The 115,343-nt window shown below is 38.8% G+C and carries 113 protein-coding genes, 1 tRNA gene and 2 pseudogenes (2 of these 116 running past the window's edge); 54 read left to right on the forward strand and 62 right to left on the reverse strand.

Annotated features, from left to right (window positions below):
- Together VB715_RS06945 and VB715_RS06950 are read left to right on the forward strand one after the other, a co-directional pair.
- A protein-coding gene (locus VB715_RS06945) for a TIGR04168 family protein (RefSeq protein WP_323300463.1) crosses the window boundary here: on the forward strand, positions 1–545 show its 3' portion. Its footprint begins 379 nt before the window's first position; only the last 545 of its 924 coding nucleotides appear in the window; its start codon lies beyond the left edge, outside the window; it ends in the stop codon at positions 543–545.
- A 10-nt stretch (positions 546–555) separates the two neighbouring features.
- Positions 556–1,377, forward strand: a complete 822-nt coding sequence (locus tag VB715_RS06950) for an alpha/beta hydrolase (protein ID WP_323300464.1) — start codon at positions 556–558, stop codon at positions 1,375–1,377.
- A gap of 43 nt (positions 1,378–1,420) precedes the next feature.
- Here the strand turns inward: VB715_RS06950 and VB715_RS06955 are convergent, their stop codons facing one another.
- Entirely contained in the window at positions 1,421–2,161 is a 741-nt protein-coding gene (locus tag VB715_RS06955) for a DUF1995 family protein (RefSeq protein ID WP_323300465.1), read from the reverse strand.
- Positions 2,162–2,245: 84 nt separating this feature from the next.
- Between VB715_RS06955 and VB715_RS06960 the strand changes: the two are divergent.
- From VB715_RS06960 to VB715_RS06970, 3 genes and pseudogenes are all read left to right on the forward strand, one after another.
- Positions 2,246–2,692 (forward strand): annotated as a pseudogene (locus tag VB715_RS06960) (DUF4126 domain-containing protein).
- Positions 2,693–2,914: 222 nt separating this feature from the next.
- The gene (locus VB715_RS06965) at positions 2,915–4,354 is read left to right on the forward strand and encodes a serine/threonine-protein kinase (protein ID WP_323300466.1); all 1,440 of its coding nucleotides are present in this window, start codon (positions 2,915–2,917) and stop codon (positions 4,352–4,354) included.
- 166 nt (positions 4,355–4,520) lie between these two features.
- Positions 4,521–4,997 (forward strand): tetratricopeptide repeat protein, encoded by a 477-nt coding sequence (locus VB715_RS06970; protein WP_323300467.1) that lies wholly within the window; start codon positions 4,521–4,523, stop codon positions 4,995–4,997.
- 48 nt (positions 4,998–5,045) lie between these two features.
- Here VB715_RS06970 and VB715_RS06975 read toward each other — a convergent pair whose 3' ends face one another.
- Positions 5,046–5,453, reverse strand: a complete 408-nt coding sequence (locus VB715_RS06975; protein WP_323300468.1) for a metalloregulator ArsR/SmtB family transcription factor — start codon at positions 5,451–5,453, stop codon at positions 5,046–5,048.
- Positions 5,454–5,614: 161 nt separating this feature from the next.
- Between VB715_RS06975 and hetL the strand changes: the two genes are divergently transcribed.
- The gene (gene hetL / locus VB715_RS06980) at positions 5,615–6,328 is read left to right on the forward strand and encodes a heterocyst differentiation pentapeptide repeat protein HetL (RefSeq protein ID WP_323300469.1); all 714 of its coding nucleotides are present in this window, start codon (positions 5,615–5,617) and stop codon (positions 6,326–6,328) included.
- A gap of 16 nt (positions 6,329–6,344) precedes the next feature.
- Here the strand turns inward: hetL and VB715_RS06985 are convergent, their stop codons facing one another.
- From VB715_RS06985 to acsF, 4 genes are all read right to left on the reverse strand, one after another.
- Complete coding sequence (locus VB715_RS06985; RefSeq protein ID WP_323300470.1) at positions 6,345–6,785, reverse strand: lysozyme inhibitor LprI family protein; 441 nt, start codon at positions 6,783–6,785, stop codon at positions 6,345–6,347.
- 129 nt (positions 6,786–6,914) lie between these two features.
- Positions 6,915–7,388, reverse strand: coding sequence for a hypothetical protein (locus tag VB715_RS06990; RefSeq protein WP_323291761.1), 474 nt, complete (start codon positions 7,386–7,388; stop codon positions 6,915–6,917).
- A 2-nt stretch (positions 7,389–7,390) separates the two neighbouring features.
- Complete coding sequence (locus VB715_RS06995) at positions 7,391–7,714, reverse strand: polymorphic toxin type 24 domain-containing protein (RefSeq protein WP_323291762.1); 324 nt, start codon at positions 7,712–7,714, stop codon at positions 7,391–7,393.
- A 104-nt stretch (positions 7,715–7,818) separates the two neighbouring features.
- The gene (gene acsF / locus VB715_RS07000; RefSeq protein WP_323300471.1) at positions 7,819–8,898 is read right to left on the reverse strand and encodes a magnesium-protoporphyrin IX monomethyl ester (oxidative) cyclase; all 1,080 of its coding nucleotides are present in this window, start codon (positions 8,896–8,898) and stop codon (positions 7,819–7,821) included.
- Between the two features lie 455 nt (positions 8,899–9,353).
- Between acsF and VB715_RS07005 the strand changes: the two genes are divergently transcribed.
- Positions 9,354–10,313: a WD40 repeat domain-containing protein gene (locus tag VB715_RS07005; protein ID WP_323300472.1), complete on the forward strand. Its 960-nt coding sequence runs from the start codon at positions 9,354–9,356 to the stop codon at positions 10,311–10,313.
- An 8-nt stretch (positions 10,314–10,321) separates the two neighbouring features.
- Here the strand turns inward: VB715_RS07005 and dtd are convergent, their stop codons facing one another.
- A complete protein-coding gene (gene dtd / locus VB715_RS07010) occupies positions 10,322–10,774 on the reverse strand; it encodes a D-aminoacyl-tRNA deacylase (RefSeq protein WP_323300473.1) in 453 nt (150 codons plus the stop codon).
- Between the two features lie 108 nt (positions 10,775–10,882).
- Positions 10,883–12,004 carry a GTP-binding protein gene (locus VB715_RS07015; protein ID WP_323300474.1) on the reverse strand — a complete coding sequence of 374 codons (1,122 nt, stop codon included), beginning with the start codon at positions 12,002–12,004 and terminating at the stop codon, positions 10,883–10,885.
- 392 nt (positions 12,005–12,396) lie between these two features.
- Here VB715_RS07015 and VB715_RS07020 point away from each other — a divergent pair, with 392 nt between their 5' ends.
- A complete protein-coding gene (locus tag VB715_RS07020) occupies positions 12,397–13,725 on the forward strand; it encodes a glutamine synthetase family protein (RefSeq protein WP_323300475.1) in 1,329 nt (442 codons plus the stop codon).
- Positions 13,726–13,754: 29 nt separating this feature from the next.
- Here VB715_RS07020 and msrA read toward each other — a convergent pair whose 3' ends face one another.
- Both msrA and VB715_RS07030 read right to left on the reverse strand, forming a co-directional pair.
- Positions 13,755–14,222: a peptide-methionine (S)-S-oxide reductase MsrA gene (msrA, locus tag VB715_RS07025; RefSeq protein WP_323300476.1), complete on the reverse strand. Its 468-nt coding sequence runs from the start codon at positions 14,220–14,222 to the stop codon at positions 13,755–13,757.
- Between the two features lie 10 nt (positions 14,223–14,232).
- Positions 14,233–14,607 (reverse strand): hypothetical protein, encoded by a 375-nt coding sequence (locus VB715_RS07030; protein WP_323300477.1) that lies wholly within the window; start codon positions 14,605–14,607, stop codon positions 14,233–14,235.
- A 147-nt stretch (positions 14,608–14,754) separates the two neighbouring features.
- Between VB715_RS07030 and VB715_RS07035 the strand changes: the two genes are divergently transcribed.
- On the forward strand, positions 14,755–15,447 hold the full coding sequence (locus VB715_RS07035) for a M23 family metallopeptidase (protein WP_323300478.1): 693 nt from the start codon (positions 14,755–14,757) through the stop codon (positions 15,445–15,447).
- A gap of 23 nt (positions 15,448–15,470) precedes the next feature.
- On the opposite strand, the gene VB715_RS07040 is transcribed toward VB715_RS07035, so the two are convergent.
- Both VB715_RS07040 and VB715_RS07045 read right to left on the reverse strand, forming a co-directional pair.
- Positions 15,471–15,716: a hypothetical protein gene (locus tag VB715_RS07040; protein ID WP_323300479.1), complete on the reverse strand. Its 246-nt coding sequence runs from the start codon at positions 15,714–15,716 to the stop codon at positions 15,471–15,473.
- Between the two features lie 108 nt (positions 15,717–15,824).
- On the reverse strand, positions 15,825–16,085 hold the full coding sequence (locus VB715_RS07045) for a MoaD/ThiS family protein (protein WP_323300480.1): 261 nt from the start codon (positions 16,083–16,085) through the stop codon (positions 15,825–15,827).
- A gap of 112 nt (positions 16,086–16,197) precedes the next feature.
- On the opposite strand from VB715_RS07045, the gene VB715_RS07050 reads away from it, so the two are divergent.
- Positions 16,198–16,734, forward strand: a complete 537-nt coding sequence (locus tag VB715_RS07050) for a universal stress protein (RefSeq protein WP_323300481.1) — start codon at positions 16,198–16,200, stop codon at positions 16,732–16,734.
- A gap of 60 nt (positions 16,735–16,794) precedes the next feature.
- Here the strand turns inward: VB715_RS07050 and VB715_RS07055 are convergent, their stop codons facing one another.
- The gene (locus tag VB715_RS07055) at positions 16,795–17,793 is read right to left on the reverse strand and encodes a 30S ribosomal protein S1 (RefSeq protein ID WP_323300482.1); all 999 of its coding nucleotides are present in this window, start codon (positions 17,791–17,793) and stop codon (positions 16,795–16,797) included.
- Between the two features lie 279 nt (positions 17,794–18,072).
- Between VB715_RS07055 and VB715_RS07060 the strand changes: the two genes are divergently transcribed.
- The 4 genes from VB715_RS07060 to purD all read left to right on the forward strand — a co-directional run bounded on the left by VB715_RS07060 (position 18,073) and on the right by purD (position 21,530).
- Positions 18,073–18,216: a hypothetical protein gene (locus VB715_RS07060; RefSeq protein WP_323300483.1), complete on the forward strand. Its 144-nt coding sequence runs from the start codon at positions 18,073–18,075 to the stop codon at positions 18,214–18,216.
- Positions 18,217–18,954: 738 nt separating this feature from the next.
- A complete protein-coding gene (locus VB715_RS07065) occupies positions 18,955–19,584 on the forward strand; it encodes an IS607 family transposase (RefSeq protein WP_323300484.1) in 630 nt (209 codons plus the stop codon).
- A gap of 77 nt (positions 19,585–19,661) precedes the next feature.
- Positions 19,662–20,207 carry an adenylyl-sulfate kinase gene (gene cysC / locus VB715_RS07070; protein WP_323300485.1) on the forward strand — a complete coding sequence of 182 codons (546 nt, stop codon included), beginning with the start codon at positions 19,662–19,664 and terminating at the stop codon, positions 20,205–20,207.
- Positions 20,208–20,270: 63 nt separating this feature from the next.
- Positions 20,271–21,530, forward strand: a complete 1,260-nt coding sequence (gene purD, locus VB715_RS07075; protein WP_323300486.1) for a phosphoribosylamine--glycine ligase — start codon at positions 20,271–20,273, stop codon at positions 21,528–21,530.
- Between the two features lie 443 nt (positions 21,531–21,973).
- Here purD and recF read toward each other — a convergent pair whose 3' ends face one another.
- The 4 genes from recF to VB715_RS07095 form a co-directional block, all read right to left on the reverse strand.
- On the reverse strand, positions 21,974–23,116 hold the full coding sequence (gene recF / locus VB715_RS07080) for a DNA replication/repair protein RecF (protein ID WP_323300487.1): 1,143 nt from the start codon (positions 23,114–23,116) through the stop codon (positions 21,974–21,976).
- Positions 23,117–23,155: 39 nt separating this feature from the next.
- Positions 23,156–24,946, reverse strand: coding sequence for a signal peptide peptidase SppA (gene sppA, locus VB715_RS07085; RefSeq protein ID WP_323300488.1), 1,791 nt, complete (start codon positions 24,944–24,946; stop codon positions 23,156–23,158).
- Between the two features lie 98 nt (positions 24,947–25,044).
- Positions 25,045–25,893, reverse strand: a complete 849-nt coding sequence (gene ylqF / locus VB715_RS07090) for a ribosome biogenesis GTPase YlqF (RefSeq protein ID WP_323300489.1) — start codon at positions 25,891–25,893, stop codon at positions 25,045–25,047.
- A 129-nt stretch (positions 25,894–26,022) separates the two neighbouring features.
- A complete protein-coding gene (locus VB715_RS07095) occupies positions 26,023–26,451 on the reverse strand; it encodes a hypothetical protein (protein ID WP_323300490.1) in 429 nt (142 codons plus the stop codon).
- 80 nt (positions 26,452–26,531) lie between these two features.
- On the opposite strand from VB715_RS07095, the gene recJ reads away from it, so the two are divergent.
- Positions 26,532–28,496 carry a single-stranded-DNA-specific exonuclease RecJ gene (gene recJ, locus VB715_RS07100; protein ID WP_323300491.1) on the forward strand — a complete coding sequence of 655 codons (1,965 nt, stop codon included), beginning with the start codon at positions 26,532–26,534 and terminating at the stop codon, positions 28,494–28,496.
- 27 nt (positions 28,497–28,523) lie between these two features.
- Here recJ and VB715_RS07105 read toward each other — a convergent pair whose 3' ends face one another.
- From VB715_RS07105 to sufR, 6 genes are all read right to left on the reverse strand, one after another.
- On the reverse strand, positions 28,524–28,721 hold the full coding sequence (locus VB715_RS07105; RefSeq protein ID WP_323300492.1) for a heavy-metal-associated domain-containing protein: 198 nt from the start codon (positions 28,719–28,721) through the stop codon (positions 28,524–28,526).
- Between the two features lie 92 nt (positions 28,722–28,813).
- Positions 28,814–29,509: a Uma2 family endonuclease gene (locus VB715_RS07110; protein ID WP_323300493.1), complete on the reverse strand. Its 696-nt coding sequence runs from the start codon at positions 29,507–29,509 to the stop codon at positions 28,814–28,816.
- A gap of 18 nt (positions 29,510–29,527) precedes the next feature.
- Positions 29,528–29,770 carry a hypothetical protein gene (locus VB715_RS07115; protein WP_323300494.1) on the reverse strand — a complete coding sequence of 81 codons (243 nt, stop codon included), beginning with the start codon at positions 29,768–29,770 and terminating at the stop codon, positions 29,528–29,530.
- A gap of 50 nt (positions 29,771–29,820) precedes the next feature.
- Entirely contained in the window at positions 29,821–30,240 is a 420-nt protein-coding gene (locus VB715_RS07120) for a transcriptional regulator (RefSeq protein WP_323300495.1), read from the reverse strand.
- Positions 30,203–30,502 (reverse strand): type II toxin-antitoxin system HigB family toxin, encoded by a 300-nt coding sequence (locus tag VB715_RS07125; protein ID WP_323292738.1) that lies wholly within the window; start codon positions 30,500–30,502, stop codon positions 30,203–30,205. Before VB715_RS07125 ends, VB715_RS07120 begins: the two co-directional genes overlap by 38 nt.
- 268 nt (positions 30,503–30,770) lie before the next feature.
- Positions 30,771–31,436 carry an iron-sulfur cluster biosynthesis transcriptional regulator SufR gene (gene sufR, locus VB715_RS07130; RefSeq protein WP_323300496.1) on the reverse strand — a complete coding sequence of 222 codons (666 nt, stop codon included), beginning with the start codon at positions 31,434–31,436 and terminating at the stop codon, positions 30,771–30,773.
- Positions 31,437–31,695: 259 nt separating this feature from the next.
- Between sufR and sufB the strand changes: the two genes are divergently transcribed.
- Both sufB and sufC read left to right on the forward strand, forming a co-directional pair.
- Positions 31,696–33,138, forward strand: coding sequence for a Fe-S cluster assembly protein SufB (sufB, locus tag VB715_RS07135; RefSeq protein WP_323300497.1), 1,443 nt, complete (start codon positions 31,696–31,698; stop codon positions 33,136–33,138).
- A gap of 75 nt (positions 33,139–33,213) precedes the next feature.
- Positions 33,214–33,984: a Fe-S cluster assembly ATPase SufC gene (sufC, locus tag VB715_RS07140; RefSeq protein ID WP_323300498.1), complete on the forward strand. Its 771-nt coding sequence runs from the start codon at positions 33,214–33,216 to the stop codon at positions 33,982–33,984.
- 95 nt (positions 33,985–34,079) lie between these two features.
- Here the strand turns inward: sufC and VB715_RS07145 are convergent, their stop codons facing one another.
- From VB715_RS07145 to cruF, 3 genes are all read right to left on the reverse strand, one after another.
- Positions 34,080–34,490, reverse strand: coding sequence for a thiol-disulfide oxidoreductase DCC family protein (locus VB715_RS07145; RefSeq protein ID WP_323300499.1), 411 nt, complete (start codon positions 34,488–34,490; stop codon positions 34,080–34,082).
- Positions 34,491–34,563: 73 nt separating this feature from the next.
- The gene (gene cruG / locus VB715_RS07150; RefSeq protein ID WP_323300500.1) at positions 34,564–35,751 is read right to left on the reverse strand and encodes a 2'-O-glycosyltransferase CruG; all 1,188 of its coding nucleotides are present in this window, start codon (positions 35,749–35,751) and stop codon (positions 34,564–34,566) included.
- Positions 35,752–35,765: 14 nt separating this feature from the next.
- On the reverse strand, positions 35,766–36,671 hold the full coding sequence (gene cruF / locus VB715_RS07155) for a gamma-carotene 1'-hydroxylase CruF (RefSeq protein ID WP_323300501.1): 906 nt from the start codon (positions 36,669–36,671) through the stop codon (positions 35,766–35,768).
- Positions 36,672–36,845: 174 nt separating this feature from the next.
- Between cruF and VB715_RS07160 the strand changes: the two genes are divergently transcribed.
- From VB715_RS07160 to VB715_RS07195, 8 genes are all read left to right on the forward strand, one after another.
- Positions 36,846–38,081, forward strand: coding sequence for a GNAT family N-acetyltransferase (locus tag VB715_RS07160; RefSeq protein ID WP_323300502.1), 1,236 nt, complete (start codon positions 36,846–36,848; stop codon positions 38,079–38,081).
- A gap of 161 nt (positions 38,082–38,242) precedes the next feature.
- Positions 38,243–39,922 carry a DUF262 domain-containing protein gene (locus VB715_RS07165; protein ID WP_323300503.1) on the forward strand — a complete coding sequence of 560 codons (1,680 nt, stop codon included), beginning with the start codon at positions 38,243–38,245 and terminating at the stop codon, positions 39,920–39,922.
- A gap of 51 nt (positions 39,923–39,973) precedes the next feature.
- Positions 39,974–40,405: a Holliday junction resolvase RuvX gene (ruvX, locus tag VB715_RS07170; RefSeq protein WP_323300504.1), complete on the forward strand. Its 432-nt coding sequence runs from the start codon at positions 39,974–39,976 to the stop codon at positions 40,403–40,405.
- Between the two features lie 57 nt (positions 40,406–40,462).
- Positions 40,463–40,534, forward strand: a tRNA-Gly gene (locus VB715_RS07175).
- Between the two features lie 123 nt (positions 40,535–40,657).
- Positions 40,658–41,065: a hypothetical protein gene (locus tag VB715_RS07180; RefSeq protein WP_323300505.1), complete on the forward strand. Its 408-nt coding sequence runs from the start codon at positions 40,658–40,660 to the stop codon at positions 41,063–41,065.
- Between the two features lie 10 nt (positions 41,066–41,075).
- Positions 41,076–42,338 (forward strand): glutamate-5-semialdehyde dehydrogenase, encoded by a 1,263-nt coding sequence (locus VB715_RS07185; RefSeq protein ID WP_323300506.1) that lies wholly within the window; start codon positions 41,076–41,078, stop codon positions 42,336–42,338.
- Positions 42,339–42,422: 84 nt separating this feature from the next.
- Positions 42,423–42,800 (forward strand): hypothetical protein, encoded by a 378-nt coding sequence (locus VB715_RS07190; protein ID WP_323300507.1) that lies wholly within the window; start codon positions 42,423–42,425, stop codon positions 42,798–42,800.
- A 17-nt stretch (positions 42,801–42,817) separates the two neighbouring features.
- Positions 42,818–44,764 carry an NACHT domain-containing protein gene (locus tag VB715_RS07195; protein WP_323300508.1) on the forward strand — a complete coding sequence of 649 codons (1,947 nt, stop codon included), beginning with the start codon at positions 42,818–42,820 and terminating at the stop codon, positions 44,762–44,764.
- Between the two features lie 144 nt (positions 44,765–44,908).
- On the opposite strand, the gene VB715_RS07200 is transcribed toward VB715_RS07195, so the two are convergent.
- A complete protein-coding gene (locus VB715_RS07200; RefSeq protein WP_323300509.1) occupies positions 44,909–45,103 on the reverse strand; it encodes a DUF29 family protein in 195 nt (64 codons plus the stop codon).
- A 173-nt stretch (positions 45,104–45,276) separates the two neighbouring features.
- A complete protein-coding gene (locus VB715_RS07205; protein WP_323290345.1) occupies positions 45,277–45,474 on the reverse strand; it encodes a hypothetical protein in 198 nt (65 codons plus the stop codon).
- Between the two features lie 239 nt (positions 45,475–45,713).
- Here VB715_RS07205 and der point away from each other — a divergent pair, with 239 nt between their 5' ends.
- Positions 45,714–47,072, forward strand: coding sequence for a ribosome biogenesis GTPase Der (gene der, locus VB715_RS07210; RefSeq protein WP_323300510.1), 1,359 nt, complete (start codon positions 45,714–45,716; stop codon positions 47,070–47,072).
- 125 nt (positions 47,073–47,197) lie between these two features.
- Here the strand turns inward: der and VB715_RS07215 are convergent, their stop codons facing one another.
- The 3 genes from VB715_RS07215 to VB715_RS07225 are packed head-to-tail and all read right to left on the reverse strand — an operon-like array spanning position 47,198 to position 51,632.
- Positions 47,198–47,773, reverse strand: coding sequence for a Uma2 family endonuclease (locus tag VB715_RS07215; protein ID WP_323300511.1), 576 nt, complete (start codon positions 47,771–47,773; stop codon positions 47,198–47,200).
- Positions 47,774–47,814: 41 nt separating this feature from the next.
- Positions 47,815–49,674: a precorrin-3B C(17)-methyltransferase gene (cobJ, locus tag VB715_RS07220; RefSeq protein WP_323300512.1), complete on the reverse strand. Its 1,860-nt coding sequence runs from the start codon at positions 49,672–49,674 to the stop codon at positions 47,815–47,817.
- Between the two features lie 38 nt (positions 49,675–49,712).
- Positions 49,713–51,632: a chromosome segregation ATPase gene (locus VB715_RS07225; RefSeq protein WP_323300513.1), complete on the reverse strand. Its 1,920-nt coding sequence runs from the start codon at positions 51,630–51,632 to the stop codon at positions 49,713–49,715.
- Between the two features lie 133 nt (positions 51,633–51,765).
- Between VB715_RS07225 and VB715_RS07230 the strand changes: the two genes are divergently transcribed.
- On the forward strand, positions 51,766–52,338 hold the full coding sequence (locus tag VB715_RS07230; protein WP_323300514.1) for a DUF3124 domain-containing protein: 573 nt from the start codon (positions 51,766–51,768) through the stop codon (positions 52,336–52,338).
- Between the two features lie 122 nt (positions 52,339–52,460).
- Entirely contained in the window at positions 52,461–54,212 is a 1,752-nt protein-coding gene (gene menD, locus VB715_RS07235) for a 2-succinyl-5-enolpyruvyl-6-hydroxy-3-cyclohexene-1-carboxylic-acid synthase (RefSeq protein ID WP_323300515.1), read from the forward strand.
- 21 nt (positions 54,213–54,233) lie between these two features.
- Here the strand turns inward: menD and VB715_RS07240 are convergent, their stop codons facing one another.
- The 4 genes and pseudogenes from VB715_RS07240 to VB715_RS07255 form a co-directional block, all read right to left on the reverse strand.
- A complete protein-coding gene (locus tag VB715_RS07240; protein ID WP_323300516.1) occupies positions 54,234–57,422 on the reverse strand; it encodes a peptidase C14 in 3,189 nt (1,062 codons plus the stop codon).
- Positions 57,423–57,775: 353 nt separating this feature from the next.
- Positions 57,776–58,400: pseudogene (locus VB715_RS07245) on the reverse strand (type ISP restriction/modification enzyme); the annotation flags it as partial.
- Positions 58,401–58,437: 37 nt separating this feature from the next.
- Positions 58,438–59,670, reverse strand: coding sequence for a GUN4 domain-containing protein (locus tag VB715_RS07250; RefSeq protein WP_323300517.1), 1,233 nt, complete (start codon positions 59,668–59,670; stop codon positions 58,438–58,440).
- A 62-nt stretch (positions 59,671–59,732) separates the two neighbouring features.
- The gene (locus VB715_RS07255; RefSeq protein WP_323300518.1) at positions 59,733–60,293 is read right to left on the reverse strand and encodes a COP23 domain-containing protein; all 561 of its coding nucleotides are present in this window, start codon (positions 60,291–60,293) and stop codon (positions 59,733–59,735) included.
- 248 nt (positions 60,294–60,541) lie between these two features.
- Between VB715_RS07255 and ldpA the strand changes: the two genes are divergently transcribed.
- The 3 genes from ldpA (at position 60,542) to VB715_RS07270 (ending at position 64,220) form a co-directional block, all read left to right on the forward strand.
- On the forward strand, positions 60,542–61,642 hold the full coding sequence (gene ldpA / locus VB715_RS07260; RefSeq protein WP_323300519.1) for a circadian clock protein LdpA: 1,101 nt from the start codon (positions 60,542–60,544) through the stop codon (positions 61,640–61,642).
- A gap of 112 nt (positions 61,643–61,754) precedes the next feature.
- Positions 61,755–63,581 (forward strand): R3H domain-containing nucleic acid-binding protein, encoded by a 1,827-nt coding sequence (locus tag VB715_RS07265; protein ID WP_416336911.1) that lies wholly within the window; start codon positions 61,755–61,757, stop codon positions 63,579–63,581.
- Between the two features lie 153 nt (positions 63,582–63,734).
- Positions 63,735–64,220: a hypothetical protein gene (locus VB715_RS07270; RefSeq protein ID WP_323300520.1), complete on the forward strand. Its 486-nt coding sequence runs from the start codon at positions 63,735–63,737 to the stop codon at positions 64,218–64,220.
- A gap of 104 nt (positions 64,221–64,324) precedes the next feature.
- Here VB715_RS07270 and VB715_RS07275 read toward each other — a convergent pair whose 3' ends face one another.
- Positions 64,325–64,732, reverse strand: coding sequence for a hypothetical protein (locus VB715_RS07275; RefSeq protein WP_323300521.1), 408 nt, complete (start codon positions 64,730–64,732; stop codon positions 64,325–64,327).
- Between the two features lie 116 nt (positions 64,733–64,848).
- Here VB715_RS07275 and VB715_RS07280 point away from each other — a divergent pair, with 116 nt between their 5' ends.
- Positions 64,849–65,010: a hypothetical protein gene (locus VB715_RS07280; RefSeq protein ID WP_323300522.1), complete on the forward strand. Its 162-nt coding sequence runs from the start codon at positions 64,849–64,851 to the stop codon at positions 65,008–65,010.
- A 257-nt stretch (positions 65,011–65,267) separates the two neighbouring features.
- Here VB715_RS07280 and VB715_RS07285 read toward each other — a convergent pair whose 3' ends face one another.
- Complete coding sequence (locus tag VB715_RS07285) at positions 65,268–66,740, reverse strand: bifunctional metallophosphatase/5'-nucleotidase (RefSeq protein WP_323300523.1); 1,473 nt, start codon at positions 66,738–66,740, stop codon at positions 65,268–65,270.
- 63 nt (positions 66,741–66,803) lie between these two features.
- Here VB715_RS07285 and VB715_RS07290 point away from each other — a divergent pair, with 63 nt between their 5' ends.
- Positions 66,804–67,970: a pyridoxal phosphate-dependent aminotransferase gene (locus tag VB715_RS07290; RefSeq protein WP_323300524.1), complete on the forward strand. Its 1,167-nt coding sequence runs from the start codon at positions 66,804–66,806 to the stop codon at positions 67,968–67,970.
- A 19-nt stretch (positions 67,971–67,989) separates the two neighbouring features.
- Here VB715_RS07290 and VB715_RS07295 read toward each other — a convergent pair whose 3' ends face one another.
- Positions 67,990–69,303, reverse strand: coding sequence for a sorbosone dehydrogenase family protein (locus VB715_RS07295; RefSeq protein WP_323300525.1), 1,314 nt, complete (start codon positions 69,301–69,303; stop codon positions 67,990–67,992).
- 342 nt (positions 69,304–69,645) lie between these two features.
- On the opposite strand from VB715_RS07295, the gene VB715_RS07300 reads away from it, so the two are divergent.
- The 4 genes from VB715_RS07300 (at position 69,646) to VB715_RS07315 (ending at position 76,886) form a co-directional block, all read left to right on the forward strand.
- On the forward strand, positions 69,646–72,015 hold the full coding sequence (locus VB715_RS07300; protein ID WP_323300526.1) for a bifunctional serine/threonine-protein kinase/ABC transporter substrate-binding protein: 2,370 nt from the start codon (positions 69,646–69,648) through the stop codon (positions 72,013–72,015).
- 13 nt (positions 72,016–72,028) lie between these two features.
- Positions 72,029–73,756 carry a gamma-glutamyltransferase gene (gene ggt, locus VB715_RS07305; protein WP_323300527.1) on the forward strand — a complete coding sequence of 576 codons (1,728 nt, stop codon included), beginning with the start codon at positions 72,029–72,031 and terminating at the stop codon, positions 73,754–73,756.
- 45 nt (positions 73,757–73,801) lie between these two features.
- Complete coding sequence (gene mnmH, locus VB715_RS07310) at positions 73,802–74,845, forward strand: tRNA 2-selenouridine(34) synthase MnmH (protein ID WP_323300528.1); 1,044 nt, start codon at positions 73,802–73,804, stop codon at positions 74,843–74,845.
- Between the two features lie 106 nt (positions 74,846–74,951).
- Positions 74,952–76,886: an amino acid transporter gene (locus tag VB715_RS07315; RefSeq protein ID WP_323300529.1), complete on the forward strand. Its 1,935-nt coding sequence runs from the start codon at positions 74,952–74,954 to the stop codon at positions 76,884–76,886.
- A gap of 17 nt (positions 76,887–76,903) precedes the next feature.
- Here the strand turns inward: VB715_RS07315 and VB715_RS07320 are convergent, their stop codons facing one another.
- The 3 genes from VB715_RS07320 to tkt all read right to left on the reverse strand — a co-directional run bounded on the left by VB715_RS07320 (position 76,904) and on the right by tkt (position 82,249).
- On the reverse strand, positions 76,904–79,681 hold the full coding sequence (locus tag VB715_RS07320; protein WP_323300531.1) for a KGGVGR-motif variant AAA ATPase: 2,778 nt from the start codon (positions 79,679–79,681) through the stop codon (positions 76,904–76,906).
- Positions 79,678–80,106 carry a hypothetical protein gene (locus VB715_RS07325; protein ID WP_323300532.1) on the reverse strand — a complete coding sequence of 143 codons (429 nt, stop codon included), beginning with the start codon at positions 80,104–80,106 and terminating at the stop codon, positions 79,678–79,680. The genes VB715_RS07320 and VB715_RS07325 overlap by 4 nt, the downstream gene beginning before the upstream one ends.
- Positions 80,107–80,236: 130 nt before the next feature.
- A complete protein-coding gene (gene tkt, locus VB715_RS07330) occupies positions 80,237–82,249 on the reverse strand; it encodes a transketolase (RefSeq protein WP_323300533.1) in 2,013 nt (670 codons plus the stop codon).
- Between the two features lie 246 nt (positions 82,250–82,495).
- Between tkt and VB715_RS07335 the strand changes: the two genes are divergently transcribed.
- On the forward strand, positions 82,496–83,563 hold the full coding sequence (locus VB715_RS07335) for an anthranilate phosphoribosyltransferase family protein (protein WP_323300534.1): 1,068 nt from the start codon (positions 82,496–82,498) through the stop codon (positions 83,561–83,563).
- Here the strand turns inward: VB715_RS07335 and smpB are convergent.
- The 4 genes from smpB to VB715_RS07355 form a co-directional block, all read right to left on the reverse strand.
- Positions 83,540–84,007, reverse strand: a complete 468-nt coding sequence (gene smpB, locus VB715_RS07340) for an SsrA-binding protein SmpB (RefSeq protein ID WP_323300535.1) — start codon at positions 84,005–84,007, stop codon at positions 83,540–83,542. The two genes, VB715_RS07335 and smpB, sit on opposite strands and share 24 nt — an antisense overlap.
- A gap of 161 nt (positions 84,008–84,168) precedes the next feature.
- Positions 84,169–84,522 (reverse strand): DUF1257 domain-containing protein, encoded by a 354-nt coding sequence (locus VB715_RS07345; RefSeq protein ID WP_323300536.1) that lies wholly within the window; start codon positions 84,520–84,522, stop codon positions 84,169–84,171.
- Between the two features lie 137 nt (positions 84,523–84,659).
- Entirely contained in the window at positions 84,660–86,168 is a 1,509-nt protein-coding gene (locus VB715_RS07350; RefSeq protein WP_323300537.1) for an AAA family ATPase, read from the reverse strand.
- Between the two features lie 36 nt (positions 86,169–86,204).
- The gene (locus VB715_RS07355) at positions 86,205–86,555 is read right to left on the reverse strand and encodes a hypothetical protein (RefSeq protein WP_323300538.1); all 351 of its coding nucleotides are present in this window, start codon (positions 86,553–86,555) and stop codon (positions 86,205–86,207) included.
- A gap of 169 nt (positions 86,556–86,724) precedes the next feature.
- On the opposite strand from VB715_RS07355, the gene VB715_RS07360 reads away from it, so the two are divergent.
- The 3 genes from VB715_RS07360 (at position 86,725) to VB715_RS07370 (ending at position 88,521) form a co-directional block, all read left to right on the forward strand.
- A complete protein-coding gene (locus tag VB715_RS07360) occupies positions 86,725–87,144 on the forward strand; it encodes a secondary thiamine-phosphate synthase enzyme YjbQ (RefSeq protein WP_323300539.1) in 420 nt (139 codons plus the stop codon).
- A 60-nt stretch (positions 87,145–87,204) separates the two neighbouring features.
- Positions 87,205–88,188 carry a carbohydrate kinase gene (locus VB715_RS07365; protein WP_323300540.1) on the forward strand — a complete coding sequence of 328 codons (984 nt, stop codon included), beginning with the start codon at positions 87,205–87,207 and terminating at the stop codon, positions 88,186–88,188.
- A 90-nt stretch (positions 88,189–88,278) separates the two neighbouring features.
- Positions 88,279–88,521 (forward strand): ferredoxin-thioredoxin reductase variable chain, encoded by a 243-nt coding sequence (locus VB715_RS07370; RefSeq protein ID WP_323300581.1) that lies wholly within the window; start codon positions 88,279–88,281, stop codon positions 88,519–88,521.
- A gap of 77 nt (positions 88,522–88,598) precedes the next feature.
- Here VB715_RS07370 and VB715_RS07375 read toward each other — a convergent pair whose 3' ends face one another.
- The 7 genes from VB715_RS07375 to ctpA all read right to left on the reverse strand — a co-directional run bounded on the left by VB715_RS07375 (position 88,599) and on the right by ctpA (position 95,198).
- The gene (locus VB715_RS07375) at positions 88,599–88,991 is read right to left on the reverse strand and encodes an ATP-binding protein (protein ID WP_323300541.1); all 393 of its coding nucleotides are present in this window, start codon (positions 88,989–88,991) and stop codon (positions 88,599–88,601) included.
- 58 nt (positions 88,992–89,049) lie between these two features.
- Positions 89,050–90,048: an anti-sigma factor antagonist gene (locus VB715_RS07380; RefSeq protein WP_323300542.1), complete on the reverse strand. Its 999-nt coding sequence runs from the start codon at positions 90,046–90,048 to the stop codon at positions 89,050–89,052.
- A gap of 28 nt (positions 90,049–90,076) precedes the next feature.
- Complete coding sequence (locus tag VB715_RS07385) at positions 90,077–90,727, reverse strand: DUF3318 domain-containing protein (protein WP_323294169.1); 651 nt, start codon at positions 90,725–90,727, stop codon at positions 90,077–90,079.
- 217 nt (positions 90,728–90,944) lie between these two features.
- On the reverse strand, positions 90,945–91,511 hold the full coding sequence (locus VB715_RS07390) for a manganese efflux pump MntP family protein (RefSeq protein WP_323300543.1): 567 nt from the start codon (positions 91,509–91,511) through the stop codon (positions 90,945–90,947).
- A 166-nt stretch (positions 91,512–91,677) separates the two neighbouring features.
- The gene (locus VB715_RS07395) at positions 91,678–92,982 is read right to left on the reverse strand and encodes a DNA cytosine methyltransferase (protein WP_323300544.1); all 1,305 of its coding nucleotides are present in this window, start codon (positions 92,980–92,982) and stop codon (positions 91,678–91,680) included.
- A 20-nt stretch (positions 92,983–93,002) separates the two neighbouring features.
- A complete protein-coding gene (gene xth, locus VB715_RS07400) occupies positions 93,003–93,791 on the reverse strand; it encodes an exodeoxyribonuclease III (protein WP_323300545.1) in 789 nt (262 codons plus the stop codon).
- Between the two features lie 165 nt (positions 93,792–93,956).
- A complete protein-coding gene (ctpA, locus tag VB715_RS07405; protein ID WP_323300546.1) occupies positions 93,957–95,198 on the reverse strand; it encodes a carboxyl-terminal processing protease CtpA in 1,242 nt (413 codons plus the stop codon).
- Between the two features lie 486 nt (positions 95,199–95,684).
- Between ctpA and rimK the strand changes: the two genes are divergently transcribed.
- Positions 95,685–96,590, forward strand: coding sequence for a 30S ribosomal protein S6--L-glutamate ligase (rimK, locus tag VB715_RS07410; RefSeq protein ID WP_323300547.1), 906 nt, complete (start codon positions 95,685–95,687; stop codon positions 96,588–96,590).
- Positions 96,591–96,594: 4 nt separating this feature from the next.
- On the forward strand, positions 96,595–97,590 hold the full coding sequence (locus VB715_RS07415) for a succinylglutamate desuccinylase/aspartoacylase family protein (RefSeq protein WP_323300582.1): 996 nt from the start codon (positions 96,595–96,597) through the stop codon (positions 97,588–97,590).
- On the opposite strand, the gene VB715_RS07420 is transcribed toward VB715_RS07415, so the two are convergent.
- A complete protein-coding gene (locus VB715_RS07420; protein ID WP_323300548.1) occupies positions 97,556–97,864 on the reverse strand; it encodes a hypothetical protein in 309 nt (102 codons plus the stop codon). The genes VB715_RS07415 and VB715_RS07420 overlap by 35 nt on opposite strands.
- Here VB715_RS07420 and VB715_RS07425 point away from each other — a divergent pair.
- Positions 97,826–99,028, forward strand: coding sequence for an HhoA/HhoB/HtrA family serine endopeptidase (locus VB715_RS07425; protein ID WP_323300549.1), 1,203 nt, complete (start codon positions 97,826–97,828; stop codon positions 99,026–99,028). The genes VB715_RS07420 and VB715_RS07425 overlap by 39 nt on opposite strands.
- Before the next feature lie 107 nt (positions 99,029–99,135).
- On the opposite strand, the gene VB715_RS07430 is transcribed toward VB715_RS07425, so the two are convergent.
- Positions 99,136–99,594 (reverse strand): DoxX family protein, encoded by a 459-nt coding sequence (locus VB715_RS07430; RefSeq protein ID WP_323300550.1) that lies wholly within the window; start codon positions 99,592–99,594, stop codon positions 99,136–99,138.
- 207 nt (positions 99,595–99,801) lie between these two features.
- Complete coding sequence (locus VB715_RS07435; RefSeq protein ID WP_323300551.1) at positions 99,802–100,617, reverse strand: SDR family NAD(P)-dependent oxidoreductase; 816 nt, start codon at positions 100,615–100,617, stop codon at positions 99,802–99,804.
- Positions 100,618–101,247: 630 nt separating this feature from the next.
- Here VB715_RS07435 and VB715_RS07440 point away from each other — a divergent pair.
- The 4 genes from VB715_RS07440 (at position 101,248) to VB715_RS07455 (ending at position 103,662) form a co-directional block, all read left to right on the forward strand.
- Positions 101,248–101,787 carry an NADPH-dependent FMN reductase gene (locus VB715_RS07440; RefSeq protein WP_323300552.1) on the forward strand — a complete coding sequence of 180 codons (540 nt, stop codon included), beginning with the start codon at positions 101,248–101,250 and terminating at the stop codon, positions 101,785–101,787.
- Between the two features lie 8 nt (positions 101,788–101,795).
- Entirely contained in the window at positions 101,796–102,605 is an 810-nt protein-coding gene (thiD, locus tag VB715_RS07445) for a bifunctional hydroxymethylpyrimidine kinase/phosphomethylpyrimidine kinase (RefSeq protein WP_323300553.1), read from the forward strand.
- Positions 102,606–102,643: 38 nt separating this feature from the next.
- Entirely contained in the window at positions 102,644–103,252 is a 609-nt protein-coding gene (locus VB715_RS07450) for a Uma2 family endonuclease (protein ID WP_323300554.1), read from the forward strand.
- 236 nt (positions 103,253–103,488) lie between these two features.
- The gene (locus tag VB715_RS07455; RefSeq protein WP_323300555.1) at positions 103,489–103,662 is read left to right on the forward strand and encodes a hypothetical protein; all 174 of its coding nucleotides are present in this window, start codon (positions 103,489–103,491) and stop codon (positions 103,660–103,662) included.
- A gap of 94 nt (positions 103,663–103,756) precedes the next feature.
- On the opposite strand, the gene VB715_RS07460 is transcribed toward VB715_RS07455, so the two are convergent.
- Complete coding sequence (locus tag VB715_RS07460) at positions 103,757–103,963, reverse strand: hypothetical protein (protein ID WP_323300556.1); 207 nt, start codon at positions 103,961–103,963, stop codon at positions 103,757–103,759.
- A 375-nt stretch (positions 103,964–104,338) separates the two neighbouring features.
- Between VB715_RS07460 and VB715_RS07465 the strand changes: the two genes are divergently transcribed.
- Positions 104,339–105,946: a SpoIID/LytB domain-containing protein gene (locus tag VB715_RS07465; RefSeq protein ID WP_416336914.1), complete on the forward strand. Its 1,608-nt coding sequence runs from the start codon at positions 104,339–104,341 to the stop codon at positions 105,944–105,946.
- A 51-nt stretch (positions 105,947–105,997) separates the two neighbouring features.
- Here the strand turns inward: VB715_RS07465 and VB715_RS07470 are convergent, their stop codons facing one another.
- The 4 genes from VB715_RS07470 to pdxA all read right to left on the reverse strand — a co-directional run bounded on the left by VB715_RS07470 (position 105,998) and on the right by pdxA (position 110,673).
- Positions 105,998–106,897: an amino acid ABC transporter substrate-binding protein gene (locus VB715_RS07470; protein WP_323300583.1), complete on the reverse strand. Its 900-nt coding sequence runs from the start codon at positions 106,895–106,897 to the stop codon at positions 105,998–106,000.
- Positions 106,898–107,053: 156 nt separating this feature from the next.
- Positions 107,054–108,856 (reverse strand): EAL domain-containing protein, encoded by a 1,803-nt coding sequence (locus tag VB715_RS07475; protein WP_323300558.1) that lies wholly within the window; start codon positions 108,854–108,856, stop codon positions 107,054–107,056.
- A 509-nt stretch (positions 108,857–109,365) separates the two neighbouring features.
- Entirely contained in the window at positions 109,366–109,494 is a 129-nt protein-coding gene (locus VB715_RS07480) for a hypothetical protein (RefSeq protein WP_323300559.1), read from the reverse strand.
- A 30-nt stretch (positions 109,495–109,524) separates the two neighbouring features.
- Positions 109,525–110,673 carry a 4-hydroxythreonine-4-phosphate dehydrogenase PdxA gene (pdxA, locus tag VB715_RS07485; RefSeq protein ID WP_323300560.1) on the reverse strand — a complete coding sequence of 383 codons (1,149 nt, stop codon included), beginning with the start codon at positions 110,671–110,673 and terminating at the stop codon, positions 109,525–109,527.
- 152 nt (positions 110,674–110,825) lie between these two features.
- Here pdxA and VB715_RS07490 point away from each other — a divergent pair, with 152 nt between their 5' ends.
- The 4 genes from VB715_RS07490 (at position 110,826) to VB715_RS07505 (ending at position 113,461) form a co-directional block, all read left to right on the forward strand.
- Positions 110,826–110,939 carry a PetM family cytochrome b6-f complex subunit 7 gene (locus VB715_RS07490; RefSeq protein WP_323300561.1) on the forward strand — a complete coding sequence of 38 codons (114 nt, stop codon included), beginning with the start codon at positions 110,826–110,828 and terminating at the stop codon, positions 110,937–110,939.
- A 118-nt stretch (positions 110,940–111,057) separates the two neighbouring features.
- Entirely contained in the window at positions 111,058–111,432 is a 375-nt protein-coding gene (psb28, locus tag VB715_RS07495) for a photosystem II reaction center protein Psb28 (protein WP_323294368.1), read from the forward strand.
- A 24-nt stretch (positions 111,433–111,456) separates the two neighbouring features.
- The gene (locus tag VB715_RS07500; RefSeq protein ID WP_323300562.1) at positions 111,457–112,380 is read left to right on the forward strand and encodes a TIGR01777 family oxidoreductase; all 924 of its coding nucleotides are present in this window, start codon (positions 111,457–111,459) and stop codon (positions 112,378–112,380) included.
- Between the two features lie 124 nt (positions 112,381–112,504).
- Positions 112,505–113,461, forward strand: a complete 957-nt coding sequence (locus VB715_RS07505; RefSeq protein ID WP_323300563.1) for a sensor domain-containing diguanylate cyclase — start codon at positions 112,505–112,507, stop codon at positions 113,459–113,461.
- A 13-nt stretch (positions 113,462–113,474) separates the two neighbouring features.
- Here VB715_RS07505 and VB715_RS07510 read toward each other — a convergent pair whose 3' ends face one another.
- Both VB715_RS07510 and VB715_RS07515 read right to left on the reverse strand, forming a co-directional pair.
- Positions 113,475–114,674: a DUF4336 domain-containing protein gene (locus VB715_RS07510; protein WP_323300564.1), complete on the reverse strand. Its 1,200-nt coding sequence runs from the start codon at positions 114,672–114,674 to the stop codon at positions 113,475–113,477.
- Between the two features lie 60 nt (positions 114,675–114,734).
- Complete coding sequence (locus VB715_RS07515; protein WP_323300565.1) at positions 114,735–115,094, reverse strand: hypothetical protein; 360 nt, start codon at positions 115,092–115,094, stop codon at positions 114,735–114,737.
- Positions 115,095–115,248: 154 nt separating this feature from the next.
- Here VB715_RS07515 and VB715_RS07520 point away from each other — a divergent pair, with 154 nt between their 5' ends.
- Positions 115,249–115,343, forward strand: the beginning of a protein-coding gene (locus VB715_RS07520) for a heavy metal translocating P-type ATPase (protein ID WP_323300566.1). Its footprint extends 2,215 nt past the window's final position; the window shows 95 of its 2,310 coding nt (coding positions 1–95); it begins with the start codon at positions 115,249–115,251; the stop codon falls past the right edge of the window.

The raw sequence follows: 115,343 nt of genomic DNA on the forward strand, positions 1-115,343 counted from the left end.
GTGGCCCAGAATGGAAAAATAAGGAATTTTTACGCGACCGCTATGATGTAACTAACTTTGCTGAATCTACAGCAAAAATCCTATCTGCCTCCCAACAAACTACCTATGAAACGGTTATTTTCCTCGGACATAATGGCCCCGCAGGATTAGGAGAAAATCCTGAAGCAATGTGTGGAAGAGACTGGCAACCTTTAGGGGGTGATCATGGTGATCCTGATTTTGCCGAAGCGATTGAAAAAACTTATCTTCTGGGGAAAAATATTCCTTTAGTAACCTTTGGTCATATGCACCATCGTTTACGTCATACTCGTTCCCAACTGCGAACTAGAGTGAAAAATCATCACAATGGAACGGTTTACTTAAATGCAGCGAATGTCCCTCGTGTTATTGAAAAAGACGGGGAGAAATTACGAAATTTTTCTTTAGTTTCTTTAGAGAATCATCAAGTTGTTGAAATTTCTTTAGTTTGGGTTGATAATAATGGGGTGATCAAAGCTCAAGATTGTCTTTATGACCATCGAGTAGCCTTTTCTTCTGTCGTTTAATTGGTAATTAATGAAACACCAATCCGCAAAACTCAAATTTCTTTCCTTTAAATCTTCTCAAGTCTCCTCGACCTTATTAATTTATCTTCCTGGAATGGACGGCACAGGTGAATTATTTCATCGACAAGCTGAGAAATTGATTGATTTTTTTGCGATTCGTTGTTTATCGATTCCTTCCCATGATCAAAGTAATTGGCATGATTTAGCTAACAAAACTGTTCATTTAATTAAACAAGAATTACAGTCTCATCATGGATCTTCTGTTTATTTATGTGGGGAATCTTTTGGGGGATGTTTGGCCCTTAAAGTTGCGTTGAAAGCCCCTGAATTAATTGAAAAAATGATTTTAGTTAATCCAGCTTCTTCCTTTAATAAACGTCCTTGGTTGGGGTTAGGAGTTCAATTAAATCAATGGATGCCCAACTTTTTATATCAGAGTTCAACCGTAGGATTTTTACCTTTTTTGGGATCATTGGGAAGAATTGAAAAAGAGGATAGTCAAGCTTTATTAAAAGCCATGCAGTCCCTTCCCCAAGAAGTTGTTAGTTGGCGACTTGCATTATTAAGAGATTTTCAGATTAATCGAGAAACATTGAAACGCTTAAAACAACCGATTTTAATGTTAGCAAGTGATCAGGATAGATTATTACCTTCCGTAACAGAAGGACAACAATTAATGGGTTATTTTCCTCAAGGAATCTTGACAATTTTACCGAATAGTGGTCATGCTTGTTTGTTAGAAACTGACGTTAATTTAGCCGAAATTTTACATAAAAATGACTTTTTACCTAGTCTTGAAATTAAGCAATCTTGTTCCCAAAATGCCGCTTAAACTTCCCGATATTGTAGATAATCTGACCAGATAATATTTGATATTATTGACTTAATGCCCGTAAAAATCGCTGCATATTAGCCAACATTCCTGATTTTTTCGGTTGGGGACTATTGCTATTATCTTCCTCTCCTGTAGTAGCTTTAAGAATCAAGTTTTCTAAGGCTTCTCCCATGGGTTTTTGGGTTTCTTGAGCAATTAATTCATAACCACTATCTCGCTCTAAATAAACATACCAAGGAGAAGGATAGGAACGCAACACGGCCACCCCATCTAAAGGACGAAAATAATAAACTGATTCAAGGGTACTAATAAACCGTTCTCGTAGTTGACGGGCAGCGTAACCAATGCCCACAATAGACACATCTTCTAGTTGGGGAATAAGGAGGATAACCGGGCGATCGCCAGCTAAATTACACAATTTTTCGACTATTCCCACTTCTACGGAGGAAGGGGCAACCAATAAAAACGCCTCGTCTGCGTCGGAAATTTTGCTTTCTATGGTTGTCGCACGACTGCCCAAGTCTGTTACCCTAAAAGGGGTTTCTCCCCAGTCTCGACGGGCTAAAGCTGCTGCCCCCGTATCAGGAAAAATCACCTTTAACCCTGATTCTCGCCCCTCAAATAATGAGGTAAACTCTAAGGCGAGGGCTTGGGCCTGTAAAGCAATTTCAGGGATGATTAGTTCTAGGGAAATACGGCCAACCCCTGCTTCTAGGGCTAGTTTTGCTGCTTCTTTGGCCTGAGAGACGGCTTGTTCTAAACTGTTGGGGACTTCGAGCATAGTGGCTATGGTTTCGGCGATCGCTTATTAAGCATTGTACAGGAATGGGGAACGTTTAACAGTCAAAAATCAACAAATAATAGAATGATTATTGGTATTTTAGCGGTACTTTCGGCTTCAGCGGCCGCGGGAATGAGAATTGCTTTACCCTGATTAATTATCGGTTTACTTCGCAGTGATTTATGGTCAGAAGTTCCCCTACTTTCTTCACTTCCTCCTCAAGTTTTAATTGGCATTTTAACCAGTTGGTCATTCTTTGAATTATTTGGCTCTAAAAAGTTATTAGGACAGCGCATTTTACAGATTATACAATTAATTTTTAGTCCATTAGTAGGAGGGTTATTAGCAGTAACTGTTGTAAAAATAGCTAACTTAGAAATGGAACCTTTATGGTTAATTGGGGTGTTGTTAGTTTTGTTTGCATTTAATGCGCCTAAGAATGGGGGATTAATTGCTTTAATGTTATTATGGATTGCGATTAGAAGCTCTACGGCTTGGCGACAATGGTATAGTACAAGTCAGAAGTCGTAGAGGCTTAATAATATAAGCCCCTACAGAAGTCAGAGCATTGAAATCATTGTGGTAATTCAACAAAAAATCTTTATTATAAGATTAATAATTATCATGATTTGTAGGGATTTAACACTGTTAAATCCAATTTATTTTATCATTTTGTTACAGGGATGATAGAAATCTCTTAAGTATAGGTAAACTAAGATTATTATAGTTTATCTTAACAGGATGAAAAGGAATATGAGTATTTTTCCTGATTTTTCTCATCATAATTATACAATTATTCAAGAGTTAGGCCGTAACCGAGAGGGGGGACGTATTAGCTATTTAGGTGAGTCTCTAGAGACGCAGCAAAAGGTTGTGATTAAGCAATTTAGGTTTGTTGATGCTGATGCGACTTGGACAAGTTATAAAGCTTATGAACGAGAAATTTCTATCTTAGAAACCCTAGATCATCCTCGTATTCCTCATTATCTTACCTCTTTTGAAACTGAGGATGGATTTTGTATGGTACAAGAATATAAAGAGGCCCCATCTTTAGCCAATAAATCTAATTTTTTGCCTGAACAAATTCAAAAAATTGCTATTTCTGTGTTAGAAATTTTAGTTTATTTACAAAATCATGTACCGCCGATTATTCATCGAGATATTAAACCAGAAAACATTTTAATTGATAATAATCTCAATGCTTATTTAATTGATTTTGGCTTAGCTAAAATTCGAGATGGAGAAGTTGCTAATAGTAGCATTGCTGCGGGTACACCTGGGTTTATGCCTCCTGAAGAATTGTTTAATCGTCCCTTAACAGAAGCATCTGATCTTTATAGTTTAGGGGCAACTTTAATCTGTTTATTAACTCAGACTCCTTCTAGTAATATAAGTCAATTAATTGATGAGGATTATTGCTTTAAATTTAATCATTTAATGGTTAAATTAAATCCTCAATTTATTACCTGGTTAAGTACCTTAGTTAACCCCTTACCAAAGCAACGTTATCCTAATGCTGAAATTGCTTTAAATGAGGTGCGATCGCTCAATATTAACGCATTACTAATTCCCAATAACAAACCTTTCTTAGTTTATTCTTTTGCTAAAGTAGGAATAGCATTTATTATGTTAGGGTTTTTAATGGGTGGTGTTGTTAATATACGGCGTTTTTTCTCCTCATTTAATACAAATTATCAAATCAATGTTAATCCAAATTTATCTAATGGGGAAGCATGGTATCAAGAAATTAAACCTCATTGTAATTCAGTAGAAGTAGGGACAGCAATGAAAAATTCTCCCCCTCCTAATACATCTGATGGAATTGGTTTGGCTGCCGGATGTTATGCTTTAGCCGGTAAAATTGAGCAAGCTGATCAACTCATTCAAACATTACCTAAAACTGAACAATTTACAGCAGCAGGAATTGTATTTGCCATTGGACATCCGGTTGCAGATGCGGGAGATGATGAGTCTGCTGGGCCTATAATGGAGTTAGTAATTAAATATCAACCTGAGAATTTTATGGCAGTTTATCATGCAGGAATGTCAGAATATGTATTAGGTGATTATGCAAAATCTAAAGCTAATTTAACTAAGTTTTTAGAGCTTTATCAACAAAATGATGGTTGGCGAAGTAATGCCATTGAAGTGTTAAATCGGATGAATAGTAACACCAGCGTTCAATCAAATTAAACAATTATTCATTATTCATTGATAAATTTAAAACTTCATAAACTTCATAAATTTCATAAACTTCATTAAGTTTAGATATTTTGATTAAAAACCATATTTATTATTGACAGGTATTTTTTTCAATGTTAAGTTTTGAACAGTAATAATCATCTAAATAAAAATAACAATGACTGCTGAAGATTTTTATAACCGAGGAGTTGCCTATAGTGAGTTAGGGGACTTTCAAAAAGCTCTGTCTGACTATAACCAAGCCATTGCCCTTAATCCTAATAATGCTGAGGCTTACAATAACCGAGGGGTTGCCTATCGTAAGTTAGGGGGCTATCAAACAGCGATTTCTGACTATAACCAAGCCATTACCCTTAATCCTAATAATGCTGAGGCTTACCTTAGCCGAGGGGCTGCCTATGGTGCGTTAGGGGGCTATCAAACAGCGATTTCTGACTATAACCAAGCCATTGCCCTTAATCCTAACTATGCTCAAGCTTACCTTAACCGAGGGGCTGTCTATGGTATGTTAGGGGACTTTCAAAAAACTCTTTCTGATCTGCAAAAAGCAGAAAATTTGTTTCAGCAACAAGGCAACAGAGTAGAGGCTCAAAAAGTATTAGAAATTCTTAAACAATTGCCGTCAATAAACTAGCTAATTTACCATTAATGTAATTACCAAGGCTATTCCTAGGAATGATCACTAAAAAGATTGTTGAAACATTTTAAGAGACTCTAAATGTTGATTTTGTTGTTGTAATTGGGTGGCGATAGAATTACAAACTAAATCACATAAAGGAAAAACTAAGGGGTTTGCGATCGCATAAAATACATTGACACCTTCTTGGGTTCGGGTGACAATTCCTGCTTGGGTTAATAGTTTTAAATGTTTGGAGACATTCGCTTGTCCTAAACCCGTCATTTCGATGATTTGAGAAACATTTTTTTCTCCACTTTTTAAGGCGCAAACAATCTGTAACCGACTCACTTCTGATAATACTTTAAAGAAGTCCGCAATCATGGCCAAAACCGTCGGAGATAACTTAGAAATCTCCTCATTTCCTAATAATGTCGTCTCGATAGATAAGCTTGAGTCGGTAAGGTTGGGCATATTGTTATATCGCTAACAAACTATGTATACATATTATGATTCTTTATTATAGCTTAATTAATGCCAAGTTCCCATATTACCAAATAGTTGTACATTAAGAGAGGAGAGTGATCCCTCTCTCTCTCAGACCTTAAAATCAAGAGGGATAAAGGGAATAAACAATGAAATTAGACGATTTATTAAGTAAATATGGTCTTGGGCAGAGAAATTTTCAGCATATTATTTTACAAGAAGCAGATTTAACCGAAATTAACCTCTCAGGGGCAAATTTTGAGGGGTCAGATTTCCGTCAGGGACGATTAGGAAAAAGTAATTTTTGTCAAGCAATCTTAAGAAAAGTTAATCTTAGTGAGTGTCTTCTTTGGGGGACAGATTTACGAGATGCTGACTTATCCCAAGCTATTTTAAGAGATGCGGATCTCAGTGGTGCAAAATTAATCGATGCTAATCTCACAGATGCTTATTTAGGTAAAGCAAGTTTGTGTGGGGTAAATTTAACAGGGGCGACATTATTACGGGCTATTTTGTATGATGTAGATTTGCGGCCTACCTCTGAAAGACGAACCAATTTAGGCCAAGCAAATTTAAGTTATGCTGACTTATGTTATGCCAATTTAAGTGCAGCTTTATTATATCAAGCCAATTTATCGGGTGCAAGGTTATGTCGAGCAAAATTAAGTCTAGAACCCTATAAATCGACCTTTTCAACTGATTTAACAGAAGCCAATTTACAAGGGGCAGATTTAAGCTATGCTGACTTAAGTAATGCCATTTTAGTTAATGCTAATTTACAGGGGGCAGATTTAACAGGTACTATCTTAACCGATGCGGATTTAAAAGGGGCAATTATGCCAGATGGGACAAAATATCACTAAAATTTTAAGTTTGATTTCACCAATCAATTCCGGTTGATAATTGTTTTAATTCTTCAACCCGTCGAATGGTCATAATAGCTTCACAACGGGTCTTCCATTTCTCAGAAAATCGAGCATCACGATAATAATAATTCACTAAACCACATTGAGATTCTTTTAGTTTAATCCATGCTTGCTGCATGGTTTGTAGATATTCTTTTTCCTTGGTATCTGCGGTTTTCATTAATTTTTGGTATAGTTGATTTAATTCTCGATCTGCATTTTGAAAAGCAATTGTATTACATTGAACAACAGTAGATTCTGCAAAGGGAATTCCTGGACATTTAATTTCTGTACCATCAAAATAACTCCCTGTGGGATCATCAGCATGGGAGGGTGAAGCAACGGTTACACTTAAAATTGAAATGCTTAAAACTGAAAACAAATTATATTTAAGGTTGATTTTTTTTTTATTCATTAGATTGAACTCCTGCTTTGAAAATTTGCTTTGCTGTTAAGTTTAATTCGGAAAAAACAACAGAAATAAGTTTATCATTCTTTCTGAATTAAAGCATTAGAGAGAAAAGGCAGATTAAACAATAATAATCTAAAAATAAGACTGGTAAAACGTCACAGTTACAGTGTCTTCGTCATGTTCACAACAGACAACAAATCGCAAATGAGGATAAACTAATTTGAGGTGATTTTCCCACATTTGTCTGATGGCTTGTCCTAGATAACAAAGATTATTAATTCCAACTCGATTACTGCCTGAAAATAAATCATCGATATGTTGATGATTCATTACTTTTTCAATTGCTTTGATATCATTTCCGAGTTGTTGTTTCCACTGTTGATAAATAGCCTGATCAAAAGCTTCTGCCAGAAAAATTCCTCCATCATATTCGATAAATTCTGGACAAAAAAGAGTCGCTAATATGATGGCAACTTCTGCACGAGACGCTCGAAAAAGATAATCCCAAGGAGAAAAATCTTCCCCATTAATAGCTTTCCACCGTTGAAAATTCTTCAGGTTATCAATATCAGGTCGTAAGTCTCTTATTGCTGGTTTTAGTATCATGGTTAAGGAATTTCATCCATTCTGGCAGGGCGAACAGTTCTTGAGGCTTGGACAAATATAGTTCCTCTCGGACTTTTGTTATGATTGTACTCGACAACGTGAGGTGTAGGTATATCAGCATGGGATCTTCCCCTCAAGTCTACTCGCTTAATTGCTTTTCCATTATCATCATACACAATATAGCTTGTAATATTGACGTTATCGCTACGATATAGCACTTCTCTCGGTTTAGCTTGAGTAACAGGAAAATTACCCTGAAAACGCTTTCCCTGAGCTATCAAATCAGCAGCAGGTATGCCAATTGTCCAATCAACGGGTCTGACCACTTAATTTATTTTGGAAAATCATCTTCTACAAACTTACCTATGGTCAAGTTAACCACAAAAATAAAAACCGTAGGGTGAGCATTGCCCACCCTACCCTGATTAATTTAACGAACTGTTCCCCGTAATGCTTCTGCATCAATGGGTTTAAGCAAATAAATCCGTAATAAATCCCCAACAATACCCGCAATTAAAGGTACTTTACGCAAAGTTTTAACCACTTTATTGCTGTTACTTTCTTCAATGGCTTTCATTTGCTGATTGCGTTCAGAACAGCGTTGTAAACGGGGATAAAACTCAGGATGATCTACATCTAAAACACTGGGAAATGCTCTGGCAGAGGTTTCATTAGTTTTACGAATTACTTCCTTATCAAACTCCGTTGCATCTAAACCTAAAGACTCATAAAAACTCGCTCTTTCATGGACTGTTAAGGTATGGGTTGCAAACACAGAAAGCAGGAAGAAACGACTCCATAAACGGGATTGCCAAGTATTCCAAAGTTTGGGTTGAGAACGTAATAAAGCGTTGAAAATATCCCCATGACGGTTCTCATCTTGACACCAATTTTCAAATTTCTTGAAGATTGGATAAAATTGCTTTTCAGGATGCTTTTCTAAGTGACGGAAGATGATTATATAACGCCAATAACCAATTTTTTCAGAGAGATAAACGGTGTAAATTACCCACTCTAAAGGAAAGAATGTATAGGTGCGAGTTTTGGTAACAGTGGCTAAATCTAAGGATAGATTAAAATCAGCCATTGCTTTGTTTAAGAAACCAGCATGACGCGCTTCATCCCTGGCCATTAAATGAAACATTTCTGATAGAATAGGATTGCGGCCTTTGAGTTTACGGGATAATTCTTTAAACAGTAAGAATCCAGAAAATTCCGAAATGCAAGAGCGTTCTAAATACTCAATAAACCCCTCTTTGGTGGTTTCATCTAAGTTATCCCAACAACCTCCTTTAAAATCATCGTCACGGACGAAATGATTACGGTTGTAGTCGTTCCGCATTTCCGTCAACATCGCTTGTAACTCTGACTCTTGCTCCGTTAAAGAGAGGTTGGCCGCAGTTTCAAAGTCTGTAATATAGAAGCGAGGGGTAAGAAGCGTTTCCTCTGTAGGTGCTTTCGTTCCAGGTTTCAGTTGCTCTGCGCTTGGTTTAATTGGAGTCTTAACCATAACCATTCCTATATAACCGAATAGTTATATCATCGTATACTTAGGTTACTTTGTCTATCCCTGTTTGCAAAAGTTTAGAAAAGCTCCTAGTGAAGACATAAGTAATAGCAGTACGTGCAAGGGAACAGGCAACGCCGCATCTGGCAACAGTTGATTATGACAAGATTTTAGCTGGGGGTGAAAATAATCAATCTTGGGAGGAACTCGTTAATAGTATCATTGCTAAAAGTGGTAAAGTTGAACCGATTTGGGATGAATGGTTTTTACTCTTTTTCCCTTACTTAGAGAATGTACTTCAAGGATGTCAAAATTAGTAATAACTTCATTAAATAGGCTTTAAAAATTAAACGCTGTTATAATATAGTAGCTCTTAAATATATCAAATAATGATCACAAGAAAAAGCTTATTTTATTTACTCACTTTAACCACTTTTTTAACAGTGATTGCAACAGCTATGATACCTCAAACAAGTGGGGCAGAAACCCCAGAAATCACCCTAATTTCTCAGTCATCTTCTAAGCCAATGACGGTTAGAGATATTCAGGTATTTAATGGCGTTATCACGTCTTTAGCAGTTAGTGAAGTTAACAACATCCTATTAGTTTCTACCAGAGATGGTACAGTAACTGGGGTTAATTTACAAGATCTACAACCCCTTTATGCAGAAACGTTTGTTAATGAACCCCGTTCTTTAGTAATTACTGCCGACCAAAATACTTTTATCACTGCATCAGATAAAGAGATTCGTCTGTTTAATCTTCAAGATGGAGTCAGGGGGAAAAGATGGGTCGCTCATGCGGGAAAAATAACTAAACTGGCCCTTAGTCCAGGCAATGAACTATTAGCAAGTATTAGTGCTGAAGATGGCACTGCTAAGCTTTGGCAACTAAAAGAAGGTAGTTTACTGCAAACTTTTGGGGAGCATACTGGCCCCTTAACGGCTGTCACTTTTAGTCCCAATGGAAAATTATTAGTTACAGGAGCTAGTGGCACAGATCGCACCTTAAAATTCTGGGACACAGAAGCCTTTGCTTTAATTAGAACCTCCCCGCAACAACCGGGTTACATTTATGATCTTGCTATTACCTCTGATGGCAATAAATTGGTGGCTGCTGTGCGAAATACCATCAAGATTTGGGACTTAAATACAGGTCAAGAATTATTAACTGTAAAAGCCGCTGAGCTTAACTTAAATGCCATTGCTGTTTCTCCTAATAATCAATGGGTTGCCACAGCTAATAAAGAGGGAACAATCTCTTTAATTGATATTACTCAAGGTAAAATAATCGGAACCCTAAAAGGTCATAAAGGTTGGGTAACATCAGTAATGTTTAGTGATGATGGCCGCTACTTGTACAGTGGTGCTGAGGATAAAATTGTTAAAATTTGGGATTTTCAAGGAAATCAACCCTAATTAAACTTTCAAATTCTTTCTTTTTCTAACAATAAAGTAACCGGGCCATCATTATTAATATTCACTTCCATCATGGCCCCAAAAATTCCTGTTTCAACCCTTAAATCACTGTTTTTTAATTGCTCAATGAATAAATTATATAGAGATTGAGCAACATTAGGAGATGCAGAATTACTAAAAGAAGGACGACGGCCTTTGCGACAATCACCATATAACGTAAACTGACTAATTACCAATAATTCTCCTTGAATTTCTTGAACTGATTTTTCCCATTTTTCTCCCCCTATTTCGGCAGAAAAAAGGCGTAATCCTAAGCATTTACGCACCATCCAATCAATTTCTATCGATGTATCCGTCTCAGCAATACCTACTAATAAGTTTAATCCTCGTCCAATTTTCCCGACAATTTCCCCATTTACTGTTACTTGGGAACTCAAGACTCTTTGAATAATAATACGCATTCTTTTAATGACTAATAGACCTCTTTAAATCTATTCTATAACTTTATTGTAGGGGCCAACGACCGTTAACCCCTACTTAATTATCGAGGAAATTTTAGGGAATTAATCTTATTTCCCAAACCCTTTACCTCGTTGTGTTGATGGTAGAGAAACACAGTTTTCAATCTGCTCATATAATTTGTCCTCATCAAGATTTTGTCCGATTAAGACTAATTGATTTTTGGGACTACCTTTCCATTCGTCATCTTCAATGGTAAACCGTTTTCCACTAAGGTGAAAAATATGACGTTTCGGACTTTCATTAAACCAAAGAATTCCTTTGGCACGAAACACATTCGCAGGTAATTGGTTATCTAGAAAATATTGAAACTTACGAATTGACAATGGTTTATCACTCTGGAAAGAAATGGATGTAAAGCCATCATTTTCTAAGTGATGGGAATGATGTTCATGGTCATGATCGTGGTGGTGATGCTCATGCTCATGATGTTCGTGATCGTGATGTTCGTGATGTTCGTGATGATCGTGATCGTGATGTTCATGATCATGTTTTTCTGCTTCAGTCTCAAAATATTTATCTGACTCAAATAATCCTACACTCAGAACTAAAGGCAAGGGAACTTGAGACTTTTGTGTCCGTAAAATTCTCGCAGATTCTTTCATATCTCGGATGCGAATTTCTAAAGCATCAACATCTCCTTCATCCACTAAATCAGTTTTGTTGAGAACAATAATATCCCCATAAGCAATTTGACTTTGGGCCGCTTCTGAGTTAAATAAATCCAGACTAAAGTTGGCACAATCTACCATCGTAACAATAGAATCAAGTCGTGTCATATCCCGTAACTCTGTACCTAAAAATGTCAGCGCAACAGGTAACGGGTCAGCTAATCCTGTGGTTTCTACCACGAGATAATCGATCTTATCAGCGCGTTCTAGAACTTTGTAGACAGCTTGAATTAAATCTTCGTTAATGGTACAGCAAACACAACCATTATTTAATTCCACCATGTTGTCTTCGGTAGTGACAATGAGTTCATTATCAATGCCAATTTCCCCAAATTCATTGACCAAAACGGCTGTTTTTATGCCTTCTTGGTTGGTGAGAATATGATTGAGTAGGGTTGTTTTTCCACTCCCCAAAAACCCCGTAATAATGGTGACGGGTAAGCCGTGTTTAGGAGTCTCCATGCCTTCGGGATTTCCTGACTGTCTATCAACTGTTTGCATAATCTTCCCGTATACGAAACATCGATGAAAATAAACTGCGGTGAAGTTTTCACCTTACTCTTTAATTATGACGAAAAATGAGAAATTTTGACTCTGGAATTCTGAACGATAAATTATAAATCCGCATTTATTATAAGTAAATCTTATTGTTTTTTGTTAATTTCTTTTAAAATTGTGATGTTACATTCATTTATATTTTACATAACTTAACAAAAATTAATATTTTATTGCTAATAATTCTTAATTACCAACGAATTCATGGGATTTATCTGCCCTAACTGACATTAATTTTTGTTGCAGGAAAAAAACTCATTTTGACAAAAAAGCCATTTTATGTATGAGCGGTTTTTATGGCCCAGACTGTTATCATTTGAAGATAATGGGTTGAAATCATGGATAAGGAAACCTTTACCTCTCTTGATCAAGCAAGAATAAGATTTGTCCGAGTGCTTTGGTGCGACAATGCCAATGTGATTCGAGGGAAGGCCATACACCGGAAACGACTCGAAACTTACTTAACTCATGGCGTAGGCATTACTGCGGCCCAACAAGCCCTACCTGTGATGTATGATGCCCCCGTCCCTGAGAGCGGTCTGGGGCCAATTGGAGAAATTCGCTTAGTCCCTGACAGCAATACCCTAACCCTCTTACCCTATGCCAAAGGACACGCAAGGGTCATGGGAGATATGATCCTCGATGGACAGCCTTGGGGATGTTGTCCCCGTGCCTTTCTAAAACGTATGATTTTGGCGGCCAAACAAGCTAACTTTGAAGTCATGGCCGCCTTTGAGAATGAATTTTATCTCTTAAACCCAGAAGATTTAAGCCCCGTCGATGACACCGTTTTCGCTGCCACCCTCTCGATGGATTTACAACAGGGGGTGATTGATGACATTGTTGATGCCTTAATTGCTCAAGGTATGGTGGTCGAATTATACTATCCCGAATCTGGCCCAGGACAACAAGAAATATCCATACTCTATAGCAATGCCCTGACGGCTGCTGATCAGCAAATTGCCTTTCGAGAAACCGTCAAAGCGATCGCCGTACAACATCACCTAAAAGCTTCCTTTTTACCGAAAATTTTGCCAAATCATGCCGGAAGTGGCTGTCACATTCATTTCAGTCTCTGGCGAAATGGAAAAAACTGCTTACCCAGTCCTGACAACAGTGGAGAACTTTCCCCCCTAGCACAACAGTTTGTGGCCGGTATTCTCAAAAATCTCCCGGCCCTGATGGCTTTAACCACCCCTAGCACCAATTCTTATCGACGACTGCAACCCCAACATTGGAGTGGGGCCTATCGTTGTTGGGGGTATGATAATCGAGAGGCAGCGGTGAGAGTCCCTACCAATGCCACCCTTCCCAGTCCCACCCATTTAGAATTAAAAACCGTCGATGCTTCTGCTAACCCTTATTTAGCCTTAGGGGCAGTCATAGCAGCAGGATTAGATGGTATTCGTAACGAGTTAGAATTAGTTCTCCCAGTACAGGTTGACCCAGGAAGTTTAAGGGAGGCAGAAAGACAAAGCCAAGGAATTGAAAGACTGCCCACCAATTTAGGGGAATCGATTCAACAGTTAGAAAATAATGACGTGCTTTTACAAGCATTAGGAACGAGTTTAGCTCAATCATTTATCGCTGTCCGTCAACAAGAATGGGAAGTGATGAAAGATTGGGAACTCGAACAAGAGGTTAAACAATTATTAGAAAGGTATTAAATGAACTTAGTCATAGAATGATACCAAAATTAACTAATAGATTTACTGTGTTTTTTTGCAAAATATTGTTGATGATAATCGTCCGCTAAATAATAATCAGATGCGGGAAAAATTTCTGTAACAATATCTTTATCATATTTTCCCGAAATTTGCAATTTTAGTTTAGATTGTCTCGCCGCTTTTTCCTGTTCTGATGTATGATAAAAAATCACTGAGCGATATTGTTCTCCCCGATCTGGCCCTTGACGATTTAAACTGGTAGGATCATGAATTTCCCAAAACATTTCTAATAGTTTTTCATAACTAATTTCTTCGGGATCATACTGAACTTGTACCACCTCTACATGGCCCGTAATTCTCGCACATACATCCAAATAAGAAGGATTAGGAAAATGTCCCCCCATATAGCCAACGGAAGTAGAGATAACGCCCTTAACTCGACTAAAGAACCTTTCTACTCCCCAAAAACATCCGGCACCAAACGTGGCTTTTTCCATGGTTAATTAATTATGTACTTTGTCGTCCCAATTCATAAATACCACAGGCCATACAAGCCAGCATTCCCATACTAACAGACCAACTTTCACCTAAGCCTAATTCTACTCCCCAATTACAAAATCCACCAAGGACTAAAAAAGGAATAATGCTCAATAAAGAAGCATAAAAAGCATTTTGAGACTCTCGCGCTGGACGGGTTCTTTCAAACTCTTCAATGGAAGTATAAAGCGATCGCTCAGCAAAATTAAACCAACGATTTAAGCCGACAATAACCCATTCTCTCAGAGAAGAAAACCCTAAATAAAGGGAAAAAGACCATAAACAAGCACCTGCAATCATCGCAGTATTCAGGGAAAATCGAAAAGGAATAAAATCAATAACCATGAGTTTTATCAATTGTCAAGCAAAGATTGGTAAATCATCTATAAATTTTAACAAAACTCTGTCAAATTAAGCAAAATCAATAATTTTCTGGCATCCCCTCAAAACACCCTGCCTTGCCTAACTAGCAAATTAAAGGCAAAAATGATTATGATGCAACCATTAGTCCAGTTCTGGCTAAATTTAATCGGTGTGAGTGATGTTATGAATCAGTGCTTCAATTTTCTGAGATGGAAATCTAAAGCTTGCCGTTCCCAACCTCTCTGGTTACTATTCTTAGGAATAGGGACGTTTTTAGTGCCTGTAACTCTCAATGGGTGGTTAGAGAGTCCTCTACAGGCCCAATATGTACCAGCGACCAATTCCACGAATATCTGGCGATCTGCTTCCTTTCCCCTGGAAAACTTCCAAACCTATACCTCTGGGTTTGGTTATCGGACTTCTCCTGTTACTGGTCAATCTCAATTTCATCAGGGATTAGACATGGCGGCCCCATTAGGGAGTTATGTCCGTAATTGGTGGGAAGGACGGGTGATCAGTTTATCTGATCATACAGCCTGTGGCACCATGATTCAGATTCAATCGGGCCAGTGGACTCATATCTATTGTCATTTGATGGGATCGGTAGAAGAAAGCCCCCAAGGACGTTATTTGATTGATCGAGAGGGGGGAATTGTGTTATGGCAAGGCCAAGATGTTCCCGTTGGGGCGAGAATTGGTCGTGTGGGTATGACTGGCCGCACCACGGGGCCTCATCTTCATTGGGGATTAAAATATGGGGGTCAATATCTTGATCCGGCCTTAGTTTTGCGAGAAATGTTTCGAGATCGAGCGTCTTCTTAACTGTTGAATATAACTATCAACAATTAAAATTGTCTGGTAATACATTCCCCATCATCCACTAATTCTGCTACTAATAATAAGGCTTCTTGCTCTCGATTGTGTTTTAATAACTGTTGAGTTTGATAAAGCTTACTTACCAACTGATTGATCGAGAAAAATAGCTGTTCTTTTCTGGCTAAATGTTCTTCGAGTAAGGAATTTAATTCTCCAAGAGAATAGGGTTTTGGAGAAAAATCCGCTAGAAAAGATTCAGAGGGGTTACTATTCATAGTCAATGATTTAATCAATGATTTCATCTACAATTATTGATTGATTGACGATCTCTGGCTGTTACTGAGATCACACCCCTTTCGTGACATAGCACTGTTAAAGTTAGTTTAACCACCACTGACTGGTGGAATTAAAACTAATTCATCCCCATCTTTGAGGAAGGTATCACCCTCAACAAATTGTAAATTCACCCCAAATCTTGTTAAATCTCGCCATTTCGCTAAGGGGGGATGTTCTCTGAGTAACCCATCAAGAACAGTGCTTACAGTTGTTTCTGGGGGAAACTGTCGTCTTAATTCCGGCACACCATAAGCTTCTTGATAAATAGCAAACAGTTTAATGGTAATAGTAATCAGAGCTTGAGACATAAAATTACTAAATTGATTTTTTTGAACTATTAATTTTTCTATCAAAATTGAGCCATATCGTTAGAAATATGTCAAGCTGAAGGTGGAATTCAATCGTTGATCAGGGGGGACTATGGGAAACCAAGTTGACAGTCGGGAAGTCCTTACCCAACCTAATGTAGCTGGTTCTATTTATCAAAAAATTTTAGTAGCAGTCGATCATCTGGCTGGCAATACGGAAGTTTTTGGAACGGCTTTAAACTTCGCCAAAGCTCAGGGCAGTGAGTTAATGATTTTTACCGCGATTCCTGAACAGACTCCAGGAACGATGGACTTACCTATTTATTCCGAAATGGCAGGTTATGGGGCAATTTATAGCCAGGAAATGGTAGATTTAGAGGAGAAATTAATTCAAGAAACCCTAGAAGAACTGCAAACTTGGCTGAAAAGATTAGCACAACAAGGAATTAGTCAAGGGATTAAAACCGGATCGGATTATGCTTATGGGGAACCAGGTCAACAAATTTGCGCCTTGGCCAAGAAATGGGACGCTGACTTAATTATTATCGGTCGTCGTGGCCGGAGTGGTTTGTCGGAGTTATTATTGGGGAGTGTGAGTAATTATGTGATTCATCATGCACCCTGTTCAATTTTAGTGGTGCAGCATTAAAAAAAGAGGGTTATACCCCCCTTTATACCCCCCCTTTATAATAGGGATTAACGGTTGTTTCTAGTCTTCTGTGGCCGCAACCGCCAATTCTTCGTCGGCTTCTAATGCCGAAGGAATATCCTCTAGATTTTCTTCTTGGGGCATTTCTTTTCCTTCTGCCTCAGCTAAGAGCTTCAGGCGGTATTTTTCCGCCATTTCTTCCGCTTTCTCAAACACTAAATCCCGATTTTTGAGCATATCACCAGGTTCAGGTTCTAGTTGTTTCGTAGACAGAGAAATGCGTCCTCTTTCTGCATCTAAATCAATGATCATGACCTTCAGTTCATCATTGACCCCAAAGACACTGTGAGGAGTATCAATATGGTCATGGGAAATTTCAGAAATGTGCAGCAGTCCACTCACGCCACCAATATCAATGAATGCCCCATAGGGCTTGATGCCACGAACGGAACCAATGACCACTTGACCGACTTCTAAGCCATTCATCTTCCGTTCGACAAGCGCACGACGATGACTGAGAACTAAGCGGTTGCGTTCTTCATCCACTTCCAGAAATTTTAACGGGAGTTCTGTGTTAACTAAATCTTCTTTGGCCTCACGGGTACTAATATGAGATCCGGGAATAAAGCCCCGTAACCCTTCAATTCTGACCAAAGCACCACCTCGGTTGGTGGCAAAGACAATAGAACGCACGGTTGCATCTTCTGCCTGTAGTTGACGAACCCTTTCCCAAGCTCGCATATACTCGATGCGACGAATAGAAAGGGTTAACTGTCCGTCTTCGTTTTCATCCGTGAGAATGAAAAATTCCCTAGTTTCATTGGACTGGAGAACGTCTTTTGGGTCATCGACCCGATTAATTGACATTTCTTGAATGGGAATGTAGGCGGCTGTTTTTGCCCCAATGTCAATTAATGCGCCTCTCGGTTCCATACTAAACACCGTCCCAGGCACAATGTCCCCAGGACTAAAATGATAATCGTATTTGTCGAGCAGTGCGGCAAAATCTTCGTGAGTGAAACCAATGTCTTTAGTCGCTGTTGTTTTCTGAGTTACCATGTACCTTATGTTGTCCTATATCTGATCTCCAATAGTCGGCGGTGCCTCCTGTTAATGTACAGTTGCCAATTTTAGGGGCTTCAACCGACTCATTAAGCTGAACCAAGTTGTGACCCTAAGCGCATGAAACTGCCATAGGCACTATCCTTCTCACCCTAGGTGACAAGGACAGTTAAAAGAAGATTGAGTGTGTTTTAGTCAATCAGTTTCAGGATACAGATTCTTTATTATAAATTATAGTTGATTAATTGAACATCTTGCACACGAGATCTCTCAAGGATGTCCCCAGTCACAGTTGACCGAGAACAGGGACAATGGAATGTCTATGCTGATCTTGACTGGGAATTACTTAATTATCAACCCCATCAACCCTTGAAGAAATTAGGGCAGTATCTCCATACAATAGGATCATCGGGTGGGTAATACCCACCCCACTGATTAGTAAAAAAAATAAATCTCAGTATTTTTACTAAACATTTTTTAACAAGATTTTTCAACAAATTTTTTTAAATATATTGATACATATTTAAACTTTATGGCGATTTTTTTTTGTAACAAAATTTCATAAAAAAACGATTTGATTGTTAATATCCCTCTAAAATACTCGGCAAAACTAGACATCAAGGAAAACATTGACCAACTTTTCGGGACAATTGTATAAATTTTACGCATTTGCCAGTCCGTCACTAAAAGATATTTAGCAAGGGAATAAACTCAGCTTTGTTAATCTGAAACAATATTTCTAGAAATTCTGTTAAAAGAGTACGGACAGATGTTGACATAAAGGCGAAATCAATGTTATTAATTAGATACAAATCAGAAAAAATTATAAGGATCTGATTTAATATTCATCAGAAATTTAAAACCACACTAAAATGGAAGTACCAGAAAAATTTAGCTCACTTATCAATCTAAATTCTTGATAAGTTTTTCGGAAAATCTTATAAATGTTCCCCTTGTTTGAAATCAGTTAATTAAACTGATTTTCCCTCTGATTCTTCATTGCTAAATCCTGGAAAAGTGCTTTGTTGTCTGCTCAATTAACAATGAAACTAATTGCCTGTTGTATTTCTTTTGTTTACCCCTATCTATACTGTGATCTAACTTAAGTTGGCTACTGGTTAATCAGTATTTCTACTTCACTGAATCAACACAATGACCATGAAAAATCTGCTCACTATTCAAGAAGCTGCTCAACTCTTAGGTGTTAGTACCAAAACCATTCGTCGCTGGGAGAAAGCGGGAAAAATAGAGGCCATGAGAACTCCAGGGGGACATCGGCGGTTTGAGGCCAATGGTATATTACCCAAACCTTCTGTATCTTCCTTAACAGTCGCTTACGCGAGAATTAACCAAAGCCAATCTCCCGATGATTTAAAGCAACAAGTACATCTGCTAGAAACTTATTGTAAAAGTCATAATTACAACTATAAAATCATTCAGGATATTGGTAGTGGTGTTAACTACAAAAATCAAGGACTAATGTCTTTATTAGAACTCATTTGTACTGACAAAATAGAACGGTTAGTTTTAACCCGTAAAGACAGACTTTTGAGACTTGGTGCTGACATTATTCTTACCCTTTGCGAGATTCTCGGTGTTGAAGTGATTATCATTAACAGTCCAGATGTTGAGAAAATAGTGGAAGAAGAGTTAACCCAAGACATTGAAGACATCGTCACCCTATTTAGAAATCGCCTGTATGGAATGCGTAATGCCACCAATGTCGCACTGCTCAATGAACTGGAGAACCTCACAGAACGATTACATGAATGTTCTTGCGCCCTATAAACAACCCTTGTCATTTGCCCCCATCCAGGGTACGCTGTCAATAATTATTAAGAAACACTTAGGAAACTTAAATCAGCATGAAGCAGCGTGGCGTAACTGTTTGGTTAACTGGATTAAGTGGGGCTGGCAAAACCACCATCACCCAGGCCTTAGAAAAGAAAATCCTTGATGCGGGTTATCCCTTAGAAGTTCTTGATGGGGATATTGTGAGAACCAATCTCACCAAAGGGTTAGGTTTTTCTAAAGAAGATCGGGATGAAAACATCCGTCGGATCGGGTTTGTTTGCCGATTACTCACCCGTCATGGTGTGATTGTTCTTGTTTCTGCTATTTCTCCTTATCGAGACATTCGGGAAGAGGTTCGCGGAAAAATTGGGGATTTTGTCGAAGTTTTCGTCAATGCACCTTTAGCGGTATGTGAAGATCGGGATGTCAAGGGCTTATATAAGCGGGCTAGAGCAGGGGAAATCAAATCTTTTACAGGTATTGATGACCCCTACGAAGCCCCATTAAACCCTGAGGTCGAGTGTCGCACAGATCTCGAAACCTTGGAAGAAAGTGTCAACAAAGTTTGGCAAAAACTCGAAGAAATGGGCTATCTCGCTAAACCCGTTGCGGTTTAAGCTTTCAACCTTGAGAATTCCTGATAATCTGAAGATTGTGAAGGATAATAGGTAGAAACAAGCGTGAAAGTCTTAGTCGTTGGTAATGGAGGGCGGGAACACGCCCTCGCTTGGAAATTGCTCCAGTCTCCCCAAGTAGAACAGTGTTTTTGTGTTCCTGGTAATGGGGGAACAGCTTTATTGCAAGGCTGTCAGAATATTACCCTAGGGGTTAATGACTTTGTGAGTATTGCTCAGGTAGCCCGTGAGCAGGCCATTGATTTAGTGGTGGTGGGGCCAGAAATTCCCCTATCTCTGGGAATTACGGATTATTTGCAAGCATTGGGCTTCAAAGTGTTTGGCCCCACCCAAGTCGGGGCGCAAATCGAGTCTAGTAAATCTTGGGCCAAAACCCTGATGGCTGAGGCTGGTATTCCCATCCCTCAAGGGGAAAGTTTTACAGATTCCCAAGCGGCCAAAGCCTATATTGCCCAACAAGGGGCCCCCATTGTGGTGAAAGCGGATGGGTTAGCGGCGGGAAAAGGGGTTATTGTGGCGAATACGGTGGCTGAGGCCCAAGCTGCGGTTGATAGTTTGATAACTGATGGTTTTTCTCTGATTGTGGTGGAAGAATTTTTAATCGGGGAAGAAGTCTCAATTTTGGCTCTCACGGATGGTTTGACGGTGCGCCCTTTAGTGCCAGCCCAGGATCATAAACGCATTGGGGAAGGAGATACAGGCCTGAATACGGGAGGAATGGGAGCTTATGCCCCGGCCCCCATCGCCACACCTGCCCTATTACAACGGGTGCAAAGGGAAATTTTGGAGCCAACGGTGGCGGCATTGCGTCAACGAGGGATTGATTATCGTGGGGTATTATATGCGGGACTGATGGTGAGCCCTGATGGTGAGCCGAAAGTTTTAGAATATAATTGTCGGTTTGGTGATCCAGAAACCCAAGCGGTTTTGCCGTTGTTAGAAACGCCTCTGGATGAGTTATTGTTAGCTTGCGTTGAACAGCGTTTGGAGAGTTTGCCGCCCTTGCAATGGTATTCAGGGAGTGCCGTTTGTGTGGTAATGGCTTCTGGGGGCTATCCTGGGGATTATGAGAAAGGTAAGCTGATTACAGGCATTGAAGATGCCCAAAGCTTGGGAGCTACGGTGTTTCAGGCGGGAACTAAATTAGATGGCAATCGCCTTTTAAGTGATGGGGGGCGTGTTTTAGGGGTGACGGCCTTGGGGCCAGATTTTCAGGCGGGGATTGAAGCTGTTTATTCAGCCGTTGAGTTGATTGAGTTTGAGGGGAAATATTATCGCCGTGATATTGGCTATCGTGCGCGGTAATATTCAAATAGACCTTAACTCTAAAGAGTTAATCTAGATAAACAACGGTTGCCTACGCAACCTAAATTAAGTCCGCCTTCGCGGACTTAGTTCTTGTAGAATAAGGCTTTAGTCTGTTATTGATTATTGGTTTAGCATAAGTAGTCGGACATAAATAAACGGCTCTATATTAAGAACTATTACGAAGTTTGAAAACCTTTACTGTTGCCTGTTGCCTCACCTCACAGTTAACTTTAATTTTGTCCGACTACTTAGTAAGTCCGATAGAACCTTTTTTACCGTAAAGTATCAATAGGAATTGAAATTGTTAGAGTTTTACATCAATGTAGAGATATTAATAGTCAATTTGATTGAGTTTTGGTTTTAGTCTAATAAGTGGTGGGCAATGCCCACCCTACAGTTTTTGTGTAATTAATTTGGTATAACAAATTGTCTGAAAAAGCTTAAAAAGGATAAATTTTTCCCCCTTCAACTTTTAAGATTTGCGAAGATTCTAACCATTTTGCATCAAAAGAATGTAAATAAGTAGTGGTAATTAAGGTTTGAAATCGTCCTTGAATCACGTCTAATAATTGATTTTGTCGGTTGGGATCAAGTTCAGCTAAAACATCATCTAATAATAATAAGGGTGGTTCCCCGATCACATCTTCAATAAGTTGTAATTCCGCTAATTTTAAGGCTAAAACTAAGGTTCTTTGTTGTCCTTGAGAGCCATAAGATTTAGCGGGAGTGTGATTAATTTTTAATTCTACATCATCGCGGTGAGGTCCCACAACTGTTGTCCCTAATTGTTGTTCAGCAATGCGACGTTGTTCTATTTTTTCTAAGAAGTTTTGTTGAACTTGTCGGGGTTCATCGATCTTACTAATAACATTAGGTAAATAATTAATTTCTAAAAATTCTGTGCCACCACTAATATTTGTATGCCAAGTTTGTGCTAAGGGAGTTAATCTTGCAATGACCCGATTTCTTCTTCTAATCACCCTTGTTCCTGTTTCAACTAATTGTTGATCCCATAATTTTAATTGCGTGATATCTGTGGATAATTGAGATGGAGTGTCATCCTCTTCTGATTTTTTTCCCATGACTTTTAGTAAGGCATTGCGTTGTCTTAAAACTTGATAATATTCATGTAAAATATTAGCATAAACAGGTTCTAATTGAACTAATAGGGTATCTAACCAATTTCGTCTTGATTCCGGTGATCCTCGCACTAAATCTAAGTCTAAACAAGAGAATTCTACCGCATTGACATGACCTAAAAATTCTAGATGACGACGTAAGTTTTCATGATTTAATGTTAAGCTACGTCTTCCAGGGGAACGGAGGATTAACCCCAAATCTGATTGACCATAGGTTCCTTCAATATTGGCTAAAATTTGCCCTGTATTGGCCCCTTGTAAAATGAGATCCTGATCGCGGTTTGTACGATGACTTTTTAAGGTTGCTAATAATTCAATTGCTTCCAAAAGATTCGATTTTCCTTGGGCATTATTTCCTAATAAAATCGTCTTTTGTGCTTCAAATTTAAGGGATTGTTCTTGATAATTACGGAACGCATATAAGTGGATATTTTTCAAGTACATTGTTCAAAATTTAGTGGTTAAATTCCTCTGGTTTTTCTCCTAATGTAATTGCCAATTAAAGGGAAGACGAGAATAAACCCCTCTCGGATCATTGAGACTATTAAGGGAACTCAATTCTTCTTTAAATTTTATCAATTCTTGACTTAATGGATCAAGAGAAACCGCCATTTCTTGGGCATCATCATCAAGATTTTTTTTGAAAAATAAGTCAGCAAATCCACGAGAAATCGGATATTCTTCAATTTGCCAATCCTCTCCTAAAGTGGTTTGTGCTGCAGCGTATTTAATAGAAGATTCTAACCCGCCAAAACTATCCACTAAGCCAAGTTTTTTTGCTTCTTCTCCTGACCAAACTCTTCCTTGAGCAATCTTAGCAACTTTTTCTTTAGATAGGTTACGGGACTTAGCAACTTTATCTAAAAAGAGGTCATAAATTTGATTGACTGACTTTTGATAAATGGCTAATTCCTGTTCAGTTTTGGGACGAGTTGCTGTGTCTAAATCTGCCAATTTAGCTGTTTTTACACTATCCCAGGTAATACCGTTATTATTAGCAATTTTTTGCAAATTAAATAAAACACCAAATACTCCAATTGATCCGGTAATAGTAGTTGGTTGAGCAAAAATATGTTGACCTCCTGTGGCGATCCAATACCCCCCAGATGCCGCTACATTGCCCATAGAAATAATGACAGGTTTTTCAGCTTGAGTTAGTTGGATTTCTCGTAAAATAATCTCTGAAGCTGTCGCACTTCCGCCAGGACTATTAATGCGGATTACAGCAGCTTTAATGTCGTCATCTTCTCGGATTTTACGAAAGATATTGGCATAGCGATTTCCTCCAACTTCTTGTAATTTCCCTACCCCATCAACAATGGTTCCTTCTACATAAACAACGGCGATTTTATTATCAGAAGATTTCTCGGTAATTCCTGATACGGGAACATCAATATAATTAGCTAAAGAAATTTGTCTAAGAGATTCATCTTTATTCTCTGTAATTTCTTTTAACTGATTAATGACTTGATCTCGATACTCAATCTTATCGATAAGTCCCGCTTTTTGTGCTTCTTTGGGATCTAAAACTCCTTGAGTATTGGCAATAGTTTGTAAACCTTGAGGGGAAAGTTTGCGACTGCTTCCCACTGTGTTGAGAAAGTCTCCCCAAATATTGTTAAGTAATACAGATAATTGTTCTTGATTTTCAGGACTTAGGGTGCTTCTTGTAAAGGGTTCAACCGCCGATTTATAACTACCGACTCTAACCACTTGTACCCCAATTCCATACTTATCTAGGGCATTTTTCCAGAATAAAGGTTCTACCCCAATGCCGTTAATTTCTATCGATCCCATGGGGTTAATAATTAGGGTATCTGCTAAGGAACTTAAATAATATTCTTGCTCACTTAACGTGACATCATAAGCAATGATTTTTTTGCCAGTTTCCTTAAACTTTACTAAGGCTTCTCGAATTTCTGTAAAGGTGGCATAACCACTCCCATTACTGCTATTACTCCCATCTAAAAATATTGCTTTAATTCGACTATCTTGGGTGGCTTTTTCAATAGATTTAACCGCCTGACGTAAGGTGATTACTGATTTATCTTGATCAGAAAAAACCTCTCTAAAAGTAACAGGGGGTTCCGTATCTTGAATTGGGGTAGAGAGATCAAATACTAAAACAGATTTATCTTTGACCGTGGGGCCACTCTCAAAAGAAGCTAAAGTAATAAGCAATATAACTAAGCCACTTACACCGATTGTAGCAAAGAGAAATAATCCTGCAAGGGTTCCAATTAAGCTGGCAAGGGTTTGTTTAAAAAAGTTCATTCTTGAATAACATAAAGGTTGATATTGCCTCTTTAATTATATATAGCAATTCTCATAAATGCTATAAGGTTTTTCTTCTAGTCATTTAAATTACTCGCTCATAGCCCTTCTGAACTCGGTGGCAATTCTAAGGGAATTTCTCCCATAATTCCTTTACGAAAATCATTAAGTAATTGCATGGCTGCCCTTTCTTTATCCCCTTGATAACGGTTATTTCCTAAGTGATGAATATACTCTTCTCCCGTAATTTCTAGGGGATCAAGTTGATAACGGGATGACAAAATTTGCTCAAAATTCAATTCAACTAATAAGTCAACTAAAGCCGCGGCAATTTGTTGATTATCATAACCCGCTTCTCCCATATCTTCACAAATTGCTAATTTGACGGCATCTTTTTGATTATCTAGCTTAGCTGGAATGACTCCAGGTGCGTCTAAAAGTTCAATACTATCGGAAATTCGTACCCATTGTAACTGACGGGTTACACCAGCCCGTCTGGCACTGGCCACCACTTTACGCCCCAATAAACGGTTAATTAAAGCTGATTTTCCTACATTCGGGAAGCCTATGACCACTGCTCGCACGGGACGGGGCAGCATTCCGCGATCGCGTCTTCGGTAATTCATCTGTACTCCAGCAGTTTGAGCCGCTTTATTTAAGGCTTTGACGCCCTGTCCCTGTTTACCGTTGGTACAATAGGCGTTTTCACCTTGGCTTTTAAACCAGCTTAACCAGTCTTGAAGCACGGATTGAGGTATCATATCAATGCGGTTGAGTACCAAAATCCTCGGTTTTTCGCCAATCCATTCAGGCACGTTGGGATGGTGAGAAGCGATGGGAATACGAGCATCTAGCACTTCAAAGACAACATCGACACGGTTGAGTTGTTCTTTGAGTTGTCGTTCGGCTTTGGCAATGTGGCCAGGATACCATTGAATTAGGGGCATGGATTAGCATTCAGAAATTGTCTCTCTTCATTAATTTTAAACGGTTGTTTGATAATTCTCGACAAACTAGAGTTAAATTCTATTATTTGTGATAATTTAGTAGAAAAAGTCCGGTAGAACCTTTTTTTCCTAGGGACAAGGTTCAATTGTCCAATCACTTGATTCCTTGCTTCTATAACAAGATTGTTGACGACCGACTTCTATTAAACGCCATTTTCCGATAGATTGATCGAATTGAAATTGAAGTCTGTAACGTATCCCCCTAACCGAATCATCCGGCAGATTCATCTGAGTTAACATCACAATTTTGTCAAACCCTTCTTGTTTATTGGCCGTGATTTCTTGAGAAAAGTTTCCCTCGACTTTTTCCTTTATCCCAAATAACTCTAATGTCATCGCTTCGGGATTATCTCCAGTTAACTCTCCTTCGACTTCTGTTAGATTGATGGGTTGATAAGAATTTTCGCCTAAAACATTATTCTCCGGGGTACATCCTATGAGAATTAAACTAAAACATAATCTTATTGTTAAAGACTGTAAGTTGATTTTTCTTGGCATAGGTATTTAAAATTAGATTTGTTACAATCAAAGAATTGTTATTATTATAAACTGTAACAGAGTCATCTGACAAATCTCTTATGAAATTACCCAATCAAAGATGGTCTATTGCCCCTTCTCACCCCGAAAAAGTACAGGCATTAGTCAAAGAAACGGGACTCTCTCCCCTCATTGCCCAAGTCATTTTAAATCGTGGCATTGATACCCCTAATTTAACTCAAGTTTATCTTAACCCTGACCAGCAAATTTTGCCTTCTCCTTTAGAAGAATTTCCTGATTTACAGAAAAGTATTGAATTATTAAAGGAAGCTATTGAAACAGGAGATAAAATTGCTATTTGTGGAGATTATGATGCTGATGGCATGACTAGCACTTCTTTATTATTACGGGCTTTAAAACATTTAGGGGCAGATGTTTATTATGAAATTCCTAGCCGTATGAAAGATGGTTATGGGATTAATAAACGAATTGTCGAAAGTTTTGCTCAAGATGGGGTAGGACTTATTTTAACGGTTGATAATGGAATTTCTGCCTATGAACCTATTCAAAGAGCCGTTGAATTAGGGTTAACTGTTATTATTACAGATCATCATGATTTACCGGAAAAGTTACCCCCTGCTCAGGCAATTTTAAACCCTAAATTATTGCCTGTTATGTCTCCCTATCGAGGTTTGGCGGGGGTAGGAGTTGCTTATATTTTAGCGGTAACTACGGCCCAAAGTTTAGATAAAAGTCAAGGGATTATTGGCCCTTTATTAGAACTATTTACCTTGGGAACAATTGCCGATTTAGCCCCCTTAGTTGGGGTTAACCGTCGTTGGTTAAAACGGGGCTTAAAACAATTGCCTAATTCACAATTAGCTGGAATTCAAGCCTTAATGCAAGTAGCAGGGGTGAGTGAAGCGCAAAAACAATTGAAACCTGATGATATTGGCTTTAAATTAGGGCCGAGAATTAATGCGGTGGGACGAATTGGCGATCCTCAAGTTGCGATTGAATTATTGACTACAGATGATTTAGGAATTGCTTTAGAAAGAGCTATGCAGTGTGAACAAATTAATAGTAAACGCCAATCTTTGTGTGAGGAAATTGAACGGGAAGCGATTCATTTAATTGAAACAACGCCTATTAATTATCAAAAAGATCGGGTTTTGCTGATTGTCAAACATCAATGGCATCATGGAGTAATTGGTATTGTTGCCTCACGTTTAGTTGAACGTTATGGGGTTCCGGTTTTTATTGGGACTTATGAAGAAGAAGATTTGAGTAAAATTAGAGGTTCAGCGAGAGGTATTGAAGAATTTAATGTGTTTGAAGCTTTAGTCTTTTGTGATAATTTGTTAGATAAATATGGGGGACACAAAGCCGCCGGAGGCTTTAGTTTCTCTGCTAATAATTTAGAGGCATTTAAGGAAAGGTTAAGTAGTTTTTCCCATCAATGTTTAGAACCAAATCATCTTAAACCTTTAGTAAAAATTGATGCTCAGGCAGATTTTAAGGAATTAAATTTTAATTTATATCAACAGATTGATGGTTTACAACCTTGGGGAATTGGTAATGCTTTTCCGGTATTTTGGACGGCAAATGTTAGAGTTTTAGAACAAAAAATTGTAGGCAAAAATAATCTAAAAATAGTATTTTCTCAAAATAATGATGGTGCAGAAATGAAGGCGATAGCTTGGCGTTATGGTGGTTATTTTCCTTTACCAGCACGTCTAGATATTGCCTACAAACTCACAGAAAATCACTGGAATGGTAATACAAATATTGAATTAGATATTGTGGGAATGCGTCTTCCTTTGTTATCTGATGGTGCATCTCAAAATATGTTTGAATACCAAGGCAAACAATACATCTGTCATTATCTAAAAGATGAGCAAGAATTAAGAATTCAAAATCCTCAAGGAAAAGTTTTATCAATTAGAAAAGGACAACGGAAAGGTTTATTAGGAATTAATCAAAGAGAAGCTAAAGAAATTGATGTTACAAAACTACCTTATTATGATATAATTAAGGCAGCAATGAAAGTTTTAAACCTATCTTGATGGTTCAAGAAATGAAAGTTTTATTAATTATCCTTCTACAGTATGACCTGCTGCCGTGATAATTTCTTTGATTATTTCTTCAGATGCTTCTGTCTCTACCGTAACCATTTTTGACTCAACATCAATAGAAACTTTGGCATCTGGTTTTTGCCCTTCAATGGCTTTAGTGATAGTATTAGCACAAGCACCACAGGCAATACTAGGAACCTTTAAAGTAATGGTCATAATGTAATCTCTTTTCATCATGTTCTTACTTTGATTGTAGCTTAGGAATTTTATTTAATCATGAAGATTTTATGATAATATTAGAACGTTGTTTAAATATCATCAGGATTAATCCCTAATTCTCGTAATTTTGCAGCTAATTTTTCAGCCCGTTCATGTTCTTCTTGAACCCTAAAATGTTCTTTAATAAGTTTAGCTTCAGATTCTTGTAACCGTTGAGCAATTTCTACATAGGATTGAAAAGGTTGATCGTCAGGATAATATAAGCATAACTCAGGTGAACCTATTTCAAACCGAATTCCTAAACGGGGACTAATCCAATTATCTATATTTTCAATGGTTTCTAATCTATTATCAATGCGCTGTAACCCATTCAAATCATTTTTATCTGGATCATAAATATAATATTCTTCTACCCCATAACGATCATAGAATAATAATTTTCTCGTCATTTCTGTTTGGGTATTACCAGGAGAAAGAATTTCAAAAACCACTTGAGGTGCTATATTTTTCTCTTTCCACTGTTGATAAGAACCGCGATCGCCTTTTGGTCTACCAAAGACTATCATAACATCAGGAGCTTGTCTTAACTTATTACTTCCTTCCAGGGGATACCATAACAAATCTCCAGCAATAAAAACATTATCATTGTTGGCAAATAACCAATCTAAGTTAGATTTAATCATTGTAATCCAACGAAATTGAATCGTATTATCCGACATCGGTTTACCATCACTATCAGGATAAGTAATCTCGAATTCTTGGCTATTTTTAAATTGATAAATCATGGTTAATATTTCTGATTACTACCATTTTAATACCGAAGCATCTGCACCTTTTTCTCGCCGAATTTTTCCATCTTTTTCAAACCAGTCAACAACCTGTTGATGGCTTAATTCTTCTACCGAAACTCCTACATCTTGAGCAATTATCATTAATAATCTGAGAGAAGAAATTGTTAAGCGGGTTAAAAATTTTTCTGGGGCAGTTAATAACGCTTTATCAACATCAGCAGATTCTTCAGGGGTTAAAAATTGAGGTTCATTCATTTTGATTTTTCATAAACAGCTTACACTCTCTATGATAACGTTTTTCTTGTTTAAATGAATAGGTTAGGAGATAATTTAAAATAATCTCCCAGTGCTTTTGCTTGCGATTTACTAATAGCACGTTTTCCATTAACTACTTCAGAAACAACACCACTTGAGCCAATAATACCAACCAAATCAGCTTGACGAGTGCCACTAACTTCCATTAAATGTTGTAAAATTTCATGGGGTTTCGATTGTTGCATGGAATAATTTTCTGTTTCGTATACTTCAATTAATGTGACTAATAATTGATATAATGCGCTTTCTTCCGGGGTACGAGTTTTGTTGAAGGTTAATTGTTCCGCAACGGTTAAAGCTTTATGGTATTCTGCTTCTGATTCAATTACTTTCGGGGCAATTTCAAACAAAAGATGACGATAAGTTACTTCATTAAAAGTAGGGATCATTTTTCCAGTTGTCTTTGTCATATTCCCTGTGGGTTAGAAAGTATTTGTAGTAGATAACTTGTGCTTCATAATCAATACCGACTATCAAACGATAGTGATTTCCTTTAATATTAAAAACGGTAAAATTGCCAACGGCTTCTGCATCTCGATATATCTTCTTAACTTCTTCTAAGTTTTGCCATGGGGCATTTTTAACCACTGTGTACCAATTTTCAATTGTTTTTTTTACATCAGGGTAACAACTGGCCTCTTGACGAAGATGGGAAATGGAAATTAATTTCATGGGGTTTAATGACCAAGTTTTTCATAATTCTCTATATTTGACACTTTGCTAGTTTAATTTAATTCTCTCAAAATGAGAGGATTTTGTCAAGGTAAATCCCTAAGCTCAGTATTAAGAATTTTATAATAAAGAAAAAAATATTAATTTATTGATCATGACTTATGCACAGATGCTATCCGTAGGGGCAATTTATGAATTGCCCCTACAAGCAACAGAATGTATAGAGATGTTGCGTAAGTCCTAATTATATTAACTGTTCCCTATTCCCTTAATAATCATTTTTAAATTGTATTAAATAGCCACAATTATGCTCTCCCTCATTAATCCAATTAGTCCGTTCTATGGTACAATCAGGCAGAATCGCGGCAAACATTTCTAATTCGTGACCGCACACCGTCGGATAGGACTCCGCAACCTCAGAAATGGCACAATGATGCTCAGCCAAAATATAACCCTTGATTTGACTATGCAAACCATTTTTACCGTTAACCTGGTGTATTTCAGCCATATAACCCTCTTCCTGTCGCAGTGTTACTAACCTCTCCACCCTCTCTTTTAATGACCCCTCACCAATACGCTGTCGGTACTCATCTGCTTTTCGTTGCCATTGCTTGCGTAACACCTCTTTAACCTGTGTTTCTCCCACTGCTTCCGTTAAGGTATCCAAAAATGACACCGCAAACTCTCCATAACGGTTAGGAAAGCGATCGCGGCCTGATTTACTGAGAGAATAAATATATTGGGGTCGTCCTAACCCTCCCTGCATCGCTTGGCGTTCAATTAATCCTTCCCCTTCCAAGTCTTTGAGGTGACGACGGGTTGCTTGGGGAGTAATATCGAGAGTCTCAGCGAGTTCTTGGGCGTTAGCTTGACCCTGTCTAAGTAAATACTGCAAAATGTCTTCTTTCGTCGAAGGAGGCTGAATGATAGTCATTTTTAAACTCATAAGTTATAAAATGTTAGAGATTTAGGGGTAGAGTTCCCAAAAATTTTAGGTGAATGTCACTTTGACAACAATAAGGTTGTTAATCTATTGTAGGATAGAATTAAGAAACAAAAAAGTTGTTTTATTAATCTCTGCCCTGGAGACATCGACCTTGTGGGGTTGACTGTTTATCACCTGCCATCTTGAATTATTTGACTTTCCAATCTTAAGGAGAGTCGTTACATGGAACTGGAGAACACAAAATCTAATGAGTGCAACAACCGTCAAAAACCTAGTCAACCAACCCTATAAATACGGCTTTGTTACTGACATTGAAGCTGATACCATTCCTCGCGGTTTAAATGAAGACGTTATCCGTCTGATTTCTGCGAAGAAAAACGAACCAGAGTTTATGCTTGAGTTTCGTCTCAAAGCCTATAAGCAATGGCAGAAAATGACAGAACCCACTTGGCCCCATGTCACTTATCCAACAATTGACTATCAAAATATTATCTACTATTCTGCGCCAAAACAAAAGAAGGAAAAACTCAAAAATTTAGATGAAGTTGACCCAACTTTGCTAGAAACCTTTGAAAAGTTAGGTATTTCTTTATCAGAACAAAAACGCCTCAGCAATGTAGCTGTAGATGCTATTTTTGATAGTGTGTCCGTCGCCACAACGTTTAAAGAGAAATTAGCGGAATCTGGTGTTATTTTCTGTTCTATTTCCGAAGCATTGCAAGAACATCCTGAGTTAATCAAAAAATATCTCGGTAGCGTAGTTCCTATTAATGATAATTTCTTTTCTGCCCTAAATGCTGCTGTGTTTAGTGATGGGTCTTTTGTCTTTATTCCTAAAGGGGTAAAATGCCCTATGGAATTGTCTACTTATTTCCGTATTAATAACGGCGATACTGGACAGTTTGAACGGACTTTAATTGTAGCAGAAGAAGGTGCATCCGTCAGCTATTTAGAAGGCTGTACTGCCCCCATGTATGATAGTAATCAACTCCATGCCGCAGTGGTTGAATTAGTGGCATTGGATGATGCTGATATTAAGTATTCAACGGTACAAAATTGGTACGCTGGCGATGAAAATGGCAAGGGCGGAATTTATAATTTTGTGACCAAAAGAGGACTCTGTAAAGGAGTTAATTCTAAGATTTCTTGGACTCAGGTAGAAACGGGTTCAGCTATTACTTGGAAATATCCCAGTTGTGTGTTAGTAGGAGATAATTCTGTTGGGGAATTTTACTCTATTGCTTTAACAAATCATAAGCAACAAGCTGACACGGGAACTAAGATGATTCATATTGGCAAAAATACCCGCAGCACGATTATTTCTAAGGGTATTTCTGCGGGGAATTCCAAGAATAGTTATCGTGGTTTGGTAAAAATTGGCCCTAAAGCAACGGGGGCAAGAAACTATTCTCAATGTGACTCTATGTTGATTGGGGATAATGCAGAAGCTAATACATTTCCTTACATTCAAGTCGATAATAATACCTCAAAAGTTGAACATGAAGCCTCTACTTCTAAGATAGGGGAAGACCAACTTTTCTACTTTGCTCAACGAGGTATTTCTGAAGAAGATGCTGTCTCAATGTTAGTCAGTGGTTTCTGTAAGGATGTCTTGAGTGAGTTGCCGATGGAATTTGCATCTGAAGCTGATAAATTATTAAGCCTCAAGTTAGAGGGAACTGTCGGTTAAACAGTTATCCGTAGGGGCAAACGGCCGTTTGCCCCTACAAAAGTTATTTGTATCAATCAACAATCAACAAAAACCATGAGTAACGTTATCTTATCCGTTAAAAATTTGACTGCCAATGTGGAAGGAACGCCTATTTTGAAAGGGGTTAACCTGGAAATTAAAGCAGGTGAAGTCCATGCTATTATGGGCAGAAATGGCTCAGGAAAAAGCACTTTATCTAAAGTTTTAGCAGGACATCCTGACTATGAAGTAACGGGCGGTGAAGTGATTTATAAAGGAGAAAATATCTTAGATAAAGAACCCCACGAAAGAGCATTAGAGGGTATATTTCTAGCCTTTCAATATCCTTTAGAAATTCCTGGAGTGAGTAATTTAGATTTCCTCAGAGTTGCCTATAATGCGCGTCAGAAACATTTAGGATTAGAAGAAATTGACACCTTTGATTTTGAAGATTTAGTCGAACAAAAATTAGAAATTGTTAAAATGAATCCTAGCTTCTTAGAAAGAAGTTTAAATGAGGGTTTCTCTGGAGGTGAAAAAAAGCGCAATGAAATCCTACAAATGGCATTATTAGAACCTAGTTTAGCGATTTTAGATGAGATTGATTCGGGGTTAGATATTGATGCCTTAAGGATTGTTTCAAACGGCGTTAATCAGTTAGCAACTCCTGATAATGCTTTGTTAGTTATTACCCATTATCAACGCTTACTTGATTACATTGAACCTCATTATGTTCATGTGATGCACGCGGGACAAATTGTTAAAACAGGGGATAAACAATTAGCCCTAGAATTAGAAGAAACGGGTTATGATTTTATTGAGGAGAAATTACTCGCCAAAGCTTAAATGATTGATAGGGTAAGTAACTATTAATATTTACATAGAACTTACCAAAAACCAAAGTATAGGCGTAAATTTAGGGGCTTAATATTATTAAGCCCCTATAGTTTGTCAGTTTCATGACAACCAAAAGGATAAGGAGCATCATAAGTTTTCTCTCGTTTACCAAACCAATTATAACGATTATCTCGTACCTGTTCGTAGGTTTTATCCCCCAACCATTTCATTCCTGGTAAACTGCGATAAGCTAGAATAAAGGCTTGTCCTAATGGCAATAAATTAACAATTTCCTCTGCCGCGTTGCTTCCTTGCCAACGGTTATTAGGGTTATTTCCATCAATTAAAATCATCCCCATTTCACAATCTTGGGCAGTAATCTTAAATTGTTTTAAAGTTTCTTGATCTTGCATCGGAATATAATCAAATAAATTCCCTTGATCAAACTTAGCTAAAACCTGGGTAAACGTTGCACAAAGATTACAATTGCCGTCATAAATAATGTGATAAACCATGTTTGAAAATCCGATTATATTGTAGAGGCTTAATATTATTAAGCCCTTAGAAAATTCTCCTCAACCCGTCACATTAATACTCCCTCCCTCGCCATTGTTTTGGTTTTTGAAAGGCAGATAAAAAGATTCTGAAAACCGCCAATGGATCAGCAAAAGGAGATAACCAAAATAATAAGGATTTAGGAAAAGAAGATTGATTTTGATAATAAGAAGGGGTAACAGCAGCCAATAAAGCCCAACGAATCATTAATAAGCCAAGATTAAGAGCGATCGCTAATTGTAAACTCAGGAAATGATAGCCAACGAACCAACAAATTACTAAGAAAATTAACAATAATAAAGGTAATCCTTGGGTCAATAATAATAAGGCCAAATCTCCCCCAAGTTGAGAACGAGAAGAAGCATCTTTTAGATCCAGCGATCGCCCCCATTCTTGCCAAGTTTCTGTTATCCCTTCATACATCCTCACCCGAATGAGGTTCGCACCATCCAAAAAACCCACCTTAAAGCCCCGTTTAGCGGCTTCACGGGCTAAAGTAACATCATCACAAAAAGAACCTGCAGCACAAGCATAACCGTCCAATTGTTGCAAAACAGCACGACGGGACAAAAAACATTGACCATTGGCCATGACTCTTTCCGGTGTTTGTTTCCGTACCCCTGCCGAATCAAACCGATACAATAAAGTCATCAATAAAGCAGGTTGTAACCACCATTCCCCGGCATCTTTGAGGATAAACTGAGGGGAAAGAGAGACAATATCATAGCCCTCCTCTTCCGCAGCGCGAAGCAAACTCGCTACTAACCCCCGTTGGGGTTGGGTATCAGCATCAATGCCTAATACCCATTCACTGCGAGGAGAACTATGTAAAAATCCTGTATGTAAGGCCCAAGGACGACCAACCCATCCCAAGGGTAAAGGATCATCCGTCATCAAGCGAAAACGAGGATCACGCAAGGCCGCTGTTTTTACCAGTTCTTGGGTTCCATCTTGAGAATGACTATCAACGATGAGAATTTCCCTGACTTCGTAACTCTGTTGACTCAACCCCTGCAAACAAGGACTGATCCTTTCTGCTTCATTAAGCGTCGGAACCACCACCGTTACCTTACCCAACAGATCAGGATCAGGAACTTGGGGTTTTAGGGGAGGGCGACGAATTGCCCCTTTAAGGAGACGAGACAGTAAAATTAGGGTTGCCGTTCCTTGAAATAGCAACAGAGACAGGGAAATAACCCCTAAAACAGTATCATTCAACAAGACAGAAAACTCCCTCACTTAGATAACAGGCCAACCGGATTTATAGACACATTTACCACATTTTCAGAGTTTATAGCTTTGGTTTGGCTATTGGCTAGACGATATAACAGGAGTATGGGGAACAGTCCCACAATTAACCCTAACAAGACCGGAATATAAATTCCGGCGGCCAAACTCATGATAGTCGCAAAGGCAAAATTACTCACATAAATGGCCAAGGGTAAGCCTAATTGATGTTGGGGAAAGGTTAAAGGTTTTAACTGCCAAATTAAGGTAGCAACCGTCATAAAGGTTGCCCCAGTCCCAAACCATCCCGCAAAATTTTGATAGGGCATCCCGAAAAAGGCCCCTGGTTGTTCCCAAACCCAAAAAGGCATGGTGGTTTGACTCATGGCGGGATCTAAAACAAAATCCCAAGCCGTTAAGAAAATGGAACCTAAAACAATCGCAGCGAGAGTTTTTAACCAATTTGAGGTTAATTTGTTATTTAAGCCCGCACGGGCGATTAAATAGGCACTAAAGCCTAAATAAAACCAAGACAAAGGAATGGTAAAAGGTACTAATCCCGCAATTTTATAACCGAGTCCTGTTAAATAGCGATAGTGACCAAAGGGAAACCCGGTACTGGTTCCCAATAATTCGCTGCTTAGGGAAATGGCCAAGGCAGGTAACATAAATCCTAACCAGTGCCAAACCCCTAGGGTACGATAAGCATAAACCGTTACTGCTGCCATTCCTAACAACATATACATGACACCGCCCCCGGCCATTGACCAAGCGAAGGCGGTTTTACCAATGGGAGGCAAACTAGCAATAAAATCAGGATTGGGTAACACCAATAATAATCCCGCCAAACCAAAGGCCATGGATAGGATATGACCAATTACAAGGGTGCGTTCCACACGAATTAGGGTACTCATTAGTCTCTAACGATTGAAGTGGGCCAATCTCTAGTTTACAAAGCTTTATAAATAAATGTTACAAAAAAGACTAAGACTTGAGGGAGTTAGTTATTGCATTCGAGATCCCTGAGACAAGAAATCTACAAACATGGTTAAAATATACAACAGGCGACCCATTCTCCGGTGCGATTAATGACAGCATCTTTTGATAATCATCCTAAGCCCCTGATTCGACCCGTGCAATATCGGGATCTCGATTGGTTAGAAGCTCTCACCACAGAGTCCACCGATGGCCAACAGCACTCGGTTTCTGTGGCATTTCAAGAACAATTACAACAGGCTAGACGCTGGTTTGGACTGTTGAAGTTTCTCAGTTGGTTTCCGAATCTCTTTCAAGATCATTTTCGGGTTTATGTGGCCGAATTACCAACCCTTTCCCCAGAAAAGAATTTAAGGGGGTTTATCCAGATTGCTCCGTTTAATACGGGCCGTAGCACTTGGCGCGTCGAAAGGGTTATGGTAGCTGATGGAGAAGGACAACCAGAATTATTGACCCATCCGAAAGGCATCGGTTCCCAATTATTGCGTCACTGTTTGGAAACGATTTGGGAAGCAAGAACCTGGGTTTTAGAAGTTAATATTAATGACAAGAATACCTTAGCCTTATACCGTCAAGGTGGGTTTCAACCTCTAGCCCAATTAACTTATTGGTTTTTAGAACCAGAATTATTACAAAAACTGGCTCAGCATAATTTAGATTTACCTAATTTATTACCTGTTAGTAATGCGGATGCTCATCTATTGTATCAGTTAGATTGTGTGTCTATGCCCCCATTATTGCGTCAAGTTTTTGATCGCAATCCCCAAGATTTTAGAACTCGTTTTTTAATGGGGTTGTGTGCAAAATGGCAACAGTGGTTTTATCAAAAAGAAGTGGCTCAAGGCTATGTTTTTGAACCCCAACGTAAAGCGGCGATTGGCTATTTTAAGTTAACTTTATCGAAAGATGGTTCTCAAGCCCATCAAGCTCAATTAACTGTTCATCCAGCTTATACTTGGCTTTATCCTCAGTTACTGGCTCAGATGGCCAGAATTGTGGAAAAATTTCCCAATCCAAGCTTAGAATTAGTGTCAGCCGATTATCAACATGAACGGGAAGAATATCTCGAAAAATTAGGTGCAAAACCCATAGAACATAATTTGTTAATGTCTCGTTCCGTTTGGCATAAATTAAAAGAAGCAAAACCCGAAGGACTCCATCTATCAGAGATGTTACAGGGTTTACAAGCAGTTCCTCGTACACCCATTCCCAGTCGTTTTTCTTGGCAAAAAACACCCTTAAAACTCTCAGAACAAACAACTAAACCTATTCAGAATAAAGAGAACAATTCAACCCTAGAATCTTCAGAAATTACTGAGAAAGATTAGGGAAATATTGGTAAGTAATGGTTAAAAATCGTCCTAAGAACTTGGTTGACTTTTAAACGAAGACTATTGAGAAAAGAATTCAAAGATTTTTTGAAGGCTTTTGTTATGTTCAAGAAGTTTTTGGGAACAATAACAGTGAATTGATTTAGATTATTTAGAATATGAAAGCATCAGAAACCAGTATTCGTAATTTACTAGAAGGCACAAAGCAGTTTCAAGTTCCTCTTTTTCAAAGACCTTACTCTTGGAATAAAGACTACTGGGACGCTCTTTGGAATGATTTGATGAGTATTTATGAAGGAGAAATTGAAGGATTCTACTTTTTAGGCCCAATCGTAACACAAGCAGTCTCTGGCACGGCTGATGGAATTTCACCTTTTTTAATTATTGATGGACAACAGCGTTTAACAACTTTAAGTATTCTATTAGCAACTTTACGAGATAAATTACGCCAAGATAATAATAGTCTTGCAGAAGAACTGCATGAATCTTATTTAATTAATAAATTCAAAACGAATGAAGATTTTTTTAAAATTCTCCTAACTCAAACAGATCGAGAATCCTATCGATATATTATTAATAACAAGCAACAAGACAATAAAAGCAATGGAAAAATAAATGATGCTTACCAACATTTTACAAAAAAACTTGAAAGACAAAGCCGCAGTTTTTGTGAAAAATTAAAAAGTATAATTCTTGAAAAACTCATCATTGTTAATATTACATCTGATGAGAATGATAACCCTTATTTAATCTTTGAAAGTTTGAATAATAAAGGACAGGAACTAACTCAAGCTGATTTGGTTCGCAACTATATCTTTATGAAGCTTCCTATTGATAATCGAGAAGAACAATATAATAAACTATGGCTGCCTCTTGAAAATACATTTAAAACACAAGTTGGTGATAAATATTCTGAAGAATTAACCAATGCTTTTTGGTTCTACTTACGCAAAGATGGTAAATCTGTTCAGCAAAAAAATGTTTACCAATCTCTAAAAAAAAGATTTGATGATCCTCAAAATAATTTAACAAAAGAACTTCAATTAATAGTTAGGTTTTCTAAATATTATCAGCGTTTTAACTTTCCTGAACAAGAAGAATCAAATAGTAAATTTAGAAAATATTTTAATAATCTATTAAGACTTGATTTTAAAACATCACATATTTTTTTGCTAAATATATATAATGATTATGAAAATGAAAAAATTTCAGAGCAAGATTTTGAAAAAATATTGATTTATTTAGAGTCTTATTTTGTGCGTCGTCTATTTTCGGGCGTATCAACACAAATTTTAGGAGGAATTATTAATAATCTCTATCTTGAAATCCAGAAAACAAAATTTAGTAGTATTGTCGATGGATTATATAAAACGCTTAACAATTTTGATAATAAGAAAAGATGGCCAACTGATGAAGAATTCAAAAAAAACCTGTTAACTCAAACTATTTATAAAGGTGCTAAAAATGATCGAACCAAGTTTCTTCTAGAAAGATTGGAACAAGATCAAGGTCAAGAAACTGTCGATTTGTCAACTTTGACGATTGAACATATTATGCCTCAAACCCTTAATGACGAATGGAAACAACAATTAGGAGCCAACTATTCATCAAATCATAGCAAATGTATTCATACCTTGGGCAATCTAACCTTAACTGCGGATAATGCTAGATTGTATAATAATTCATATTCTAGAAAATTGGAACTTTTGAAGAGAAGTAATCTTTATCTCAATCATTATTTTAGAGAGATTGAGCATTGGAATTTTGAAACAATTGAAGATAGAGCAAATAAGTTAGCTGATATTGCTATTAAAGTTTGGCCCCGTCAACAATGTTAATATGTCAACAAAATACAGTAATCTATGAACAGGATTATTTTTAAACAAAAAATGGAGCGAATTTCTGCCCTAGGATTAGATGTGGGTAAAAGAAGAATTGGGGTGGCCGGATGTGATGGGACAGGGTTAATTGCTACAGGGTTAACCACTATCGAACGCCAATCATTTGCTCACGATATAGAACAATTAAAAGCATTGATTCAAGAACGAGACGCACAGCTTTTAGTCATCGGTCTACCCTATTCTATGGATGGTAGCATCGGATTTCAAGCCAAACAAGTGCAAAAATTTGCTCAAAGAATTTCTAAAGCCCTCGAATTACCCATAGAATACATTGATGAACGCTTAACCTCCGTTGAAGCAGAAACCCAGTTAAAAGCTCAAAAACAATATTCTCGATACAATAAGGGACTGGTTGATCGCCGCGCCGCCACCATTATCCTACAACAATGGCTAGATCAAAGGCGTTCCGGAAATCTTTAAAATTTTAGTTGACATTTCCCTGAACTTGTGAAATAATTAGAGACGGTCAGAAAAGATGCGGGTATAGCTCAGTGGTAGAGCGTCACCTTGCCAAGGTGAATGTCGCGCGTTCGAATCGCGTTACCCGCTTAAGGAATTTTCGAGAAAGTTAAGTGAAATCTTAATTTTAGATTGAGTTAACAGCTAATCAAGTTAAGAGCAGACACACTATACTGTATAGAGCTAATTTTAGGAGCCACTGAACTGACACTTGTGCGACCTCAAAAGCCTGTGAAAATCGACTTGAATCAAGAGTATCCCTGTCCTTGTCGGCGACAGGGCCATCTCTTGCCCATTGTATTAACAGAAGCCTTTGGCTGCGATCGCTGTCAACAAATCTTTGTCGTCGAAGAAAATGGTCAAACGATCGAGCAGCTATCATCAAGTTACCCTTATAAGCGAATTTGGCGTTGGACAGGCTATCGTTGGTTAGTTGTCCGTCCGGGGTTAAGAGATGGCTACCTACCCATCATGACAGGCATGATGGTAATTTTGTTAATTGGATGGTTACTTTTGGCATTGCAATCATCCTTGGGGCCGAGTATCATAATCGGAATTGCCTTGGCTGGCTTATTAGTCGTCTTCCTAGCAATCATCTTCTGGTTAGCCTATCGGCGTTAAGACAAAATCTATGACCCTAGAAAGCTCTCCCAACTTGCTGCTAACATCCGTTCAACGGGCTTACAATGCTTATCTGGCACTGGAAACCACCGATAGTCATGATCGCAGCCAAGGCATTAAAGCCATGGCCAAGGGATTAAGTCAGAGGTTTGATGCCATTCTCGAAGCTAATACCCTAGACTTGGAAATGAGTCGAGAAATGGCCGTACCAGAGATCCTGATTGAGTGGCTAAAATTAACCCCAGAACGGTTAAGTAACACGGTGAAGATTCTAGACTATTTAGCAGATCTCCCCGATCCCATTCAACAGGTGTTTAATGCTCCCTATCGGATCAGTACGGCAGGAACCTATTGCCAATTGATGCCCTTGGGAGTGATTGCTTTAGTATACGAAACCTTTCCCGAATTAGGAGCAATAACTGCCGGATTTTGCTTAAAAACGGGTAACAGTTTAATTTTAAGGGGATGTGGTTCATCGACCCATTCTAATCAGGTGATTGCTGAGATTCTGCAAGAGGCTCTTAAAGAGGCTCAACTCCCCATTGGGTGTTTAGAGGTACTTTCGGGGGAACAGGGGTCTTCAATTCAAGATTTAGTGACGCAGCATCAATATTTGAGTTTGGTTATTCCCTATGGCCGTCCGAGTTTGGTAGATCAGGTGACGCAGTTGGCCACGGCCCCGGTGTTAAAGTCAGCCATGGGCAATTGTTATTTATATTGGTCGCCGACGGTAGATTTAGATATGGTAAGGTGGGTCATCTTAGATAGTCATGCTAGTGAACCCGATCCCGTAAATGCCATTGAAAAAGTGTTAATTAGTCCTTCTCAAAACCCCTCAATTTTAGTGAGATTGTTTAATGTTTTACGAGAAAAGGGCTTTCAATTACGGGGCGATGCGGAGTTATCAGCAGAGTTTCCTGATTATTTAATTGCCGCTAAATCTTCGGAATGGAGTACCCCTTATTTAGATAGAATTATTGCTTTTAAGGTAGTAAATGACTTATCTGAGGGAATTACTTGGATGAATCAATATAGTAGTGGTCATGCTGATTGTTTGGTGACAGATTCTTATCCAGAAAGTCGTCACTTTGCGAATGAAGTTGATAGTGCTTTAGTGTATATTAATACTTCCCCCCGTTTTGATCGCTATCCCAAGCATGGTGAGTCTTTATTTTTAGGGGTTTCTAATCAAAAAGGTCATCATCGGGGGTTGATTTCTTTGGAGACATTTACGACACTTAAACAGGTGGTTCAAGGAAATGGGAAGTTTTAGCTCATTTTCTTAAAGTCCTAAACTTCGGTTGTGTTGATGCTAGAAAATATGTAGCATAGAATCGAAAAATTTTAGGATGAGTTTATGGACCCTGTTTCTATTATTCTTTCGGCATTGGTGGCTGGTGGGGCAAAAACGGCTGGTGATGTGGCTCAAGATGCCTACAATGGTTTGAAAGCTTTGATTAAACGTAAGTTTGAGAGCCAAGGTAAATCGGATTCAGCAACTATTCTCGATAAGTACGAACAGAAACCCGAAAAAACGAAAGCTCTCTTAGAAGACGAATTAACTGAGGTTGGGGCTGATCAAGACGAAGAAATTATTAAAGCCGCTCAAAAATTACTGGAACAATTAAAGCCTCAAGAAGCAGCAGAAGGCAAGTTTAACGTTAAAATTTCTGGGGGTACAGTTCAGGGTTTGACACAGCAAAATACGGGAACAATCACTCAAAATTTTAGTTAATAAAGGGTGCTTAAAAAATGAGTAGTGATAATTTTGTCAACATCTCTGGTGGTAAGGTTCAGGGGTTTATCCAGGAAAATAATGGAACTGTCACTCAAAACTTCATATATCAAGTATCTGAGTTGATTAGTGGGCCAACATCCGATACAGGGCAATCCTTAACTCAGGTGGAATACCGCCAGAGGACTGTTTTACTCAGTAAGGTCAAAGAATATTGGATTGAAGGGGTTTTAAACAAGTCATTGCATACCAAGGCAATGATTGAACTCGGTTTGGAAAAGCGAACCGATGCAGTAGAACGTCCATTTAGTGGCTTCGAGGAACTGCCAGAAGCGTCTAGGCAAATTTTGCCCACAGGAACAGACGCAACTGATGTCTTCCATCAAATAGGAGAAGGTCGGACTCTGTTGATTTTGGGGGAACCAGGGGCAGGGAAAACCATAACTCTCCTGAAACTAGCACAGAATTTGATTACTCGTGCTGAAACGGATTTGAGTCGTCTGATTCCAGTGGTGTTTAATTTATCTTCTTGGGGAAGTAAGCAACAAACCATAGCGGATTGGCTTGTAGAGGAACTTTCGAGCAAATACCAAGTTCCCAAAGCACTGGGTAAAGACTGGGTTGAAAATCAACAACTGATATTGTTACTAGATGGTTTAGACGAGGTAAAGGCTAATCGACGAGAAGCTTGTGTCGAAGCTATCAACCAATTTACGCAAAAGTATGGACAGACTGAAATGGTGGTCTGTAGTCGCATTGCAGATTATGAAATCCTTTCTAACCGTCTGCAATTGCGAGGCGCAATCTATATTCGCTCTTTGACTCCTGAGCAAGTTAACCAATATTTGGATAGTGCTGGTGAACAATTAGAAGCAGTCAAGACCCTACTAACCGAAGATACCGAACTGCAAGAACTAGCGAAATCCCCGCTTACCCTTAATATTATTACCCTAGCCTATCACAGCAAAAGCTTAGAAGAACTACCTCAAACAGGCTCTTTAGAAGTACGCCGTCAACACCTGTTCAATGCTTATATTGAGCGAATGTTTAAGCGTAAGAGAACTAATCAAAAATACCCAAAACAGCGGACGATACAATGGTTAACTTGGCTGGCGCAACGAATGTCTCAAGTCTCTCAATCTGTTTTTTTAATTGAGCAAATGCAGCCGACTTGGTTACAGAGTAATGTTCAAAATATACTTTACCGATTTGGAACTATTTTGATGGGGATAGTGGTTATTGGATTGATCTTGTCTTTCGGTAGGGCTTTAGATTTAGATAATAAAAAAATCAATCATTTCAATGTATTAATATTGAATTCCTTTGCCTGGGGCCTAGTTTTATTCGGGTATTTCGGATGGGGAAAATCAGAAATAAAAACGTTTGAAACCTTGACATGGCCTTGGAAAAAAACAAGAAAAGATCTCCTTGAGGGCTTAAGACAAGGACTGATTTGGAGCGTAGTTTTATCCCCATTTGCGACAGCATGGTGTCTTCTAACCTGTATGGACGGACCTACTGCACAAAACATAATTGCTAGTTTAGTTTTAGGATTAATTTTAGGTCTGATTATAGGGTTAATTCATGGGTTGAAAGGCTCAGAAATAGAGACAAAAACTATCCCCAACCAAGGCATTTGGAGATCGGCTGGTAATTCAGTTATCATCGTATTCGTTTGTTGGGTGATTTTAAGCCTGATTATTCTTAATTTTTTTCCTCCAGGCGTAAAATCTAATACTTCTATAATAACTTGGGGATTAATTTTAGGGCTACTTTTCGGAGGTGGAATAGCCGTTATCCAACACTTCAGCTTACGACTTATCCTCTGGATTAAAGGTTTTATTCCTATTAATTTACCTCATTTCCTTAACTACGCTAATGAGCGCATTTTTCTGCAAAAAGTTGGGGGTGGTTACATCTTTGTCCATCGGATGTTGCTAGAACATTTTGCCCGCATGGAGTAAGATTTAATAATGGTGGGTGATTGCTTCAATTACCATAAAAATCTTCATCTAATAACTGTTCTACCGTAAAAGGACAATCAAGGGGATACTCATTTATTAAGGGTTTACGAATGCCAAAACTTGCCTTTTGTCCTTCTTTAATCGCTAATTTTCTCCATCATTATATGCCTTACTTAAGGCTTCATCTAAATAACTTTTAAAAGAAGGATTTGCTAATAAATCTTGTTGCACCCTAAAACGATTTTCTGTGATTGAACTATACCAACTTGCTTTCATAGAATCAGGGGCATCTTTTTGAAAAATTAATTTAAGTACATGAGCTATTAAAATCCTGTTCATATAATTGTTTCATGATATTCTCTTGTTTTAAAGACTTAATTTATCATAGCATTTCTAACTTCAAAATCAGGTGTTCTTCCGATGAAGAACACCCTATAATAGTTGGTACTGCAATGTATTCGATTTTAGTAAAATTGACAACTCAAAAACCCAGTTTTAGGTAACAACTAATACTAACTCATGGTAGCACCAGAGCGATCATAGGAAGTCCGAAAACTTGACTGAGGTTTTCCTTGAATCGTTGTCCAATAATCTTTTTCCACATCCACACCAATTTCAGACGCAGCACGTTCTAACATCGACTGCTGACGATTTTTAATCATTTGGTGGTGACGCATCATTAAAGCTCTTGCTTGTTGTTGAGTAGACATAATCTGAGTCTCCGATTGCTTATGGTGGTTTTTTATGTGGTTTGTTTTACCCTCAATACTATATATAACATGAAATTCTGTAGCAAATGTTACAGAAAACTGAATAAATTATAAAACTTAACAAATATTTCGGGATCACTTCCAGGTCAGGGATCAATGAAACCATTATCAAAAAAAATCGTTATGATAGAAGATCAAGCAAAATTATCTCTCTTCAAACTTATATAGAGTTAAATCTTATGCCATTACCTATTGTTGCCATTATTGGGCGGCCCAACGTCGGTAAATCGACTTTGGTTAACCGTTTAGCTAAAGACCAACAGGCGATCGTCCATGATGAACCAGGAATCACCCGCGATCGCACTTATCGGCCGGCATTTTGGGGCGATCGAGACTTCCAAGTAGTAGACACAGGGGGATTAGTCTTTGATGATGATACAGAGTTTCTCCCCCTGATTCGGGAACAGGCCATGGCCGCATTAAATGAAGCTAGTGCCGCTATTTTTGTTGTAGACGGACAGACTGGGCCCACTGCTGGAGATTACGAAATTACGGACTGGTTACGGCAGCAAAAAGTTCCTGTATTATTAGCAGTAAATAAATGTGAATCTCCCGAACAAGGATTAATCCAAGCGGCACAATTTTGGGAATTAGGGTTAGGGGAACCTTATGCAGTTTCCGGCATTCATGGTAACGGAACAGGGGAACTTTTAGATGAATTAATTACCCATTTACCCTCTCCTGAAGAACTCCCAGATTATGAGGAAATTAATGTGGCGATTATTGGTCGTCCTAATGTGGGCAAATCGAGCCTTTTGAATGCCTTTTTAGGAGAAAATAGAGCCATTGTTAGCCCCATTTCTGGGACAACTAGGGATGCTATTGATACGGTGGTTGAACGGGGTGAAAAAACCTATCGATTGATTGATACTGCCGGAATTAGGCGCAAGAAAAATGTGGAGTACGGGGCAGAATTTTTCAGTATTAATCGAGCATTTAAAGCCATTCGTCGGTCAGATGTGGTGTTATTAGTAATTGATGCTATTGATGGAGTAACTGAGCAAGATCTTAAATTAGCTGATAGGGTTATTGATGAGGGAAGGGCGGCAATTATTGTTATCAATAAATGGGATGCAGTAGATAAAGATTCTTACACCATTTATGATTATCAAAAAACGGTTTTGTCTCGTCTTTATTTTATGGAATGGGCCGAGATGATTTTTGTGAGTGCGATGACAGGACAACGGGTTGAGAAAATTTTCAATTGTGTTGATACTGCGGTTACAGAACATCGTCGCCGTGTGACCACTTCTGTAATTAATGAAGTCTTACAAGAAGCTGCTAAATGGCATTCTCCCCCTACGACAAGACAGGGAAAACAGGGTAAAATTTATTATGGAACCCAGGTTTCTAGTCAACCCCCAACTATTGCTTTATTTGTTAATGATCCGAAGCGTTTTAATGATAATTATCGACGCTATATTGAGGGTCAATTTCGTCAACAAATTGGCTTTCCTGGAACTCCAATTCGTTTTTTATGGCGAGGTAAAAAGGTTCGTGATCTTGAACAAACGGTGAATCGTGCAACTAAAGTTTGATTCCCTATAAAATCATTAGGTATGGCGGGTTTATTCAACTTATTTGTGGAAACTATAAGCTGCTTTTAACAACCCGTCCCTACAAATTTTTGCGGATTTATTTTGTTCTACCATTTGCTTAAAGTTCAGGAAACAGACTGAAAGGTAATATCTTCATAAATTTCTGAAACTAAGCACGAAAAGTTAATAGTCTTTAAAATCAAGGGATCATTTTCATCATGAGAGGATAACATCCATTGTCCCTGTTCATTTATTAAAAAAGTGTCAATTCGTTTGGTTTTTTGACTAATTAAAACATATTCTTGTAAAGATTGTAATTGACGATAATCTGCAAATTTATCTCCTCTATCAAAGGCTTCTGTACTGTCAGATAAAACTTCAATAATTAAACAAGGATAACAGATATATTGGGTTAAATTTCGATCTCTTTCATCACAACTGACTGTAATATCAGGATAATAATAAGTATTCAGAGGGTCAATTCTGACCTTTGTATCAGAAATATACGTTAAACATCCTTTTCCCCGTAAATGATTTCTTAAAAGGGTTGCCATATTGACAGTAATTAAAACATGATTATTACTTGCACCTGCCATTGCATAGATTTCTCCTTGTCGATATTCGTGTTTAATATCGCTTTTTTCTTCAAAGGAAAGATATTCATCAGGTGTTAGATTAAGGTTATCAGAATTAGCAATCATACTGTATGCTTAGTGTTGAAACGATATGAGTAAAAAACGGATTAGCTTAAATATCCCCTTGGTGTAATCATCCAATTTTGATAATGAAGAGTGCTACTATTTCCAATCAAAACAGTAGTTAACATATCAATAGAATAATTCAACATTTCTGCTAAATTAGTCAAGGTAATTTCTTCATCTTGACGATAAGCACAACGAACTAAAGCTACGGGAGTTTGGGGATCACGATAGTTTAAAAAGATAGTTTGAGTAGTAATAATTTGTTGGGTTCTAGTTTGCGATCGCGGATTATAAATAGCGGTAACAAAATCCGCCTTTGCTGCTGCTTCCAATCGCTTTTCTATGACTTCCCAAGGCGTTAATAAATCACTTAAACTAATGGCACAAAAATCGTGCATCAAAGGAGTTCCTACCCTAGCTGCTGCTGCTTGTAAGGCAGTAATTCCAGGAAACACTTCAATACTAGGATTCTTACCATCCCATCCTTGAATTTGTAACTCTTCTAAGACTAATCCTGCCATTCCATAAATACCACAATCTCCTGATGAAATTACGGTAACTGTTAACCCCCATCTTGCTAATTCTATGGCTCGTTGGGCGCGTTTTCTTTCTTGGGTAATGGGTAAAGATTCAACAATTTGCCCTGATCTTTGTAAGGATTTAATTAAGTCTACATACAAAGAATAACCAATAATCGCATCTGCTTGGGTAATGGCAGTTTTAGCAGCAGGAGTAATTTGATCTAAACTCCCTGGCCCCATTCCTACTAAATATAATTGTCCCTTTCTTCCCGTATATTCTAAACTGCTTTGAGCAATGGCAATGGTAACAGCTTCATTATCAGATTTAATGATTTGTTTCGGAACAATAAGAGAAGAATTATGATTATTTAACCAAGAATTAGCCCCATAAATAGCAGAAGCTTCTGCCACACTAGCAGTCCCCACTTCTTGCTTAACAATATCCGAAGGGTTAGGAACATTGACACTGTTTAAAACATCAGCAGGATAGGTCAATAAAGGTAATTCTTTATCCTGACAATATTGAACAATTCCCACCTCATCTGCTTTAAGATCAATCGTGGCAAGTGCGGCGATCGCTTCTGTCGCTAAATGATAGCTTTGACAAACCTCATCAATAGCTGTTTCAATCAATTGTTGAGAAGTTCCCCGAATGCACCCAATACCCACCCATAAGACACGGGGATACCATTGCACCTTGGCCAGAGCCGACTCATCAGCAAAACGGCGTTTAGTTGGACTGATCCAAATCCGAGCTTCTGGGGCAATATTTTCATCAATTTCAGGGAGCCCGAAATAGAAAGGATGATTTTGAGGTAAATGGTCTTGCCATAAGGTAGAACCCCCTTCTTGTATCACCTGAACCTTTTTTTGACAGGCAATAGCATGACTGACCCCTGTCCAATCTCCTGGCCCTTTACGCCAGCCAAAAGGTAGCCCTAGAATATCAATACCAGGCAAACTTAAACTGTGAGATGCTCCTGTAATAATGGGGGTTGCATTGAGTTGTTGGGCAATTAATTGAGTTAAGGAATCAGCCCCTCCCTGATGGCCACCAGATAAACTAATCACATATTGACCTTGAGGATCAATGACAATAATTGCCGGATCAGAGGCTTTATCCTGCAATAAAGGGGCAATCAAACGAACAACCGCCCCCGTTGCCAAACAAAAGATCAAAGCGCGGTTTTCTGACCAAATTGCAGCAATATGATCTTTCAGGGAACCTTGATACGCGAAAATCGTCTGATCATTTAAAGCCAAGGAATCAGGGCCATAAAGAGTAGCCCCCATTGGTTGACAAAGGGGCTGTAACAACTGAACACCTTGGGGAGTAACAGCGATCGCCCCAATGGGATAAAAAGCATCAAAAAGAGACATCTATAGCACTGCTGACTTTTGACTTTGGGGAAAGGATATTAATTGCTTCTTGGCTCAGCATAATTGGTTTCCATCAGTGGGTTAACCTCACTAGAAGGAGATGGGTGAATTGACGGTGGGCTAGGGGGTTGTAATAGTTTCTTCCAAATCTCAAGCTGAGCTTGGGCCGAACTATAGGCTGCACTATCCCCAGGAATCATTTTAGCCAAATCAATCGCCTGTAGTAATAAAGAACGATTTGCCATGTCTTGGGCCATAGATAATAGTTGATAACTCCAACGGTTAAGGGCCTGTTGTCCTTGAGAACTCACATCCGTTGAAGAGGGAATTTTCCGCACCACAGAAATGGCTGACACCAAGGCTTGAGGGGTTTTTCCTTGGGCGATCAAATAGGCTTCTTGGAGATCTCGTTGAGCGCGAGTTTCTTTGCGCCATTGGTCGATCTTAGTTTGAGCTTCCGTATAAAGTACCCGGCCTCGGTTAATTCGTTGCGCCGCTTGAATAGCTGCGTCATACTCTCCCACGTTACCCAAGGAGTTAGCCTGATCAAGAATTGGTTGATCTTCTTGACGTTGAATACTAGCCCGCCAACGTTGAATATCTTCTTGCGCTTCACCCGAAAGAGCGCGGTTGGGCCCAATTAATTGGGCTTGGTTAATGGCTTGTCGTAATTCAGAAACATCACCCCCCCTGGCTAAATCTCGCGCCTGATCTAAAATGGGTTGGTCTTCCGTCAGTTGAATGGTATTTGTCCATTGTCCAATTTCCTGACGAGCTTCTTGATAGCGGGGGTTATTGGATGGAATTAACTCCGCCGAGGCGATCGCCGCATTAAGATCATCAATACTGCCCCCTGTGGCTAAATTTCGGGCTTCTTGGAGATGGGCCACATCTTCAATTTCCAGTTTCCAACGGCCGATCAAATCTTGGGCTTTTTGATGGAGGGGACGATCTGCCTTAATTTCTTGAACCGCCGTAATGGCCACTTGTAAACTGTCTGTGGTTCCGGTTTGCGCGTCCATTCCTGCACTGGCAAAGATTTTCCAGTCACTGATTTCCTCTTGTAAGGGGAGGCTATCAGGGAGACGGTTAACCACATCTGACAGGGTGTCCCAACGGCGATCATCAATTAATTCATCTACATAATCGACTATTTTCTCTTTGGCACTTGCGATCAACTTTTGAGCTTCTTGATGAGCGTAACTTGTTTGAGGAATTTTTTCGGCATCAGCGATCGCCTTTAACCAATTATCGAGTCCTCCCCGACGTAAAATTTGATAAGCACTATCGAGTTGACTGCTATCTTCTTGGGCTAATTGGATCTGTTTCACCGTTTCATCATATTTGGTGCTGGCCCAGTATTTATTCGACAAGCTGAGGAGTTTTACGGCTTCTCTAAAGGCCAGATTCCAATTAGACTCCCGCAGTTCCTTTTCCACTTGAGCAAAAATATCTTCTCCCTCACGCCAAACGCTGCGCCACTTTTCGATTCGTTCCTCTACCACCTGATACACTTGAACGTAATCGGGTATACGACGGGCAGTTTTGATGGCAGCTTCTAGTTTTCCTTTTTGAAATTCTTCTTCAGCCATATCTAGAATGGCCACGGCCCATTCTTCGACATTGCGGTTAATTTCTTTGCGTAGGGGATGATCTTCCGGTAAAGCCTCAACTAAATTAATGGCTCTCAGGTAACTATCTACCGTCCCTTGCTCTGCTTCCATTTGAGCGCAATAAATCCGCATGGAGGCTGAGGCGATCGGCCAAAATATTCGTACACATTGGGGAGATTTTGGCAGTTTTAGCAACATTGATGTGGCGGTAAAGCCCACAGTTCCCGATACAAGAATTAGACCGATAGCCCACATCTGCCAAGAGATTTGACCGGCTGAGAGGTAAATCTTCTGTAGAAAGTCTAGCTTAGAGGTTGGAGCCGATTGATTGGTTGAGTGATCCATAATGTTAGAGACTCCATAAGTCTCAGTTCCTCATCATCCACACAGGTTTTCAATGTTCCCGATGATGATTATGCCTAATTTTTGTTAATGACGCAAATTCAACGGGATCATTTAAGCATAATGTAGCGTAAAAATGAAGAAAAAAGTTTTGACCTTTGAGAAACAATGGCATTTTTTAGTGAATTGGGCGATCGCCATCATTATTTTGACATCCTGCTCACCCCAACCTCTATCCCCTAGGCCGCAAGCTCCGACAAATCCTACCGCCCAACTTAAAGCCGTCACGGTAGATAAAATCAAAATTATCCAGGGGCAAACTATTTATGTCCCTATCTACTCCCATATCTATCACATCAATCGTCAGGATAATGTCATCAATTTAGCCGCTACTCTCAGTATTCGCAATACAGATCGGCTTAACCCCATTATTATTAAAGCGATAAGTTATTACGACACTAATGGTCAATTAATTAAGCAGTATCTAGAGAATCCTGTGGAATTGAAGTCTTTGGCATCTACAGAGGTTTTTATTGCTGGAAATGATGTTACTGGTGGTTCAGGGGCAAATTTTATCGTTGAATGGGTGGCGCAAAACAGGGTATCTGAACCTATCATCGAAGCAGTAATGATTAGTACGGCCTCGGCTCAGGGGATTTCTTTTATTAGTCCTGGTAGAGTGCTTAAGCAATATGTTCAGGAAAAGTGATCATTTTCTTATGTTAAAATTGTTACTCCGAGTGGACTCTTTTAACAACAATGACAGAGCTAATTTGTAAATATTAACATAGACGTTATATAATGGTATATTGTTAGGATAAAACTGAAAGAATGCAGCTTGATTTTCGGAATATTAATACGTTATGGTGTTCTATTTTAGTTGAAAATTTAGCCCGTTTAGGGTTGAATACTGCTGTGGTTTGTCCTGGTTCTCGGTCTACTCCTTTAACCGTTGCTTTTGCTAATCATCCTAACATTGAAGCTATCCCTATTTTAGATGAGAGATCGGCTGGTTTTTTTGCCTTGGGAATTGCGAAACGTTCTCAGATTCCTGTCGCTTTAATTTGTACTTCTGGGACGGCTGGAGCAAATTTTTATCCTGCTGTGATTGAAGCTAAAGAAAGTAGGGTTCCTCTGTTAATCTTAACAGCAGATCGTCCCCCAGAATTACGAAATTGTCATGCAGGACAAACTATTGATCAAGTTAAATTATATGGTAATTATTGTAATTTTTACACGGAATTGTCCTTGCCATCTTTTGAGATAGAAATGTTACGTTATCTTAGACAAAATATAGTGACTGCTTGGGATAGTTGTCTATTTCCTTTTGGGGGTGTTGTGCATCTAAACTGCCCATTTCGTGAACCTTTAGCACCGATTATTAAACCAGAAATAGAGGGGATACTTTCTCAGGTTAATTTTAAAGATTTTTTTTCAAATATTGAATTAGGAAATCACAAGTTAAACGGTGTTTTTTTTATTAATAATTATTTATCAAAATGGTTATCCTTTCCTAAAGGACTTATTATTGCAGGAGTTGCTAGTTCTATTAATCCTAATTTTTATTGCCAACAAATTGCTAAACTCTCCAAAATTTTACATTATCCTGTATTAGCAGAAGCTTTATCACCCCTGAGAAATTATGCTAAGATTAATCCTCATTTAATTACTACCTATGACCTGATTTTACGGAATGCTGAATTAGCAGAAAATTTAGTTCCTGATGTAATTATTCAAGTTGGAGAATTGCCTACCAGTAAAGAATTAAGAAGCTGGTTAGAAAAAATTCAGCCCCAATATTGGGTGATTGATAGTCGTCCCGAAAATATTGATCCTCTTCATCATAAAACCCATTATATTCGGGTTGCTGTTGAAGATTTAAACTTAGAATTTTTTGAAGATAATACTAGAAATAATTTATCTTATTTAACGCAGTGGGAATCAGCTAATAAAGATATTAGCCAAGAGATAAAAGTAACTTTTGAGAAGATGAATGAATTATCAGAAAGTAAGATTATGTGGTTAGTTTCTCAGGTTTTACCTGAAGAGACACCCTTGTTTATTGCTAATAGTATGTCAGTGCGATATGCGGAATTTTTTTGGATGCCAAATGATCATCAAATCATGCCTTATTTTAGTCGAGGTGCTAATGGTATTGATGGCACTTTATCAACTGCTTTAGGAATCGCTCATCATGCTAAAAGTAGTATTTTGATTACAGGAGATTTAGCTCTTTTACATGATACAAATGGCTTTTTAATTAGTCAGAAATTTCAAGGACATTTAACAATTATTTTGGTTAATAATAATGGGGGTGGGATTTTTGAAATGTTACCAATTTCTCAAGATGAGGCCTTATTTGAAGATTATTTTACAACGCCTCAAAACATAGATTTTTATCAACTTTGTCAAACCTATAAGATTGAACATATTTTGCTTAAAAATTGGCAGCAATTAAAGGCTTTATTGAATCCTTTGCCATCGACGGGAATTCGTATGTTAGAATTACAAACAGATCGAAAAAAAGATGCTTTTTGGCTAAAAAATAATTTAAGTCAGTTGACTAAATTAAGTAATAAGTAATAATTAAACTTCTAACTTACTCTACCATAAAGGAGGGCCAGGAGGAGGAGAAGGAACCGTCACAGGTTGAGAAGAGTTTTCAAGATTATTGCTAGGGTTAGTCGTTGGTTTTGTCGTCGGTTTAGGACTTTCTGGACTAGGAGGAGTTTGCGGTTGAGGTGAAGGTTGATAACTAATGCTTAATTGTTTAATTTTGGCTTGAATTTCTTGGATTTTTGCGCTAGATTGTAATAGTTGCGCTTCAATTTGGGGGCGAAAAACTACATCAGAATCGATAAGCTTAAGTTGTTCTCTAGCTTTTTCCCACTGACGTTGAGCTAGGCTATATTCAGCAATAGTTTTCGCTATTTCTGTTTGAAGGTTTGCTTCTTCAATCAGTTGGGTTGCTGTGTTGAATTGTTGTTCAGCTTTTTGTTTTTGAAGTATTTGCTCATTTAATTGTTTAATTTTGTTATTCACGGTTTCAAGAGCAATATTAGTAGATTTAAGTTTTTCCTGTAATTGGGAACCTAAATAAACCCCCGAAGAAATGGCCGTAAGTTGCTTTTCTATTTCTTCCCATTGTTGTTTTACTTGTTGATATTCTTCCATTGTGTTAGCATTTTGCATGAGTTGCTCAGCTTCTAATGCTAATTGAGATGCTTTTGTAAATTGTTCCTGAGCTTGTTGTTCTTGGTAAAGGGTTTGATCAAGTTGATTTAATTGTTTTTGAAAGCGGGTTGAAGCTTTTTGAGACTGGGGATAAATAGCAAGATTATGGGGAATCTTACTGAGTTGATTAATAGCCCTTAATAAGTGATCACGGTGCTGTTTTAATTCGGCGATATCTTTGGCATTTTCCCTGTCTAAAATGGTTTTTTCCCCTAGATTTAAAGCTTGGTTATAAATTGCCTCAAACTCTTTATCTTTCGCACAATTATTAAAAATTTTGCATAAACTAGAAATATAAGGGGATTGTAAGGTAATGCCCAGTACCCCTAACATCAAAAAAGTAGCCAAAAATCCTAACAAGACAGAACTCATTTTTATCCCTGATGAGGGACGAGGTTGACGGGTTATTTTTTTGGGGGCTGTTTGTAACCGTTGCTGAGGTTTATTTAACCCCTTTATTTGTTCTAAATACTGCTGACAGGTGAGAGAGGCTTGTTGTTCAATCTCGCTTCGGGGTTGTTGTATACTGGGGTGAAATTGTAGGCGATCGCAACAAATTTTTAACCAAGTTTTCCAAGAACCTCCTACCGCGATTCTAATCTTCCCATCTAAATAAGCACTGATCAAATATTTACCATCAGGACTAAACATCAAACAAGTCACTTCCCCCTCTCGGTTGGGTTGAGGATAGGTTAGGGGTTCACCCTCTGTTGTCCATAAGCGCACGTTACCATCTGCACCACCACTGACTAATAATTGACCATCAGGACTAAATACCACCTCATTAACAGCATGATCATGACTGGTAATAGACTGGAGTTGTTGTCCTTGAAGCGTCCATAAACAGAGGGTTCCATCTGTACCCCCACTGACTAAAATTGCACCATCAGGACTAATTGTAATCCCCTTAACCCCGCCTTGCTCACTCAAAAATGACTGTCCTAACCATTGCTCTCCTTGTTTCCATCGCCAAATATTGCCCCTTGCATCACTACTAATCAAGGTTTTGCCATCAGGAGTAAACACCACCCCTGTCACTTCTTCCCCCATCATACAGTTATGACATAATTCCCCTTGAGGGTTCCACAGTTTAACCAGGCCATCTCGTCCCCCACTGGCGATATAGTCACCTTGGGGACTATAAACCAAACAGCTAACATCCCCATCATGGGCTTTTATGGGGTCACTGAGGGGGTTTCCTTGGGGGTTCCAAAGACGGATGGTTTCATCCCAACTTCCCGTGACAAAGCTGTCTCCTAGGGGACTAAAGGCAATACAAGTTACATCCCCATGATGGGCTTTTATCGGGTCACTGAGGGGCTTTCCTTGAGGGTTCCAAAGACGGATGAACCCATTACCCCAATTACTGACTAAGATTTGGCCGTCAGGACTCATGGCCATTGACCAAACCGCTTGATAGTTGCTTTCTGTTGCTTGGATCAGGTTTTGGCCTTGGATATCCCAGAAACGCAGGGTTTGGTCGCTACTCCCACTAATCAGGGTTTTACCGTCGGGACTGAAGGCCAGGGAACGCACAGCACTTTGATGACCAAGCAATGGGGAACAAATCAGTTGTCCGTGACGGTTCCAAAGGCGAATCGTGCGATCGCTGCTTCCACTGGCGATCATCTCTCCATCAGGACTAATGGCCACGTCTAAGACATAATCTTCATGTCCTTCTATAGCTGCATTGATTTGTTGTCCTTGCAGGTTCCACAGTTTTAGGGTTTTGTCCCAACTACCACTGACAAAATATTGACCATCAGGACTAAAGGCTACTGCATCGATGCGTTCTTGATGGGCCGCAATAGGGGGAATAATTTCTTTTCCTTGTCGGTTCCACAGTCTCAGGGTTTTATCCCAACTGCTACTAATTATTATATCTCCGTCGGGACTGACTACAATGCTGGTTATTTCTGCATCATGGCCATTCAAGGGAGGGGTGATCGCTTCTCCTTGATAGTTCCATAATTGTAAGCTGCGATCGCTACTACCACTCACAAGATAATCTCCTTGGGGACTAACTGCGATCGCGGTTACTTCTGCGTCATGGCCTTCTATGGGGGGAGTGATCAGGTTTCCTTGGTGATCCCAAATTCTCAGGGTGCGATCTCGACTACCACTAATTATATATTTTCCGTCATGGCTAAAGGCCAGGGCGGTTACTTCTGCTTCATGGCCATGAAAGCATTTAACTGTTTGTCCCTGACGGTTCCAGAGTCTGATTGTTCCATCCCAACTGCCACTAATGATAGAATTGCCATCGGGACTGATAGCTACTGCGGAGATTTTTCCTTGATGACCAGATAAACAATTTTGCTCTCTGGCCTCCTCCATTGCTATTCTTAAGCTTGCTTGTACTGTGGGTAATAATTTTTGAGGGAGTTTGTTTAAGTTTTCTCCCATAGTTTGGATCGCTAACATGAGACTTTCTAGGGGTCGCACTCTTAGTAGTTGTTGCGATCGCGTTGCTTTTTCTTTTAAGGTGGCTTGGATGAGGGCATCATTAAGTTGCTTAATTTGTTGTTCTGGGTTGTTGGGTTGGCGAGTTTTCCACATGGTTACTTGGTCAATGAACAAAGGCTATCTTTCATTTCAGTCAATGACAAGAGGAGCAACGGGAGATGTATTTATATGTTAGCTGCTTGGGACAACAAATGGATCAGGCTTTTAAGGATAATGGGATTAACAGGATTTTTTAGGATAGGATTATCTTTAGATTATGTTAGATTAGGATTATGAAAACCATCGATTTGAAGATTTTAAGGACTATATGTAAATGAGATTTTTGTTAGACACTCATAGTTTAATTTGGTTTTTTTCGGGCGATTTACGACTTAGCGATACAGTGCGTAATATAATGGAGGAGGTTCCTATTTTAAGTAAAGATTTAGCTTTTGATTCTTACAATATTACTCGTATTTGGAATAGTTCTCCATTTCTTTAATAATCTTCATTGTTTCAACACTAACATTACATACTTTATGTAATAAGTCAATTACTTGTTCTTTATAATCTGCAAATCGATAATTATTGAATTTTTCAGCAATGGTTTTATCTTTGGGTTTCTTTTCTTTATATTGATCTAATACCCATTCTAAAGCGCAACGGTTCCCTAATTTGTATTCCCAAGCAATGGGGGGTATTCCTTCTAATATTGTCACCTCATCAATGATGATTTTTCCTTGGGTTTTATCTGCTTTTAGTTTGGGTTTTGGGGTATTTTGTAGTTTGTAGAGACGTTTCATGAAACGTCTCTACAGGAGGGATATCAATACGGTTGAGGGGATAAGGGTTGATGGTTTCATAGTTAATATGTAATTCCATCAGTTTTTGTCCCCAGTTTACCCATTGAAAAAAGTTGTCATATAAGGGAAGTCTGGGAAAGTCTCGTTTAAGGTTAAGTTCGTATTTTTGGCGATATTCAGGGTGATGTAAGACTGCATAGGTGTAATGAAATATGTCTAGTTTAGTGATAGTTTTGTTTTGATAATTGGTTTGTATTTGAGTTAGTCCCCAGTCGGTTATATTGTCTATATAAAGTCTTTACGACAAACTAAGCTATTCCCTTTCCTCACAACTTACATTCATTTAATCTCTCAGTTAAATAAGACATTCGACTATAAACCACCGCAATATTTAACCCCCAACTCCAACGCGGTAAATGACCTGATGGCGCATTTAAAGAGAAATTAAGCTCATCATATAAATAATAACCCCCATTATCATTACTTGCTTTTTTCCACCCTACTATTTGGGCAAATTGACGATAAGCATTCACATCAACTTGAGCAAAATTTCCCACGGTTTCATAGATGCGTTTTTGCACACTAAACCCAAATTTTCCTTGAGAATATTCTAACCAAAGTCGATCAATTGTTTGTAAATCTTCACAAGCAATATCTTCTAATTCTGTACTTGTAATTCCCCCAGAATGATCCCTATCCCCTGCCATTACTATTAAATCATAAGTTCTTGCATCTGCCTTTTCCCATTGACGGGCTTTCAATAAATCTCGTAACGAGGTATAATCAACCCCAGTGGCCTGAGAAACTAGGCTAGAAGACACAGGAACCCTATAATTAGGCACGGGGTCTATAATAATCTCCGGGGGGTGTTGTAAAGCCGTTTGCGTCGGGGTAGTAGGTTGAATTTGTCCTAAGATAGCCTGACTTAAAGGAATCCCCAAATTAAGCCCCGTTTTAACATAAATATTATCGTAACCTGTTGCTTGGGTTTGGGCAGTATCAGCCCTACCATGAATAGCAACCACTTCCCCCTGCTCATTCAATACCGGCCCCCCACTCATCCCTGGTAAGGTATTATTGTTATAAATTAGCCCATATCCATCCTTTAACCCCTGAGATGAAGCGGATGTTACCTTTCCAGGAACAAAAGTATAAATAGACCGGTCAATGGCAGCAGTAGGTAAGGGAAACCCCGCCACATAAACCGTCATCCCTTCAAGAAGACGCTCCCCATTGCCTAATTTTGCCGTAGAATAGTTACGGTTGCTGACAAACTCAACTATTGCGAGATCTACCCCTAAGATAATTGAAATATTACGGGTGTTTATCTGGTGTCGCTGTCCATCTTGAGTTAAGGCATAAGCTTCTTCCCCTGAGTGGATAGAAGCAACCACATGGCCTGCTGTTAAGAGAGTGTAGGCATTACCCCTTTTATTAATAATAACCCCAGTGCCGTTGTTTCCTGGCCCTTCAATTAAGACCGTAATTTCCTTAGCAACCCGACTTATTTGAGTCGCTGGTAAGGCCATGACAACGGGTATGGGGACAGTTTCCATCATAGCGATTGTCCCCAATATAGGCAGCAAGTACCCAGAGAAACGGTGACTCATGCAGTAAATAACTAGCGATCGCCCATTAGTCTAGCATTTTCAGGATCGAATTTTTGATTAGAGGTTTTTGCCTTGTTTAAATAGTCCTGAAAATTGATGTAAACTCGGCCTAAAGTTTCATTTAAGGGGCCTTTTTCCCTGAAGCGTACCGCCATTAACTCTTGTAATATTTGGCTAGGGTTACTGCCTGGTTTCAAGGTAAATAATAATCCATTACAACTACCACCATAGGTATCCGTCACACAAACCACAGGCATCCGGTTCATCAGTCCAGTGGTAATATAGTTTAATTGCCCACTCTCATAAAAATATTGAAAACGATTAGAGACTAACTGACAACGGGTGCGGGGATCATAACCAGAGTCGCTAAAATGTTGAGACCCCCATAGTAACACAGGGACATCATCTTTATTCGGTGTGACAGCGACAGTAGCAGGGACACCCTGCCAAGTATCACAGACAAAACTGGTACTTGCACTTCTTGCCTGTGTAGAGGAGTTTACCAGAAAAGGACTTGCAATTGCCGTTGCTGCAAGGGTGGCAACTGTTCTTAATAAGTTGGATTTCATCATCGTAGCTTTATATAGTTTACGATCAATTCATTTAATATACCTAATCTTTGTAGAGTTGGGAGAAATGACTGACAGTTTTAGGTCTGTCCTTATTGACAATTTCAACCAGAATGATCTTAAGCAAAAATCCCAAGAAATATTTATGTTTTATGATATACTACATAAATGATGTTTAAGCAAAAAAGAAAATAAACCAACCATGAGAAACAAATCCCCACAATTGGGACAGAAACCATTAGCATAGAGGGGTGAGCAATATATTATCTCCCTTGCAGTCACTCAAAGCAGGACAATGGTTTAAGCTGATCTGTGGCGCGAGTTTCCAAGACTTGCCAGCCATCCGTAGTTTGGCCTTTGTTTATACCTTAGCGGGTGCAGACTGCATTGATGTGGCCGCCGATCCAGCAGTCATTACTGCTGCCCAAGATGGGATAAACATGGCTAGTCAGTGGGGAAAAATTGCTCAAAACAAGGGGTTTCCAGGGATAAATAAACCCTGGTTAATGGTCAGTTTAAACGATGGGGAAGATCCCCACTTTCGCAAAGCCTATTTTAACCCTGAAAGCTGTCCTCCCGACTGTCCCCGGCCCTGTGAGTCTATCTGTCCGGCCCAGGCCATTACTCAAGAAGGGGTGATTGATCGACGATGTTATGGATGTGGTCGTTGTTTACCAATCTGTCCCCTCAAGCTGATCGACACGCGATCGCATATTATTACTCCAACGGCGATCGCGTCCCTGATTGAAACCATGGGTATAGATGCCATTGAAATCCACACCAAAGTAGGCCGAGAAAGAGAATTTAGTCAACTGTGGCAACAATTATTCCCTTGGGTTTCTCAATTAAAACTCATTGCCATTAGTTGTCCCGACGGTGAAGGGTTAATTAACTATTTACAAACCCTCTATGAACTGATTTCTCCCTTACCCTGTCCCTTAATTTGGCAAACAGATGGTCGTCCCATGAGTGGAGACATAGGCCAAGGAACTACCCATGCAACCATCAAACTAGGCCAAAAAGTCCTGAAAGCTAACTTACCAGGATATGTCCAAGTCGCGGGAGGAACGAACCATTATACAGCCCCAAAATTGAAGGAATTGGGTCTTTTAAATGATGGGATAACCACCAGTCAATCTGTGGCCGGCATTGCCTATGGAAGTTATGGCCGTTGTTTATTATCTCCCCTGTTAGAAACATTAGAAAGACAAGCCATGTCCTTAAACACAAGCAATTGGCTGGAAAATTCCCCCGAATTACTCTGGCAAGCCGTCGAAACCGCCTATTCTCTGGTTTCGCAGTTGAAAGAAGGGAATACTTCGACAAGGGCCAGTGTAAACAGATTCCTATAAAGGCGGGTTTATTTAATCTGTTGCTAGAATCATTAATTTTTGTCAGAAACCCGCCCCTACAACTAAAAAATCGCCTCGGCAACCCCTAACCATTGACGAAGCCATCCCAATTATGTTAGACCCCAAAACAAATCCTTTTTTAAATCAATCCGACCTACCCCTATTAGTAAAAGTGCCATCAATACCCCAAAACGCTTTATCCCAACGGATGCAGATTACCGACGATCTCGATAAACTGCTAGATATCCTACCCTTAGCAATTCGTCATCACGTCAGAGAAAATCCCAAACATGACCAATTAATTGAAGTGGTAATGGACTTGGGAAGATTACCAGAAGCCCGTTTTCCTGATGAGGCGGTTTATCTCGGCGAAACCCCCATTTCTGCGGAAGACTTACAACATTGTATCAAAGGCGTTGGAACCTTTAGCGGGGACAACCGGGCCGGAATTGAACGAACCCTACACCGTATCAGTGCTATTCGTAACCGCAGTGGGGATATTATTGGCTTAACCTGTCGTATGGGCCGGGCCGTCTTTGGTACTATCAGCATGATTCGGGATTTAGTGGAAACCGGAAAATCTCTCTTGCTGTTAGGTCGTCCAGGGGTGGGAAAAACCACCGCCCTGCGGGAAATTGCCAGGGTTCTCGCCGACGATTTTAACAAACGGGTGGTTATTATTGACACCTCTAACGAAATTGCGGGAGATGGGGACATTCCTCACCCTGCCATTGGCCGGGCCCGACGAATGCAGGTGGCCCGTCCTGAATTACAGCATCAGGTGATGATCGAGGCCGTAGAAAACCATATGCCTGAAGTGATCGTCATTGATGAAATTGGCACAGAATTAGAAGCGTTGGCGGCCCGAACTATTGCGGAACGGGGTGTACAGTTAGTGGGGACGGCCCACGGCAACCGGATCGAAAATTTGCTGAAAAATCCCACCCTTTCTGACTTAGTCGGAGGTATTCAAGCGGTAACATTGGGAGATGACGAGGCCCGACGGCGCGGTTCACAGAAAACCGTGTTAGAACGGAAGGCCCCCCCGACTTTTGACATTGCGATTGAAATGCTGGAACGTCAACGGTGGGTAGTTCATGAAGATGTGGCCCATACTATTGATATTCTTTTGAGAAATGGGGAACCGAACCCCCAAATGAGAACGGTTGATGAAAATGGGGAAGTGCAAATTACCCAGGAACAACCGAAGACATTCTCGACTCAAGGGACTTCTAGTCGTGGCCTGATGGAAACGATGGAACGGCCAACCGGTTGGCGAACCTCTGGACGCATGACCCCGGTGGCCCCTTTTAGCCCAAAAAAAGGCGCGGGTCTGACTTCTGCTTCGGAGTTTGACCGTCTTTTAGAAGCGTCTTGGTGTCAACCGGAGGATAAAGGGGATAAGGTAAGGGTTCCGGGCCCCAACGGGGAAGATTTTCCTGTCTATATCTATCCCTATGGTATCGGGCGATCGCAGTTGGAACAGGTGGTGGAAATTCTCAATTTACCGATTGTCTTAACGAAGGATCTTGATAATGCGGATGTGGTGATCGCTTTGCGTTCTCACCTCAAAAATCAACCTAAGTTACGTCAAATGGCTAAGGTGCGCCAAATTCCAATTCATGGGGTTAAATCTAACACAATCCCCCAAATTACTCGTACTTTGCAACGGTTGTTAGGCATGGATGAGGCGAAAGTCCCGGAAACGGCAGATTTACGCTTGTTTACCCGTGGGGGTAATGATGATGAGTTGGATGCTTTGGAGGAGGCCAGACTCGCAGTTGAACAAATTGTACTGCCGAAAGGTCAACCTGTGGAGTTGTTACCGCGATCGCCTAAAGTCCGAAAAATGCAGCATGAATTAGTGGAACATTATCATTTACAATCTGATAGTTTTGGGGAGGAACCTAACCGCAGATTAAGGATTTATCCGGCTTAGCTTTTAAACAAAATTTTTAGAGGTAGGCTAATCATAGTCTACCTATTTTTTATGCTGTAATCAGGATTAATTTTTATCAAAATTGAGTCGCTCATCTTTCAGAAAAGATTATCCTAGAAATAGAAAATAATTGAGAAGGAAACTTTAAAAACCATGAATTCTAATAATGAATCAGAAAGAAATCGAGAAATTCAACAAGAAATCTTGGCGGGCAGAAAATTCTCCTTAGCTGAGGTAATCGGTCGGGAAGGGGGTGACTTTTTGAAAGGAGAGTCCCCTGTTCCTAAATTATTACAAGCGACAACAGAAATTAATCAGTTTATTGCCCAAAATCTTCAAGATTCTTCGGGGGCATTACAAAGGATTTTACAAACTTGGGTAACGACTGATGAAGCTGGCGTTAGTCAGTATTTAAACACACCTAAACTTGCCTTGCGTCAGATGCTTACTAAAATTATAGAGAATCGAGAATTATTATATGAATTGGTTAAACAAGTGGATTTTAAGTGGGGACAATTGTATAATGAACGCCCTTATTTTCAATCACCAGGACAATTACCTCATCCCGATGATGAATACACTCATGAGTCAGTTAAAGCCAAGTTAATGAGTTTGTTGGCTATGTTAGAAACTGAATAATTAAGTTATCTGAATTTTCATTTATTTACCTCAGAAGGATTACACTATATTCTAACCAAATCTTGTTGTAGGGGTTAACGGCCGTTAACCCCTAGGTTTGACATCTAAAGAGTTATTCCTAAAAATGTAATAATTTGAGGCAATATTATCTTACAAGCTGTAGCTAATTTCGTGGCAGGTTCTAATCCTTTGGCAAGGGTTTCTAATAGATTAACGGCGCGGGTTGCTTTCTTTTGTAACCCTTGATCATCGGGTTTTTGACTCGCTTCAGCAATCGTTTTAACTTTATTTGCTGCCTCTGCTTTCTCCTCATCATCAAGCTCATTTTCGCTTTCAATGGCTTTCATTAATTCTTGTAATAAGGTTTTTAATTCATCATTTTTCTGATCATTATTTTCAGGAATTTGATTAATAGTATTATTCACATCTCCGATAATTTCTCCTAAGTTTAAAACACCAGAGTTATTAATATCTCTGATAGTGATATTTTTGCTACTATCTGTATTAGTCATTGCTTTTGCCTCTACATTAATTTCTGAAACGCCTTGAGAACAAACTAGACACCCTTCAAAAAGACGTTACAGACTTAAAAGTAGGACAGGCGACTTTAACCGAAAAAGTGGGCGGTATGGACAAGCGACTTGAAAAGGTAGAAACTGAACAAGCTACGATGGTTAAGGCTATTCCTGACTTACAGGGTTTTCGTTCCTTGATTGTACCAATTGTTGTGGCTGTAGCAACCGCTTTATTAACCTTACTTTTTCGTCTTGTTCCCGACTTCACTCATTGAAATAAGTCATAGAGAATTAATAATATTAAGCCCCTACAAAAATCATAATTAATGACTAATAAAATTTGGTTATACCGAACTTTTTATGCTAAATCAACACCTACATACAGACTGAAGCCTGATACTATAGAAACCAAGTCTCCCTTCGGAGACTAAATTGAACCCGCGTAGGCGGGTTTTGTCTGTATAGCTTAACCCTTAAGGGTTTGAGCCTATGCAGGTTCGGTAGAGCCTAAAATTATGATTATGTTGACAATTTATTGAGCATTGTGATTTTTCAATTGATTAATTAATGTAAACCGAATATCTCCTTTTTCTTCAATTAGTTTAACATCGGGATTATCATAAGTTAAATAATCTAACCCGATTTCTTTACCTGTCATTAAAAAATCAGTAATCGCTACTCGATAAATTTTTTCTAAGTTGATCGGTTCTCCTTTAATATACCAAGTATTTTGATTTAAGGTAACATTCCCATGCTGTAAAAATCCCCCTGATCCTTTATTCATAATCCCTTGCTCTAAAACTTGTTTAATGAGACTTCCTTTCATATCTACGGATACAATTTGTCCCCCAAAAGGTAAGATACGGATAATATCATATTGACTAATATTTCCTGGGGGAAGTACATCATCAATACGAATTGAACCCCCATTAAATATGGATAAATCAGCCGTTTCTACAGTGGTTAACATAGCTTGACTAATTAAATCAGTTAAATCTGTAGAATGATTACGGACACTACTTTCTAAACCATCTAATTCTACGGTCGTTTTGGCGATCACTTCTTCTGGTTCAAATCCATTATCCCGAAAAGCTTTAAACCCTTTTTCCCGCCATTCTTGGGCAACTTTTGCGGTTTTTTCTTCCTCAATAATAGAATCAGTTACAGGTTTTATCTGAGAATTAATGCTAAGTTTATCATTATCTGTATCATAATTTAATTGATGAATATAAACGGTTTTTGCGTTAGCATCTGCTTTGAATACGGGAGTAAAATCTGAGCCTCTCCATTGTTGAATATTTTCATGTTCATGGCCTCCCAAAATGATATCAATTTCAGGTATTGTCTCAGCTAATTTTTGATCCTGTGCTAAAGAAAGATGAGTAATAGCAACAATAATATCTACTTTATCTTTAAGTTGTGAAACCTGTTGTTTTGCTGTTTCAATGGGATCATTATAAGTAACATAATTCACTGGGTTACTATCAAGAGTTACACCAATTAAGCCAATTTTAACTGGGTTTCCTTCCTTTCGAGTTACTGTAATGATTTTATAGGGAAGAACATCAGGAAAAGGTTTCTTTTCTGCTGTCAAAACATTACCAGAAATCCAAGTAAATTTTGACTCTTTAATTCTCTCTAATAACTGCTCTAACTTAATATCAAATTCATGATTACCAAAGGTAGCAAAATCTAATCCCATGGCATTTAATACTGCGATCATTTGTTGACCAGCAAGGGGTTGATTATTAATTCTTGCTGTTCCTAAAGCGGAGGGACTTACAAAATCTCCCGCTAAAATTGTATAGGTGTTAGGATTAGCTTGAATCAGTTCTTTTCTAATAGTAGCAACTCGCGCTAGTCCCCCGACTTTTCCCCCAGAAATTGGCTCAATTTCATAGACATCATTTAATTGTAATAAGGTAATATTGACAATTTCTGCTAAAGCGGGATTACCATAACTGAGAAGCATAAAAGCAAATAATAAACTTAAGATTTTTGACATGATATTAATAGAACAAATCAAAGTACAATTAATATTGACATTATACAACTTGAATGACCACAAATGAACAATTTTTCTTCCCGTATGGATGGGGTACAGTCTCCTATAATTCCTATTGTTGGTCAACTAATTAGGGAAAATAAAGGAACGATTTCTTTAGGACAAGGAGTGGTTTATTATGCTCCTCCACCAGCAGCAATTGAAGGAATTAATCACTTTTTAAGTAATTCCCATAATCATCAATATAAGTCAGTTCAAGGAATTAATTCTTTAATTAACTGTATTGTTAATAAATTAGCAGAAGATAATCAAATTATTGTCAGTGATGACCATGCTATTTTGGTCACTGCGGGGGGAAATATGGCTTTTATTAATGCACTTTTAGCCATCACGAATGCAGGAGATGAAATTATTCTGAATACTCCCTATTATTTTAACCATGAAATGGCCATTACTATGGCTAATTGTCAGCCCATTTTGGTTAATACTGATGACAATTATCAACTTAATTTGAAAGCAATTGAAGCAGCAATTACTGCCAAAATTCGCGCAGTTGTGACCATTTCTCCTAATAATCCGACAGGAGTCGTTTATTCTGAATCAAGCTTAAGAGAAGTCAATCAACTCTGTCAAGAAAAAGGTATTTATCATATTTCTGATGAAGCTTATGAATACTTTACTTATAATGGGGTCAAACATTTTTCTCCTGCTTCAATTATCGGCAGTGAAAATCACACAATTTCCCTCTATAGTTTATCAAAAGCTTATGGGTTTGCCAGTTGGCGTATTGGTTATATGGTAATGCCTAAACATTTATTAGATGGAGTAAAAAAAATACAAGATACTATCTTAATTTGTCCTCCTGTTATCTCTCAATATGCAGCATTAGGGGCGTTAAATGTAGGTAAAGCTTATTGTCATCAATATTTGTCAGAAATTAATGAAGTTAGAGAAATTTTCATTCAGTCTTTGAATAAATTAAAAGATATTTGTACCATTATTCCTGCTGATGGCGCGTTTTATTTCTTTGTTAAAGTTCAGACAAAAATGAATGATTTTGAATTGGTTAAACAATTAATAGAAAAGTATCAAATTGCTGTTCTTCCTGGGGGAACATTTGGCATGAAAGAGGGCTGTTATTTACGCATTGCTTATGGTTCATTACAAAAAGAAATAGCAACAGAAGGAATTAAAAGATTAGTAAAGGGATTAAGAAATCTTGTCAGTTAAACCAATTATGATTTTTTTTCTACTCATATTGAATGCGATAAATTCGCCCATTAGCTTCTTCTGTAAACAATAAACTACCATCAGGTAAAACTAATAATCCTACGGGACGACCCCAAGTAGAAGGAATAGAAGAATCTTCTAAAAAACCTGTGATAAAATCTTCATAATATCCCCTAGGACGAGAGTTTTCATCAAAGGGAATAAAGACCAATTTATATCCCGTTCCTTGGTTACGATTCCATGAACCTCTAAAGGCAACAAATGCCCCATTCTGGTACTTTTTAGGAAAAGTTTTACCTGTATAAAATTTTAAGCCTAATGCCGCAGAATGAGATTGAAATAAAACATCAGGAGTTTGGGTTTTAGCTGCTAATTCAGGGTTAGAACTTTGACCATTAATTTGTTGTCGAGGATCTAAAAATCGAGGACTTAAATAAGCAAACGGCCAACCATAAAATTCTCCTTTTTGAATACGGGTAAAATAGTCGGGAACTAAATCATCTCCTAACCCATCTCTTTCATTAACAGTGGTATAAAGTTCCTGAGTAATTGGCTGAAAATCTAACCCCACAGGATTTCTTAAACCAGCAGCAAATGTTTCTTGATTAGAACCATCTAAATTCATCATTTGTACCGAAGCGCGAGGTAATTTTTCGACATCAACATTGGTTTTTGAACCGATAGAAACATATAACTTATTGTTATCCGGTGAAACTATGATATTTCTTGTCCAATGTTGTCGATAACCCCCCCCAGGAAGCTTGATAATTACATCACCTTTTCCTTGTAATTTTTTTTGGCCTTTTTGATAGGTATAACGACGGACAGCATTATGATTTCCTAAAAAGAAATATTCGTCAGTAAAGGCCATTCCAAAAGGAATATCTAAGCCATTTTCTGTCTTAGCAAAAGTTTGATAATCATCCGCCACCCCATCCCTATTAATATCCTTGAGTAAACGAATTTGATTCTGACGAGTTTCGGTCACTAAAACCTCTCCATTGGGGGTTAAAGCTAACCAACGAGGATGATCTAAATTATCAGCAAATACATTGATTTTAAAGCCATCAGCAACCTGTAAAATAGGTTGAGAAGGTATGGGAATCACTTGAGGAGGTTTTGAGGCACTATTGCTTGCAAAAGGTGGCGGCAAATTCTCGATCTTAATTTCAATTGGTTGGGTTTTTAAAGATTGGATATTAATCGAGATTTTGGGTTTGGGCAGAACATCCTTGTCGGGTTTTTCTGATGAATTATTAAAAGAGACAGTTTTTGATTGACAAGCAGAACTAAAAAGAATTATCATATAAACGAGGCATTTAGAATAATTCATTGTCAACAAAATCCATGAAGATAAACAAATAAATTTCAGTAAATATTCCGGTACTCCGAAGCTATTTATTTTTTTTCAAGGCTTATGATAACAACAGTAAACCCCTAGAAAAAACAACGTTAATAATTTCGACAATGGTATTTTAAAAATCAGAGAGAAGCTTTCAGACAAAGGTCTGGTAAAATCAGATTAACTCGACTTAAACTTAAAAATAAGCCTTTGTCTACCTTAAATCAAAGACCCATATTTTAAATATGATTTAGTTAAACACCGTATTTAAAAAAATGATGAGTCAGCTTTAACTGTAACATAACCTCGTCACCTCATCAGCTAGGAAGAGCCATGTGTTTGAATCCAGGGGATATTCTACGCAACCGATACAAAATTATTGATCAGATTGGAAAAGGCGGATTCGGTAAAACTTATAAAGCAAAAGATATCAGACAATCGGGCCATCCCCTGCGTGTTGTCAAGGAAATTATTGCACCCCTGTCATCTGATCCGCGTGTTTTACAAGAAATCAAGAAAAGATTTATCCGAGAAGGAAAAACCCTCTCAATCTTGGGAAAACACCCCCAAATTCCCGAACTTTTTGATTATTTTGCTGATGAGGGTAACTTTTTTTTAATTCAAGAATATATTGAAGGCCACGATCTTTCTGAAGAAGTCGGGCCAGGATCATTACCCTTAAGTGAAGCAGAAGTCATTAAATTTTTACAAGATGTTCTAGAAATCTTAGTCTTTGTCCATCAACAACACATTATCCATCGAGACATCAAACCCTCAAACCTGAGACGACGGAAAAAAGACGGTAAAATTTTCCTCATCGATTTTGGTGCTGTCAAAGAACTTAATAGCATGGCGATCACCGCTTCTGAGACAGGCAACTTTACCCAAACAATCGGCACCCCAGGTTATATGGCCGCCGAACAACAAAGCGGGAAACCCCAATTAAATAGCGATCTTTACGCCTTGGGCATGATTGGGATTCAAGCCTTGACAGGGTTACATCCCAGAACCCTCCCCAGCGATCCCCACACAGGGGATGTGATTTGGCGTTATTCTTCCCCAGAACATCCCATGATTGAGGTTAATCCCGACTTAGAACGGATTCTCAACAAAATGGTACGCTATATGTTCAGCGATCGCTATTATTCAGCCATTGAAGCCCTAGAAGACTTACATTCCCTCTCAGTCACCGGAAAATTCTGCAAAAAACGCCCCAAACCGAGGCTATCTCCTCCCAAGGACAAAAAATTCCCCACCCAAGTCTGGGTAGGGGTTGGCTCCGCTTTGATGATTTTCGGCGTTTGGGTTGTCAGTCAAGTCATTCCCAAAACCTGTCCCCTCACCACAGGAGATGATCTCAGTTGTGGGGAAGAAATTTTAATCAGAACCGTTGCTTTACCCGAAAAACAAGAAGGAGTAAAAGCTTATCGTCAAAGACGCTATGAGGAAGGAGTCGCCTGGTTAGAAAAAGCCCGACAAAAAGACCCTAATGATCCAGAAACCCTCATTTATTGGAATAATGCCCAATTAAAAGCCCAAAAAATTCCCTTTTATACTATCGCCGTCGCCGTTCCCTTGGGCAACCCCTCTGACGGGGGAGACTCAGGCAAAGAAATTTTGCGGGGTGTGGCCCAACTGCAAACAGAAATTAACCGCGATCGCAGGATTAAAGGTCATGGGTTACGGGTTGTCATTGCGGATGATTATAATGATCTTGATCGCGCCAAAGAAATTGCTGGCAAAATGGGGAGTCAAGGGGAAATTTTAGGGGTTGTTGGTCACTATACCAGCGATAATACCCGCGCTGCCTTACCAACTTACGATCTCAACCATTTAGTCGTTATTTCCCCCACCAGTACCGCCCAAACCTTAGCGCAAGACAATTCCCGATTTTTTCGGACGATTCCCCAAGATAGTCTTAATGCAGAGCGTTTAGCCCGTTATCTTGCCCAAACTGCCCGACGACAAAAAGTGGTGGTTTTTTATAATCCTAATAGTGCTTATAGTCGTTCCCTCCATGAACGTTTTTTAATCAGTTTTGATGAACAAGGGGGACAGGTTGTTAAACAATTTGATTTATCAAAACCTATCTTTGACGCGGCTGCGGCAATTCGTCAAGGAGAAAATCGTGGGGCAACCAGTTTAGTTTTATTTCCTGATGCTAAATCAAACCCTTATGCTTTTTCTAATGCTTTAAAAGTAATTCGTGCCAATCAAGGAAAGTATTTGATGGTCGGGGGTGATAGTTTATACACAACAGATGTTTTACAAGAAAGGGGTACAGCTAAAGATATTATTGTTGCCATTTCTTGGCACTATTTAGCAAATTCTAATCAGGTATTTTTGGCAGAAGGAAAAAAGTTATGGGAGGGAACAGTTAGTTCTCGAACGGCAATGGCCTATGATGCAGCAAAGGTGTTAGCGACTGCCTTAGAAAATCAATCATCTCTGGATTTTAGACAGAAAATCCAAGCAATTTTTGACCCAACAATTCGGCGAGAACTAATGTTTAGGACGGTAAAAAGTCCTTATTTTGAAACGGAAGGAGCTACGGGAAAAATAACCTTTGAATTAAGTGGAGATCGCCATGAAGCTGTGGTACAATTAGTCAGAGTGGTTCCGACAAAATGTTCTCCTTATGGCTATATGTACATTCCTATTCAATATAAATCAGCAGAAGAAGCAGGATTAGACTGTTATTAATTATTATTAAAATATGAAAAAAACTACCCAAATTTTTACCATTATCTTTTGTTTTAATCTTACCATTACTGAGGTTAAATCTCAAGATGTTCCTATTTATGATTCTCAAGCAATTTTTCATCCCGTTATTAGCAAAAATGGCATGGTTTCTTCTCAGGAAGACTTAGCTACCCAGGCCGGTTTAGAAGTCTTAAAAGAAGGAGGAAATGCCATAGATGCAGCAGTAACCATCGGCTTTACTTTAGCGGTAACTTTGCCTCGTGCTGGTAATTTAGGGGGGGGTGGATTTATGTTAATTCATTTAGGAAATCAACAAAAAACTATTGCCTTAGACTATCGAGAAAAAGCTCCTCTCGCCGCTACTTCTGATATGTTTCTTGATGAAAATGGACAAGTTAATCAACAAAAAATTAGATTTAGTCATCAAGCTGTAGGGGTTCCAGGCACAGTTGCGGGCTTAGCTATGGCCTTAGAAAAATATGGAACAATTTCTTTAGAAAGAGCTTTAAAACCTGGGATTGAACTAGCAGAAAATGGCATAATAGTTGATGAAGATTTGTATAATTCCCTACTCTTTGCTAAAAAACAACTACAAAAATCTAGTTCCAGTATGGCGATTTTTTATAAAGCTGATGGTAGTCCCTATGAAATGGGAGAAGTTTTGCAACAAAAAGATTTAGCTAATAGTCTTAAACTCATTGCAAAACAAGGAAAAAATGCTTTTTATCAAGGAGAAATTGCTGATAAAATTATTGCTGATATGGAAGCTAATAATGGCTTAATTACCGAGGAAGATTTAAAGAAATATAAACCTATTATTAGAGAACCTATTGAGGGAAATTATCGAGGGTATAAAATCTATTCTATGCCTCCACCAAGTTCAGGGGGAGTCCATTTAGTACAAATGTTGAATATCTTAGAAAATTTTCCCATTCAGTCTTTAGGTCATAATAGTTCATCCACTTTACATTTAATGGTTGAAACCATGAAATATGCTTATGCAGATAGGTTTAAATTTATGGGAGATACGGATTTTATAGAAGTTCCCATTTTTCGTTCGATTTCTAAAAATTATGCTAATCAAATTGCAAAAAAAATTAATTTAAATCAAGCAACACCCAGTCAAAATATCATGCCTCAACCCGCTTTTGAAGGGAATGAAAGTATACAAACAACTCACTATTCTATCATGGATAGTTATGGCAATGCAGTCTCTAATACTTACACCTTAAACTTTAGTTATGGCAGTGGTTTAACTGTCCCAGGAACAGGCATTTTATTAAACAATGAAATGGATGATTTTACGGCTCAACCAGGAGTTCCTAATTCTTATCAACTCTTAGGAGGAGAAAACAATAATATTGCTCCTGAAAAACGAATGCTAAGTTCCATGACTCCCACTATTGTAATGAAAGAAGGAAAACCTTGGTTAGTGACAGGAAGTCCAGGAGGAAGTCGTATTATTACTACTACCTTACAAATTATTATGAATGTTATTGATCATCAAATGAATATTGCTGAAGCCACTAATGCAACCCGAATTCATCATCAATGGTTTCCCGATAAAATTTTAGTAGAAAGGGGACTTAGCGTTGATACCATTAAATTATTGGAAGCAAAAAGACATATAATTGAGAACAGTTTTGCTATGGGAAGTACCCAAAGTATTATCTACGAAAAAGGTCAATTTTATGGGGCTTCTGACCCGCGAAGAACAGGGGCATTAACCCTTGGTTATTAAGGGTTTATCTCCCCCAATTGCTTAGTTAAAAATCGAAAAATAATTATGCCTATATCCCCTATTTCTGTTACATTTAACCATCAAAAAAAATATGATGAGATTATTGATGTCCGCTCAGAAAATGAGTTTTTAGAAGATCACATTCCAGGGGCGATAAATTTACCTGTTCTCAATAACGAAGAAAGAAAAGAAGTGGGGACGATTTATAAACAAATTTCTGCTTTTGAAGCCAGAAAATTAGGAGCTTCTTTGGTATTTAAAAATATTTCGCATCATCTTAAGAATTATTTTTTAGATAAACAACCTCGTTATTCTCCTTTGATTTATTGTTGGCGAGGTGGACAAAGATCGAATAGTTTAGCAATCACCTTAAGTCAAATTGGCTGGCAAGTCAACGTATTAGAAGGAGGATATAAAACCTATCGTCATTATGTGATTAAACAACTAGAAACCTTACCGTTAACCTTTAATTATCATATTCTTTGTGGGTTAACAGGAAGCGGAAAAACCTATTTATTACATCAATTAGCTGCTCAAGGATATCAAATTTTAGATTTAGAAAAAATTGCCAATCATCGCGGTTCATTATTAGGACAAGAATTCACAAACAAGTTGGAAAGTCAACCCTCTCAAAAATATTTTGACTCTCTATTACTACAACAATTACAAATGTTTTGTTATGATAAAACTATTTGGATAGAATCAGAAAGTTATAAAATTGGTAATGTTTATTTGCCCCCTAATTTATGGCAAAAGATGAAACAATCTCCTTGTTTTGAAATTCAATTACCTTTAGAGAAAAGAGTTGATTTCTTGTTAGAACAATATGCTCATTTTAGAGTCTACCCAGAACAATTAAAAGAAAATATAAAATTTCTTAAATCTCGTTATGGATGGGATAAGATAGTTCAATGGTTCAGTTGGATAGACCAAGAACAATGGCGAGAATTTGTAGAAGATTTATTATTAACTCATTATGATCCCGCTTATGAAAGATCCCTAGAAAAAACCTATACAAATCAAGTCCAAAAAATCCAACTTTCGACTTTAGAGCCTGATTTATTTTTAAAAGCTCTCAAAAAATCATAAAAAACGTTGAAACATTTTAGAAAAGCTTTCATCTTTTTTGAGTTCAGTCCACTATGATAAGGCTATAGATCAATAATTTATCAGGGATAAATAGGAGTCACACACAATGGCTAGTCCCATTGTCTACCCAAAAAATTATCGTCGTAGACTTATCCGTTGGCTATTACGAGAAAACCCGTCTTCTCACCCAGGAGATCATCCCCAATATCCTTGGTGGCAGGTGATGTGTTTAACTGGAGTAGATTACTTTTCTACTTTGGGATATCAACCAGGCATTGCTGCCTTAGCAGCAGGGGCATTATCCCCCTTAGCCACCCTAATTTTAATCTTAGTCACCCTATTCGGGGCATTGCCCATTTATCGACGAGTAGCAGCCCTTAGCCCCCATGGAGAGGGTTCTATTGCCATGTTAGAGCATCTTTTACCCTGGTGGCAAGGAAAGATATTTGTGCTGTGTTTATTGGGGTTTGTCGCAACGGATTTTATTATTACTATTACCTTATCAGCCGCTGATGCGACTGCCCATATTATCGAAAATCCTTTAGTACATGATTTGTTACAAAATCAGGCTATTCCTATTACTCTGATTTTAATTTCTCTACTAGGGGCAGTCTTCTTAAAAGGCTTTCGAGAAGCGATCGGTATTGCTGTTTTATTAGTCGCAACCTATCTATTCTTAAATTTAATTGTCATTGGTTTCGGTATGGTTCAAATTATTAGCCATCCCATCACCTTAACCGACTGGAAAACGGCTTTATTAACTTATCATGGTAATCCTTTATTAATGCTAGGCATTGCTTTATTATTGTTCCCAAAACTTGCCCTAGGATTATCTGGTTTTGAGACAGGGGTGGCAGTAATGCCTCTCGTAAAAGGACATAATACAGATTCCCCAAAATATCCGAAACAACGTATTTTTAATACTCATAAACTCTTAGCCACTGCTGCTATTATTATGAGTTTTTTCCTCTTAAGTAGTAGTGTTGTCACCACAGTATTAATTAAACCAGAAAAATTTCAAACAGGTGGCCCTGCTAATGGTAGGGCTTTAGCTTACTTAGCTCATTCCTATTTAGGGGAAATTTTTGGCACCATCTACGACCTTAGCACCATTGCTATCCTCTGGTTTGCCGGAGCCTCAGCTATGGCAGGATTATTGAATATTGTCCCCCGTTATTTACCCCGTTATGGCATGGCACCGACTTGGACTTTAGCCACTCGCCCCCTCGTCTTAGTTTATACGGCGATCGCTTTTATTATTACCTTGATCTTTAAAGCAGATGTGGAAGCACAAGGGGGAGCTTATGCAACAGGTGTACTGGTGTTGATGAGTTCAGCAGCTTTTGCCGTAACCTTATCTTCTCGTTCGGCCAGATCTCGTAAGGGAACTATCGCCTTTGCTTTAATTACCCTAGTGTTTATTTATACTACCATTACTAATATCATCGAACGACCAGAAGGGATTCGCATTGCGGCCTTTTTTATTGGGACTATTATTATAACGTCCCTAATTTCTAGGGTCTGGCGTTCTACGGAATTACGGGTTAGCGCAGTAACTTTCGATGAAACTGCCTTGAAGTTTATTCAAGAAGATAAAGATAGTCAGGGAAGCATTCAGATGATTGCTAACCGACGCAATACCGGAGATCAACTAGAATATTATCTCAAAGATAAACAAGTGCGCGAAGATCATCATATTCCGGCCACAGATTCCTTGATTTTTTTGGAAATTAAGGTTGCTGATGCCTCTGAGTTTACGGAAAAGCTGGAAATAACAGGGGTAGAAGTCGGCAATTATCGTATTTTACGGACAAATAGTGCGGCTGTTCCTAATGCGATCGCGGCAATTTTACTTGCTATCAGGGATCAAACAGGTAAACCCCCTCACGCTTATTTTGGTTGGGTAGAAGGGAACCCCATTCAATATCTAATGCGGTTTATGCTCTTTGGAGAAGGGGATATTGCCGTTGTTACCCGTGAAGTATTACGCAAAGCAGAAAAAGAACCAGAATGGCGGCCAGCAATTCATGTGGGGGGTTAAGGGTATTTTAAAATTAACTAATCTTTGAATGTTTGACCCAGAACTTTGCGTTTTAAAGCAATGACACGAGGACGGGCCCCTTTTCCAGAAAATCCTAATCCTTCTCGGAAAATTTCTGGCATATAAAAACGTTCTAACTGATCTTTTTCTTTATCTTCATAAATTACTCCCATTTCTTCAAGAATGTTTTTGGTAGGTATATCTAAGTTAAATTGATTGACATCAAAAGGAATTTTTTTATCGGCAGGTGGATATTTAGGGAGTGTTTCCTCAACCCAAGTTTTAAAAGCTGGATATTCTTGTTTAGCTTCTTCAACTTTTTTCTCACTACAAGGTTTGAGGGCGCGACGAATTGCTTGAGGGGGTAACAATCGACTGTTAGACCATCTTTCAAATTGTACTTCCGATGCTTTTTCAATCGTAATATCTGCTGCATAATATAAAAAGCGAACAATATCCCTAGCTTGAAGTCTTCCATTAAAATCAGTTAAAGCAGCAAAAATCCAAGAAGGAGAATAAGCATCTTTTGATTTATCTGTCCCTAATTTATTTCCCCATAATCGCTTAAGTTTTTCTTTTAATTCTTCTCTACTTAATTTTTCTATTTCATCTGTTTTTGCTTCAATAATTTTAGCTTGACTACAAAGCCAAAAAGCTAATTTTAGGAAAGAGTCTTGATCCCAAGTTAAATCATAAGGACTATAAAGTTTTTCAAATTGATTCACATTTTGACTAATTGTATTTCTTAAAAAATCTCGTCTAAGGAAAATAATTATTCCTAAGTTAGCTTGTCTAATTTCTGCTAACTTATTAGGCAGATCATCGATTAATGCTTTTAACGCATATTGCTCTTTTTTATCTTTAGCAATATTAGGAAATATATCTTCTAAACCATCAAAGATAACAATTATTTTCAAGAATTTATTTTTAAGATGTTGATTAAGTTCAGAAAGGGTTATTTTTGATTCTTCTCGTATTTCTATTCCAAAGGATTTGGCAATTTCACTTATCCAAATTTCTGTCCACTCTGGTTCGCTTAAGCTATCAGAATTAAGATGTGTTTTGATTCTATCCGAACATTCTGAAAGCAAAAACTCAGATGAATTATCACCTAAAGCGTTTCTTACTTGCTCCCTTGCTTCACGAGTAATTTTTTTAGCTTGATCACTTAAGTTTCTAGATTCTAGCAAAGGAAAGATATATGTTTCCTGTTTTATTTGAGAATTGGTTCGCTCGATTTTATTTAAAAATTTTTCCCAAAACTTAGATCGTGATAACTGAATATAGTTAAAAGTTTTTCCGGCCCCTTTAGAACCAATAGACACAATATGAGGTAAGTTATCTTGAAAATTGATAGCTAAGTTTTTTAACGGTTCTGTTACCAATAATTCTTCACTTTTCCCTTGCTCCGCATACTCATATTGCTGACAAATTTCTCTTAGTGTTCTAACTTCTTCAAGTTTTTCAGAGTCTATATTTTGTTTTGATTTTGATGATATTTTTATTGGAGTTATTGGTTGTTCTTCTATTGGAGTTAGTGATTGTTCTTCAGACCATATTTTTGCAATATCCATCACTGAAGTTGGCTGAAGTTTGTTTCGTGCTTCTTCCCAGTTATTAATATAAAGTAATTCTTGAGCAAAATAAGTTTCTTGGATTTCTAATCTGGTTGAATATAAATTCTCATCCTCAGATTGAATATAAGCTGATTGCAATTTAGTAATGCTTTCGTCAAAAGCTGGTAGAGATTTGACTTCAGGGGTTAACCAGCTAATAATTACGGAAGGATCAAAATATTTCTCATTGTCATTATTAACTTCAGTTTCTGGATAGGCAATATGACCAAGTTGTTCTAATACTAATTTTGTGCCATTAATTGATTGTTCATTTAAAGTCGTCACTAAAAAACGTTGAATTCTAGGATCAAAAAGTAGAGGACTAGAAATTTCACTCAATCCTGCTCTAAGATCAATAAATATGTAATCTACTCCAACAGCACGACCTAAATTATAAATAGCATCACCACATTCCCAAGTTCCACCTAGATTTCTAACTAAATTTTCAGGTAAAATAGGAGTATCTAATAACTGTTTTTCTTCATAGAAAGCAGGAAGAAAATATAAAGTTGATTTACCTTCATTTTGAGCAGATTTTTTTATTTCTGTTGCTAATAGTTCTAAAGAGTTTTCTACTGAATTGGGAGAATAATGATAAACTTCTAGAAAATCAACAAAAGAAATCTTTGGTTGAACCTTTTGATAATTATTCCAATAGGTTAATCCTGGTGCTTCCAAATCAGCATCAATCACTAATATATTAACCGCAGTATTTAATTGTTTCGCTCTATCTAGTAAAGCAAAAACATAAGCTGCTAAGTGTAAAGTTCTTCCTACACCACCTTTAAAAGAATAAAAAGCAATTAAATTCGGTTTATCTACATGAGGTTCGGGTAGAAACGTATTAAGTTGATTGCTATTATTAATATAAGCTACTTCTTCCCAAAAGGGACGAATTGAAAGATTAATAGTTGAACGTTGTTCATCAAAAATAAATTCGATAGGTAAGTGAGCATCACCAAAATCTAATTGAATAATTTCTTGATCTTGTTGATACCAATCACCAAACCATTCTTTTAATACATTAGATACAGAATTTTTATCATTTTTTTGCGTCAAACTAATTTCTAGAGCATCAGAAAAGCAACTAATTCTAATAATTCCATCAGGTAAGTCATTACCATAATTAGTTTCTTGAGCAATGATGCGCTTAACATCTAACCATGTAAGTAATCTCATAATCTACCTAATTCTTGTTCAATCCAGGTTAATATTTTTATTAATTTTTTCTCTAGTTCATCATCCTTAATGTCTTCTGAACATCCACCATAACGCCACATTTGATTTATGTCACCTGCTGTAAATTTTCTTTCTTCATTTTGTTTTAAAGGCCTCATATTTAATTGGTTAGGTAGCTTTAAATCTTTACCAGCTTTTAAAAAATCTAGTAACTTATTAATGTTGTGTTTCGACTCCTCAAACTCCTTCTTACATAAATCAGTACAATTTTTGTTTTGTCTTTTCATAATTACTGCTTTTAGTCCACATTCTACCGAATAAAATAGAAGTAATCTATGAGCATTAGTCTTTGTTTGGACATCCTGGTAGGCTAATTTATTTTGTCGCCAAGCGTTTTTGATTTCTCGATCTGTAAATGGAATCATAACTTGTCTTTAGGGTAACAAAATTATAGCGTTTGATAACACTTGCCGACTCAAATAATACCCAATCTGTAACAAGAAGCCCCCTAAAAACATTAGAGGGCTTAAATTGATTAAACACAGTCATTAGGAATTATCCTAAAACTGCCTTCGCTTTAGCTAATACATTGTCAACAGTAAAGCCAAATTTCTCCAGACAGGTTCCACCAGGCGCAGAAGCACCAAAAGTGTCAATACTGACGGTATCACCTTCAGAGCCAACATATTTGTGCCAACCAAAACTGGCAGCAGCTTCTACTGATAACCGTTTGGTCACAGCTTTAGGAAAAACGGACTCTTTATAAGCAGCATCTTGAGCTTCAAATAACTCCCAAGAAGGCATAGAAACCACCCGGACTTTCTTACCTTCAGCAGTTAATTTTTCAGCCGCACTCACACAGAGACTTACTTCTGAACCAGTACCCATCAAAATGATATCAGGTGTCCCCTGACAATCAACAATGGTATAAGCACCCTTGGCAACTCCTTCCATCGAAGTTCCTGGTAAGTTAGGCACATTTTGACGAGTCAAGGCTAATAGACTGGGTTCGTGTTTTTTAGACTTCTCAATGGCGATTTTATAAGCACCAGAACACTCATTCCCATCCGCCGGACGAAATACGGTTAAATTAGGAATAGCCCGTAAAGAAGCTAAAGTTTCAATGGGTTGGTGGGTGGGGCCGTCTTCCCCTTGTCCAATAGAGTCATGAGTCATCACCCAAATGGAACCCGCTTGAGACAAAGCAGACAAACGGATAGCCGCCCGCATATAATCGGTAAAGATTAAGAAGGTAGCACCGTAAGGAATTAAACCAGAACCATGTAACGCCATTCCGTTACAGATAGCACCCATAGCGTGTTCCCGTACCCCAAAGTGGACGTTACGGTTTTCATAATGTCCTTTTTGGAAATCACCAGAAATTTTCAGTTCTGTTAAGTTAGAGTGGGTTAAATCAGCCGAACCCCCAATTAATTCTGGTAAAACAGGAGCTAATTTATTCAGACAACCCTCCGAATATTTACGGGTGGGTAGTCCTTTATCTTCAGGGGTAAAAGTAGGTAATACTTTGTCCCAACCGTCAGGAAGTTTATTGCTCAAATAGCGTTCAAATTCGGCCGCTTCTGCGGGATATTTAGCTTTGTAAGCCTCAAAAGCTTGATTCCATTCAGCTTCATAAGCAGCACCGCGCTCAATGGCTTTATTCATGTGAGCAAGCACATCTTGAGGCACGACAAAAGGCTCATATTCCCAACCTAAGTTATGACGGGTTAGGGCGGTTTCTTCCGCGCCTAATGCTGCTCCGTGAATACCTGCGGTGTTTTGTTTGTTGGGGGAACCGTAACCAATCGTTGTGGTTACTTTAATCATGGAAGGCTTATCCGTTACCGCTTTGGCTTCTTCAATGGCTTTAGCGATCGCCGCTAAATCGGTGTTACCATTTTCTACATGGAGAACGTGCCAACCATAGGCTTCAAAGCGTTTAGATACATCTTCTGTGAAGGCGACATCAGTCGAGCCGTCAATAGAAATGTGGTTATCATCATACAGGGCGATCAATTTTCCTAAACCCCAATGTCCCGCAATAGAACAGGCTTCACTGGCAACCCCTTCCATGTTGCAGCCATCACCTAAAATTACATAAGTGTAGTGGTCAACAATAGTAGCATCAGGTTTGTTGAAGGTAGCCGCTAAATGAGCTTCAGCTAAAGCTAAACCGACTCCATTGGCGATCCCTTGTCCTAAAGGTCCGGTGGTAACTTCTACCCCTTCAGTTTCAAAGTTTTCGGGATGTCCAGGGGTTTTAGATCCCCATTGACGAAATTGTTTAATATCTTCGATGCTGACACTATCATAACCAGTTAGATAGAGTAGGGCGTACTGTAACATACAACCATGACCAGCAGACAGAACAAAGCGATCGCGGTTAAACCATTTGGGGTTTTTGGGATTAAACCGCATGAACTTATCCCACAGGACAAACCCCATCGGAGCCGCTCCCATAGGGAGTCCTGGGTGTCCTGATTTGGATTTTTCTATCGCGTCAACGGCTAAAAAGCGAATAGAATTAATACAGAGTTCTTCGAGTGACTGGGTGGCAACAACCATAACTTCTCTTGGAATAAACTACGATAAGACAACAATGGGTATGGAGTTAAGAACCTGCTAGCGGTAGGCTGCCCCAAGGTTTGTAATTATCATCCCACTCTTGCGTAACGATGGGAAGATATAGTATCAGAATTTTATCGAGTAAAGGGTTTGACACTCTTCGTAAAAGTTCTTAATTGAGAATATACCCTAGCCAAATTTCAACGAAATAGGGATAATTTGTTTTAACCAGAATTTTTAAGGGTGATGAGCAATATATTTAGGGAATATCTCAAAAAAATTGGTAGCGGTGTCCACACAGGAAAAGATTTAACCCGTGCTGAAGCTGCTGATGCCATGAAAATGATGTTATTGGCTGAAGCAACCCCCGCCCAAATTGGTGCTTTTTTGATTGTTCATCGTATTAAACGCCCCATCCCTCAAGAATTAGCAGGAATGCTCGATACTTATGATGAATTAGGGCCAAAACTAAACATTGATAACCTTACCTTTGATTATCCTGTCACCGTTTTAGGAACTCCCTATGATGGGCGATCGCGCACTGCTCCAGTCACGACTATCACCGCCCTTATTTTGGCCACCGCAGGGGTTCCGGTAATCCTCCATGGAGGTGATCGGATGCCAACCAAATATGGATTGCCTTTAATTACCATCTGGCAAGGGTTAGGGGTTGATTTTTCCCAGTTATCTCTCACCGATAGTCAACAACTCTTAGAAAAAACTGGACTGACTTTTATCTATTTACCCCGTCATTTTCCCCTAGCTAATCAATTAGTAGCCTATCGGGAGCAAATTGGCAAACGGCCCCCCTTAGCTACCTTAGAATTGATGTGGGCACCCTGTTCGAGTAATCAGGTTCATATTGTGTCGGGGTTTGTTCATCCCCCGACAGAAACCTTCTTTCGGGAAACCTTTCAACTAAGAGATTTTGCCAATTTTACTACCGTTAAAGGATTAGAAGGCAGTTGTGATCTGCCTCAAAGTCGTACTGCAATTATTGGTATCAATCAACCCGATAGGGAACCCCAATGGGAGCGGCTCCATCTTCATCCCCAGGATTATCATTTGGGGGGCAAAGATATTCCCTTGATCTCTGCGGCCCAACTTATTGACCAAATGCAGCAAATCTTACAAGGTACACCTAATGATATGATGAATTTGGCTATTTATAATGGTGGCTTTTATCTCTGGCGTTGTGGTGTTTGTCAGGATTTATCTACTGCATTGACTCAAGCAAAAACCCTCTTAACCGAAGGACAAGTGGCTCAAAAATTACAAGAAATCTCAGCATCAGTAACGCTTCATCGCTCGTGAGATATCTCGATCATCCTGGCGACGTTTCAGGGTTTCCCGTTTATCATGAAGTTTTTTGCCTCTGGCCAGTCCAAGGCTAACTTTTACCAGACTTCCCTTGAGATACATTTTCAGGGGAACCAACGTTAAGCCTTTTTGCTCGATTTGTCCAATAAGTTGATTAATTTGCTTGCGATGTAGCAATAACTTCCGACTGCGGCGCGGATCATGATTAAAATATTGACTGCTGGCTTGATAGGGGGAAATATGAACATTAAGTAACCAGGCTTCCCCATTGCGGATTAAAGCATAGCCATCGGCTAGGTTAACTTTTCCGGCACGAATTGACTTAACTTCTGTCCCTACGAGTTCAATACCCGCTTCATAAGTCTCTAAAATCTCGTAGAGAAAGCGGGCTTTGCGATTATCACTAACAATTTTGACGGCTTGATCTTGATTTCCCATAGCCTTTCTAGGATAACATCTTTCTCCGGTAGAAGCAACCGCTATGGTTGCCTGCTAGAGATGTAAATATTTGGGCTGCCATTTCACTGGAATAAACAGAGCCAAAAAAAGGGTTAACCGACGACTGGTTAACCCCTAAGCTTGGGAACGCGCGCTAAATCTTAGTTGTGAAGAACTAAATTGATATTAGCTTTCTCAAGATTACGCAGCTTAACTTCCGCTAAGGTCTTGTTAACTGCATACTTTTGGTTGATGGAATTGATTAATTCAGTTTGGTTGTGCTTCTTAGCAACACCCCAAAGGTCAGCAATCAGGTCAAAACTACCATCACTATTGCGAGACCAACCGAGATCATATTCGCCATCAAGAACAGCTACGATATCAGAACGAACGCGCTGACCGTTATAACCTCTTACATCAGCATCGGTCTTCACGAAAATACCAAGATCCCGTAAAGAAGCTTTTAAAATTTCAGCATCTGTAATTTTGGTGCGCAGAGTGCTAAAGTGTGACATTTTCGATTTCCTCCAGTAGAACAGAAGTCAACAACAACAATTTAGGGTTTGAATTTGCCGTTTTAATATAAACGGCTCTTGATATGCTGCTAGCTCATTGCTAGCCTTTCCACCTGTTGGGAGCAGGCGAAAGCTTGTTAGAACTCCAATCGCTGGTATTCAGCGACGGAGGCTGAGGCAGGTCGCGCTCTTTGCCGCGCCCAGTCCCGAAGGGCTGTTACCTGTTCAGTCATGGTGCGAGACAGGGGTAAGGTGGATTTAATGGCAGCAATAATGTCTAGCTGCGTAAACTCCCTATCCTGAGCAAAGGCCTCATACATCGCAGCGATGATTCCTTGCTCGATCTCAGCACCGGAAAATCCATCAGAAACCTTAGCTAACTGCTCAATATCGAAGCGAGCAATGTCTGAGCGACGCTTGCTAAGGTGAATATTAAAAATTGCTTGACGCTCTTCCAAGTCGGGCAAATCTACAAAAAAGATTTCATCAAATCGCCCTTTGCGTAAAAACTCTCCTGGTAAACGCTCCACACGGTTGGCCGTAGCCATAACAAACACAGGGGAGGTTTTTTCCTGCATCCAGGTTAGGAAAGAGCCAAAAATCCGGCTAGAAGTCCCGCCATCAGAGTCCGCAGAACCCGCACTCCCGGCAAAGGCTTTGTCTAGTTCATCAATGAAGAGGATAACTGGTGAAATTGATTCGGCGGTCTTCAGGGCGTTTCTTAAGTTTGCCTCGGAACGACCGACGGCTGAATCATAAACTCTACCTAAGTCCAGGCGTAGTAAGGGTAGTCCCCATAAACGGGCGGTGGTTTTGGCAATCAGGGATTTTCCACAACCAGGAACCCCCAAAATTAACATCCCTTTGGGTTGGGGTAAACCGTATTCTCTCGCTCTTTCGGTGAAGGCATCGGAACGCTGTTTTAACCATTTCTTGAGTTCTTCTAGACCCCCAACCGAGTTTAGGGTTTCGTCTTCTTCAATGTAGTCTAAAACGCCGTTGCGCCGAATTTGCTGCTTTTTCTCCGATAGAACTATATCGACTTCCTCTTCCGTTAAACGACCTGCTTTAACGTAAGCTTTACGATAAACTTTTTCCGCTTCGTCTTTGGTGAGTCCCAGGGTCGCTTTGAGGAGTTTTTCACGGGCTTCTGTGGTGATCCGACGACTCTTGGTTTGATCCAGTTGACGAGATAATACTTGATTGAGTTCGCTTAAGTCGGGAAAAGGAAAGTCTAAAACAACGATATCTTTTTCGAGTTCAATGGGAATCTGTTGCAGGGGAGAAATTAAGATAATCGTTTTTTCTGTCCCTCTTAAGCTGATAATGGCATCCCTTAAAGACCTTGTGACGTTGGCATCCGCAATAAAAGGATGCAAGTCCTTAAAGATAAAAATTCCCGCTTCCTTTTCTCGCATCACCCAGCCAATGGCGGGTTCTGCATGAACGGTGTTATGTTGGGTCGTATTGCCAGGTTGACCATACTCCACCATCCCATGAGTAACAGTCCAAGAAAAAATACGCCGCTGCTTACTATATTGTTGTGCGATTCTGGCGATCGCCTGTTCCGCTCTTTCTTCTTCCGATGTAACTAGGTATATTAAAGGATACTGAGCCTGTATGAGTATGTTTAACTCTTCTTTCATGGCATCGACCTAATAATTATTGAACGGTAAAGCAACTTAGCAGGGAACTAAGGCTTCTTCCCCAGAAACTTGGACGGTTGCCTGCACTGTCTCCCTGACATCCAGGGGAAATTCATCCGTGAGAACACTGGGTTGATTTTTGAGGGAGGCCATCTGTCCGTCTCGCATTACCATGGCGGCTTCGCATTCTGGACAAATATGAACTTGATGGGTTTTCCCATAAGCGGCGGCTTCCACTTCTTCTACCTTATCAGGGTATTTTAAATAGAACCCGATCGCCTTTTCGACAAGGGCCGACATCGAGTCTTCGTCAATTGCAGCTCTAATTTTAAGCTGTCGGTGAATTCCAGGGGGGAGATATAGTGTGACTTTTTGCTTGTCTTGCATATCACTCTAGCTGAGGTTACCCAGGTATGTGCTTTTACTTTAACGAGTTTCTTTTTGGCTGTCAAGCTGTTAAGCCAGTATGACAGTAATATTGTAACATTACTTAACAAACCAAGGAATGAAAGCTTCCTGTCCTAAACTAAATTGGTAATTATATTGATCAAAAGTAATGGCGTATTATCAACAAGCAATGGTAATTCAGACGAGAGGCAAAGATTTTCACCTTATTACCCGTGAAGTCGAGGGAATTGTGGCTAAATCTGGAATTGAAATGGGATTATGCACGATTTTTGTCCGTCATACCTCAGCGTCATTAATCATTCAAGAGAATGCTGATCCGGATGTTTTAAGGGACTTATCGAGTTTTTTGGCGAAGTTAGTGCCGGAAGATTCCCGACTTTATATACATACAACAGAAGGGCCAGATGATATGCCGGCCCATATTCGTTCAGCCTTGACAAAAACCTCAGAACAGATCCCCATTGCTCGCGGTAGATTATTATTAGGAACATGGCAAGGAATTTATCTCTGGGAACATCGTCAGAGGAGTCATCAAAGGGAAGTAATTATACATATTAATGGAGAATAATTAGGCAGAGATGTGTTAGGAATATAGAAAAATATTATTGTTTGTCGTGATCTTACTCAGATGATTTCTGACCCTCAAATACTTTGTTTAGGTGAAATTCTCTTTGACTGTCTTGCGGATCAATTAGGCAAAGAATTAGTTGATGTTACCTCATGGACAGCTTATGCCGGGGGTGCGCCAGCCAATGTAGCTTGTGCTTTAACTAAATTAGGAACCCAGGCTGCATTTATCGGATGTCTTGGACAAGATAAACCAGGAAACGAGTTAGTTTCTCTCTTGGAAAAAACCGAGATCAACATAACAGGAATTCAAAGGCATTCTACCGCCCCAACTAGAAAGGTTTATGTGACTCGTTCCCTAAAGGGAGAGAGAAATTTTGCGGGTTTTGGTCAGATTGAAACCCATAAGTTTGCTGATACCCAACTCTTAGCCAAAAACTTACCAGAATCTATTTTTATCAATGCCAAATATTTAGTCATTGGTACCCTCTTACTCGCCTATCCCAACAGTAAACAAGCTCTTGAAAAAGCTCTAGAACTGGCGAAAAAGCATCGGGTTAGCATTTTTGTCGATATTAACTGGCGACCAATGTTCTGGGAGGATTTAGAAGCGGCCCAACCCTTAATCATGTCCCTATTACACCAATCGGATTTTCTCAAATGTTCTCAGGAAGAGGCACAATGGTTATTGAACACAGAAACTCCCCAAAAGATTGCCCAATATTTTCCTAATCTTCAAGGCATATTAGTAACGGCAGGAGAAAAAGGTTGTAATTATTACTTAGGCAAAAATCAAGGACAAATAGACACATTTCCTGTAAAGGTTATCGATACCACTGGGGCCGGAGATAGTTTTGTCGCGGGGTTTCTTCATCAAAGCTGTTTAAAGGGTGATCTGCTTTTAAGTGACCCCAAAATAGCGAGAGAAGCGATCATCTATGCCAGTGCTGTTGGGGCATTAACGACGACGCAACCAGGGGCGATCGCGGCTCAACCGACTGGGGAAGAAGTTAGCCTCTTTTTAACCCAGAATCAGCAAGGATAATGGCCTCAAGTCCCACTCTATGTAAGAATAGAAAGGTTGCTTATCATCCCTTGATAGAGTCGAGTGGAGAATTATAGAGAGTTAATGAATATGAAAGTTGGCGATCGCGTCCGTATTAAAGAATCGGTGATTGTTTACCATCATCCTGAACATAAAAAAGAGCCATTTGACCTCAAGGGAATGGAAGGAGAAATCATGGATATTGTGACCAACTGGCAAGGTAGACCAGTCAGTGCCAATTTACCTATCTTAGTGAAATTTGAAAAACGATTTCGGGCCCATTTTCGAGATCATGAAGTAGAAGTCATGGAAACAATGGAAACAGTTGAATAGTTTTTTTCCAGTGAGAGGTTCAGGAGAGAGAATTAAAAATTCTCTCAAACTGATAGCCAAGCATTAAATGGCTGAGATTATTGGATATTAATTAACTTACGCATGACTAAACAATTCCGTTGATTTTCAATCCTAATGTAGTCCAACTCATCGGTTAATTCTTGCATAAAAAAGAGACCGCGATCGCTTTCTTTATCCAAGGGGTTTCCTTGTTTTTTCTGTAATTCTGCTAATTTTTCCTGTAAATCAAAAGGTGGCCCCACATTCCAAATTTGCATTTCTATCCAATCTAAATAGAAGTAAATCTCTAAAATAATGGGGATAAGAGGGGATAAATCTTGATGGGCATAATTGACAGTATTAGTAAAGCCTTCCGCTAAGGCGAGTTTACATTCCCATAAAGACTTTGTCGGTAAATAAGGTTTAGCAATGCTCTCAAACCACAGTAAAACTTCCTCCAATGCTTCCATTTTAGTCCTGACCGAGAGGCTAAATTGTTTAATTAATTCATTGTTGTGATTTTTGTTTTCAAACAGCACCACTATTTTTATGGAATACAATTAATAAAGTTTTACAAATAAGCTTGATATCATACCAATGACTCCAGTTCTCTTGGTATCTTAAATCTAATTGAATAACTTCTTCAAAATTTTTGATCCGTGATCGCCCATAAACTTGCCATTCTCCTGTCATTCCTGGTTTAACATTTAACCGTTGCCATTGCGGAACTTCATAGCTTTCCACTTCATCGGGGGTGGGGGGTCGAGTCCCGACTAAACTCATATCCCCTGTTAACACATTCCAGAATTGAGGTAATTCATCTAAACTGGTACGCCGTAAAAAACGTCCTACTCCAGTAATACGGGGATCATTGGTATTTTTAAAGATAGCACCTGTGGCTTGGTTGGGAATCTTTCTTTTCAAAGCTTCCGCATCAGCACACATGGAACGAAATTTAGTCATTTTAAAACGTTTTCCTAGCCAACCACAGCGGGTTTGCTGAAAAAATATGGGGCCAGGACTATCTAATTTTATCACAATGGCGATCGGCACAAACAAGAGGCCAGTGATAGCCAAACCCACCAGACTGCCAATAATATCGATTAAACGTTTAATCCAAGAACTAACAGAAGGATGAGTATCAGGGGGCTGTCCTTTGCCAATGGCATTCATTGTTTGGTGCTTGGCATCCAGGGTTGAGGTAACAGGTAAGATTTCATCAAGTCCCGTCATGGATAAGACAGCCATGACGGGAGGATGGGTATTATAAAGGATGAGTTGGACTTTCTTGTTTTGGGCTGCCTTAAAATTATGAACTAACGCCCCAACCCCGCTACTGTCCATAAACTCAGTTTGACTGAAATCCAAAATCAGTTGGCTAGGGAGAGAATGGGATGCCAAAAATTTCTGGCAAACCCCCTTGAAATGAACTGCCTCTAAGACGGTGAGGCGTTTTGGCATCCCCATGACAGGATGATTGTTAATGAAAACAATGGGAAAGTCGGTATCTGGTGTTTGAGTAGTCATCAACTGTCGTTATTGAGCAATTGAGTGGTTAGCGGATGGGACGTTTGCCCTCTTCTTGCTGCATTTTGGTTTTAGCTTGACCTGCACTGCGTCTGAGAGCCTGTAAACGAGACTCATATTGTTTCCGTTGTCGGCGGTTGGGGGTTTGTTCTATGAGGGTTTTGAATGCACTGCCAAGGCTTTTGTAAGCATTGGGTAAGGAGTAGCCAAAACGAGTAGCTAAGGCGATCGCTTTTTCATCAGCGTCGATAGACTCTTTTAATTTACGATCTCCGTTGTTTTTTTGCCAGAGTCGATAGCCAGAAATGCCACATAGAGATAAGGCTAATAATAACAATAAGCCATCTTGTACCCACAGTTCTCCCACTGCGCCCCCTAAACCAATGGCTAGGGCTGCCATTTCCCATCCTTCTCTGGGAATGGTGTCATTTTGAATACGGGCGACTTCGTGCCAAAATAGCAGGTTTCGTTGGTCAATAGCCAGGTTTTCCCACTTGGCTAAGTCAATTTGAATTTCTACTTCGTCTCTTCCTAGTTCTTCACAGCGGACAAGCGGTGGATTGATTTCCGTACTGCCTTCTACCATGACCCAACTTTGTAATTCTGGCGGTAAGAGGGTTTTTAACCGCCTTAGTTCACTCATTTCCGCTCTAGCAGACGAGGTTACATAGGATGTCATAGGGCTATTTGATGTTTTTAGTTGTCATTATAAGGAATTTTATCCTGAGACTGTAGCGGTGTTATACCATAACCCGCTTCTTCTATGATAATCATGGAGGGCAAAGAATGGGGAAAGAATGGGGATAGGTTTTCAGGATTAAATTGATTCGTCTCTTACTTCAGTTTTGGCTAATTGTCTATAGGGTTTATCTAAGAATTCCAAAGGATGTATTAGTTTAATTAAATTTTATCAAATCTTCAATTAATATTTTAGTGCCAATTCCAATTAAAGTCAAGCCCCCAATAATCTCAATTTTTTGATTGAAAATCCCTCCAAATTTATGGCCGATAAATACTCCAACCAATGATAAGCCAAAGGTAATTAACCCAATTAAGGTACAGGGTAAAAGAATGGAGTATTTTAAGAAAGATAATCCTAACCCTGCGGCTAGAGCATCAATACTGGTGGCAATGGCCAAGGCAAGTAAGGTATAGGTATCTAAAGGATTAAATTTTTTATTGTCTTCTTCAAGTTTGGTCGCTTCATAGATCATTTTTCCCCCAATAAACCCTAATAGTATAAAAGCAATCCAATGATCAAAACTGCTTAATATTCCTCTAAAAGACAATCCTAATAGCCAGCCAATTAAGGGCATAATTCCTTGAAATACACCGAAAAATAAGGCAATTTTCAGGGCTTTATGTAATTTAATGTGTTGAATCACAAAACCACTGGTTAAGGAAACCGCAAAAGCATCAGCCGCTAACCCTAAACCTAAAAAACTTATATTGAGTAGTTCCATTCCCAAAAACCATTACTTATTTTGATTTATTTCTATACATTAGCTGATTTGGGGCTTAAAAGCTTTCATTTTTCTTTCATTGTTTGTTCATTATTTATTCATGGTTTTAAAAAAATGGATAAGCTATCAATTCCATTAATTTAATCATTGTAAATCCGATAATTTCTTAGAATATATATTGGTTTTTTTCATGATTCTCCTTGTCTATTTTTCTAGTTCTTGTTCCAACAATTTTAGAATGGACATTATAATATCGTGCTGCTTGAGACATATTAAAGCTTAATAAATCCTCTCTTTCTAATCTATGTCTAGATGTTAGTTTGCGCGGAATAATTTCAAGAACTTCAATAATTTCTTGAGCAACAGCTTTAGCCAATAAAGGCGGAACTGAATTGCCAATTTGACGAAATCCATGCCATTTTGTCACATGAAATCGAAACCAATCAGGATAGGAATGTAGTCTTGCTGCTTCTCTAACAGTAATACATCTAGGGTGAAAAGGATGTATTGGACGAGGGGAAGTATGGGCCCCTCGATTACTAGGTGTTCCTGCTCTTAAAGTGTTACATAAACCGTCAGGATGCAATTTTAAAAAGCGACTAATTGGTTCAATTTTTCCTGGGAGAGTATGCTTAAATCTTTCAATAGATTTCGGCGTATGTTTTGTCAACAAACTTGAGGTTAATAGTTGCTGATTATACTCTCTGTAATAAGAATAATCATCATCTAAATGAGATAAATTTCTTAAGTTTTTAACATAATTACTCGGTTTTCCATAATCAGCAATTACCCAATCTTGATAGGTTAATTCTGGATAATTATTAACTTCTGGTAAATCGTTAATTGCATTTTTAACCGTCGGAGTTTTGGGAAGTAACTGAGCATTATGTTGTGAATATTGAGTAATAAAATCAGGATAATTAGGCAATTCTAATCCTTGTTTTGCTCCCAACAAAAATAGTCTTTCTCTTGTTTGTGGAACCCCAAAATTAGCGGCATTTAAAATTTGATAATCTGTTCTAACTTGATAATCATTTCGAGCAAATACATCAAAAATTTCTTGTAAAAACTTTTGATGTTTACCTATCGCCATACCGGGAACATTTTCCATGACGAAGTAGTTAGGATTTAGTTCCAACACTAAACGGATAAAATGCTTAACTAAAGCGTTACGATCATCTTCTAAACTCCGTTTACCTATTAAGGAAAACCCCTGACAGGGAGGCCCCCCAAAAACGACATCAATCGGTTGATTACTAATGTTAGAAAAATCCCTAATTTCCCTCGCTGTTATGGTTTCGACAGACTCACAAATAACCGTCCAAAAAGGAAAATTATATTCATGAATAGCGCAGTGTATGGGATCAATTTCCACAGAAGCTAAAACATCAAATCCTGCTTGTTCAAACCCTAATGTCATTCCCCCTGCACCAGCAAATAAATCAACAGCAATTGGTCGCTTTTTCTTCATTGATAATCAAATAATTAACATTAAAATTCAACAATTACAGGAGTATGATCGCTTGGCTTTTCTAATTTTCTAGGCTCCCTATCTATTATACAATTAATCGCTTTTTTATACAATTTATCCGTTAAATAAAGATGATCAATTCGCCAGCCTCTATTACGTTGAAATCCCCCTGAACGATAATCCCACCAACTAAAATGGCCTCCATCTGTTGTAAATTTACGAAAGGCATCTTTTAAACCAATTGTCAATATTTTTTGCAATGATTCTCTTTCTAAAGAAGAGGACATAATATGTTTTTCTTTGTTTTTGGGATCGTAAATGTCTATGTCTTCCAAAGCAACATTAAAGTCCCCACAAATACATAATTCATAAGTTTCTTTTTTTCTCAATATTTCTAGATAAGTTTGCAGAACTTTGAACCATTGTAATTTATATTGATACTTTTCACTACCAACTTCTGAACCATTGGGAACATATAAATTAATAATACGAACATCATTAATAACCCCTGTAATTACTCGCTTTTGTTCATCAAAATCTTGGGACAAAGATTCCCCAACAATGGGGGTAAATCCTGTCATAACATCCGTCATTGGCTGACGACTAAAAATTGCTACACCATTGTAAGCTTTTTGTCCATAAATATAAGTATAATAGCCCAATTCTTCAAAGGGAATTATCGGAAAATCTTTATCAATTACTTTCGTTTCTTGTAAACAAAGAACATCAACATCGTTAGTTTTTAACCAGTCAATTACATGGCTTTGTCTTGTCCGAATTGAATTCACATTCCACGTTGCAACTTTCATCTAATTTCTATTCCGCTTTATTGACTGAAATAACCCTTATCTAGTTTACGTTGAAAACCAAGTTATATCAAGAATTTACTCTATCTTTTTCTGACAAAAAAATACAAGACCGTTCAAACAGTCTTGTATTTTAATCATAGCTTACTTTAGGTAATTTAATAACCCTTAAGCAGCCTTAGCTAAAACAGAATTACCTGTCAACACTTTAATCGCTGCTTGATACTGTAAATCATCCTTTGTCCCAATTTGTTGATAAGCAATGGGATCTTGGGTAACTAATTGATCAGGGGCAATTCCTAACTTGTGAATATCCTTATGATTCGGGGTTTCATACTTAGCAACAGTAATGGCTAAACCCGCACCATCAGGCAACTCAAATAAGGACTGGATTAAGCCTTTCCCAAAGGTTTTTTCCCCCACTAAAATACCTCGTCCATTATCTTGTAACGCTCCTGCTAAAATTTCACTAGCACTCGCGGTTCCTTGATTGACTAATACCACTAAAGGATCTTCAGTTAAAGCAGGCCCCAAAGCCGTAAAACTATCTTGAACCCCTTGACGGTTTACTGTATAAACAACTGTCCCTTGAGGCATCCATAAACGAGCAATTTCAATACCCGCTTGTAAAAGTCCCCCCGGATTATTTCTTAAGTCTAGAATATAAGCTTGGGCCCCTTGTTCCTCTAAATTATTGATCGCTTCCGTCATTTCTTGAGCAGCATTGGCACTAAATTGATTAAGACGAATATAACCAATGGGTAGCTGATGATTTGGATTATCTAAAGTGGCAAAAACCGGACTTAAAGAAATCCTTTCCCGTACAATATTAATCTGGCGACTCCTAGCATCATCTTGATGGGGTAAAATAGTTAAAGAAACCGTTGTCCCACTGGGGCCGCGCATTCTGGTAGCTGCTTCATCCAAAGTCAAGGTTGTGGTGTCCATCCCGTCAATTGCTAAAATGCGATCGCGGGTTTTAATTCCAGCAGTTTCGGCCGGCGATCCCGCTAAAGGAGAAACCACTTCTAAGTTGCCAGTTTCAGGATTAATATTAATCTGTAATCCCACCCCAGATAATTCCCCGGCTGTGCTAACCTGTAGGTTATGATATTGCTCAGGGCGCAAAAGACGGGTAAAGGGTTCATCTAAGGTGGACAACATCTCATCAATGGCCTGGTAAGTTTCCTCACGATCATGGAGGGGACGCTTAAGAAGATTTTGCCGCAATGACCACCAATTTTGATGATTAAAGGTGTCATCTAAATAGGATTGATTAACCAGTCTCCAAGACTGAAGCAAAAGCTTTTGATCTTCTGTAAAAGCTCCTGCGTCGGGAGTCCAAGTAAAAAAGTTGAAGAGGAGGGAAAAACTAAGGAAAAGAGTTACCCAAAATGCACGTTTTCTCATGTGGCAAACTAATAAATGATGTTTCCGAATGCTTTAATGATCCAGGGATCTAATTCTATTGTGCCGAAATTCTCACAAAATTGACAATGGCAAAGCCCGCAAAGGCGGGCATCGTCTGTTTAATGAAGTCAGGAGTTGAAATTATTGGGAGATTGTCACTCACCACTAATTAAGTGACAGGGGTTGCCGTTACCATCAAATATAGTAAAACCGCCAAAAACAGAACACAGAGTTTCACAATCAGATAAGTGATGCTATCAGGATAAAAAAATGTATTAATCATGACCTCTCTCCTTTGGGAATCTGATCAAATGTACTTCCCTATCTTCATTGTGCTGCGAAATTTCTAAGTTGTTGCTGAAAAGCAGTAAAAATTAACTCAAATATCCAAAGACAACCCTTATGAGATGATAGAGAAAGGGGCAGAGCGCGTTACTAAATTCTGAAAAAATTGTGAATTTTAAGGATCAAAACTGAGGAAATTGTATGAAAATTGCTATCTTATCTCAAGATGCTTCTTTGTACTCGACAAAACGGCTAAAAGAAGCGGGAGAAGCCCTAGGCCATGATATGCGGGTGATTAATTACCTTCGCTGTTACATGAATATTACCTCCCATAAACCTGCTGTTTACTACAATGGCAAACCCCTAGAAAGTGTTGATGCCATCATCCCGCGCATTGCTGCCTCTAAAACCTTTTATGGTACCGCCGTCGTCCGTCAATTTGAGGTCATGGGGGTATTTAGTGCCAATGAATCCCAGGCCATTTCCCGTTCCCGTGATAAACTGCGCTGCTTGCAACTTCTCGCCAGGGACGGTATCGGTTTACCCGTGACGGGATTTGCCCATGCCACCCAAGATATTGATGGGTTACTGGAATCCGTTGGTGGTGCGCCTGTCGTCATTAAACTCTTAGAAGGGACTCAAGGCATCGGGGTGGTATTGGCGGAAACCCACAACGCGGCTAAATCGGTTATTGAAGCCTTTCGTCAGTTAGATGCCAATATTCTGGTTCAAGAATTTATCAAAGAAGCCGCAGGGGTCGATATTCGCTGTTTTGTGGTTGGCGGAAAAGTGATCGCCGCCATGATGCGTCAAGGGGCAGAAGGGGATTTTCGCTCTAATCTTCATCGTGGTGGCCAGGCCGATATGGTTAAATTAACTCCAGAGGAACGAACTACAGCTGTTCGGGCCGCGAAATCCATGGGGTTAAAAGTGGCAGGAGTTGATCTGCTTCGCTCTAATCATGGGCCTGTTGTCATGGAAGTTAATTCTTCCCCTGGACTTGAAGGTATTGAAAAAGCCTCCGGGGTTGATGTAGCCACTAAAATCATTGAATTTTTAGTAAAAAATGCCCCTTCAGGAAGCAACCGCGATCGCATTCAGTATTAACTTTATGACAGACCATATCTTAGAAATTGGCGGAATGGCGATCGCCCCTGGAAAAAGGCAACATTTAGAAATTCCCGTGGCCCAATTGCCGACACGCACAACCATTTCTTTGCCCGTGATTGCTATCAATGGTCAATTTCCTGGCCCCAGACTCTGGTTAAGTGCGGCCATTCACGGGGATGAAATTAACGGGGTCGAAATTATTCGTCAAGTGTTGGAAAGATTGAAGGCCAAACATTTATCTGGGGCGGTGATCGCTGTCCCCATTGTCAATGTTTTTGGCTTTATTGAACAATCTCGCTATTTACCTGATCGCCGTGACTTAAATCGCTCTTTTCCAGGTTCTGCCCAAGGTTCCCTCGGTTCCCGTCTCGCTCATTTATTTATGACGGAAATTGTCCATCACAGTACCCACGGGATCGATTTACATACGGCGGCCCAACCCAGGATTAATTTACCCCAAATTCGGGCTAATTTAGCCGATGCCGAGACTTATCGCTGCGCTCAAGCCTTTGGCGCACCTTTGATGATTCATGCCACCACCCGTGACGGTTCCCTGCGTCAAGCGGCTAGTAAACAGGGAATTCCTACTTTATTGTACGAAACAGGAGAAGCATCCCGTTTTGATCCCGATGGCATTGAAATTGGGGTTGATGGTATTCTGCGCGTCATGGATCTCTTAGGAATGTACGCTCACCCTTTAGCCAATACCCAGTTTACTTCTCTGGAAATCACTCAAACCAAATGGGTAAGAGCGTCCCGTAGTGGGTTGCTACATTTAGAGGTCAAATTAGGCAATAAAGTAGAAAAGAAGCAGCGTTTGGGGATTATTACTGATGCTTTTGGCGAAACTATGGCTAAAATTCGTTCTCCTGAACAGGGGGTGGTTATTGGCCATGTTCAAAACCCCTTGGTTAATAAAGGCGATGCCATTGTCAATTTAGCTTTAATCTCCGAAAAACCAACTAAGGAGCAGAAAAACCATGATTCCCAGGATTAAACCCAGAAAAGAATTGAAAGCATCTAATAAATAGATAGGGATGATTGCCAAAATCGAAGACCCGATCCAATTGATGACTAACAGGAATACCACAACAACCAGAATGGCCATGAATAGCACCGATACAATTGACATCCTCATTGCATTTTAAGATAGATGAGCAACCTGCTAGGATAGAAATGATGTTTGATTGACAAAACCCTTGATTTAAGCCTTTTAAGCGTTTACGAAAACTATGAAGTCTGCAAAATTGTTGCGCCAACTGGGTCGTCATTGTCTGGGACTTTTCCTCGGTATTGTCCTCTGCTTTGGTGGCTTTCATTTTCTCTCCTCTCAAGCTGGCACTTTAGAAGAACAGTCTGTAATAACAACTGCGCCAATTGAATTGGCCAAAGCACCCCTCGAAGTCGGGACACAAAGCTTTGTCTCAGCGGCCGTAACCCGCACCGGGCCAGCCGTTGTCCGCATTGACACGGAAACAGTGGTCACAAGACAAGTTGATCCCATGTTCGATGATCCCTTCTTCCGGGAGTTTTTTGGGCAGCAGTTTCGCTCTAGTTCGCCCCAACAACAACGGATTGCGGGTCAAGGCTCTGGTTTTATTATTGATGAGAGTGGCATTATTCTGACCAATGCTCATGTGGTGAATAATGCGAATAAAGTAACGGTGACGCTCAAAGATGGACGAACTTTTAACGGGCAAGTCAAAGGGACTGATGAAGTGACGGATTTGGCCGTGGTTGTCATTAACCCTAATGGGGCCGCCTTACCTGTTGCGCCTTTGGGGGATTCCAACGCCCTACAAGTGGGAGATTGGGCGATCGCAGTGGGTAATCCTGTGGGCTTAGATAATACGGTAACATTAGGCATTATTAGCACTATTGGTCGTTCTGCGGCTAAGGCAGGAATTCCCGATAAACGGCTCGATTTTATCCAAACAGATGCAGCGATTAATCCTGGTAATTCGGGGGGCCCCCTTTTAAATGCTAATGGGGAAGTAATTGGCATCAATACGGCGATTCGGGCTGATGCTATGGGTATTGGCTTTGCCATTCCCATTAATAAGGCAAAATCCCTGGAAAAAACCTTAGCGGCCGGACAAAAGGTTGCTCATCCCTATATTGGGGTGCAAATGGTAAATATTACCCCTGAGATAGCGCGGGAAAATAATCAAAATCCTAATTCGCCGATGATGGTGGCGGAAGTTGAGGGAATTTTAGTGGTACAAGTTGTTCCCAATAGTCCCGCCGATAAAGCGAGATTCCGTCGGGGTGATGTGATCGTGGCTGTTAATGGTAAACCGGTCAAAGATGGGGCTGATTTACAAAATATTGTCGAAAATTCGGGGATTAATGCTAGTTTAAAAGTGAAACTATATCGCGGCGATCGCCTGTTAGACTTAACGGTGACGACGGCACAAATGCAAGGGGCATCCTAATCATTAATTGTAGATTAGATAGGGGTGAGTTTCACTTACCCCTTTTTTTCGGTAAAATTCATTTTTTAGGTCTTTTACTTTTCATGTTTAAACTCACGACTGATAAATTAATTACGTCTATTTTTTAAGCAAATATCAACAGAAATTCGATTGAAATTGACCCCTGCCAAGAGAATAAACAAGGCAATATTATAAATTAATTGACTACTTGCTCCGTTCCAATTTTGAATCATCGTAATACCATACATCAGTATAATCATCAAAATAAAACAAGCAATTAAAGCCTTTCTGGTTAAGAAACCAACCGTGATTAAAGCCCCCACAATTAACTCGACAGGAGGAACTAAACCCGCATTAATACTCACTAACAATTCAGGAATGCCTGAATCTTGCATCGTTGTTACCATCCCATTAATAAAGCCAGGAATATCAAAAATTCGGGTAAATCCATGATTAAAATAATTAACGCCAACTACTATTCTTAATAGGGTATAAGCCGCCACAATATCTTTGGTTCTTAGACTAAGATGGGGTTGATTTGTTAGGGTGTTTTTACTATCAAGCATGATTTTAGTGTAACTGATTTACTCAAAAATGAATCCTAAATCAAGATTAGAAAACCTATTTATTTCCTTGGTATTTAAGGCTTTTTTAGGCATTAAATTTAGTATACATTTAAGCTACATATCTTTGTAGGGGTCAACGGCCGTTGACCCCTACACTATACATTTGTTGTTCTCAGGTATAACCTGGAAACAAAGAGACAAAATCAGTTATCCGATTAATTCAACCTGTCGCAATTGCGGCGATCGCGGTTTCCGAGAGAGAGGGGCCGCCATTCTGGTAATTTGTTCAATAAACCAAGGGGCAAACCGTTGACACCACACGGCTAAATGACTTTCCCATCCCACTAAAATCTCTGGGGTGTCTTTTTGTAGTCCTTTAACTAGGGTTTGGGCGACTTTTTTCGGGGAAACGGGTTGCATAAAGCGAAACCAGTCTAAATCTCTTACCATGTCCGTATCGGTGAGAGATGGCAGTAAGGCGACAACACGGACATTATAAGGGGCTAATTCTCCCCGTAAGGCTTGGCTAAAGCCTAAAAGGGCGAATTTAGTCGCAGAATAGGTGGCCATGGTGGGGGCGGCAATTTTCCCCATTAAACTCGACACATTAACGATAGTTCCTTCTTTTTGCTTAGCCATGCGTCTTGCGACTAAGCGGGTAATGTTGTAGGTTCCCATTAAATTGACGGAGAGTTCGTCTTTCATTTGGGATAAGTTGGCATGGAGGAAGGAGGTTTGATGGGCAACTCCGGCACAGTTAACGAGGAGATGAATGGGCCCATATTCTCGCCAAGCTTGAGCGATCGCCGTACTCACTGCTACGGGTTGGGTAATATCTAAGGGCAGAATGATCACTTCTACTCCCATCGCTTCAATATCGGCGGCGACATCAGCTAGTTTGCTGCCGTTGCGGGCCACTAATAACAGGCGGTTAATGCCTTGCTGGGCTAATTCTAGGGCGATCGCACGCCCAATTCCACGAGAAGCTCCAGTAACTAGGGCGGTTTTTCCTAACAATTTCACGTTGAAGACCTCCTTTTTCAAGGTTTCATGGTGCTAAGCTGCATAATGATTGCATCCTTAACACTTGATTTGGACAGAATAGAGAAAAATTTAGGGCAGAAAACAGAAGGTTGACTTCAGTCAGAATAAAGGGTTTTTCAGGATTTTCAGCTAAATTCGGACAGATCCCTCAATCTGCTTGAACCCAGAGCGGTCTAAGGTGGCTTAGCTTGTTTCGCCACAGACTTTAACCGGCTGGTTATTTAACTGTTAAGTTTGGTATTGGCCATCAAGTCTCTTTCCCCGATTCGACCTGTAGGAAAGAACTACCCTTGAATGTAGCCAGTTGAAAACCTCGTTTATTCTTTCATTCGTCTTGTATCTAAAATTCTGTAATTATTCGGCAGATAGCACGACTTTAGAGACTAAGTATTGGTTATTGTAGGGCATTGACAGTACGTCTCCTTAATACGAGAGTTGACTAAGCCGACCTCACTATACATAGCTTACCACCTAATTCAAAAATTGGCAACAAATCTTCATACTCCCCGCCCTGACTGACCTTTTGCTGTTTCTGGGTTGACAAAACTTAATCTTGTCTGTTAATTTAAACATAGTCGTTATGACTTTACTTAAGGTAAAGTAAAAACTATGGTCAAATTTGCTGCCATCAATGGGAGTTTACGCCCCAACTCTTATAGTGCCAAAGCCATTCAAGTAGCCATTACTAGAGTAGAAGCATTAGGGGGAGAAGTTGAATTTCTGGATTTACGGGAAATAAATCTACCCTTTTGTGATGGAGGGAAGGAATATCCCGAATATCCTGATGTAGAGAAATTGCGTCAAACCGTCAAAGCTGCTGACGGATTAATTCTAGCGACCCCAGAATATCATGGCAGTGTGAGCGGGGTCATCAAGAATACCTTAGATTTGATGAGTTTTGAGGAATTATCGGGAAAAGTCACAGGTTTAATCAGTGTGTTAGGGGGACAACCGAATAGTAATGCCCTCAATGACTTAAGAGTAATTATGCGCTGGGTACATGGTTGGGTAATTCCCGAACAAATTGCCATTGGCCAAGCGTGGCAAGCGTTTAATGAAGAAGGGAAGCTATTGGATGAAAAATTATCAGAACGGTTTGATCATTTTGCCATGAGTTTAGTGGAAAATACTAGAAAGCTAAGATCTTGAAAAAAGCGATGAAAAGCCATCAAATTTCTTCCCCTGTTGCTCTAACTATTGCGGGATCAGATAGTGGTGGAGGTGCGGGAATTCAGGCCGACTTACGAACTTTCGCCTTTCATCAAGTTCATGGAACGAGTGCGATCGCCTGTGTCACTGCTCAAAATACCCTTGGTGTCACTCAAGTCCTTGTCCTGAGTGTCGAGATGGTTAAGGCGCAAATTGAAGCCGTTATGGTCGATATTGGGGCGCAGGGGGTAAAAACGGGGATGCTGTTCAATTCAGAAATTATCAAAACGGTAGCGCAAGCAGTCTCAAACTGGTCAATTCAACAATTAGTTGTTGATCCGGTGATGGTATCTCGAACAGGGGCTAAATTATTAGATGATCAGGCGATCGCCGCTTTAAAAGATGAGTTGATCCCCAAAGCTTTAATTGTCACACCTAACCGCTATGAAGCCCAAATATTGAGTGGTTTAACGATTAATACCCTAGATGATATGAAAAAAGCGGCTGAAATAATATATCAATTAGGGGCGAAGTTTGTGTTAGTAAAAGGAGGAGGTATGACGGAAGAATTAAAGGGGGTTGATGTTTTATTTGATGGCAAAACTTGGGAAATTTTAAGCACAGAAACCATTGAAACCAAGAATAATCATGGGACAGGGTGTACCCTTTCTGCTGCGATCGCGGCTAATTTAGCATTAGGAAAAGAGCCTTATTTAGCTGTAGTTGACGCTAAAACTTATGTGACGACTGCCCTTAAATATTCTCTTGATATTGGCAAGGGAACGGGACCGGTGGGTCACTTTTTCCCCTTGTTATAATTTGATTATTAATCTCAAAATCTATTATTTATAATTCCATGACAACCACTAAACTTAAATCGAAACTAACCTTTGAGGAGTTTATTACTCAACTTCCTGATGAGGAATATCGCTATGAGTTAATTGATGGAGAAATTGTGCGAATCTTACCCACCAGACAACATGAAACCATCGCAGAATATATTACGGATTTATTCAAGGAAGAAGTTAAACGAGCCTCTTTAAATTACTGGGTTTCTGGTAGAATTGTCATTAAAACAATAACAGAAAATGGCAAAGAACAAGGTCGTCATCCTGATGTTAGTGTTGTCAATAAAACCTTGTGGGAGTCCTATCCAACTTCTTACGCAGCACTTATTGATCCCCCTCAACTTGCTGTTGAAGTAGTATCAACTAATTGGGAAGATGATTATGTTGATAAGTTTGCCGAATATCAACGATTTGGTATTGCAGAATATTGGATTGTTGATTATCTTGCAGTTGCCAGTCGTTATTATTTAGGAAATCCCAAAGAACCTACTATTTTTGTTTGTATTTTGGATGATCAAGGAACTTATAAAATGAATGCTTATCGAGGAGATGATGAGATTATTTCACCCACTTTTTCAGAGTTAAAAGTTACTGCAAAACATATTTTTTGTGCGTAAATTTTCCGGTTCTACCGAACTTGCCATGTAAAATTAATAAATGAATACAGGCTAATTTTAAGCTTGTAATTTTTAATCGTTTTACATCCTAGGTTCGGTAGAGCCAGTTTTCCTAAAAATAGCTAAATTTGAGACATATTTATTAGATGAGATGGTTGATGTGATCGGGATCACTGATTATTAATCCCTAAGAACCGAAAATAATAAAAGTCACTAATATATTAACTGGGGCGTTAATGATGTTTAATCTCGATCAACTGTTTGGGGCTGCTGACTTCGTTTCTGATGTGGCTGGTATTAAAGAAAGAAAAGCTAGATTAATTAAATTCTTTGAGTATATCGAAAATCCTGAAGCTAAAGAAGAAGCTATTTTATTGCTTAATTTAAGTTCTCATGATGAGGTGTATTAGTCTGTTAACTATGTTATAAAAATAATCCTAGACGTAACAATAATGTTGTCTAGGATTATTCTAAATCATTTTAACTTTTGCCGAATTAAATTAGTTAATAACTATCATCAGCAACCGCTTTATGTAAAGCCAACTGTAAATTAAGTTGATTTAACTGATCAGCCAAAGTTTGTCTGATCTTCAAATCAATAGTTTTTGTGGCTAAAATATCTGATGCTTTTTGTCGTGCAAAAGCACTACTCAAAAGATCTCCAGTTTCAATTTTCTGAATCAATTGATAAACTTCGCTTAAATTAATCATTGTCATACCCTCTTAACTGAAGTCCGTTTTGGTTGCTATCAAGCTTGGTTGCTGTTGACAACATCTACAAAGCTATTGCCATCTATTCCAGATTTTCGGAAAAAATGAATCAAGCCAGCAAGCAGAAAAATCGCCCTTACATCAATCTTAACAAATATTTAAAAATATAGTAAACCGGAGAAAATACAGAAAATGCAACAAATCTGGTCAGAAGTACGTCAGGCAGTTTCGACACTTTAGGGATTCTCTTAGCTATCATGATCCTAAACGATCAACCCTAGTCATCTGACTAATCTATGCTGATTTCAGCAGATTCTGATATAAACAATAACAAAGCGTAAAACAGCGAACCTATTTATATAGCTCAATATGCAAATGACCAAGACTCATCAACCCGTTAGGGGCAAACACTTATTAATTACCCTGTTTTCCCTTCCTCTGCTCGTGGGAGGAGTCTTCAGTCCCCCCGCAATGGCGAAAGATATTGAGCTACAGGTGGGAATCATACAACGATTTGGGGAAGCTGAAAAAGAAAAGATGTCCATTGCTGCTACCAATGGCGATACTTTAACGATCAAGTTTCAAGGCCCTAATGGACAGACGCAAACCCTGTCTAGCAACCAACTCACCCTCAATGTTATCAAACAGTCCTTACCCCAATCTTTACTTAAAGAATATATTGTTCTCAGCGATCATGCGACTTTTGAAACCGCAGAAGATAGTGCTAACCAATGGAAAGCGAAGGGGATAAAAGTCGAAGTTACTCAACCAGAAAGATGGCAAGTCTGGGCGAAAAGAGATGTATATGAGACCCCTTTATTACGTCGTTGGTTACTTCAAAGTCTCAAAGCCAAAGGCTTTAATCAACCTTACTTAGAATCGGCTATTTTAGCCAGCAAATCTCAAGCCAGTTTTACAGTGGCTGGTCAACAATATAGTAGTGATTATGTCGAAATTATTCCTGCTAAAAACCCGATTCAAGTGAGTCATCCCAAGGAAAAAACGCGGAGCTATGGGGGAATTTTAAAACTGCAACGTAATGCTTATGGAACCTATACATTGGTGAATGATGTTCCCTTAGAAACCTATCTTAGAGGGGTTGTTCCTCACGAAATTGGCCCCAATGCACCTGAGAATGCAGCGAAAGCACAAACCATTATTGCTCGTACCTATGCCTTACGGAATTTGCGACGGTTTAAGGCAGATAATTATGAACTTTGCGCCAATACTCACTGTCAGGTTTATTATGGTTTGAGTGAAACCAGTCCCAAGGCCGATCAAGCGATTGCAGCAACCAAAGGGTTAGTTTTAACTTACGAAAATGAGTTAGTTGATGCCCTTTATTCTTCCACTACAGGGGGAGTAACGGCGAGTTTTAGTGATGTCTGGAATGGGGATGAACGGCCTTATTTAAAAGCGGTGATTGACTCTCCCCAAAAAATTTGGGATCTCTCCCAAAAATCCTTAGCGGATGAACAAGATTTTCGGAATTTTATTGGTTTACAAAATGGATTTAATGAGACAGGGAGAAATGTTTTTCGTTGGAACAAACAAGCGACTTTAGCAAGTTTAACCAAGGATTTACAAGAATATTTAGAAAGGCGAAAACATCCCTTAGCTAATTTGAAAACGATTAAATCAATGGAGGTGACACAGAGATCTCCTTCTGGACGTATTCTGACTATGATGATAGAAACAGATAAGGGAATGTTGGACTTACATAAAAATGAAGTTCGTAGTGCTTTTGGTCCCCCAAAAAGTACCCTTTTCTATCTCGATCCCATTTATAATGGACAAAAACAATTAACAGGTTATGCCTTTGTTGGGGGTGGATTTGGCCACGGGGTTGGTATGAGTCAATTTGGGTCTTATAATTTAGCAAAATTAGGTTGGAATCCCGATAAAATTCTGGCTTTTTATTACCCAGGAACTAAAATTCAACCCCTGAATAATTCAATTGTTTTCTGGAACGAAAACGAATAAAGTAGGGGCAAACCCTCTGTGGTTTGCCCAAACATTCTTAAATACTTTGATTTAATTGCCAATTAAAGGAATCCATTCATAACTATCAACAATTCCCTGAAAATAGTCATTAATTGCTTCCCTTGAATAAGGAGTCACACCTTTTTCTTCTCCAAACCATTTTTCATAAATCGCTACTTGATCCGGTTGATCACTAACAATCCCTTCCATAAATTTCACTAAGCTATAATTAACCATTCCTCGCCAAGCAGATTCATCTTCAGGAATCATACAAGCATAAGCTTCATAAACATAGGGAAATTCTGGAACTACTTCCAAACTATTGGGATTATTATTTTCTAATCTTAATCCTTGTAAAACAATGCCATCTCCTGCCATCGCTTCAATTTCACCTTTATTAAGCTTATCTAAGCCATCATTTTTGTCTTTAATGGGGATAATTTTGGCCGCAGGTTGTTGTCGTTTAATGGCTTGTTCATTGGTAGTATTAGGAATCACGCCTATTTTTCTACCAGCTAAAGATTCAATGGTTCCTAAATCACTGCCTTTTTTCACTAAAATTTTAGTACCACTAGCAAAATAACTCACAGTAAAATCAACCGATTTATCCCGTTCCCAAGTAAATGTACTAGAGGCGCATTCAATATCAATTTCTCTATTTTTAATCTTATCAAAGCGATTTTGGGGCGTGACTTCGACTAATTTGAGTTTAATCGGTTTGCCTAATTTTTTTTCAACATCTTGGCGAATAATTTCGAGAACATCCATAGAATAACCAACCCATTGCCCTTTTTCATTAACATAGCCAAAGGGAATAGCATCTTTACGGGTTCCTGCTGTAATGACTCCCGTTTGTTGGATTTTTTCTAAAATTTTACCCGCCCAACTAGGGGGTTGATAGGTTGTTGTTAACAGTAAGGTTAATACCAATAGAACTAATTTTTTCCCCATCATTTCTTTCCTCAGCATATTTTAGTAGGATAGACTGGAAAGATGGGGACTAAGTTTCAAGTAAACACACTTTAAGCTTTATAGAGGCAATGCCCCATATTTGCCCAAAAATCAGCATAAATCAATAGATAATGGGTAAATCCTCTCTTTATTTGCTTAAGAAGCAACCACTCGACCATGATATAAGGATAAAAAGCTGGTAGCTTCTTGTTGAGTAAGGGGATGGCTTAACAAATATCCTTGCATTTCTAGACAGTCTAAATTGCGTAATAAGTCCAGTTGTTGCTGAGTTTCTACGCCTTCAGCAACGACTCGTAAATCTAAACTTTTGCCCAAGGCAATTGCAGCAGCGATAATGGCAATACTTTCAGGAGTTTCTGTTAGTTCTTTGATACAAGATTGAGCAATTTTTAGCGTTCCAAAGGGAAACTTTGGCAAATGATTAAGACAAGAATAACCACTGCCAAAATCATCCATAGATAAATGAACACCTAATTCTCTTAAGTCGTGTAAAACTTGATGGGCTATTTCTGGATTATTTAATAATAGTTTTTCCGTGATTTCTAATTCTAACCAATGGGGAGAGAGTTTGGTTTCTCCTAAAATTTGCTCAACCATTTTAACAAAATTAGGATGTTCTAATTGCCGAGGAGACAAATTAACGGAAATGGTAAAAGGGGGTAATCCAAGATCTTGCCAAGCTTTATTTTGGTAGCACGCTTGCCTTAAAATCCATTTTCCAATTCCTAGAATTAAGTCTGTTTGTTCAGCCAAAGGAATAAATCTTTGAGGATATATTTGACCTAAATTTGGATGATTCCAACGAACTAGAGCTTCAATTCCAGAAACTTCTCCTGTTTCTATTTTGATTTGAGGCTGATAGTAAAGTATTAATTCTTCTTGTTGCAATGCTTGTTGTAATATGGTTTTTGCTTTTAATAATTTAGACGCTTTAGGATCAATACTTAAATCATAAGAATTGTTGGTAATTTTTATCTCTTTTTTCTGGTTTAATAAGGCAACTTCTGCGTTTTTTAAAAGTGTTTTGGTATCTTGTCCATCTTGAGGATATATTGCCCGCCCTAAACTGTATTCTAAGTAGAGTTGATGTCCCAAAATATTCATGGGCTGATTGATATTATTCATGAGCCTTTGGATGATTTTTTCAAGATCATCTAAGTGACTAATTTTAGGGAAAAGAAGAACAAATTCATCATCTTCCCATCGAGCGACAATATCGCTGTTTCTTAGACTAGAATTTAAGCGTTTTGCTACCTCTTCTAAAACTTGATCACCCACAGGATAACCCCAATTTTTATTAATGGCTTTAAAGTGATTAATATCTAACAAAATAACTGCCATAGACGATTTAGATTTATTGGCATTTTTTAGTCCAATTGAAAGATATTCTTTAAAGAGTATACGGTTAGGTAACTTGGTGAGAGGATCTTGATATTCTTGGGCTTGTAAAGTCTCTTTAGGATTGAAACTTTCAGCAGAAACAATGTCTAAATGTGGTTCAGAAAACTTTAAATTATTCTGAGTTTCTAAAGCATTTTTTTCAAAATCAATTGTTTTTACAGTATCTAGATCAATCACCGTATTTGACAATTCATTCAGGCCATAATAAGTGGCATTTACTTCACAACCAAAGTTGATTAAATCACCACTTTTAAGCTCTTTTACCAAGCATTTATCTCCATTAACATAAACCCCATTACGGCTTTTATTTCCATCTAAATCTCCGTCAACAATCCAGTAGCAATACTCGTTAGTCATGCGATTTTTGCGCCGCATTAATGTACCATGATGACGGGATGCTTGGTAAGAATTAATGACAATTGAATTTTGGGGATGTCTGCCAATAGAATAGGTTTCTTCTTGTAAACAAATTGTTTGGCGGTATTTTCTGTCTTCAATAATGATGATATGGCGAGCTTGTTCTTGAAAATTATTCATGATATTATTTAGGTAGATTCTAGCAGAAATAAGGGAATCTCATCGATGAGATCTCGTGATAACAACAGCAACGAAGGTTAGTCGATAAGGATCTCAATTTAAGGTCAATAGGAAACAGAAAAATCTAATCTTTTCTCCCTTAATATTGTCATCAATAACAGAAAAAATATCTAATATTATGTAATTTGTTTAAGAAACATGGCATGAATTTTCGATATTTCTTCAGGATTAATAACAATAAAATAGGTTGTTTATCTAGTTCTTTTTGCTCAAAATAAGACATGATTATTGACATATATCGCTAAAAAACGGGGCAGTTGCCATACATTTAAAAAAGTTATAATTTATTATGAGTGATTATAAGTGATGTCGGTTTGATCAAAACCTCACTAATTCAGTGATCTCAGTCACTTCTCAACAAGATTAGTTAAGCATTAGAACAAAAGTGGACATAAGTCTTTAGCTAATGTCCACTTTTCAATTTCTATCGTATTGTAAGCATTCAGCCGTCAGCGTTCAGTATTCAGCTTTTGAATGAAAGCGGTAAGCATTCGTTTAATCTCAGTCACTTTCGATGATAGGGATTCATAGTTTTTGGCTTCGAGTAACTTAAGATCATATTCTCTAAAGTTTCTCAATGTAAAATCCTCCTTATCTTTGCGTTAGTTTTAAGCCGATGGCTGACGGCTGATAGCTGAATGCTTACATCGTATTTTTGTCAGTCGTTGCTGAGTTAATTCAGCCCCTAATTTAATCGCTTCTTTCAAACTGGTGGCTTTAGCAATGCCCTTTCCTGCAATATCAAAAGCGGTTCCATGATCGGGAGAAGTCCGAATAAATGGCAAGCCAATGGTTGTATTAATTGCTTGCTCGAAAGCCATTAATTTAACCGGAATTAAACCCTGATCGTGATAAAGGGCTAAGTAAGCATCGGCTGAATTATTAACTATCAAACTTGATTCAGTGCTTAATTTATCAATTTTTTGCTCATCTTTAGAAAAATTTCCATACCAAGCTTTCGCCGGATTTACCCACATGGTATCAGGGGGAACTAAGCCTATTAATTGCAGATTGGGGCGTTGTTTTTGTTCTGTTTCTAACCAAGACAATAACCAGTCTTTTTCTTCTGTTCCTAATTGTCCATTTTCCCCACTATGGGGGTTTAAACCAGCAATAACAATTTTCGGATTTTTTAGGGCAAAATCTTCTTGTAAACAGTTAATTAATAAGTCTAGTTTCAGAGACATTAAGTTCGGGGTTAAAGTTTGAGCAACTTGATTTAAAGGAATGTGAGTGGTGACTAATAAGGTGCGTAAGATCCAACCCGTATAAGGCGATCGCCCTACAAATAACATCCCAAACTTGTTAACTCCGGCCCTGTCTGCCAAGACTTCCGTTTGTCCAGGATAATTATACCCTGCGGCCTTCCAACAAGATTTGGCAATAGGGGCAGTGACAATACCTTGAAATTCCCCCTTCAGGGTGTGAGCGATCGCGGTGTCAAGATAGGCAAAACTCGCTTCCCCACTGGCTCCATTGCCTTGGCCTGGGATAATCTGAGCTTGGGTGCTAGGATCTAGAGGAATGTCTAGAATAGAAAAGGTATCGGGATCAGCCAAGGTCAACCCCATTTTCGATAATTTTTGGTAGGTTTGTAAGAGCCGCGATCGCGTGCCAATAACCGTTAAATCCCAGGTTTCTGTCAGGGTGGGATCAGCTAAAGCCTTAAGGATGATTTCTGGGCCAATTCCGGCGGGATCGCCCATTGTCAGGGCTAAATGGGGACGTTTAGGGGTGATAAGAGTGAAGGATTTCATCGGGTTATGTTGCCTGGGTGTTTTACAATACTGTAATGATGAGTTAATTTCAGTTTAGGGTTTGTAAGTATCTCCCTTTTGGGTAACTTCAATGATAGGCTGAAATCATCAAGCAATTATCTTAGTTTATTCACTCACTTAGGAGAACCAAAATGACAGCAGAAAGTATGATGTTTAATGGTGCTATTTTATTAATGGTTTTGGTACTTGTTGGTTTGGCTTGGGGATTTCTTCTCCTCAAAATTCAAGGAGGAGAAGCCGAATAACTGGCTAATCCTTGGGAGGAAGAATGTTTTTATTCTCCTCCTAATTTAACAATTGTTTTTGACATTCTAAATTTGAATCCATTGAGGGAAGTCACTGTCATGACTTCAAGTTTTAATTATGACTGATCTTACTCCTTCCATCGAATTTTTTGTCGGTATTTCTGAAGAATTAAGTAATGTGAGTTTACGCCGCAGTAAAGAAAAGGGTATTCGTAATGTTTTACTGATTTTTGAAAAGTTAAAATCCCTCGAAAAGTTTAAAAGTTATACGACACAAACCTATGGGGATTTACGGTTAATTGATAGTGAGGGAGAAATTAGTGTAAAACCTTCCTCTTTAAGAATTATTTGGGGAGGGGATGAAGGGGATGATCTCAAGCAGGTTGAATGTGGCTTTGAGATTGAACAAGACGACCATTGGGAACGTTTTATGCGCTTTATGACTCGTTATGCAGAAGCAAACGGGATGAGCTATCAAGATAGCCAAAAATAGTTAGTTTAATTCATCATTTATTCCATGAAAATTGCAATTACAGGCGCAACCGGATTTGTCGGTCAACGATTAGTTAACGCTTTAAAAAATGAGGGTCATGAATTATTAGTTTTTACCCGAAATATTAATCATGCCCAAACAATTTATCCGGCTTCTAGCTTTCCGAATCTGGAAATTGTTGCCTATACACCTACGGAATCAGGAGATTGGCAAGAGAGGATTTCAGGGTGTGATGGGGTGGTTAATTTGGCAGGAGAACCGATTGCTGAAAGGTGGACTCCTGAGCATAAAAAAGCCATTTTAGCAAGTCGTCAATTAGGCACAAGAAAAATTGTAGAAGCGATTGCAAAGGCTGAGGTTAAACCCTCGGTTTTAGTTAATCCCTCAGCCATTGGTTATTATGGCACTAGCGAAACCAAAACCTTTGACGAAAATAGCCTTCCTGGGGATGATTTTTTAGCAGAAGTTTGTCAAGCTTGGGAAACAGAAGCGAAACAACTGACCCAAACGAACGTTCGTTTGGTAATTTTACGGTTTGGGATTGTTTTAGGAGATGGTGGGGCATTAGCTAAGATGATTCCGCCGTTTAAAATGTTTGCGGGTGGCCCTTTAGGAAATGGTCGTCAATGGTTTTCTTGGATTCATATTGATGATTTAGTTCGGTTAATTAAAGAGTCTTTGACTCGTTCAGGAATTAAGGGAACCTTTAATGCAACTGCTCCAAATCCTGTGCGAATGAATCAATTATGTCAAACTTTGGGAGAAGTTATGAATCGACCTTCTTGGTTGCCTGTGCCTGATTTTGCCTTAGAACTTTTATTAGGAGAAGAGTCAATTGTTGTTTTAAAAGGACAGCAAGTTTTACCAAAAGAAACCCAAGCTTTAGGCTTTGAATATCAATACCCAACTCTCAAATCAGCTTTAATGGATATTGTTCCTCAAATGTAATTTACCAGAGTTTTCGTATCAGTTTATTCGGTAAATTTGCAGGCAAATAGGAAAAGGGTTAGATTTTCAATGTCATAACTATATCTCAAAAATGATACTATGAGATGGGATAGTTTACAGTATTATGCAAGATCTCACAATTGACAAACAGTGTATAGAAAAGTGGCAAAATATTGTAAACATTATGGCAGAACTGATCAATGTTCCTGCTGGACTGATTATGAGAATAAACGGTTCAGATATTGAAGTTCTTGTGTCAAGTGAGACAGAATATAACCCTTATCACGTAGGGGATAAGGAACATTTAACCTGTTCTGGATTATACTGTGAAACTGTTATTAAGACAAAAAATAAACTGCTTATTCCTGATGCTAAGCAAGATGAGAAATGGCAAAATAATCCAGATATAAAACTGGGAATGGTATCTTATCTAGGTTATCCGCTAATCCTTCCTGATGGTGGAGTTTTTGGGACAATTTGTGTGCTTGATAGTAAAGAGAATCATTATTCTCAACTTTACGAAAAACTTATACTTCAATTAAAAGAATTAATAGAAACTCATCTTGCTCTCCTATACAAAAATCAGGAATTAGAAAATATAGCCAATAAAGATTGGTTGACACAATTATACAACCGACGATATTTTTTTATTGTTGGTGAAAAGTTCTACCAGAATGCTAAAAGAAGGAATCTCTTTTTGTCAATTTCAATGATCGATATTGATTTTTTTAAGAACATAAATGATAATTATGGTCATGATGGGGGAGATTTTATTTTAAAAGAGTTTTCAAAAATATTAATAAAAAATACCAGGAAAGCTGATATTGTATCTCGTTTTGGAGGAGAAGAATTCTGTATATTACTGACTAATTGCAATTTGGAAAATGCTATATTAGTCTGCGAAAGAATTAGAAAAGAGTTAGAAATAAATAAATTTGAATACCAAACAAATAAAATTTCAGTAACAATTAGTTGCGGTATTTCATCGGTTTTAGAAGGCTCATTAGAAAAAATGGTAAACAAGGCAGATGCTATGGTATATAAAGCTAAAAAGAATGGCAGAAACCAGACTTTATTTTAATCTTTTCAACTCGTCACTTAACAGGGGGAGTAATGCCGCGTTTTGTTAAGGTTTTATCAATGTCTCGAATTAATTCAAAATCTTCTATTTCTAAGGTTTTGTGATCATGACGCAGGAAATCAAATGCTTCTCTAAACTGTGCCGAATTTCCTTCAATTGGGGCGGTGAAATGACAAGAAATAATGCGTTTAAAGCCCCACTTTGCCACCTTGTCAACCCAACTTAATACTTCAAATTTCCCTCGATTAAAAATGACCCCTTGTAAAATAGGCGCAACTAATAAATGATTGTGCTGTAATCTCTCAAAAGAAGATTTCCACTGATCATCCCATTGAAACGGAAATAGGCCAAAATAAGCTTTAGGAGAACGATCAGGGGATTTTAGGGCATCTTTTAAAACCTGTCCCCACTTGACTACCCCTAAAGCCCCAGGACGAAAATAAAGGGCAAATAAAACAATTCTTTGCCATCCTTTGAGACGGTTTTCTGGGGTATCTTCAATAATTTCTAAGCCATTATTTCGGGCGTGAAATAACAAAGGATAAGGATCAATTTGTACAATATCAGGGGGATTTTGGGGAATAGAAATGATAGAATCTGTGACTAATAAAGTTTGCGATCGCTTGTGATAAAAAGCAACTTCTTCAAAGGGCCCTAGTCCCAAATTAATCGGCCCTAAGATTTCATAGTCAAATTCATCCGCAAAGGGAGTCTGACGGCTATCTAAGGGCAGTTCCTGAGTGCGTCCGAGAGGAAACCCTAACCAACTTAAGGGTAAGTTTAGGGGAAAACTCCACTGATCAGGAGAGACAAACACTTGAGCTTGGGGAAAACATCTGGCAAAGGGGCCAACAAAAACTTTATGTTCGATTCCGGAAACCGTGGGCAAGATGATGTATCTAATATTGCCGTGGTTCACCTCTAACTCATTGACCAGACGAAGACATTCTGGGGTTGGTGCAACGGGAGCATAAACTAAAAGCCCCCCTGATGCGAGTTTCACCACCGTCATGCGAATGGGAACAACGACATAAAGAATACCTTGGAGTTGTTCAAATGTCCAAATTGTATCCTTAACAACTTCTTTACGGAGAGTCCGCCGTTTACCATAGGGATAAAGGGGTACTACCGGCCAAAAAGGCCAGGACAAATCTTGAGAACGAATCGGGACATCAGTTGTTTGTGTCTTTGTTCTCTGTTCCGGGCTGCCCACTGAATTATCCCCCCAATTCCCAATATTTAGGAAATTATAGCGGGTTTCGGTGGCAATGATTTAATGTTTCACTAATTCGGGAAATTCATAGGTTTCTTCCTCAATTTGCTGATATTTTGCTTGAGCTATCTTCAGCTTTAAAAAACCACTTAATCCGGCTAATCCCAAGACACATAAAATAATTAAGGGTTGAGGCACGGGAACATGGATTAAGGAATCATTGACTTGTAGGGCCTTAGTCGAAGAAGGAATAAAAGCGTTGGCTTGGATAAATTCGGTTTTAGTCCCATCTGATTTTTCATTCTCAGGCTGATTAAGGAGATTTTGGGATAGATCAGAACTAAAAGCAGATTGATTACCGAATGCTAAAACTAGGGTAGTAAAAGCAGCTAAAATCTTTACTTTATTTATAATTTTCATCGCTGATTAAAAGTGTGTTTGGTCGAATTGTATGTAATGGTTTGGATGACCCCCCTATTCTTTATGAATGCTTTAGATTTTTAGGGGAATTTGTCTTGACTCTCCAGTCGGGGAGAGGCTTTATCATAAAAGCAACTAATGAGAGACATAAGTCATGAAAACTCATCCACTCCATCAATCTTCTCATATAGATGTAACTTTAACACAGCAAACTCTCCGCTTGGGGGGAATGGGTTGTGCTACTTGTGC

The sequence above is a fragment of the Crocosphaera sp. UHCC 0190 genome (assembly GCF_034932065.1).
Classification (GTDB): domain Bacteria; phylum Cyanobacteriota; class Cyanobacteriia; order Cyanobacteriales; family Microcystaceae; genus UHCC-0190.

What these genes read in the sequence shown, in the direction of transcription:
- VB715_RS06950 (WP_323300464.1), top strand. Translation starts at nt 556, where the DNA reads ATGAAACACCAATCCGCAAAACTCAAATTTCTTTCCTTTAAATCTTCT.
- VB715_RS06955 (WP_323300465.1), bottom strand. Translation starts at nt 2,161, where the DNA reads ATGCTCGAAGTCCCCAACAGTTTAGAACAAGCCGTCTCTCAGGCCAAA.
- VB715_RS06965 (WP_323300466.1), top strand. Translation starts at nt 2,915, where the DNA reads ATGAGTATTTTTCCTGATTTTTCTCATCATAATTATACAATTATTCAA.
- VB715_RS06970 (WP_323300467.1), top strand. Translation starts at nt 4,521, where the DNA reads ATGACTGCTGAAGATTTTTATAACCGAGGAGTTGCCTATAGTGAGTTA.
- VB715_RS06975 (WP_323300468.1), bottom strand. Translation starts at nt 5,453, where the DNA reads ATGCCCAACCTTACCGACTCAAGCTTATCTATCGAGACGACATTATTA.
- hetL (WP_323300469.1), top strand. Translation starts at nt 5,615, where the DNA reads ATGAAATTAGACGATTTATTAAGTAAATATGGTCTTGGGCAGAGAAAT.
- VB715_RS06985 (WP_323300470.1), bottom strand. Translation starts at nt 6,785, where the DNA reads ATGAATAAAAAAAAAATCAACCTTAAATATAATTTGTTTTCAGTTTTA.
- VB715_RS06990 (WP_323291761.1), bottom strand. Translation starts at nt 7,388, where the DNA reads ATGATACTAAAACCAGCAATAAGAGACTTACGACCTGATATTGATAAC.
- acsF (WP_323300471.1), bottom strand. Translation starts at nt 8,898, where the DNA reads ATGGTTAAGACTCCAATTAAACCAAGCGCAGAGCAACTGAAACCTGGA.
- VB715_RS07005 (WP_323300472.1), top strand. Translation starts at nt 9,354, where the DNA reads ATGATACCTCAAACAAGTGGGGCAGAAACCCCAGAAATCACCCTAATT.
- dtd (WP_323300473.1), bottom strand. Translation starts at nt 10,774, where the DNA reads ATGCGTATTATTATTCAAAGAGTCTTGAGTTCCCAAGTAACAGTAAAT.
- VB715_RS07015 (WP_323300474.1), bottom strand. Translation starts at nt 12,004, where the DNA reads ATGCAAACAGTTGATAGACAGTCAGGAAATCCCGAAGGCATGGAGACT.
- VB715_RS07020 (WP_323300475.1), top strand. Translation starts at nt 12,397, where the DNA reads ATGGATAAGGAAACCTTTACCTCTCTTGATCAAGCAAGAATAAGATTT.
- msrA (WP_323300476.1), bottom strand. Translation starts at nt 14,222, where the DNA reads ATGGAAAAAGCCACGTTTGGTGCCGGATGTTTTTGGGGAGTAGAAAGG.
- VB715_RS07030 (WP_323300477.1), bottom strand. Translation starts at nt 14,607, where the DNA reads ATGGTTATTGATTTTATTCCTTTTCGATTTTCCCTGAATACTGCGATG.
- VB715_RS07035 (WP_323300478.1), top strand. Translation starts at nt 14,755, where the DNA reads ATGATGCAACCATTAGTCCAGTTCTGGCTAAATTTAATCGGTGTGAGT.
- VB715_RS07040 (WP_323300479.1), bottom strand. Translation starts at nt 15,716, where the DNA reads ATGAATAGTAACCCCTCTGAATCTTTTCTAGCGGATTTTTCTCCAAAA.
- VB715_RS07045 (WP_323300480.1), bottom strand. Translation starts at nt 16,085, where the DNA reads ATGTCTCAAGCTCTGATTACTATTACCATTAAACTGTTTGCTATTTAT.
- VB715_RS07050 (WP_323300481.1), top strand. Translation starts at nt 16,198, where the DNA reads ATGGGAAACCAAGTTGACAGTCGGGAAGTCCTTACCCAACCTAATGTA.
- VB715_RS07055 (WP_323300482.1), bottom strand. Translation starts at nt 17,793, where the DNA reads ATGGTAACTCAGAAAACAACAGCGACTAAAGACATTGGTTTCACTCAC.
- VB715_RS07060 (WP_323300483.1), top strand. Translation starts at nt 18,073, where the DNA reads ATGTCCCCAGTCACAGTTGACCGAGAACAGGGACAATGGAATGTCTAT.
- VB715_RS07065 (WP_323300484.1), top strand. Translation starts at nt 18,955, where the DNA reads ATGAAAAATCTGCTCACTATTCAAGAAGCTGCTCAACTCTTAGGTGTT.
- cysC (WP_323300485.1), top strand. Translation starts at nt 19,662, where the DNA reads ATGAAGCAGCGTGGCGTAACTGTTTGGTTAACTGGATTAAGTGGGGCT.
- recF (WP_323300487.1), bottom strand. Translation starts at nt 23,116, where the DNA reads ATGTACTTGAAAAATATCCACTTATATGCGTTCCGTAATTATCAAGAA.
- sppA (WP_323300488.1), bottom strand. Translation starts at nt 24,946, where the DNA reads ATGAACTTTTTTAAACAAACCCTTGCCAGCTTAATTGGAACCCTTGCA.
- ylqF (WP_323300489.1), bottom strand. Translation starts at nt 25,893, where the DNA reads ATGCCCCTAATTCAATGGTATCCTGGCCACATTGCCAAAGCCGAACGA.
- VB715_RS07095 (WP_323300490.1), bottom strand. Translation starts at nt 26,451, where the DNA reads ATGCCAAGAAAAATCAACTTACAGTCTTTAACAATAAGATTATGTTTT.
- recJ (WP_323300491.1), top strand. Translation starts at nt 26,532, where the DNA reads ATGAAATTACCCAATCAAAGATGGTCTATTGCCCCTTCTCACCCCGAA.
- VB715_RS07105 (WP_323300492.1), bottom strand. Translation starts at nt 28,721, where the DNA reads ATGACCATTACTTTAAAGGTTCCTAGTATTGCCTGTGGTGCTTGTGCT.
- VB715_RS07110 (WP_323300493.1), bottom strand. Translation starts at nt 29,509, where the DNA reads ATGATTTATCAATTTAAAAATAGCCAAGAATTCGAGATTACTTATCCT.
- VB715_RS07115 (WP_323300494.1), bottom strand. Translation starts at nt 29,770, where the DNA reads ATGAATGAACCTCAATTTTTAACCCCTGAAGAATCTGCTGATGTTGAT.
- VB715_RS07120 (WP_323300495.1), bottom strand. Translation starts at nt 30,240, where the DNA reads ATGACAAAGACAACTGGAAAAATGATCCCTACTTTTAATGAAGTAACT.
- VB715_RS07125 (WP_323292738.1), bottom strand. Translation starts at nt 30,502, where the DNA reads ATGAAATTAATTTCCATTTCCCATCTTCGTCAAGAGGCCAGTTGTTAC.
- sufR (WP_323300496.1), bottom strand. Translation starts at nt 31,436, where the DNA reads ATGACTATCATTCAGCCTCCTTCGACGAAAGAAGACATTTTGCAGTAT.
- sufB (WP_323300497.1), top strand. Translation starts at nt 31,696, where the DNA reads ATGAGTGCAACAACCGTCAAAAACCTAGTCAACCAACCCTATAAATAC.
- sufC (WP_323300498.1), top strand. Translation starts at nt 33,214, where the DNA reads ATGAGTAACGTTATCTTATCCGTTAAAAATTTGACTGCCAATGTGGAA.
- VB715_RS07145 (WP_323300499.1), bottom strand. Translation starts at nt 34,490, where the DNA reads ATGGTTTATCACATTATTTATGACGGCAATTGTAATCTTTGTGCAACG.
- cruF (WP_323300501.1), bottom strand. Translation starts at nt 36,671, where the DNA reads ATGAGTACCCTAATTCGTGTGGAACGCACCCTTGTAATTGGTCATATC.
- VB715_RS07160 (WP_323300502.1), top strand. Translation starts at nt 36,846, where the DNA reads ATGACAGCATCTTTTGATAATCATCCTAAGCCCCTGATTCGACCCGTG.
- VB715_RS07165 (WP_323300503.1), top strand. Translation starts at nt 38,243, where the DNA reads ATGAAAGCATCAGAAACCAGTATTCGTAATTTACTAGAAGGCACAAAG.
- ruvX (WP_323300504.1), top strand. Translation starts at nt 39,974, where the DNA reads ATGGAGCGAATTTCTGCCCTAGGATTAGATGTGGGTAAAAGAAGAATT.
- VB715_RS07185 (WP_323300506.1), top strand. Translation starts at nt 41,076, where the DNA reads ATGACCCTAGAAAGCTCTCCCAACTTGCTGCTAACATCCGTTCAACGG.
- VB715_RS07190 (WP_323300507.1), top strand. Translation starts at nt 42,423, where the DNA reads ATGGACCCTGTTTCTATTATTCTTTCGGCATTGGTGGCTGGTGGGGCA.
- VB715_RS07195 (WP_323300508.1), top strand. Translation starts at nt 42,818, where the DNA reads ATGAGTAGTGATAATTTTGTCAACATCTCTGGTGGTAAGGTTCAGGGG.
- VB715_RS07200 (WP_323300509.1), bottom strand. Translation starts at nt 45,103, where the DNA reads ATGAACAGGATTTTAATAGCTCATGTACTTAAATTAATTTTTCAAAAA.
- VB715_RS07205 (WP_323290345.1), bottom strand. Translation starts at nt 45,474, where the DNA reads ATGTCTACTCAACAACAAGCAAGAGCTTTAATGATGCGTCACCACCAA.
- der (WP_323300510.1), top strand. Translation starts at nt 45,714, where the DNA reads ATGCCATTACCTATTGTTGCCATTATTGGGCGGCCCAACGTCGGTAAA.
- VB715_RS07215 (WP_323300511.1), bottom strand. Translation starts at nt 47,773, where the DNA reads ATGATTGCTAATTCTGATAACCTTAATCTAACACCTGATGAATATCTT.
- cobJ (WP_323300512.1), bottom strand. Translation starts at nt 49,674, where the DNA reads ATGTCTCTTTTTGATGCTTTTTATCCCATTGGGGCGATCGCTGTTACT.
- VB715_RS07225 (WP_323300513.1), bottom strand. Translation starts at nt 51,632, where the DNA reads ATGGATCACTCAACCAATCAATCGGCTCCAACCTCTAAGCTAGACTTT.
- VB715_RS07230 (WP_323300514.1), top strand. Translation starts at nt 51,766, where the DNA reads ATGAAGAAAAAAGTTTTGACCTTTGAGAAACAATGGCATTTTTTAGTG.
- menD (WP_323300515.1), top strand. Translation starts at nt 52,461, where the DNA reads ATGCAGCTTGATTTTCGGAATATTAATACGTTATGGTGTTCTATTTTA.
- VB715_RS07240 (WP_323300516.1), bottom strand. Translation starts at nt 57,422, where the DNA reads ATGTGGAAAACTCGCCAACCCAACAACCCAGAACAACAAATTAAGCAA.
- VB715_RS07250 (WP_323300517.1), bottom strand. Translation starts at nt 59,670, where the DNA reads ATGATGGAAACTGTCCCCATACCCGTTGTCATGGCCTTACCAGCGACT.
- VB715_RS07255 (WP_323300518.1), bottom strand. Translation starts at nt 60,293, where the DNA reads ATGATGAAATCCAACTTATTAAGAACAGTTGCCACCCTTGCAGCAACG.
- VB715_RS07265 (WP_416336911.1), top strand. Translation starts at nt 61,755, where the DNA reads ATGTTAGACCCCAAAACAAATCCTTTTTTAAATCAATCCGACCTACCC.
- VB715_RS07270 (WP_323300520.1), top strand. Translation starts at nt 63,735, where the DNA reads ATGAATTCTAATAATGAATCAGAAAGAAATCGAGAAATTCAACAAGAA.
- VB715_RS07275 (WP_323300521.1), bottom strand. Translation starts at nt 64,732, where the DNA reads ATGACTAATACAGATAGTAGCAAAAATATCACTATCAGAGATATTAAT.
- VB715_RS07280 (WP_323300522.1), top strand. Translation starts at nt 64,849, where the DNA reads ATGGACAAGCGACTTGAAAAGGTAGAAACTGAACAAGCTACGATGGTT.
- VB715_RS07285 (WP_323300523.1), bottom strand. Translation starts at nt 66,740, where the DNA reads ATGTCAAAAATCTTAAGTTTATTATTTGCTTTTATGCTTCTCAGTTAT.
- VB715_RS07290 (WP_323300524.1), top strand. Translation starts at nt 66,804, where the DNA reads ATGAACAATTTTTCTTCCCGTATGGATGGGGTACAGTCTCCTATAATT.
- VB715_RS07295 (WP_323300525.1), bottom strand. Translation starts at nt 69,303, where the DNA reads ATGAATTATTCTAAATGCCTCGTTTATATGATAATTCTTTTTAGTTCT.
- VB715_RS07300 (WP_323300526.1), top strand. Translation starts at nt 69,646, where the DNA reads ATGTGTTTGAATCCAGGGGATATTCTACGCAACCGATACAAAATTATT.
- ggt (WP_323300527.1), top strand. Translation starts at nt 72,029, where the DNA reads ATGAAAAAAACTACCCAAATTTTTACCATTATCTTTTGTTTTAATCTT.
- mnmH (WP_323300528.1), top strand. Translation starts at nt 73,802, where the DNA reads ATGCCTATATCCCCTATTTCTGTTACATTTAACCATCAAAAAAAATAT.
- VB715_RS07315 (WP_323300529.1), top strand. Translation starts at nt 74,952, where the DNA reads ATGGCTAGTCCCATTGTCTACCCAAAAAATTATCGTCGTAGACTTATC.
- VB715_RS07320 (WP_323300531.1), bottom strand. Translation starts at nt 79,681, where the DNA reads ATGAGATTACTTACATGGTTAGATGTTAAGCGCATCATTGCTCAAGAA.
- VB715_RS07325 (WP_323300532.1), bottom strand. Translation starts at nt 80,106, where the DNA reads ATGATTCCATTTACAGATCGAGAAATCAAAAACGCTTGGCGACAAAAT.
- tkt (WP_323300533.1), bottom strand. Translation starts at nt 82,249, where the DNA reads ATGGTTGTTGCCACCCAGTCACTCGAAGAACTCTGTATTAATTCTATT.
- VB715_RS07335 (WP_323300534.1), top strand. Translation starts at nt 82,496, where the DNA reads ATGAGCAATATATTTAGGGAATATCTCAAAAAAATTGGTAGCGGTGTC.
- smpB (WP_323300535.1), bottom strand. Translation starts at nt 84,007, where the DNA reads ATGGGAAATCAAGATCAAGCCGTCAAAATTGTTAGTGATAATCGCAAA.
- VB715_RS07345 (WP_323300536.1), bottom strand. Translation starts at nt 84,522, where the DNA reads ATGTCACACTTTAGCACTCTGCGCACCAAAATTACAGATGCTGAAATT.
- VB715_RS07350 (WP_323300537.1), bottom strand. Translation starts at nt 86,168, where the DNA reads ATGAAAGAAGAGTTAAACATACTCATACAGGCTCAGTATCCTTTAATA.
- VB715_RS07355 (WP_323300538.1), bottom strand. Translation starts at nt 86,555, where the DNA reads ATGCAAGACAAGCAAAAAGTCACACTATATCTCCCCCCTGGAATTCAC.
- VB715_RS07360 (WP_323300539.1), top strand. Translation starts at nt 86,725, where the DNA reads ATGGCGTATTATCAACAAGCAATGGTAATTCAGACGAGAGGCAAAGAT.
- VB715_RS07365 (WP_323300540.1), top strand. Translation starts at nt 87,205, where the DNA reads ATGATTTCTGACCCTCAAATACTTTGTTTAGGTGAAATTCTCTTTGAC.
- VB715_RS07370 (WP_323300581.1), top strand. Translation starts at nt 88,279, where the DNA reads ATGAAAGTTGGCGATCGCGTCCGTATTAAAGAATCGGTGATTGTTTAC.
- VB715_RS07375 (WP_323300541.1), bottom strand. Translation starts at nt 88,991, where the DNA reads ATGGAAGCATTGGAGGAAGTTTTACTGTGGTTTGAGAGCATTGCTAAA.
- VB715_RS07380 (WP_323300542.1), bottom strand. Translation starts at nt 90,048, where the DNA reads ATGACTACTCAAACACCAGATACCGACTTTCCCATTGTTTTCATTAAC.
- VB715_RS07385 (WP_323294169.1), bottom strand. Translation starts at nt 90,727, where the DNA reads ATGACATCCTATGTAACCTCGTCTGCTAGAGCGGAAATGAGTGAACTA.
- VB715_RS07390 (WP_323300543.1), bottom strand. Translation starts at nt 91,511, where the DNA reads ATGGAACTACTCAATATAAGTTTTTTAGGTTTAGGGTTAGCGGCTGAT.
- VB715_RS07395 (WP_323300544.1), bottom strand. Translation starts at nt 92,982, where the DNA reads ATGAAGAAAAAGCGACCAATTGCTGTTGATTTATTTGCTGGTGCAGGG.
- xth (WP_323300545.1), bottom strand. Translation starts at nt 93,791, where the DNA reads ATGAAAGTTGCAACGTGGAATGTGAATTCAATTCGGACAAGACAAAGC.
- ctpA (WP_323300546.1), bottom strand. Translation starts at nt 95,198, where the DNA reads ATGAGAAAACGTGCATTTTGGGTAACTCTTTTCCTTAGTTTTTCCCTC.
- rimK (WP_323300547.1), top strand. Translation starts at nt 95,685, where the DNA reads ATGAAAATTGCTATCTTATCTCAAGATGCTTCTTTGTACTCGACAAAA.
- VB715_RS07415 (WP_323300582.1), top strand. Translation starts at nt 96,595, where the DNA reads ATGACAGACCATATCTTAGAAATTGGCGGAATGGCGATCGCCCCTGGA.
- VB715_RS07425 (WP_323300549.1), top strand. Translation starts at nt 97,826, where the DNA reads ATGAAGTCTGCAAAATTGTTGCGCCAACTGGGTCGTCATTGTCTGGGA.
- VB715_RS07420 (WP_323300548.1), bottom strand. Translation starts at nt 97,864, where the DNA reads ATGACGACCCAGTTGGCGCAACAATTTTGCAGACTTCATAGTTTTCGT.
- VB715_RS07430 (WP_323300550.1), bottom strand. Translation starts at nt 99,594, where the DNA reads ATGCTTGATAGTAAAAACACCCTAACAAATCAACCCCATCTTAGTCTA.
- VB715_RS07440 (WP_323300552.1), top strand. Translation starts at nt 101,248, where the DNA reads ATGGTCAAATTTGCTGCCATCAATGGGAGTTTACGCCCCAACTCTTAT.
- thiD (WP_323300553.1), top strand. Translation starts at nt 101,796, where the DNA reads ATGAAAAGCCATCAAATTTCTTCCCCTGTTGCTCTAACTATTGCGGGA.
- VB715_RS07450 (WP_323300554.1), top strand. Translation starts at nt 102,644, where the DNA reads ATGACAACCACTAAACTTAAATCGAAACTAACCTTTGAGGAGTTTATT.
- VB715_RS07455 (WP_323300555.1), top strand. Translation starts at nt 103,489, where the DNA reads ATGATGTTTAATCTCGATCAACTGTTTGGGGCTGCTGACTTCGTTTCT.
- VB715_RS07460 (WP_323300556.1), bottom strand. Translation starts at nt 103,963, where the DNA reads ATGATTAATTTAAGCGAAGTTTATCAATTGATTCAGAAAATTGAAACT.
- VB715_RS07465 (WP_416336914.1), top strand. Translation starts at nt 104,339, where the DNA reads ATGACCAAGACTCATCAACCCGTTAGGGGCAAACACTTATTAATTACC.
- VB715_RS07470 (WP_323300583.1), bottom strand. Translation starts at nt 106,897, where the DNA reads ATGGGGAAAAAATTAGTTCTATTGGTATTAACCTTACTGTTAACAACA.
- VB715_RS07475 (WP_323300558.1), bottom strand. Translation starts at nt 108,856, where the DNA reads ATGAATAATTTTCAAGAACAAGCTCGCCATATCATCATTATTGAAGAC.
- pdxA (WP_323300560.1), bottom strand. Translation starts at nt 110,673, where the DNA reads ATGAAATCCTTCACTCTTATCACCCCTAAACGTCCCCATTTAGCCCTG.
- VB715_RS07490 (WP_323300561.1), top strand. Translation starts at nt 110,826, where the DNA reads ATGACAGCAGAAAGTATGATGTTTAATGGTGCTATTTTATTAATGGTT.
- psb28 (WP_323294368.1), top strand. Translation starts at nt 111,058, where the DNA reads ATGACTGATCTTACTCCTTCCATCGAATTTTTTGTCGGTATTTCTGAA.
- VB715_RS07500 (WP_323300562.1), top strand. Translation starts at nt 111,457, where the DNA reads ATGAAAATTGCAATTACAGGCGCAACCGGATTTGTCGGTCAACGATTA.
- VB715_RS07505 (WP_323300563.1), top strand. Translation starts at nt 112,505, where the DNA reads ATGCAAGATCTCACAATTGACAAACAGTGTATAGAAAAGTGGCAAAAT.
- VB715_RS07515 (WP_323300565.1), bottom strand. Translation starts at nt 115,094, where the DNA reads ATGAAAATTATAAATAAAGTAAAGATTTTAGCTGCTTTTACTACCCTA.